The sequence below is a fragment of the Alitabrizicola rongguiensis genome (assembly GCF_021491355.1).
GTDB classification, from domain to species: Bacteria; Pseudomonadota; Alphaproteobacteria; order Rhodobacterales; family Rhodobacteraceae; genus Aliitabrizicola; species Aliitabrizicola rongguiensis.
In genome coordinates, this window is the sequence record NZ_JAKENF010000005.1 from 169,530 (window position 1) to 266,069 (window position 96,540).

General features: G+C 65.4%; 91 protein-coding genes and 1 tRNA gene (1 of these 92 cut by a window edge). 38 read left to right on the plus strand and 54 right to left on the minus strand.

All coding sequences use genetic code 11. The features are described 5' to 3' along the window. Positions 1 to 358, minus strand: partial view of a DUF2721 domain-containing protein gene (locus tag L0V05_RS19105; RefSeq protein ID WP_234873093.1) — the 5' portion only. 86 nt of this gene lie to the left of the window's left edge; 358 of the gene's 444 nt are visible here — the first part of the coding sequence; its start codon is at positions 356 to 358; its stop codon lies off the left edge, out of view. A gap of 177 nt (positions 359 to 535) precedes the next feature. Here L0V05_RS19105 and L0V05_RS19110 point away from each other — a divergent pair, with 177 nt between their 5' ends. From L0V05_RS19110 to L0V05_RS19120, 3 genes are read left to right on the plus strand one after another with little or no spacing between them, the layout of a single operon-like run. Beyond that, positions 536 to 1,009 carry a MarR family winged helix-turn-helix transcriptional regulator gene (locus tag L0V05_RS19110; protein ID WP_234873094.1) on the plus strand — a complete coding sequence of 158 codons (474 nt, stop codon included), beginning with the start codon at positions 536 to 538 and terminating at the stop codon, positions 1,007 to 1,009. A 1-nt stretch (position 1,010) separates the two neighbouring features. Continuing rightward, positions 1,011 to 2,141 carry an HlyD family secretion protein gene (locus tag L0V05_RS19115; RefSeq protein WP_234873095.1) on the plus strand — a complete coding sequence of 377 codons (1,131 nt, stop codon included), beginning with the start codon at positions 1,011 to 1,013 and terminating at the stop codon, positions 2,139 to 2,141. A 12-nt stretch (positions 2,142 to 2,153) separates the two neighbouring features. After that, positions 2,154 to 3,701 carry a DHA2 family efflux MFS transporter permease subunit gene (locus L0V05_RS19120; protein ID WP_234873096.1) on the plus strand — a complete coding sequence of 516 codons (1,548 nt, stop codon included), beginning with the start codon at positions 2,154 to 2,156 and terminating at the stop codon, positions 3,699 to 3,701. 34 nt (positions 3,702 to 3,735) lie between these two features. Here the strand turns inward: L0V05_RS19120 and L0V05_RS19125 are convergent. Both L0V05_RS19125 and L0V05_RS19130 read right to left on the minus strand, forming a co-directional pair. Next, positions 3,736 to 3,810: transfer RNA gene (locus tag L0V05_RS19125), tRNA-Asn, on the minus strand. A gap of 61 nt (positions 3,811 to 3,871) precedes the next feature. After that, on the minus strand, positions 3,872 to 4,801 hold the full coding sequence (locus L0V05_RS19130; protein ID WP_234873097.1) for an MBL fold metallo-hydrolase: 930 nt from the start codon (positions 4,799 to 4,801) through the stop codon (positions 3,872 to 3,874). Here L0V05_RS19130 and L0V05_RS19135 point away from each other — a divergent pair. Further along, a complete protein-coding gene (locus tag L0V05_RS19135) occupies positions 4,800 to 6,116 on the plus strand; it encodes an ATP-binding protein (RefSeq protein WP_234873098.1) in 1,317 nt (438 codons plus the stop codon). The two genes, L0V05_RS19130 and L0V05_RS19135, sit on opposite strands and share 2 nt — an antisense overlap. Here the strand turns inward: L0V05_RS19135 and L0V05_RS19140 are convergent. From L0V05_RS19140 to L0V05_RS19150, 3 genes are read right to left on the minus strand one after another with little or no spacing between them, the layout of a single operon-like run. Further along, positions 6,113 to 6,769 (minus strand): ATP-binding cassette domain-containing protein, encoded by a 657-nt coding sequence (locus L0V05_RS19140; protein WP_234873099.1) that lies wholly within the window; start codon positions 6,767 to 6,769, stop codon positions 6,113 to 6,115. The two genes, L0V05_RS19135 and L0V05_RS19140, sit on opposite strands and share 4 nt — an antisense overlap. Continuing rightward, positions 6,766 to 8,379 carry an ABC transporter permease gene (locus tag L0V05_RS19145; protein WP_234873191.1) on the minus strand — a complete coding sequence of 538 codons (1,614 nt, stop codon included), beginning with the start codon at positions 8,377 to 8,379 and terminating at the stop codon, positions 6,766 to 6,768. The genes L0V05_RS19140 and L0V05_RS19145 overlap by 4 nt, the downstream gene beginning before the upstream one ends. 47 nt (positions 8,380 to 8,426) lie before the next feature. Beyond that, a complete protein-coding gene (locus L0V05_RS19150; RefSeq protein WP_255683860.1) occupies positions 8,427 to 9,638 on the minus strand; it encodes an ABC transporter substrate-binding protein in 1,212 nt (403 codons plus the stop codon). A gap of 148 nt (positions 9,639 to 9,786) precedes the next feature. Between L0V05_RS19150 and L0V05_RS19155 the strand changes: the two genes are divergently transcribed. The 4 genes from L0V05_RS19155 (at position 9,787) to L0V05_RS19170 (ending at position 13,291) form a co-directional block, all read left to right on the plus strand. Beyond that, positions 9,787 to 10,395, plus strand: a complete 609-nt coding sequence (locus tag L0V05_RS19155) for a CDP-alcohol phosphatidyltransferase family protein (RefSeq protein ID WP_234873100.1) — start codon at positions 9,787 to 9,789, stop codon at positions 10,393 to 10,395. A 124-nt stretch (positions 10,396 to 10,519) separates the two neighbouring features. Then, on the plus strand, positions 10,520 to 11,173 hold the full coding sequence (locus L0V05_RS19160; RefSeq protein ID WP_234873101.1) for a protein-L-isoaspartate O-methyltransferase family protein: 654 nt from the start codon (positions 10,520 to 10,522) through the stop codon (positions 11,171 to 11,173). 16 nt (positions 11,174 to 11,189) lie between these two features. Next, positions 11,190 to 12,587: a TolC family outer membrane protein gene (locus L0V05_RS19165; RefSeq protein ID WP_234873102.1), complete on the plus strand. Its 1,398-nt coding sequence runs from the start codon at positions 11,190 to 11,192 to the stop codon at positions 12,585 to 12,587. Positions 12,588 to 12,682: 95 nt separating this feature from the next. Continuing rightward, positions 12,683 to 13,291, plus strand: a complete 609-nt coding sequence (locus L0V05_RS19170) for a hypothetical protein (RefSeq protein WP_234873103.1) — start codon at positions 12,683 to 12,685, stop codon at positions 13,289 to 13,291. A gap of 73 nt (positions 13,292 to 13,364) precedes the next feature. On the opposite strand, the gene L0V05_RS19175 is transcribed toward L0V05_RS19170, so the two are convergent. Continuing rightward, positions 13,365 to 13,688, minus strand: a complete 324-nt coding sequence (locus tag L0V05_RS19175; RefSeq protein WP_234873104.1) for a DUF6280 family protein — start codon at positions 13,686 to 13,688, stop codon at positions 13,365 to 13,367. A 216-nt stretch (positions 13,689 to 13,904) separates the two neighbouring features. Here L0V05_RS19175 and efp point away from each other — a divergent pair, with 216 nt between their 5' ends. Next, positions 13,905 to 14,468 (plus strand): elongation factor P, encoded by a 564-nt coding sequence (gene efp, locus L0V05_RS19180; protein ID WP_234873105.1) that lies wholly within the window; start codon positions 13,905 to 13,907, stop codon positions 14,466 to 14,468. A gap of 43 nt (positions 14,469 to 14,511) precedes the next feature. On the opposite strand, the gene ygfZ is transcribed toward efp, so the two are convergent. Continuing rightward, complete coding sequence (gene ygfZ / locus L0V05_RS19185) at positions 14,512 to 15,273, minus strand: CAF17-like 4Fe-4S cluster assembly/insertion protein YgfZ (RefSeq protein ID WP_234873106.1); 762 nt, start codon at positions 15,271 to 15,273, stop codon at positions 14,512 to 14,514. Positions 15,274 to 15,388: 115 nt separating this feature from the next. On the opposite strand from ygfZ, the gene L0V05_RS19190 reads away from it, so the two are divergent. After that, on the plus strand, positions 15,389 to 16,585 hold the full coding sequence (locus L0V05_RS19190; RefSeq protein WP_234873107.1) for a pyridoxal-phosphate-dependent aminotransferase family protein: 1,197 nt from the start codon (positions 15,389 to 15,391) through the stop codon (positions 16,583 to 16,585). Positions 16,586 to 16,602: 17 nt separating this feature from the next. Here the strand turns inward: L0V05_RS19190 and copM are convergent, their stop codons facing one another. The 5 genes from copM to L0V05_RS19215 all read right to left on the minus strand — a co-directional run bounded on the left by copM (position 16,603) and on the right by L0V05_RS19215 (position 22,751). Further along, positions 16,603 to 16,965 (minus strand): CopM family metallochaperone, encoded by a 363-nt coding sequence (gene copM, locus L0V05_RS19195; RefSeq protein ID WP_234873108.1) that lies wholly within the window; start codon positions 16,963 to 16,965, stop codon positions 16,603 to 16,605. Between the two features lie 60 nt (positions 16,966 to 17,025). Next, complete coding sequence (locus L0V05_RS19200; protein ID WP_234873109.1) at positions 17,026 to 18,144, minus strand: pyridoxal phosphate-dependent aminotransferase; 1,119 nt, start codon at positions 18,142 to 18,144, stop codon at positions 17,026 to 17,028. 121 nt (positions 18,145 to 18,265) lie between these two features. Further along, positions 18,266 to 21,382: a valine--tRNA ligase gene (locus L0V05_RS19205; protein WP_234873110.1), complete on the minus strand. Its 3,117-nt coding sequence runs from the start codon at positions 21,380 to 21,382 to the stop codon at positions 18,266 to 18,268. 101 nt (positions 21,383 to 21,483) lie between these two features. Further along, positions 21,484 to 22,308 carry a hypothetical protein gene (locus tag L0V05_RS19210; protein ID WP_234873111.1) on the minus strand — a complete coding sequence of 275 codons (825 nt, stop codon included), beginning with the start codon at positions 22,306 to 22,308 and terminating at the stop codon, positions 21,484 to 21,486. Continuing rightward, a complete protein-coding gene (locus L0V05_RS19215; protein ID WP_234873112.1) occupies positions 22,305 to 22,751 on the minus strand; it encodes an ABA4-like family protein in 447 nt (148 codons plus the stop codon). The genes L0V05_RS19210 and L0V05_RS19215 overlap by 4 nt, the downstream gene beginning before the upstream one ends. 104 nt (positions 22,752 to 22,855) lie before the next feature. On the opposite strand from L0V05_RS19215, the gene L0V05_RS19220 reads away from it, so the two are divergent. Beyond that, positions 22,856 to 23,461: a TetR/AcrR family transcriptional regulator gene (locus L0V05_RS19220; RefSeq protein WP_234873113.1), complete on the plus strand. Its 606-nt coding sequence runs from the start codon at positions 22,856 to 22,858 to the stop codon at positions 23,459 to 23,461. On the opposite strand, the gene L0V05_RS19225 is transcribed toward L0V05_RS19220, so the two are convergent. Then, the gene (locus L0V05_RS19225; protein WP_234873114.1) at positions 23,458 to 23,778 is read right to left on the minus strand and encodes a hypothetical protein; all 321 of its coding nucleotides are present in this window, start codon (positions 23,776 to 23,778) and stop codon (positions 23,458 to 23,460) included. The two genes, L0V05_RS19220 and L0V05_RS19225, sit on opposite strands and share 4 nt — an antisense overlap. 9 nt (positions 23,779 to 23,787) lie before the next feature. Beyond that, positions 23,788 to 24,219: an Lrp/AsnC family transcriptional regulator gene (locus tag L0V05_RS19230; protein ID WP_234873115.1), complete on the minus strand. Its 432-nt coding sequence runs from the start codon at positions 24,217 to 24,219 to the stop codon at positions 23,788 to 23,790. Positions 24,220 to 24,476: 257 nt separating this feature from the next. On the opposite strand from L0V05_RS19230, the gene L0V05_RS19235 reads away from it, so the two are divergent. The 3 genes from L0V05_RS19235 (at position 24,477) to aguB (ending at position 27,853) form a co-directional block, all read left to right on the plus strand. Next, the gene (locus L0V05_RS19235; protein WP_234873116.1) at positions 24,477 to 25,622 is read left to right on the plus strand and encodes a type III PLP-dependent enzyme; all 1,146 of its coding nucleotides are present in this window, start codon (positions 24,477 to 24,479) and stop codon (positions 25,620 to 25,622) included. Positions 25,623 to 25,797: 175 nt separating this feature from the next. Beyond that, on the plus strand, positions 25,798 to 26,865 hold the full coding sequence (locus L0V05_RS19240; RefSeq protein WP_234873117.1) for a T6SS phospholipase effector Tle1-like catalytic domain-containing protein: 1,068 nt from the start codon (positions 25,798 to 25,800) through the stop codon (positions 26,863 to 26,865). Positions 26,866 to 26,980: 115 nt separating this feature from the next. Continuing rightward, positions 26,981 to 27,853, plus strand: a complete 873-nt coding sequence (gene aguB, locus L0V05_RS19245; protein ID WP_234873118.1) for an N-carbamoylputrescine amidase — start codon at positions 26,981 to 26,983, stop codon at positions 27,851 to 27,853. 101 nt (positions 27,854 to 27,954) lie between these two features. Here aguB and gltA read toward each other — a convergent pair whose 3' ends face one another. Further along, on the minus strand, positions 27,955 to 29,250 hold the full coding sequence (gltA, locus tag L0V05_RS19250; protein ID WP_234873119.1) for a citrate synthase: 1,296 nt from the start codon (positions 29,248 to 29,250) through the stop codon (positions 27,955 to 27,957). 78 nt (positions 29,251 to 29,328) lie between these two features. Further along, positions 29,329 to 30,756, minus strand: coding sequence for a glutamate--tRNA ligase (gene gltX, locus L0V05_RS19255; RefSeq protein ID WP_234873120.1), 1,428 nt, complete (start codon positions 30,754 to 30,756; stop codon positions 29,329 to 29,331). A 94-nt stretch (positions 30,757 to 30,850) separates the two neighbouring features. Between gltX and L0V05_RS19260 the strand changes: the two genes are divergently transcribed. After that, entirely contained in the window at positions 30,851 to 32,929 is a 2,079-nt protein-coding gene (locus L0V05_RS19260) for a ComEC/Rec2 family competence protein (RefSeq protein WP_234873121.1), read from the plus strand. On the opposite strand, the gene lexA is transcribed toward L0V05_RS19260, so the two are convergent. From lexA to L0V05_RS19290, 6 genes are all read right to left on the minus strand, one after another. Then, a complete protein-coding gene (gene lexA / locus L0V05_RS19265; protein ID WP_234873122.1) occupies positions 32,923 to 33,621 on the minus strand; it encodes a transcriptional repressor LexA in 699 nt (232 codons plus the stop codon). The genes L0V05_RS19260 and lexA overlap by 7 nt on opposite strands. A gap of 92 nt (positions 33,622 to 33,713) precedes the next feature. Next, positions 33,714 to 34,889: a molybdopterin molybdotransferase MoeA gene (locus L0V05_RS19270; protein WP_234873123.1), complete on the minus strand. Its 1,176-nt coding sequence runs from the start codon at positions 34,887 to 34,889 to the stop codon at positions 33,714 to 33,716. After that, positions 34,886 to 35,371: a cyclic pyranopterin monophosphate synthase MoaC gene (gene moaC / locus L0V05_RS19275; RefSeq protein WP_234873124.1), complete on the minus strand. Its 486-nt coding sequence runs from the start codon at positions 35,369 to 35,371 to the stop codon at positions 34,886 to 34,888. The genes L0V05_RS19270 and moaC overlap by 4 nt, the downstream gene beginning before the upstream one ends. Further along, positions 35,371 to 36,183 carry an indole-3-glycerol phosphate synthase TrpC gene (trpC, locus tag L0V05_RS19280; protein ID WP_234873125.1) on the minus strand — a complete coding sequence of 271 codons (813 nt, stop codon included), beginning with the start codon at positions 36,181 to 36,183 and terminating at the stop codon, positions 35,371 to 35,373. The genes moaC and trpC overlap by 1 nt, the downstream gene beginning before the upstream one ends. A 91-nt stretch (positions 36,184 to 36,274) precedes the next feature. Further along, positions 36,275 to 37,291 (minus strand): anthranilate phosphoribosyltransferase, encoded by a 1,017-nt coding sequence (gene trpD, locus L0V05_RS19285; protein WP_234873126.1) that lies wholly within the window; start codon positions 37,289 to 37,291, stop codon positions 36,275 to 36,277. After that, the gene (locus L0V05_RS19290; protein ID WP_234873127.1) at positions 37,288 to 37,875 is read right to left on the minus strand and encodes an anthranilate synthase component II; all 588 of its coding nucleotides are present in this window, start codon (positions 37,873 to 37,875) and stop codon (positions 37,288 to 37,290) included. The genes trpD and L0V05_RS19290 overlap by 4 nt, the downstream gene beginning before the upstream one ends. A 160-nt stretch (positions 37,876 to 38,035) precedes the next feature. Between L0V05_RS19290 and L0V05_RS19295 the strand changes: the two genes are divergently transcribed. Next, positions 38,036 to 39,643 (plus strand): divergent polysaccharide deacetylase family protein, encoded by a 1,608-nt coding sequence (locus L0V05_RS19295; RefSeq protein WP_234873128.1) that lies wholly within the window; start codon positions 38,036 to 38,038, stop codon positions 39,641 to 39,643. A 14-nt stretch (positions 39,644 to 39,657) separates the two neighbouring features. Further along, entirely contained in the window at positions 39,658 to 40,536 is an 879-nt protein-coding gene (locus L0V05_RS19300; protein ID WP_234873129.1) for an alpha/beta hydrolase, read from the plus strand. Positions 40,537 to 40,706: 170 nt separating this feature from the next. Here the strand turns inward: L0V05_RS19300 and hutU are convergent, their stop codons facing one another. The 3 genes from hutU to hutI all read right to left on the minus strand — a co-directional run bounded on the left by hutU (position 40,707) and on the right by hutI (position 45,182). After that, positions 40,707 to 42,392 carry a urocanate hydratase gene (gene hutU, locus L0V05_RS19305; RefSeq protein WP_234873130.1) on the minus strand — a complete coding sequence of 562 codons (1,686 nt, stop codon included), beginning with the start codon at positions 42,390 to 42,392 and terminating at the stop codon, positions 40,707 to 40,709. Positions 42,393 to 42,457: 65 nt separating this feature from the next. Then, on the minus strand, positions 42,458 to 43,993 hold the full coding sequence (gene hutH / locus L0V05_RS19310; protein WP_234873131.1) for a histidine ammonia-lyase: 1,536 nt from the start codon (positions 43,991 to 43,993) through the stop codon (positions 42,458 to 42,460). Further along, complete coding sequence (gene hutI / locus L0V05_RS19315; RefSeq protein ID WP_234873132.1) at positions 43,983 to 45,182, minus strand: imidazolonepropionase; 1,200 nt, start codon at positions 45,180 to 45,182, stop codon at positions 43,983 to 43,985. Before hutI ends, hutH begins: the two co-directional genes overlap by 11 nt. Before the next feature lie 72 nt (positions 45,183 to 45,254). Between hutI and L0V05_RS19320 the strand changes: the two genes are divergently transcribed. Continuing rightward, entirely contained in the window at positions 45,255 to 46,607 is a 1,353-nt protein-coding gene (locus tag L0V05_RS19320) for a formimidoylglutamate deiminase (protein ID WP_234873133.1), read from the plus strand. Next, positions 46,607 to 47,296, plus strand: a complete 690-nt coding sequence (hutC, locus tag L0V05_RS19325) for a histidine utilization transcriptional repressor HutC (RefSeq protein ID WP_234873134.1) — start codon at positions 46,607 to 46,609, stop codon at positions 47,294 to 47,296. The genes L0V05_RS19320 and hutC overlap by 1 nt, the downstream gene beginning before the upstream one ends. A gap of 124 nt (positions 47,297 to 47,420) precedes the next feature. On the opposite strand, the gene L0V05_RS19330 is transcribed toward hutC, so the two are convergent. The 11 genes from L0V05_RS19330 to L0V05_RS19380 form a co-directional block, all read right to left on the minus strand. Next, complete coding sequence (locus tag L0V05_RS19330) at positions 47,421 to 47,915, minus strand: prepilin peptidase (protein WP_234873135.1); 495 nt, start codon at positions 47,913 to 47,915, stop codon at positions 47,421 to 47,423. Continuing rightward, the gene (locus L0V05_RS19335) at positions 47,908 to 48,588 is read right to left on the minus strand and encodes a helix-turn-helix transcriptional regulator (RefSeq protein WP_234873136.1); all 681 of its coding nucleotides are present in this window, start codon (positions 48,586 to 48,588) and stop codon (positions 47,908 to 47,910) included. Before L0V05_RS19335 ends, L0V05_RS19330 begins: the two co-directional genes overlap by 8 nt. A gap of 416 nt (positions 48,589 to 49,004) precedes the next feature. Further along, complete coding sequence (locus tag L0V05_RS19340; RefSeq protein ID WP_234873137.1) at positions 49,005 to 50,006, minus strand: type II secretion system F family protein; 1,002 nt, start codon at positions 50,004 to 50,006, stop codon at positions 49,005 to 49,007. An 11-nt stretch (positions 50,007 to 50,017) separates the two neighbouring features. Further along, positions 50,018 to 50,986, minus strand: coding sequence for a type II secretion system F family protein (locus L0V05_RS19345; protein WP_234873138.1), 969 nt, complete (start codon positions 50,984 to 50,986; stop codon positions 50,018 to 50,020). Continuing rightward, the gene (locus tag L0V05_RS19350; protein WP_234873139.1) at positions 50,986 to 52,371 is read right to left on the minus strand and encodes a TadA family conjugal transfer-associated ATPase; all 1,386 of its coding nucleotides are present in this window, start codon (positions 52,369 to 52,371) and stop codon (positions 50,986 to 50,988) included. Before L0V05_RS19350 ends, L0V05_RS19345 begins: the two co-directional genes overlap by 1 nt. 3 nt (positions 52,372 to 52,374) lie before the next feature. Beyond that, positions 52,375 to 53,577 carry a CpaE/TadZ family protein gene (locus L0V05_RS19355; protein ID WP_234873140.1) on the minus strand — a complete coding sequence of 401 codons (1,203 nt, stop codon included), beginning with the start codon at positions 53,575 to 53,577 and terminating at the stop codon, positions 52,375 to 52,377. Between the two features lie 28 nt (positions 53,578 to 53,605). Next, entirely contained in the window at positions 53,606 to 54,259 is a 654-nt protein-coding gene (locus tag L0V05_RS19360; protein ID WP_234873141.1) for a TadE/TadG family type IV pilus assembly protein, read from the minus strand. Next, positions 54,256 to 54,774: a TadE/TadG family type IV pilus assembly protein gene (locus tag L0V05_RS19365; RefSeq protein WP_234873142.1), complete on the minus strand. Its 519-nt coding sequence runs from the start codon at positions 54,772 to 54,774 to the stop codon at positions 54,256 to 54,258. The genes L0V05_RS19360 and L0V05_RS19365 overlap by 4 nt, the downstream gene beginning before the upstream one ends. Next, complete coding sequence (locus tag L0V05_RS19370; protein WP_234873143.1) at positions 54,749 to 56,206, minus strand: pilus assembly protein TadG-related protein; 1,458 nt, start codon at positions 56,204 to 56,206, stop codon at positions 54,749 to 54,751. The genes L0V05_RS19365 and L0V05_RS19370 overlap by 26 nt, the downstream gene beginning before the upstream one ends. Positions 56,207 to 56,264: 58 nt before the next feature. Continuing rightward, positions 56,265 to 57,104 (minus strand): Flp pilus assembly protein CpaB, encoded by an 840-nt coding sequence (cpaB, locus tag L0V05_RS19375; RefSeq protein ID WP_234873144.1) that lies wholly within the window; start codon positions 57,102 to 57,104, stop codon positions 56,265 to 56,267. Positions 57,105 to 57,191: 87 nt separating this feature from the next. After that, on the minus strand, positions 57,192 to 57,392 hold the full coding sequence (locus L0V05_RS19380) for a Flp family type IVb pilin (RefSeq protein WP_234873145.1): 201 nt from the start codon (positions 57,390 to 57,392) through the stop codon (positions 57,192 to 57,194). 301 nt (positions 57,393 to 57,693) lie between these two features. Here L0V05_RS19380 and L0V05_RS19385 point away from each other — a divergent pair, with 301 nt between their 5' ends. The 11 genes from L0V05_RS19385 to L0V05_RS19435 all read left to right on the plus strand — a co-directional run bounded on the left by L0V05_RS19385 (position 57,694) and on the right by L0V05_RS19435 (position 69,122). Beyond that, positions 57,694 to 58,464: an SDR family oxidoreductase gene (locus L0V05_RS19385; RefSeq protein ID WP_234873193.1), complete on the plus strand. Its 771-nt coding sequence runs from the start codon at positions 57,694 to 57,696 to the stop codon at positions 58,462 to 58,464. 8 nt (positions 58,465 to 58,472) lie between these two features. After that, positions 58,473 to 59,351, plus strand: a complete 879-nt coding sequence (locus L0V05_RS19390; protein WP_234873146.1) for a MurR/RpiR family transcriptional regulator — start codon at positions 58,473 to 58,475, stop codon at positions 59,349 to 59,351. A gap of 85 nt (positions 59,352 to 59,436) precedes the next feature. Next, a complete protein-coding gene (locus L0V05_RS19395; protein ID WP_234873147.1) occupies positions 59,437 to 60,162 on the plus strand; it encodes an SDR family NAD(P)-dependent oxidoreductase in 726 nt (241 codons plus the stop codon). A 24-nt stretch (positions 60,163 to 60,186) separates the two neighbouring features. Further along, complete coding sequence (locus L0V05_RS19400; RefSeq protein WP_234873148.1) at positions 60,187 to 61,341, plus strand: Gfo/Idh/MocA family protein; 1,155 nt, start codon at positions 60,187 to 60,189, stop codon at positions 61,339 to 61,341. A gap of 18 nt (positions 61,342 to 61,359) precedes the next feature. Beyond that, entirely contained in the window at positions 61,360 to 62,274 is a 915-nt protein-coding gene (locus tag L0V05_RS19405; protein ID WP_234873149.1) for a sugar phosphate isomerase/epimerase family protein, read from the plus strand. 51 nt (positions 62,275 to 62,325) lie between these two features. Then, positions 62,326 to 63,351 (plus strand): ABC transporter substrate-binding protein, encoded by a 1,026-nt coding sequence (locus L0V05_RS19410; protein WP_234873150.1) that lies wholly within the window; start codon positions 62,326 to 62,328, stop codon positions 63,349 to 63,351. Between the two features lie 68 nt (positions 63,352 to 63,419). Beyond that, a complete protein-coding gene (locus L0V05_RS19415) occupies positions 63,420 to 64,928 on the plus strand; it encodes a sugar ABC transporter ATP-binding protein (protein ID WP_234873151.1) in 1,509 nt (502 codons plus the stop codon). Beyond that, on the plus strand, positions 64,925 to 65,899 hold the full coding sequence (locus tag L0V05_RS19420; RefSeq protein WP_234873152.1) for an ABC transporter permease: 975 nt from the start codon (positions 64,925 to 64,927) through the stop codon (positions 65,897 to 65,899). The genes L0V05_RS19415 and L0V05_RS19420 overlap by 4 nt, the downstream gene beginning before the upstream one ends. Continuing rightward, positions 65,896 to 66,876, plus strand: coding sequence for an ABC transporter permease (locus tag L0V05_RS19425; RefSeq protein WP_234873153.1), 981 nt, complete (start codon positions 65,896 to 65,898; stop codon positions 66,874 to 66,876). The genes L0V05_RS19420 and L0V05_RS19425 overlap by 4 nt, the downstream gene beginning before the upstream one ends. A 60-nt stretch (positions 66,877 to 66,936) precedes the next feature. Then, positions 66,937 to 68,013, plus strand: a complete 1,077-nt coding sequence (locus tag L0V05_RS19430; protein WP_234873154.1) for a Gfo/Idh/MocA family protein — start codon at positions 66,937 to 66,939, stop codon at positions 68,011 to 68,013. Then, on the plus strand, positions 68,010 to 69,122 hold the full coding sequence (locus L0V05_RS19435; RefSeq protein ID WP_234873155.1) for a Gfo/Idh/MocA family protein: 1,113 nt from the start codon (positions 68,010 to 68,012) through the stop codon (positions 69,120 to 69,122). The genes L0V05_RS19430 and L0V05_RS19435 overlap by 4 nt, the downstream gene beginning before the upstream one ends. Before the next feature lie 3 nt (positions 69,123 to 69,125). Here the strand turns inward: L0V05_RS19435 and L0V05_RS19440 are convergent, their stop codons facing one another. From L0V05_RS19440 to L0V05_RS19465, 6 genes are all read right to left on the minus strand, one after another. After that, a complete protein-coding gene (locus L0V05_RS19440) occupies positions 69,126 to 70,172 on the minus strand; it encodes a hypothetical protein (protein ID WP_234873156.1) in 1,047 nt (348 codons plus the stop codon). Continuing rightward, positions 70,172 to 70,933, minus strand: a complete 762-nt coding sequence (locus L0V05_RS19445) for an ATP-binding cassette domain-containing protein (RefSeq protein ID WP_234873157.1) — start codon at positions 70,931 to 70,933, stop codon at positions 70,172 to 70,174. The genes L0V05_RS19440 and L0V05_RS19445 overlap by 1 nt, the downstream gene beginning before the upstream one ends. Position 70,934: 1 nt before the next feature. Further along, positions 70,935 to 71,960, minus strand: coding sequence for an ABC transporter permease (locus L0V05_RS19450; protein WP_234873158.1), 1,026 nt, complete (start codon positions 71,958 to 71,960; stop codon positions 70,935 to 70,937). A 68-nt stretch (positions 71,961 to 72,028) separates the two neighbouring features. Further along, positions 72,029 to 72,961, minus strand: a complete 933-nt coding sequence (locus L0V05_RS19455) for a substrate-binding domain-containing protein (protein ID WP_234873159.1) — start codon at positions 72,959 to 72,961, stop codon at positions 72,029 to 72,031. A gap of 127 nt (positions 72,962 to 73,088) precedes the next feature. Then, the gene (locus tag L0V05_RS19460; RefSeq protein ID WP_234873160.1) at positions 73,089 to 73,931 is read right to left on the minus strand and encodes a 3-methyl-2-oxobutanoate hydroxymethyltransferase; all 843 of its coding nucleotides are present in this window, start codon (positions 73,929 to 73,931) and stop codon (positions 73,089 to 73,091) included. A gap of 39 nt (positions 73,932 to 73,970) precedes the next feature. Then, positions 73,971 to 75,116: a fatty acid desaturase family protein gene (locus L0V05_RS19465; protein ID WP_234873161.1), complete on the minus strand. Its 1,146-nt coding sequence runs from the start codon at positions 75,114 to 75,116 to the stop codon at positions 73,971 to 73,973. Between the two features lie 199 nt (positions 75,117 to 75,315). On the opposite strand from L0V05_RS19465, the gene L0V05_RS19470 reads away from it, so the two are divergent. The 5 genes from L0V05_RS19470 to L0V05_RS19490 all read left to right on the plus strand — a co-directional run bounded on the left by L0V05_RS19470 (position 75,316) and on the right by L0V05_RS19490 (position 81,163). Then, positions 75,316 to 76,341, plus strand: coding sequence for a LacI family DNA-binding transcriptional regulator (locus L0V05_RS19470; protein ID WP_234873162.1), 1,026 nt, complete (start codon positions 75,316 to 75,318; stop codon positions 76,339 to 76,341). 272 nt (positions 76,342 to 76,613) lie between these two features. Further along, positions 76,614 to 77,114: a helix-turn-helix domain-containing protein gene (locus tag L0V05_RS19475; RefSeq protein ID WP_234873163.1), complete on the plus strand. Its 501-nt coding sequence runs from the start codon at positions 76,614 to 76,616 to the stop codon at positions 77,112 to 77,114. 181 nt (positions 77,115 to 77,295) lie between these two features. Then, the gene (locus L0V05_RS19480) at positions 77,296 to 78,999 is read left to right on the plus strand and encodes an alginate export family protein (protein WP_234873164.1); all 1,704 of its coding nucleotides are present in this window, start codon (positions 77,296 to 77,298) and stop codon (positions 78,997 to 78,999) included. A gap of 32 nt (positions 79,000 to 79,031) precedes the next feature. Next, positions 79,032 to 80,105: an SDR family NAD(P)-dependent oxidoreductase gene (locus tag L0V05_RS19485; RefSeq protein WP_234873165.1), complete on the plus strand. Its 1,074-nt coding sequence runs from the start codon at positions 79,032 to 79,034 to the stop codon at positions 80,103 to 80,105. A 44-nt stretch (positions 80,106 to 80,149) separates the two neighbouring features. Further along, on the plus strand, positions 80,150 to 81,163 hold the full coding sequence (locus L0V05_RS19490) for an SDR family NAD(P)-dependent oxidoreductase (protein WP_234873166.1): 1,014 nt from the start codon (positions 80,150 to 80,152) through the stop codon (positions 81,161 to 81,163). 128 nt (positions 81,164 to 81,291) lie between these two features. Here the strand turns inward: L0V05_RS19490 and L0V05_RS19495 are convergent, their stop codons facing one another. Together L0V05_RS19495 and L0V05_RS19500 are read right to left on the minus strand one after the other, a co-directional pair. Then, on the minus strand, positions 81,292 to 81,609 hold the full coding sequence (locus L0V05_RS19495; protein ID WP_234873167.1) for a hypothetical protein: 318 nt from the start codon (positions 81,607 to 81,609) through the stop codon (positions 81,292 to 81,294). 547 nt (positions 81,610 to 82,156) lie between these two features. After that, positions 82,157 to 84,043, minus strand: coding sequence for an amidohydrolase (locus L0V05_RS19500; protein WP_234873168.1), 1,887 nt, complete (start codon positions 84,041 to 84,043; stop codon positions 82,157 to 82,159). Positions 84,044 to 84,301: 258 nt separating this feature from the next. On the opposite strand from L0V05_RS19500, the gene L0V05_RS19505 reads away from it, so the two are divergent. Continuing rightward, positions 84,302 to 84,991, plus strand: a complete 690-nt coding sequence (locus L0V05_RS19505; protein WP_234873169.1) for a Crp/Fnr family transcriptional regulator — start codon at positions 84,302 to 84,304, stop codon at positions 84,989 to 84,991. A 307-nt stretch (positions 84,992 to 85,298) separates the two neighbouring features. On the opposite strand, the gene L0V05_RS19510 is transcribed toward L0V05_RS19505, so the two are convergent. The 9 genes from L0V05_RS19510 to L0V05_RS19550 all read right to left on the minus strand — a co-directional run bounded on the left by L0V05_RS19510 (position 85,299) and on the right by L0V05_RS19550 (position 94,575). After that, positions 85,299 to 86,789 carry an amidohydrolase family protein gene (locus L0V05_RS19510; protein WP_234873170.1) on the minus strand — a complete coding sequence of 497 codons (1,491 nt, stop codon included), beginning with the start codon at positions 86,787 to 86,789 and terminating at the stop codon, positions 85,299 to 85,301. A gap of 3 nt (positions 86,790 to 86,792) precedes the next feature. Further along, positions 86,793 to 87,449, minus strand: coding sequence for a flavin reductase family protein (locus tag L0V05_RS19515; protein WP_234873171.1), 657 nt, complete (start codon positions 87,447 to 87,449; stop codon positions 86,793 to 86,795). 11 nt (positions 87,450 to 87,460) lie between these two features. Beyond that, the gene (locus L0V05_RS19520; protein ID WP_234873172.1) at positions 87,461 to 88,621 is read right to left on the minus strand and encodes an amidohydrolase family protein; all 1,161 of its coding nucleotides are present in this window, start codon (positions 88,619 to 88,621) and stop codon (positions 87,461 to 87,463) included. A 52-nt stretch (positions 88,622 to 88,673) separates the two neighbouring features. After that, positions 88,674 to 89,720, minus strand: a complete 1,047-nt coding sequence (locus tag L0V05_RS19525; RefSeq protein ID WP_234873173.1) for an extracellular solute-binding protein — start codon at positions 89,718 to 89,720, stop codon at positions 88,674 to 88,676. A gap of 18 nt (positions 89,721 to 89,738) precedes the next feature. Then, positions 89,739 to 90,512 (minus strand): ABC transporter permease, encoded by a 774-nt coding sequence (locus tag L0V05_RS19530; protein ID WP_234873174.1) that lies wholly within the window; start codon positions 90,510 to 90,512, stop codon positions 89,739 to 89,741. After that, a complete protein-coding gene (locus L0V05_RS19535) occupies positions 90,509 to 91,393 on the minus strand; it encodes an ABC transporter permease (protein WP_234873175.1) in 885 nt (294 codons plus the stop codon). Before L0V05_RS19535 ends, L0V05_RS19530 begins: the two co-directional genes overlap by 4 nt. Further along, positions 91,390 to 92,448 (minus strand): ABC transporter ATP-binding protein, encoded by a 1,059-nt coding sequence (locus L0V05_RS19540; RefSeq protein WP_234873176.1) that lies wholly within the window; start codon positions 92,446 to 92,448, stop codon positions 91,390 to 91,392. The genes L0V05_RS19535 and L0V05_RS19540 overlap by 4 nt, the downstream gene beginning before the upstream one ends. A gap of 137 nt (positions 92,449 to 92,585) precedes the next feature. Continuing rightward, positions 92,586 to 93,260: a GntR family transcriptional regulator gene (locus L0V05_RS19545; RefSeq protein WP_234873177.1), complete on the minus strand. Its 675-nt coding sequence runs from the start codon at positions 93,258 to 93,260 to the stop codon at positions 92,586 to 92,588. 167 nt (positions 93,261 to 93,427) lie between these two features. Next, positions 93,428 to 94,575, minus strand: a protein-coding gene (locus tag L0V05_RS19550; protein WP_406565995.1) for an IS3 family transposase whose coding sequence is annotated in 2 segments (ribosomal slippage) — positions 93,428 to 94,323 and positions 94,323 to 94,575 — 1,149 coding nt in all. Because the reading frame shifts where the segments join, the coding sequence is not laid out codon by codon here. Between the two features lie 362 nt (positions 94,576 to 94,937). Here L0V05_RS19550 and L0V05_RS19555 point away from each other — a divergent pair. Beyond that, entirely contained in the window at positions 94,938 to 95,714 is a 777-nt protein-coding gene (locus tag L0V05_RS19555) for a DeoR/GlpR family DNA-binding transcription regulator (RefSeq protein ID WP_234873179.1), read from the plus strand. Beyond that, on the plus strand, positions 95,711 to 96,457 hold the full coding sequence (locus L0V05_RS19560) for an ATP-binding cassette domain-containing protein (protein WP_234873180.1): 747 nt from the start codon (positions 95,711 to 95,713) through the stop codon (positions 96,455 to 96,457). Before L0V05_RS19555 ends, L0V05_RS19560 begins: the two co-directional genes overlap by 4 nt. Positions 96,458 to 96,540 lie beyond the last annotated feature (83 nt).

Consider the following 96,540-nt stretch of genomic DNA (forward strand, 5'->3'; position numbering starts at 1 on the left):
GCATTGCCAGAATGAAGAGATAGGCCATGCCCGGCGCGTGGTCGTGGCCAAGGATCGCGAGCGTGAAGCCGGTGATGATGAGCAGCGCGGTCGCGACGCCCGAGGCCAGCGACAGGATCGCGGCGATCCGCAGAAGCCGAAGGAGGCGGCGCTGGCGGGGCAGGTCCTCGCGCAGCCAGGCGCGGGCCTTGTCCTTCTCGGGGATGGCGTTCAGCTCGCGCAGCCGGTCCACGACCGCGCTCATGCGCGAGAAGACCAGCGTGACAAGGCTGATTACTCCTCCCAGCAGGAAGGACGGCGCAATGACATGGCTGATGACCTGGCTCAGGTGGTCAAGCGTATCGGCGTCGTTGAACATGGAATCCCCGGTTTTCGACGCAGACTGCCCGCACCGCCCGGCTCCGTCCAGTCCCCGCAGGTTGTGCGCCCGTGCGCGTTGTCGCTGTGCGGCCATGCACCGCTAAATCAGGCTTTCGCGCAGGGGTGGGCCTCTCGCTCGCTTGAATAATAAGCATGCTTATATTATGTGGAGCTCATGACATTGGGAATCGACAGACTGGGCCTGCTCCTCCACGACGCGACGCGCGCCGTGCGGCGGCGGTTCGAACTGCGGACGCAGGATTGGGGGCTGTCCTCGGCACAGTGGCGGCTGCTCGTCTCGCTCAAGCGCGATGCCCGCGCCAGCCAGGCGCGGCTGGCCGAACTGCTCGAGATCGAGCCGATCAGCGTCTCGCGCATGGTCGACCGGATGGAGCAGACCGGCTGGGTCCGGCGCGAACCTGATCCGGCGGACCGCCGGGTGAAGGTGATCGTGCCGACCGAGCGCGCGCTGAAGGCCTTCGAGACCGTCCATGGCGTGGCGGGCGAGGTCTACGCCGAGGCGCTGGCCGGACTGTCGGACCCCGAGAAGGCGGCGCTGGTGAAGGCGCTGAACATCATCATCGAGAACCTGACGGGCGAAGAGGCGGCCTGCGCCGCCCGGACCCGCCCTGATGCGGAAAGCACCTGACATGAGCACGACCGACGCGAAAGACGCAACGCCCGAAGCCTCAGCCCCCCAGACTGCCGCCCCCCAGACTGCTGCCCCCGCCGCCCCGAAGAAGAAGCGGCGGCTCGGCCTGATGCTGTCCGTCCCGGTGGTCATCCTGGCCGGCGTGGCCGGGGTATGGCTGACCGGCGGGCGCTACGAAACGACCGAGAACGCCAACCTCAAGCAGGCGCGCATCGCCATCGCCTCGGATATCGGTGGGCGCGTGGTCGAGGTCGACGTGGCCGACAACCAGCGGGTGAAGGCGGGCGATCTGTTGTTCAAGGTCGATGACCAGCCGTATCGCCTGGCCGTGTCGCAGGCCGAGGCGGCGCTCGCCTCGGCGCGTCTGCAGGTCGAGCAGCTGAAGGTCGCCTACAATCAGGCCGTGACCCGCGCCAAGCTGGCCGCCGAAACGCTGGACTACCAGACGAGCGAACTTGCCCGCCAGCGGGCGCTATCTGAAAAGGGCGTGGCCTCTGTGACGTCGCTCGACGATGCCGAGCACCAGGAACGCCTGGCCGAGGAAGAGAACATCGTGGCGCAACAGGGCGTGGACAACGCGCTCGCGGCCCTCGGCGGCGCGCCCGACGCGCCGGTCGACAGCCACCCGGCCGTGCAGGCGGCGCAGGTCGCGCTGGACGAGGCGAAGTACAATCTCAGCCTGACCACGGTGCGGGCGCCGGCGGACGGCGTCGTCTACCAGGCGGCCTCGTTCAAGCCGGGCCAGTATGTGAATGCCGGCAGCTCGCTCTTCGCGCTGGTCGAGACGGGCGACACCTGGATCGACGCGAATTTCAAGGAAACGCAGCTTGCCAAGATCCGCGAGGGGCAGGAGGCCGAGGTTACCTTTGACCAGATGCCGGGCCGCCCGTTCAAGGCGCGGGTCCAGGCGATCGGGGCAGGGACAGGCGCGGAATTCTCGCTGCTGCCTGCGCAGAACGCGACCGGCAACTGGGTGAAGGTCACGCAGCGGGTGCCGGTGCGGCTCGCCCTCGAGGAGGCGGTTGACATGCCGGCACTGGCCACCGGCGTCAGCGCCGAAGTCAAGGTCGATACCGGCGCGGGCAACAGCGTCTGGGATCTGTTCCCGGCCTTTGCCGGGACGAAGTAAGGACTCAAACCCATGTCCGGCGCAGCGCAGGTTGCAAACCCCGACCCGTCGGCGGTGAAGCATCGCGGTCTCATCACCATCGGCATCATGCTGGCGACGATCATGCAGGTGCTCGACACCACGATCGCCAACGTGGCGCTGCCATCGATGACCGGTGACCTCGGCGCGTCGCAGGACACGATCAACTGGGTGCTGACCTCCTACATCGTCGCCGCCGCGATCATGACGCCGGTCACCGGCTGGTTGTCGGACCGCATCGGCAAGCGCGAGCTGTTCCTGATCTCGATCATCGGTTTCGTCATCACCTCGATGGCTTGCGGCCTTGCCTGGAGCCTGCCCAGCATGGTGGCTTTCCGCCTGCTGCAGGGCGTCTTCGGTGCGGCCATCGTGCCGCTGTCGCAGACGATCCTTCTGGACATCAACCCGCGCGAGAAGGCCGGGCAGGCGATGGCGATGTGGGGGGCGGGCATCATGGTCGGCCCGATCATCGGCCCGACCCTCGGCGGCTGGCTGACCGAAAGCTACAACTGGCGGTGGGTGTTCTTCATCAACCTGCCGGTCGGTATCGTGGCGCTGGCTGCCTGTGTAATCTTCCTGCCCCGCGCCCCGCGGCGGCTGCGTCGGTTCGACTTCTTCGGTTTCGCGTTGATGTCGCTGGCGATCGGCGCGCTGCAACTGCTGCTCGACCGTGGGGGCGAGGTCGACTGGTTCAACTCGCCCGAGATCTGGGCCTACCTGCTGATCTCGATCGCCGGGTTCTGGGTGTTCGCCGTGCATGTCTTCGGTGTCGAGCATCCGTTCCTTGACCCGAAAATCTTTGCCGACCGGAACTTCACCATGGGTCTGGTCTTCATCTTCATCATCGGGATCGTGCTTCTGGCGAGCCTTGCCCTTCTGCCGCCGATGCTGTCGCGCATCTTCGGCTATCCGACGATCACCACGGGTCTCGTGATGGCCCCCCGCGGAGTGGGGACGATGATCTCGATGATCCTCGTCGGGCGACTGGTCAGCCGGTTCGACCCGCGCAAGCTGGTCGTGCTGGGGCTGGCGCTGACCTCGGCTTCGTTGTGGATGATGACGGGCTTTTCTCCGCAGATGGACAGCATGCCGATCATCGTTTCCGGTGTGGTGCAGGGGCTGGGTCTCGGCCTTGTCTTCGTGCCGCTGTCCACGGTCGCCTTTGCGACACTCGACCAGAAGTTCCGTGCGGATGGCACCAGCCTGTTCAGCCTGGTGCGCAACATCGGATCGTCCATCGGCATTTCGGTGGTCTCGGCGGTGCTGACGCGCAACGTCCAGATCAACCATGCCGAATTGGGCGCGTCGATTTCGCCCTACAATCCCATGGTCCAGCAGATTTCGCCCCTGGCGGCGCAAGGGAATTCGGCGGCCCTGTCGCAGCTTGACCAGCTGGTGAACCAGCAGGCCCTGATGGTGTCCTATGTCGACGACTTCAAGCTGATGATGATGATCACGCTGGCCGCGATCCCGCTTGCCTTCCTGCTGAGCCGGCCGAAACCCCATGCAGGCGCCGCGCCGCATGCCGCGATGGCAGACTAACCATCGGGTCAAGCTTCGGTAATTTTGGGATTTTTGGCTCCGGCGGTAGGGATCGAACCTACGACCAATTGATTAACAGTCAACTGCTCTACCGCTGAGCTACGCCGGAACACGGGGGGGTCTATAGCAAGGCTCTTCGGGGGCGTCCAGAGCCAAATGCGGGAAAAATGTCAGGAGGAAGGACGGGCCGAAGTCGGAGGCGAAACCAAGGCAAAGGCAGTGGCAGTGCCGGCTTCAGGCGTGACGGAGACCCGCTTTCGTTCAAGAAGATCAACAAGATGGGCGATGACATTGCGCTCGGCGGCCGGCAACAGGGCCGGGGAGATGTCGGTATAGATCCGGCGCGTCAGCGTGGCCGTGTCGGCCGGGCCACCGGCAAGGGCGGAGAGGATCTGCGCCTCGCGCGACCGGCGATGCGCGGTCAGTTCCGCAAGTCGCCCCGAGGGGTCGGTCACGATCTCACCATGGCCCGGCATCATCTGCGACCAGCGTCGCGCCGACAGGCGCGCCAGGCTTTCCATGTAGGCGCCCATGTCGCCCTCGGGCGGCGAGACGATCGAGGTCGACCAGCCCATCACGTGGTCGCCCGAAAACAGCAGATCGCCCCAGGCCAGGCAGATGTGGTTGGCAAGATGGCCCGGCGTATGAATTGCCTCGATCTCCCATCCAGCGCCTGCCAGGCGCCGGCCGTCGCCCAGCCGTTCATCTGGGACGAAGGTCTCGTCTACGCCCTCGCCAGCCACGGCGAAGGGCGCAGCAAGGCGGGTTGCGACCTCGCGCTGTCCGTCAAGCGCCCGCCCGAAGGCGAAGACCGGAGCGCCGGTTCGCTCGGCGAGGATCGGTGCCAGCCCTGAATGGTCGCGATGGGCATGGGTGACGATGATCTGGCCGATCTTCTCGCCCGGATCCAGCCGGAAGAGGATCGCTTCAAGATGCGCGGGCAGGGCAGGGCCGGGGTCGATCACGGCGACCGTCCCTTCTCCCAGGAGCCATGTGTTCGTCCCTTCCGCCGTCAGGGGCGAGGGGTTGGGCGCCAGGACGTGACGCAGCCCGGCGGGCAGCTTTCCATCCATTGACCCTGCGGCTAGGATCGGTGCCATGTTCGCCCTCATCAAACCCTTCCTTCCGCGCGGACTTTATGGCCGCGCCGCGCTGATCCTCATCGTTCCGGTGGTGGCGATTCAGATCGTCGTGTCGCTGGCGATCATCCAGCGTCATTTCGAAGGTGTCACGCGCCAGATGACCGAAGGCGTCGTGAACGAGGTCAATCTGGTGCTGGAGGAGATCGACCATGCCGGCACCCTCGCCGAGGCACAGGCCCATATCGCTCGGATTGCCGCCCCTCTGACGATGCAGATCGACCTGCCGGCAGACAATGTGACGACCGAGGATAAACGCGACCTTTTCGATTTGTCGGGGCGGATCGTGATCGAGACGTTGCGCGCCGGCGTCCCGGGGCTCAGGGCCGTCAACCTTTCCACCGAGAACGACGACGTCAGGATGCTGGTCGATACCAGCCACGGCCCGGCATCGCTCACCGTATCGCGGCGGCGGGTGTCGGCCTCGAACCCGCATCAGCTCCTGGTCTGGATGATGCTCACCTCGGTGCTGATGACCGTCATCTCCTATGTCTTCCTTCGCAACCAGCTGCGGCCAATCAAGAAACTGGCAGAGGCCGCAGAGGCCTTTGGCAAGGGCCGTTCTGTGCCGTACCGTCCGCGCGGCGCGCTGGAGGTGCGGGCGGCAGGAGCGGCCTTCCTCGACATGCGGGCGCGGATCGAGCGACAGATCGAGCAGCGGACCCTGATGCTCTCGGGCGTCAGCCACGACTTGCGTACGCCGCTTACCCGGTTGAAGCTGTCGCTTGCCCTGATGCCCGACGATCCCGAGGTGCGCGAGGCCCTGCGCGACGTGGCCGACATGGAACGGCTGGTCGACGAGTTTCTCTCCTTCGCGCGCGGCGACGCGATGGAAGTGCCGGTCAGCACCGATCCGGTTGCCCTTGTCACACGCGTCGTCGAGAACGCCCAGAGAACCGGGCAGACGGTGGCGCTCACGATCGAGGGAGGGGGCGCTGCGCTGCTGCGTCCCGACGCCGTGGCGCGTGCGGTCGAGAACCTTGTCGGCAATGCCGCGCGGTTCGGCCGGCGGGTCGAGGTCTCGGTATCGGTCACGGAGCGGTCGGTCCGGATCTGCGTCGAGGACGATGGCCCCGGCATTCCGGAAGAACGCCGCGATGAGGCGCTGCGCCCCTTCACCAGGCTCGACGCGGCCCGCAACCCCAACAAGGGCGGTGGCGTCGGTCTTGGTCTGTCGATTGCCGCCGACATCGCCCGCAGCCATGGCGGAACGCTGACTCTGACGGAAAGCCAGAGGCTTGGCGGCCTCAAGGCCGAATTGATCCTCGCGCGCTAGAGAGGCGGCCCGGCCTCCCGACCAAGCGGATCGAGGATGCGTCCGCCTGCTGCGCGGGCATCGTCGCTGTCGTGGGTAACCAGGATCGCGGGAAGTCCTCGAGCGCGGATCTGATCAAGGACGAAAGCGCGGATCCGGGTGCGTAAATCGGCATCGAGCCGGGAAAAGGGTTCGTCCAGCAGAAGGGCATGGGGCTCGGCCAGAAGCGCGCGCATCAGGGCGATCCGGGCGCGCTGACCGCCAGACAGGGTGGCGGGGTCGCGATCGGCATAGCCGTGCAGGCCCGCCTGATCGAGCGCGGTCTCCACGGCCTGCCGCCGGGCCGCCTGTCCGTGGATCCTCGCCGGCAGCGCAAAGGCAAGATTGGAGCCGACCGATAGATGCGGGAACAGGACGTCGTCCTGAAAGAGAAGTCCGATCCGGCGCGCACGGGTCGGCAACGGGGTGACATCCTCGCCATCAAGCAGAACCCTGCCCGTCAGTCGGAACTCTGGCCCGAGAACGCCAAGGATGGCTGCAAGCGCCGTGGATTTCCCCGAACCCGACGGCCCCATGATCGACAGGACTTCGCCCGGCGCCACTGCAAGGTCGAGAGCGACGAGCGTCGCGCCGTCCTTGGTCACGCACAAGCTGTCAAGCACCAGTCCGGTCATGTGGCCCTCATCCCCTGGCGGTTGCGAAAGACGAGAGCTGGGATCGCCAAAGCCAGAAGGAAACCGGCGGCAGGCAAGAGCATCTGCAAGACGGCATAGGCGCCGATGATCCGCCGGTTTCCTCCCGAGGACAGGGCGACTGCCTCCGAGGTCAGAGTTGTGATCCGCCCGCCGCCGACCAGGAGTGTCGGCAGATACTGGCCCACTGAAACCGCAAGCCCAACCGCTGCAGCCGTCAGAACCGGGCGCAGCAGCATTGGCAGGCGCAATTGCCAGAAGGTTCGCGTCTCGCTTGCGCCGAGCGCGGCCGCCGCAAGGGCGATCCGCCCGTCCCAGGCTCGCCAGGGCGGAGCGAGCGACAGGAAGATATAAGGAAGCACGAACACCAGATGTGTGGCGGCGACCGCCAGCAACGTGTCAGCGGCCCCGATCGAAAGGAAAAGCACCTGAAGCCCAGGCAGGAATGCCGTCTGGGGCACGATCAGTGGCAGATAGAGAAGCCACATCGCCGCGGTGCCGGGGGCAAGCCGGAACCGCGCTTCGGCTTCCAGACAGCCGAGGCAAAGGGCAAGGGCTGCGCCGGTCGAGATCAGTGCGATCAACAGGGTCGTGCCCCCGGTGGCCGTCAGGCTTGGTGCGGTGCGCATCCAGGTCGCAAGGCTCAAGGGCGATGGTAGCGCCTGGGGGAAGGGCCAGAGGCCCGCCACCGACCAAAGCCCCATGCCGATCATCCCGCCGCCGACGAGGAAAACGATGATTAGCGCCGACGTCGTAGCGCCGGGCGCGATGAGACGGTCAACCGTCTGACAGCGCCGCCCGCTTTCGGCCCAATGACGCCCGATCCGGGCGATCGGGCGTTCGGCAAGTCGTGCCAGCACCAGCACGGTCGCGACCAGCGCGAGTTGGAGGAGCGCCCCGGCCGCCGCCGGTCCGCGCCAGGACAGATCGGGATGCATCATCCAGGCGGTGACCTGAACCGAAAGCGGGGGCGGAAGGCTCGGGCCGAGGATCACGCCCATGTCCACCGCTGTCGTCGCATAGCCAAGAACCGCATAGACCGGCAGGCGGAGTTGTGGCCAGACAGCCGGCAGAACGGCCAAAAGCCAGCCCCAGACCCGCCCGTAGCCGAGGCTCTGCGTCAGCATCATGCGGCGCGCCGCGTCGGCCTGCGGCAGGGCCGCGAGCAGCATCAGAAGCAGGAATGGTATTTCCTTGACCACGAGCCCGAGCGTCAGCGCAATTCCGGCCGTATCGTTCAGGATCAGAAGGTCGGGCGGTGTTGACCATCCTGTTGCCCAGGGCGAGAGAAGCCGGGCGATCCAGCCCGAGGGTGCGATCAGGAAGGCCAACCCGAGGGCCGCCGCCGCATGGGGCAGGGCCAGAAGCGGCGAGAGCGCGTGCATAAGGAGGCCGAAGCGCCGTCCGCCGTGCAACGCTGCGACGATCGCGAGGCTGACGGCAACGGCAAGCACGGTCGAGACAACCCCGGTCACCAGCGACAACCGGATCGCGCCACCAAGGCCCGGCCAGTCGATAAGTCGTTCGATGGCATCGGTTCCGATCAGCGGCAGCACAGTGCCTGCAAGGCCCGCAACGACCGGCCCCGCCATCAGAAGCAGCGTCAGCGTCGGGATCTGGCGCAGGACGGAGGCCTGGCTCAAGGGGCCACACCGTAGCGCGTAATCCAGTCTGCGGCGATCCGCGTCATCCAGCTGGCATGTGGCTCCAGCAGCACCGGACGAAGCGCTTGTGGCGGCAGCGTCGCAACCCCCAGCTTCAGCCCTTCGAACCGGGCGCGGTCAGCGGCCGACAGGGCATCGAGGTTCAGGACCGTCTGAAAGCCGAGAACGTCGGGGTCCTGCGCCCGCGCCTGCACTTCCGGGTCAAGCAGGAGGTTGGCGATGACCAGCGCCCCGGCGCGGTGGGCGGCGTTGAAGGGGATGGCGACGAAGCTTGCATTGCCGATGGTGCCGTCCCGCCAGATCATGGTGCGCACCGTATCCTGCAACTCGCCCGCCGCTATCGCAGCCGAGGCGCGACCTGGATTGAAGGCAAAGGAAAGATCGGTCTCGCCATCGGCCAGCAGCTGTCCAAGCGCCGGCTCGTTGGCGGGATAAGCCTTGCCTTGCCGCCACAGCGACGGGGTGATCGCATCGAGCCAGGCCCAGAGTGGCGCGGTCGCGGCGGCATAGTCGGCGTCACCGACCGGCTTGAGCAGTACGGCCGGGTCGGGCGTGACGTCGTAGAGCACCTGCTTGAGAAAGGTCGCGCCCAGATAGTCTGGCGGCTGCGGATAGGTGAAGCGGCCCGGATTGGCCTTGGCCCAGTCGAGAAGGGCCGAGGCAGAGGCAGGCGGCTGGGGCAGGCGGGCGCTGTCATACTCGAAGACAAGCTGTGCCATCGCCCAAGGGCTTTCCAGCCCTCCGGTCGGCTCGGTGAAGTCCATCACGGTTGCGGGTTTGCCGACGGCATCTACCAGGGGCCAGTTGGGCAGGTCCTCGGCGAAGGGGCCGAACAACAGGCCCGTGCCTTTCATGGCCGCGAAGTTCTCGCCATTGATCCAGATGAGGTCCACCGCGCCGCCCGACGTCTTGCCGGCTTGTCTTTCAGCCAGCACGCGTGCGACGGCATCAGCGGTGTTGGCCAGCTTCACCTGCTCGAGGCGAACGCCGTAGCGTGTCTCTGCCTGTTGCCCGACCCAAGCGATGAAGTCGTTGATCTTCGGATCTCCGCCCCAGGCGTGCCAATAGACTGTCTGACCCCGTGCCTCGGCCAAGACGGCCTCCCAGTCCATGGGGGCCGGACCTGCCCAGGCGGGCAGGGCAAGGCACAGGGCGGCGGCGGTCAGCATGTCGCGGCGGGTCGGCATCGGCTTCCTTCTCGGCAAGGGCGCTCGTCCGGCCCATCCATCGGAGCCACAAGATGCCGCGCATGGCGTCGCTGGCAAGGCCCGTCATGGTCACAGCCGGTTGCAAGCGTCCTTCCCATCTGGAAGTTTCGCAAGAAGGGAGACCGGGATGCTGGATGCGGCGATGCGGCGGGTGATCGACCCGCCTCTTAACGGGATCGGGCGAAAGCTCGCGGCGCGGGGCGTTACGGCCAACGCGGTGACTTTGGCCGGCCTTGGCTTCGGTCTTCTGGCGGCGGCGCTCATCGCCCTCGGCGCTCCAGCAGCCGCGCTCCTGCCGTTGGCGCTGTCGCGGCTGGCCGACGGATTGGATGGAGCAATCGCGCGAAGCGTGGGCAAGACCGATTTCGGCGGGTTTCTCGACATCACCTGCGACTTTCTCTTTTACGCCGCCGTGCCGCTTGGCTTCGTTCTGCTCGATCCCACGGCCAACGCGCTGCCGGGCGCCACATTGCTGGCCAGCTTCTACGTGAACGGGGCGAGCTTTCTGGGCTTCGCCATCCTTGCCGCAAAGCGCGGCATCGAGACGCGGCAGCAGGGCGAGAAATCGCTCTACTACAGTGCCGGGCTGTTGGAAGGGACCGAGACGATCCTGTTCTTTGTCGCCATCTGCCTCTTCCCAGCTTTGTTTCCCCTGTTTTCATGGGGTTTTGCCGCGCTTTGCCTCGTCACGGCGACGGCGCGGGTTCTGCTGGCGTGGCGGCTCTTCCGCGGTTAGAGTTTTCGGGCATCTTGCCACAAGAAAATCTGTAACGAGTGATTTCGGCGACGGGCCGCTCTTGCCGTGCAGGACCTCATGTGGCAAACCCGAATCTGCGAAAACTAGACGGAAGAGTTCAGTTATGACGGACTTCGCCACCCGCCGCACGATGATGGTCGATACGCAGGTCCGCCCATCGGACGTGACCAAGTTTCCCATCATCGAAGCGATGCTGACGATCCCGCGCGAGGCCTTCGTGCCGGCCAGCCTGCGGGAAGCGGCCTATGTCGGGGAAAATCTCGAGATTGCGCCAAACCGGGTCGTTCTGGATCCGCGCACGCTGGCCAAGATCCTTGATGCCGTCGATATCTCGCCAAGCGATCTGGTGCTCGATGTCGGCTGCGGCCTTGGCTATTCCTCAGCCGTCGTCGCTCGTCTGGCCGAGGCAGTGATTGCCGTGGAAGAAGATGCGGCGCTGGTTTCGGAGGCCGAACTCGCGCTGGCGGGGCAGGGCGTGGACAATGTCGTCGTCTTCACCGGGCCGCTTTCGGCGGGTTCTGGCAAGCATGGCCCCTATGACGTGATCCTGCTGCAGGGCGCGGTCGAGACGGTTCCGGAGTCGTTGCTGGCTCAGCTCAAGAACGGTGGTCGAATCGCGGCCATCTTCATGTCGGGCGCGCTGGGGACGGTTCAGATCGGCCTCAAGGCAGATGGCGTGGTGACGTGGCGGTCAGTGTTCAACGCCTCTGCCCCGGTGCTGCCGGGCTTCGAGGCACGGCACGCCTTCGCTTTGTAAGACAGGACTGGAATAGATGAAGGCCGCGCGCACCGTGAAACCAATCCGTTCAATCCTGGCGGCGGCTCTGCTGGCCTGTTCGTGCCTGACGCCGGCCTGGTCCGAGACGTTGACGGACGCACTGGTATCTGCCTACCGCAACTCGAACCTGATCGAGCAGAACCGCGCTGTCCTTCGCGCCGCCGACGAAGACGTGGCGCAGGCTGTCGCCTCTCTGCGCCCGGTGATCCAGTTCGTCACCTCGGGCCAGTATGGCTACAACGAGACCATTACCTCGCTTGGCCTTCCGGTCACTGTCGAGGGGACGACCGGCAACTACGGCCTGCAGGCTTCGATGACGGTCTACGATTTCGGCCGTACCCAATATGCCATAGAAGCTACGCGGCAGACGGTTCTGGCCACGCGCGAGGCGCTTCTGCAGGTCGAGCAGCAGGTTCTTTTGGCGGCCATCAGCGCTTTTGTGGATGTGCGCCTTCAACAGGAAATCGTGGCGCTGCGCGAGAACAACGTGCGGGTGCTGAGTGAAGAGCTGAAAGCCACGCAGGACCGGTTCGATGTCGGCGAAGTCACGCGCACCGACGTCGCTCAGGCGCAGTCGAGCGTCGCCGAGTCGGAGGCGAACCTTGTCGCCGCGCAGGGTGCGCTTGCTTCGGCACGGGAACGCTACAAGGCGGCGACAGGCAATTACCCGGGCAACCTGACCGCTCCGCCGCCGCCACCGCGCACCGCCGCGACATTGGACGAGGCCAAGCAGATCGCGCTTCGGACCCATCCGGCCATTCGCCAGGCTCAATACCAGGTCGCCGCAGCCGACTTCGGCGTGCAGCGCGCGAAGGCCAACATGCGCCCTTCGATCAGCGGTACGGCGCAGCTGTCGGTCAATGACGGCGGCTTCCAGGAAAACGGTCTTGGGATGCAGTTCAGCCAGACCCTTTATGCCGGCGGTCAGCTTGCGTCGATCATGCGTCAGGCAATCGCCAACAGCGACGCGCAGAAGGCCAATTTGGCGCAGCAAGGCGTCGTCGTTGCGCAGGATGTGGGCATCACCTGGGCAGACCTCGATGCCGCCGAGGCGTCGCTGACCTCGACCGAGCAGCAGATTGCCGCGGCCGAGATCGCCTTCGAAGGCGTCCGCGAAGAGGCGAATCTGGGCGCCCGGACGACGCTCGACGTGCTGGACGCAGAGCAGACGCTGCTCGATGCCCGCGCCTCGCGGCTGCGGGTGCTGGCCACGCGCTATGTCAGCACCTACAGCCTGCTTGCCTCGATGGGGCTGCTGACGGTTGACCACCTGAAGCTTGGAATCCCGACCTACGATCCCGCGGCCTACTACAACGCGGTGCGCAACGCCCCGGCCCACAGCGCCCAAAGCAAGAAGCTTGATCGGATCCTCAAGACCATCGGCCAGGACTGACCCGTAGCTGATCGCGAAACGACGGATTTCCGCTCTGGCTGTTGTGTCAGGCGCAAAGCGGGACTACCATCTGTGCGAGGCTGCAAGAGGCGCGCATGTCGGAACCGATGACGAATGTCGAGATCGAGGATGTGCTGTCCTCTATTCGCCGGCTCGTATCGGAGGATTTTCGCGCGCCGCCGTCAGGCCACGTAAAGACAGTGGAAAAGCTGGTCCTGACGCCGGCCCTGCGGGTCGTCTCCGACAATGACGCGGCCGAGGAGCCGGTTGATCTCCATTCGATCATTACGACCGAGGCTGCAGCGGCCGTCGTCGAAACGGCCCTCTCTTCGGCGCAAGACGAATGGGAACCGGATGGCAGCGAGCCCGGCGCTTCGGACTGGGCGTCGCAGTGGAATGTCGAACGCGACCGCATGGTGCGCCTGCATCTCGGCCAAGCCGGGGGCGCGGCCGTTTCGGAAGAAGATGGGGCCGAGCCGGTCGAGGACGATCCGAAAGTCCGTTTCCGTGCCGAAGCAAATGACGACAGCGCGTTCCTTGCCGAGGACGAAGTGGCGCCCGGCGAAGACGATCTGCGCGAGATGGTGCGCGAGATCATCCGGGAGGAGCTTCAGGGCGAGTTGGGAGAGCGGATCACCCGCAGCGTTCGCAAGCTCGTCCGCGCCGAGATCAACCGGGCTCTGGCGATGCACGACATCCGCTGATCCCCGAAACCGCAGAATGCAAGAGGCGCGCCGACAAGGCGCGCCTCTTGGTTTCCGGGACCGCAGATTGCGATCAGGCCGCCTCGGCCTCGAGTTCCAGCGCGTGGCGACGTTCGCTTTCCTCGCGCGACAGCGCGACCGAGGTGCGCACACCCTTCGCCACAAATTCCATCAGGCCCTTCACGACCCGCTCGTTCGGGTCGATCCCGGCGCAGGACAGCACTTCGCGCCCGTCGCGCGAGCGCGCCCACCGGGCGATCTGATCGGGACCGTTCCCGTATTTCTTGTCATCCGCGATCGCGTCGTCGAGCGCGGCAAGTACCACGGCGGCAAACAGCTTCCGGGCCCGCTGACCCTGCTCGAAATTGAAAGCCGTGCCGTCAACGAAATCGACCATCTCGTCGTCCTTTTTCTTGCTCTTGCGTTTTGGGCGTGCCGCGGAATATGGCAATTGCGGCGCGATTCGGGTGCTCTGGTTTGGAATGACTGTCATGCATCCTTAGCATGGCTCATAGGCCCTGACTACATGATCTGGTCGCATTGCCAGCCATTCGGACCCGAGATATAGGGGCGGGCAAACGCACTTCAACCCTTTGTCAAGGTTTTGCCACAAATGGCGAAGATCAACGGAAACGAAATCCGACCCGGTTTTGTGCTGGAACATGATGGCGGTCTGTGGGCCGCGGTTAAGGTTTCCCACGTCAAGCCCGGCAAGGGCGGCGCCTTCGCGCAGGTCGAAATGAAGAACCTCCGCGACGGCCGGAAACTGAACGAACGGTTCCGTTCGGAAGACAAGGTCGAAGAGGTCCGGCTCGACAACAAGGAGCAGCAGTTCCTTTACGAAACCGACGGGCGACTGGTGTTCATGGATGCCGAAACCTTCGAGCAGATCGAGATCGATGCAGAACTTCTGGGCGACCGCCGGCCGTTCCTGCAGGACGGCATGACCGCGATTGTCGAATACTTCGGCGATGAGCCGCTGTCGGTCCGTCTGCCGCAGAAGGTCCGCTGCACGGTTGTCGAGACCGAGCCGGTGGTGAAGGGCCAGACCGCCGCAAACAGCTACAAGCCCGCCGTGCTCGACAATGGCGTGCGGCTGATGGTGCCCCCTTTCATCAGTCAGGATGAGGAAATCTGGGTCCATACCGAGCTGATGGAATACTCGGAGCGCGTCTGAGCTCTTCCGATCCGATTTTTCTGCGAAAAATCAGAAATTTCGTTCAGGCATCCAGCCAGACCTGCGCCGCACCGGCCTGCATCGGCCCTTCGGCGCGGTCGAAGCGCAGATGCGCCAGCGCCCGGTCGCCCGACCGAGTAAAGAGCGTGCCCGCTTCCTTACCGTCCGACAGCACGGACGTGCCTGGCGCGGCCTCCCCCGCGATCCGCACCCGCGCGAGACCCTTGCGCAGGTCCGTCTTGTGCTTCATCCGCGCGGTCACTTCCTGGCCGACGTAGCAGCCCTTGCGGAAATCGACGCCGTGCAGGCGTTCAAATCCCGCCTCGAGGATGTAGCTGTCCTCAGGCACGAGTTCGATGCCGGTCTCGGGGATCAGATGCTCGACACGGATCGCGTCCCAGTCGATCGATGGCGCGACGCCCGGTTCGGAGGAGTAGAGCCTCCAGCCAAGCGCGGGATGGCGCGGATCGGCCATCGCCCCCGCGGGCGCGTCGCCAAGCCCGCGCTGGACATGTAGCGGCAGCACCTCCAGCGCCACATCCGCGCGCAAGCGGTACATCGTCAGCCGTTTCAGCAGGGCGGGGGCGAGGTCCGACTTCACGTCGATCAGGTAACGCTCGCCTGTGTTCACGACGAAGAAGTCGGCGAGATACTTGCCCTGCGGCGTCAGGAGCGCCGCCCAGACGATGCCCGCTGCCTTCTCGAGCGGGCGAACCTCGTTCGACACGAGCCCGTGCAGGAAATGGATGGCATCCGCCCCCGAAAGCCCGATCACCGTCCGGTCTGCCGCCGCCTCGCCCTGCATCGTGTGCTCCTGTGCTGGATAAAAGGATAAGGAGCGGGCCGGGAAGGTACAATGCCCGCCGGTTGACCTCGTCGGGACCTCAGCCTAGGCAGGAGATCTGCTCAGGAGACCGCCGATGCCGAACCTCGCCCATGGACGCCCCTATCTGGCCATCCCCGGCCCCTCGACGATCCCCGAGCGGGTGCTGCAGGCGATGAACCGGGGCGCGCCGAACATCTATGCCGGTGCTCTGCACGACATGGTGGCGGGTCTCTGGCCCGATCTGAAGGCGCTCGCGGGTACGACTGGCGATGTGGCGGTCTATATCGGCAATGGCCATGCGCTCTGGGAAGCTGCCAACACCAACCTCTTTTCCCGCGGGGAAAAGGCGCTGGTGCTCGCCTCGGGTCTCTTCGGCCATGGCTGGGCCAACAGCGCCCGCGGGCTTGGGGTCGAGGTGGCCCTGCTCGATTTCGGCCCGGCGCCGATGGATCTCGACCGCGTCGAGGATGCGCTCAGGGCCGACCGGACGCGCGAGATCCGCGCGGTGCTGATGACGCAGACGGATACGGCAAGCTCGGTGAAGAACGATGTCGCGGCGGTCCGCAGCGTGCTCGACGCGCTCGGGCATCCGGCGCTTCTTGCCGTCGACTGCATCGCCACGCTTGGTTGCGACGAATACCGGATGGACGACTGGGGGGTCGATCTGACCATTGCCGCCAGCCAGAAGGGGCTGATGACGCCGCCGGGGATCGGGTTCCTGTGGATGTCGCCGCGCGCCATGGCAGCAAGTGAAAGCGCCGGGCTGCGCACGCCCTATTGGGCCGTTGGTCCGCGGGCGCGTCCGACCGAGTTCTGGCAGTATTTCTGCGGCACGGCGCCAACGCATCACCTGTTCGGCCTGCGTGCGGCGCTCGACATGATCGGCGAGGAAGGCCTGCCGAATGTCTGGGCGCGGCATCACCACCTGGCCCGGGCGGTCTGGGCGGCGGTCGAGGCCTGGGGACGCGGCAATCCCGAGATCCGGCTGAACGTGGCCGATCCCGCCTGTCGCGGCTGGTCAGTCACCTCGGTGCGCATGGGGGCGCCGCATGCGACCCGCCTGCGCGACTGGACCGAGACCCAGGCGGGCGTGACGCTCGGCATCGGCCTTGGCATGTCAGAGCCGGGCGATCCCCATGGCGACGGTTTCCTGCGCATCGCCCATATGGGGCATGTGAACGCCCACATGACGCTCGGCGCACTGGCCGTGGCCGAGGCGGGCATGCAGGCGCTCGACATCCCGCACGGGACCGGCGCTCTCGAGGCGGCTGCGGCGGTGATTGCCAGCTGAGCCCGGGGCGCGCGGGGTTACTGGCCGTGCTTGGCCAGCCACTCCTGCATCCAGGCGATCTCGGCCTCCTGGGCCGCGATGATATTCTCGGCGAGCTTCCGCACCTCGGGATCGGTGCCGTATTCCAGTTCGATCTTCGCCATGGCGACCGCGCCCTGATGGTGGCCGATCATGCCACGGACGAAGTCGATATCGGCATTGCCTGTGAATTCGATCATCATGGCGTCATGCATGGCGCTATTGGCCGCCAGAAAGGCTTCGGTCGACGGGGCCTCCGCCCCCGAGGCCATGTGGTTCATGTCATGGCCCGACATGGTTTCCTGGGCCAGGGCAGGCAGGGTCAGGGCGGCAAGGGCAAGTGGGATTGCGAACAGTCGCATCGGGGTCTCCTCTGGATCTAATGCGCGCAGCCTGCCGCCTTCCAACCGTTGGAAGGCCAATCAGCTTTTCGTGAGGTCCACTGCGGCGGTCAGGGCCAGCGGCAGCGCCTCGGCCAGCCGGTCCAGGTCCTCTGGGCGTCCGCAACTGATACGGATGCAGCGGTCCATCGGCGCAACGAAAGGCATGCGGATGAAGACGCCGCGCTCGATCAGTTGCGCCAGCACCGATCGGGCAAAGGCGCCATCGCGACCGCAATCGATGGTCACGAAATTGGTGGCCGAGGGCAGGGGCGACAGCTGGTTGGCCCGCGCGATCTCTGCGATCCGATCACGTGCGGATGCGACCTCGGCCTGCACTTGGGCCAGCCAGTCCCGATCCGCCAGCGCCGCGATGGCGCCCGCCTGGGCGATGCGGCCAAGACCGAAATGGTTGCGCACCTTGTCGAAGGCGGCGATCACGCCCGGTGCGCCGATGGCATAGCCCACGCGCAGCCCCGCCATGCCGTAGCCCTTGGAGAAGGTGCGCATCCGGATCACACGGGGATTGTCGGGATCAACTTTGGGCGCAGTGCCCTCGGGCGCAAATTCCAGATAAGCCTCGTCAAGGATCAGAAGGGTTCCATCCGGCACCTCTTCGATCATCCGCTCGACATTCCCGGCCTTGTGCCAGGTGCCCATGGGGTTGTCGGGGTTGGCGAAGTAGATGAGCTTCGGGCGGAGCGCCTGCGCCGCCGCGATCAGCGCTTCCGGATCCTCGCGGTCGTCGCGGTAGGGGACCTTGTGGAGCGTGCCCCCAAAGCCCGCGACGTGGAAGTTGAAGGTCGGATAGGCACCGTCCGAGGTCACAACTTTGTCGCCCGGCCCTATGGTCAGCCGCACCAGCAGGCCCAGAAGCCCGTCTATGCCTTCCCCCGGCATCACATGGGCCGACGTCACCCCCAGATGTGTAGCGAGCGCCGCGCGCAGGTCATGCGCCTCGGGGTCACCATACATCCAGATGTCGCGGGCGGCCTCGGCCATCGCCTCGACGGCTTTGGGCGAGGGGCCGAAGACATTCTCGTTGGCGCCAAGCCGGGCGGCGAAGGCGCGGCCCATGCGCCGCTCCTGCGTCTCGGGGCCGACGAAGGGCACGGTGGCGGGGAGGCTGTCGACGAGTGGGGTGTAGCGCGGTCCGGTCATGCGGGCATGTCACCTGGAAGGGATTGGTTGCGCAAGGCCCGGCGGCGGCGGAGGGGGCTTTCCGCCCCCTCTTGGCCTGTCGGCCAATTCACCCCCGAGGATATTTGAGAACAGAAGACGCTCAGCCGATTTCGGCGAGGCGCTTCAGCGCTGCTTGGATCTTCGCGGCTTCTTCCTCGCGGGCTTCCAGATTGCCGCGGGCCTCGTCGACCACATCTTCCGGGGCGGAGGCGACGAAGTTGGGGTTGTTCAGCCTGCCCTTGAGGCCGCCGATCTCTTTCCCGAGCTTGTCCAGCGCCTTGGACAGGCGTGCCTTCTCCTCGGCGATGTCGATCACACCTTCAAGCGGCAGGGCGAAGGCGCCGCCCTCCACCGGGATCGTCACCGCGCCCTTCGGGGCTGTGGCAGCCGAGGTGATCGCCTCGATCCGGGCGAGGCGTTTAATGAGCGCCTCGTTGCGAGCGAGCGCACCCCTGCCCGCCTCGTCGAGGCCGAGATTGACCATGTCGAGCTTGAGGCCCACCGGCACATGCATCTCGGCGCGGGCCGAGCGGATTTCGTCTATAAGGCCGGTGACCCAGGTCATCTCGCGCATCGACGCGGCATCCACAAGCTCCTCGCCGTAGGTCGGCCAGTCGGTATGGACGAGCATCTTGTGGCGCTCGCCGGTCGTCTGCCACAGCTCCTCGGTCACGAAGGGCATGATCGGGTGGAGGAGGATCATGCACTGATCGAGAACCCAGGCCATGGTCTGGCGGGTTTCCTCGGCCTGAGCGCCGTCGAAAAGCGGCTTGGCGAATTCGACATACCAGTCGCAGACCTTGCCCCAGACGAAGGCGTAAAGCGCGTTCGCCGCCTGGTCGAAGCGGAACTCGTCCAGGGCCGCATCGACCTCGGCCCGCACGCGCGCCGTCTCGCCGATGATCCAGCGGTTGACGGTGGCGGTGGCCGCAGGGGGTGCCACTTGGGTTTCGTGGCCTTCCCAGACGTTGTTCATCTCGGCAAAGCGGCAGGCATTCCAGAGCTTCGTGCCGAAATTGCGATAGCCGGCAATGCGTTGCGTCGACAACTTCAGGTCGCGGCCCATTGCTGCCATCGCGGTCAGGGTGAAACGCACGGCATCGGCGCCGAATTCGTCGATCAGCTCCAGCGGGTCGAGGACGTTGCCGAGCGACTTCGACATCTTTTTGCCCTTCTCGTCGCGGACGAGGGCATGCACATAGACGGTGCGGAAGGGAACCTCGTTCACCACGGCCAGTTGCATCATCATCATCCGGGCGACCCAGAAGAAGATGATGTCGAAGCCGGTCACGAGAACGCTGGTCGGGAAGTAGCGCTTCAGCTCCGGCGTCGCCTCCGGCCAGCCGAGCGTGCCGATCGGCCAGAGACCCGAGGAGAACCAGGTGTCGAGAACGTCGGGGTCGCGCCAGACCGGATAGACGATATGGGTCGGGTCCTGAGACACGGCGTAGTCGGCCAGCCCCTGCGCCAGCACGTCCATCGCCGCCTGGCGGTCGGCGACCTCGACCACGCGGGCATGGTTCATGGGATGGGGCAGGGCGGCGAGATCATCCTTGAACTTCTCGCCCACGGCCTCGACCGAGGCCGCGCAGTGATGGATCGGCACGGCGGTCGAGGGCAGGTCGGTCAGGATCTCGGTCAGCTCGACCTCGTCCAGCGCCTCGTCGCCCTCGTCGTCACGGAAGCCGGGGGCGGCCAGCGGCAGGCCGTACCAGACCGGGATCTGGTGGCCCCACCAGAGCTGGCGGCTGATGCACCAGGGCTCGATGTTCTCCAGCCAATGGAAATAGACCTTGGCATCGCGCTCGGGCAGGATCTGGGTGTCGCCGTTGCGCACAGCGTCGATGGCGGGCTGCACGATCTTCGCGGTGTCGACGAACCACTGGTCGGTCAGCATCGGCTCGATGACCACCTTCGAGCGGTCGCCGAAGGGCTGCATGATCGGCTTGTTCTCGACCACGGGCACCCGTTCGAGATGCTCGGAGTTGGTTTCGGGATCGATGGACTTGACCAGCACCGTCACCGCCAGGCCTTCAGCGGTGATCGCCTCGACCACGCGCTTGCGCGCCTCGAACCGGTCGAGACCGCGCAACTCGTCCGGGACGAGGTTGATGGCATCCACCTCGGTTTCCGTGAAGGCCGCGCCACGGGCAATTGCCATCGCCTTGGCCGCTTCTTCGGCATAGGGCGCGCCGTCGTCGCGCATTGTGCCCTTGGTGTCCATCAGCCGGTAGAGGGGAATGCCGTTCCGCTGCGCCACGCCATAGTCGTTGAAGTCATGCGCGCCGGTGATCTTGACCGCGCCCGAGCCGAAGGTCGGGTCGGGGTATTCGTCGGTGATGATCGGGATCAGGCGGCGGTGTTCCTTGGGGCCGACCGGGATCTCGCAGAGCATGCCCACGATCGGGGCATAGCGTTCGTCCGACGGGTGCACGGCCACCGCGCCGTCGCCCAGCATCGTTTCGGGTCGGGTCGTGGCGATCGAGATGTAGTCGCGGACCTCGTCCAGCACGACCTTGCCTTCCGCATCCTTCTCGACATAGCGGTAGGTCGCGCCGTTCGCGAGCGGGTATTTGAAGTGCCACATATGACCCTTCACCTCGATATTCTCGACCTCGAGGTCAGAGATCGCCGTCTCGAAATGCGGGTCCCAGTTCACCAGCCGCTTGCCGCGATAGATCAGGCCCTTCTCATAGAGATCGACGAAGACCTTGATGACCGCGTCGTGGAAGTTCCCGGTCTCGCCTTCGGGGGCGTTCGGGGCGCCGGACATGGTGAAGGCGGTGCGGTCCCAGTCGCAGGAAGCGCCAAGGCGCTTCAGCTGGCCGAGGATGGTCGATTCCGACTTCTGCTTCTGTTCCCAGACCTTTTCGAGGAAGGCGGCGCGGCCCAGTTCACGGCGCGAGGGCTGCTGCGTGCGGGCCAGTTCGCGCTCGACCACCATCTGGGTCGCGATGCCGGCATGGTCGGTGCCGGGCTGCCAGAGCGTGTCGTCGCCGCGCATCCGGTGCCAGCGGGTCAGGATGTCCTGCAGCGTGTTGTTGAACGCGTGGCCCATGTGGAGCGAGCCGGTCACGTTCGGCGGCGGGATCATGATGGAGAAGGGCGGCGCGCCCGGCTTGGCGTTGGCGCCGGCGCGGAAGGCGCCCCGGCTGTTCCACATCGCGTAGATCCGGTCTTCGGCCTCGGCGGCGTTGAAGGTCTTTTCCATCGGCATCGGTCTGGCCCCGCTTGTTCCGCGCTGGTGTCTACCGCGCGCGGGCAGGAAGGGGAAGCGGATTGCGGGCGAAGACTGCCTTCGCCCGCACCGTAGAGGGGTCAGAAGACCGGCCGCCCGGCGAGCGCCTGCGCCATCAGTCCGAAGGTCAGAAGGGCGTAAGTGGCGCCTGACAGCCAGACAATCGTGCGCCCCGGTCCGGCCGGCAGCAGATAGGCCACCAGAAGGCCGATCAACGGCAGGCCGTGCATGGCATGGGTGGCGAAGAAATGCGCCACGCGCAGGTCGCCGACCGTTCGCGACCAGCCCATGACCGGCACGCGGGGATCGCCGGGTTGCGGCGTGCCGACGAAATGCCCGGTGCCCTGCGCGAGGACGCTGGCGGCGATCACGGTCAGAACGAAGGTCAGGACCAGCCCGAGCGCGACCGACAGGTGCAGCGCCGGGGTCAGGCCGGTTGCACCGTTTCGCCAGATCAGGATGCCCCAGACGAGGCTCGCCGAGGTCAACGTGATCGCGATGATCCCCATCAGCGGATAGAGTGCGGCCCAGACCGGGGTCGAGATGTTGAAATGCGATCCGGTCCCAAGCGCCGCCGCGCCACCGATCCAGGTCATCTCGGCCAGGATGCAGGCGATCACTACCGCCGTGAAGGCGCGAAATGACAGGGCGGCGCGTGTCGTGTCCGGTATCCAGCGGGCGAAGAAGGCGAGCGTCACGACGTAGATGAACAGGGCGATCTCAAATTTCAGCGGCTTCAGCCAGATCGGCTCGCCTAAATGGCTGCGGTCGTCGAGCCAGAGCGCAGCCGAGGTCGGGATTACAGACAGAAGCAGGAAGAGCGCCAAAGTCGTCAGGGCCGGTGCATCGGCGCGCATCTGGTCGAGGAGGTTTACGCGGGGCGGGGCGAAGGCAAGGGCGGTCATGCAGGGAACTCCGTTTGGCTGGGGGTGCCGGCGCGGCGGGCAAGGCGAAGCGCCGAGAAGGTGAGGAACCCAGCCGGCCCGAAGAGGAAAGTCAGGGCGAGGCAGGGCAGGACGAGGAGGTGAGACACACCTTCCGCCCGGGCGGTGCGCGTGATCCAGGCGCCGACGAACAGGTCGAAGGCGAGGTAATGCACCCAGCCCGCCAGCGCGATCTGCGGCTGGTCGAACAGGGCCATGACATTCGGCAGCGTGTCGAAGCCACCATTGGCGCGCGACCAGAAGGCAAGGACAAGCGCCGTGTAGCCGACCGACAGCGTCAGCGGGATCGCCCAGCCGGAAATCCGGTCCGACCAGCGCGGCGAAAGCGGCGACAGGGCCAGCACGATCCAGCCGACCAGTGCAAGGAGATTGGCGGCAGAGAAAAACAGGTCGGGGTCGGGCATCTTGCACTCCATCTTGACAGTGGACAGATGCAAGGATGGCGAGGTTCTTGTCAGTGTCAAGATAAAAATTTGACAGTGACAAGATCTGGACGTAAGCAGTCGCCATGACCGAGACCGATGCTGACAGCCGACCCCGTTACCATCATGGAGACCTGCACGCCGCGCTTCTGGCCGCCGGAGAGGCTGAGCTTGCCGAAGCAGGGATTGAGGCTTTCTCGCTCCGCAGCGTAGCCCGGCGGGCAGGAGTCAGCCACGCCGCCCCCGCGCATCATTTCGGCGATGTGCAGGGCCTCCTGTCAGCGCTGGCGGCTGAAGGCTTCCGCCTGTTTCTGGCCGCGCAGATGGCGCGTCAGAAGCAGGCGGCGGATGACCCGCGAAGCCAGATGCTTGCGGCCGGTCTTGGCTATGTCGACTTTGCGCTGGCGCGTCCGGCCCTGTTCCGGCTGATGTTTTCCTCTGACCGGCCAGTCTTCGAAACCGATCCGCTCTGCTCCACCTCGGAGGCCGCCTTCCGCCATCTCGAAGGTGGAGTTGCGGCGCTCGGCAGCAAAGACCCGCTGGACATCGCCGCCATTTGGGCAACCGCGCATGGCATCGCCGATCTGCTGGCATCCGGGCGCTTGAAGCCGCTCATGGCGCTTGGTCCGCAGGCGCGCGACGCGGCGGTGGCAGAGATCCTGCGCCGCGTTTTGCCGGCTCCCAGCCCCTAGAAGGGCTGGATCGAGTAAAGAACCGCGACAGCAACGACCGCAAGCAGAACCAGTTCCCGCCGGTCGGGGCGGCGGGTCAAAAGTCGTCGCACGAAATCGGGCTCGACGGTCACGGGAGCGGCGGGCAAGGGCGCGGGACTCGGCGGAATGTTGGATCGCAGGTGTACGGGATGTGGGGGGGCGGGCTGAAACAGCCGCTCCTGCTCCGCAGTGGCCTGCCCAGCCAGCGAAGGCGGCTGCACCTCGGCCCGCATCCGGCGGTAAATCTCGGATGTCCGCGCCAGCTTTTCGGCCTGGGATTCGGGCAGCTTGCTCATGGTGCCATTCTACACCGCCCGGTCGATCCGCGTCGACAGGTGGATCAGGCTTTCCGAGGACCTGACTCCGGTCATCGCGCCAATCTGGTCGAGGACCGTGTCGAGGATCGTGGTCGTCGGCGCGGCGATCTGCAGGAGAAGGTCGAAACGCCCGGACGTGGTAAATACCCGCTCCACCTCGGGAATCGCCTTCAGCCGCGTCAGGATGTTGGCCTGCGCCCGCGGTTCGACCGTCAGCAGGACCGAGGCGCGGAGCCGCCCTTCGCGTGCAGCTTCGCCCAGCTTGATCGTGTAGCCGACGATCACGCCCGAGGTTTCCAGCCGCTCCAGCCGGGCCTGGATGGTCGAACGCGCAACCTTCAGCCGCCGTGCCAGAGTCGCGATCGACATCCGCGCATCGGCCCCCAGAAGCCCCAGAATGTTCCTATCGAGTTCATCCATGCAATTTGACCGGCGTTTTCGTCATAATAACGCCACTTCACCGCAAATCTACTCTTTTGATCGGTGAAGTTGTCATACATATGCGGCATCCTTGATTACGGGTTACGGACGACAGGCACCGAACCCGCTTCGTTTTCAGGAAAAGGGCGGCTCATACGCACCTGGCCTGGTTGGATAGACCGCGTAAGCGTCTCCCGACCCGTCTAGCCGGGGTAAGAGGGCTTGCGTTCTGTTGGCAAAAAAGAAGGACAACGCCGATGGGACTCTCGAAGACGATCTGGACCAATCCGTCCGAATTCATCCGTTCGAACCAGCCGGAGAACCCCGTGCTGTTCATGTCGCCTGCCGTGCTGCAGGCCACCGCCCGCCGCTTCCTCGACGGATTCCCGGGCCTCGTGACCTATGCCGTCAAGTCGAACCCTGAAGAGGTGGTGGTCGAGAACCTCGCCGCCGCCGGCATCCGCGGCTTCGACGTGGCCTCGCCGGTCGAGATCCGCCTGATCAAGCGCCTCTGCCCCGAGGCGGCGATGCATTACAACAACCCCGTCCGCTCGCGGTCCGAGATTGCCATGGCGGTCGAGAACGGCGTCGTGTCCTACTCCGTCGATTCGGCGTCGGAGCTGGAAAAGCTGATCGAACTGGTGCCGGCCCGCGGCACCGAAATCACCGTGCGCTTCAAGCTGCCGGTTGATGGCGCAGCGTACAACTTCGGCGCCAAGTTCGGCGCGACGGTGGAGCTTGCGACGGTCCTTCTGAAGCGTGTGGCCGAGGCGGGCTTCATCCCCTCGCTGACCTTCCATCCGGGCACCCAGTGCACCGATCCCCACGCATGGGAGCACTACATCCGCGCCGCCGGCCGCATCGCCGAGGGCGCCCATGTCCGGATCGCGCGCCTGAACGTGGGCGGGGGCTTCCCGTCGTACCGCAAATCGGCCGAGCAGCCGAAGCTCGAGGCGATCTTCGCCCTGATCGATCGCGTCACCGGCGAGACCTTCGGCGATGACCGTCCGGCGCTGGTCTGCGAGCCCGGCCGCGGCCTTGTCGCGGATGCCTTCACCGTGGCCTGCCCGGTCAAGGCGGTGCGGGATGGCGTGCATGTCTTCCTGAACGATGGTGTCTATGGGTCGCTCTTCGAACTCCCGATCACCGGCATGATCGACCGCCTTGCGGTCGTCACCCCGGAAGGCGTGGTCCGTGAAACCGCGACGAAGGACTTCATCATCTTCGGCCCGACCTGTGATTCGATCGACCGCCTCCCGGGCGATGTCGCGCTGCCGGCGGACATTGCGGAAGGCGATTGCCTGCTGTTCGCCGGTGTCGGGGCCTACTCGACTGTCACCAATACCCGCTTCAACGGGTTCGGTGATCTCTCGATGGCAACGGTCCTGTCGCTGAAGGTCTGATACCGGCAGCTCCGGCTGGACAAACCCAGCCGGAGAGCTACCCTGATCTCTAAGGATCGGGGTGCAAGCCCATGTCGCTTTTGACCGAATTCCGTTTCAGCCCGCAATCCGCCCGCACGCGGCATGCGGGCTTTTGTGTCCTTTGCGACCGCCTCTGCTGTGGTGGAGGCGGACCATGCGCCTGATCGACCGACTGTCCCGCTGGCTTCGCCGTCCGCCCGTTGCCCTGACAACCCCCGACCCGCTGCGAGCGCGTGGACCGGGGCGGCAGCCGGTCGATCATGTCGTGATCCTGGACGGCACCATGTCCTCGCTGCAACCAGGTCACGAGAGCAATGCCGGCTTGACCTTCCGCCTGCTGCGCGAAGGCGGCAAGAAGTCCTGTCTGTCGATCTACTATGAACCCGGCATCCAGTGGACGAGTTGGGCCCAGACCCGTGACGTGATCCAGGGGAAGGGCCTGAACCGCCAGATCCGCCGCGCCTATGGCTTTCTCGCCTCGCGCTACCGGCCTGGCGACCGCATCTTCCTCTTCGGCTATTCCCGCGGCGCCTATGCCGTCCGATCGCTTGCCGGGGTCATCGACCGCGTCGGTCTGCTGCGGCCCGAAGCCGCGACTGAACGCGCGGTGACTCTGGCCTACCGTCACTACCAGACCGATCCTGACAGCCCCGCCGCGCGCGCCTACGCCGCCGCGCATTGCCATCCCGGGGTCGAGATCCAGATGATCGGCGTCTGGGATACGGTCAAGGCGCTTGGCCTGCGCCTGCCGCTGCTGTGGATGCTCACCGAAAAGGACCACGCATTTCACACCACCCATCTTGGTCGCCATATCCGCCATGGCTTTCATGCGCTGGCGCTCGACGAAACGCGCGAGGCCTACGCACCGGTCCTCTGGACGTCTCCCCCCGGCTGGCAAGGCAATGCCGAGCAGATGTGGTTTCCCGGATCGCATGGCGATGTCGGCGGTCAACTCGAAGGCCGTCAAGACTCGCGGCCCCTGTCGAACATTTCGCTCGTCTGGATGCTGGAACGGGCCGAAGTCTGCGGCCTGCCCCTGCCACATCGCTGGCGGGCCCGTTTTCCCTGCGACCCGGAGGCGCCGATGATCGGCACCTGGTCGGGGTGGGGGGTGCTGTTCCTCATGCGCCGGCGCCGACGGGCAGGGCAGGACAGGTCCGAACACCTGCACCCCTCGGTCGGTCAGCGCGGCATCGGGCGGTATCAGCCGCGCATCACCTGATTTCTTCTTTGCCCAGATACTCCTGCCGGAGGCATCGCCTGACAAGGCTAAACGGCACCCGCTTTCCTTCCCCCGCGAGGACTGGCACCTTGCGCCCCAGTCAGGGAGTCACGCAATGCGCCAAGTCACCGTCGCCGCCACCCAGTTCGCCTGTTCCTGGGATTTGCCCTCCAATGCCGACAAGGCCGAGGCGCTGATCCGGGCCGCCGCCGCCAAGGGGGCCGAGGTCGTGCTGATTCAGGAACTATTCGAGGCGCCGTATTTCTGCATCACCGAGCGGACCGAGTATTTCCGGCTTGCCCGACCGATGGCGGGACATCCACTCATCGAGCGGTTTTCGGCCCTGGCGAAGGAGCTGGGCGTAGTGATCCCGCTTTCGTTCTTCGAACAGGCGGGGCCGGCGCATTTCAACAGCATGGCGATGATCGATGCCGATGGCGCGGTTCTGGGTCTCTACCGCAAGACCCATATCCCCCAGGGCCCCGGCTATGAGGAGAAATACTACTTCTCGCCCGGCGATACCGGCTTCAAGGTCTGGTCCACCGCGTTCGGGCGGATCGGCGTCGGTATCTGCTGGGACCAGTGGTTCCCCGAGGCGGCGCGCAGCATGGCGTTGCTTGGCGCCGAAATGATCCTCTATCCGACGGCCATCGGCTCGGAGCCGCCGGCGCCGGGTTATGACAGCCAGCCGCATTGGGAAATGGTGATGCGCGGCCATGCGGCAGCAAACATCATGCCGGTGATCGCCTCGAACCGGATCGGTACCGAGACGGCGCCGGAAGGCACCGCGGTGACCTTCTACGGCTCGTCCTTCATCAGCGATCACGCCGGACAACTGGTGGCGAAGGCGTCGCGCGAGGCCGAGGAGATCCTTGTCCATCGCTTCGACCTTGCGGCGATCGAGGACTTGCGCCGGACCTGGGGCCTGTTCCGCGACCGCCGGCCCGAATGCTATCGCGCAGTGGCCACACTCGACGGGCGCGCATAGCGAATTTTCTGCGAAAATTCATCCAGAGGTCGGATTTTTCGTAGAAAAATCGAGAAGGCCCGCGAATTCGATCGCGGGCCTTTCCTATCTGTCTGCGAGTCTCAGCGCTTGGTGAGGTCGATGTAGTCGCGCTGCTTCGGCCCGATGTAGAGCTGGCGCGGACGACCGATCTTCTGGGTCGGGTCTGCGATCATCTCTTTCCACTGGCTGATCCAGCCGACGGTCCGCGACAGGGCAAAGATCGGCGTGAACATCGAGGTCGGGAAGCCCATGGCCTCGAGGATGATGCCCGAATAGAAGTCGACGTTCGGATAGAGCTTCTTCGAGATAAAGTACTCGTCCTCGAGCGCGATGCGCTCCAGTTCCTTGGCCACCTGCAGCAGCGGGTTGTTGTGAACGCCGAGCAGGTCGAGCACTTCGTCGGCCGATTCCTTCATCACCTTCGCGCGCGGATCGAAGTTCTTGTAGACGCGGTGACCGAAGCCCATCAGGCGGAAGCCCGAATTCTTGTCCTTGGCCTTGGCGACATATTCCGGAATGCGGTCGACCGTGCCGATCTCGCGCAGCATCTCCAGGCAAGCCTGGTTCGCGCCGCCATGGGCGGGGCCCCAAAGGCAGGCGATGCCGGCGGCGATACAGGCGAAGGGGTTCGCGCCCGAAGACCCGGCCAGACGCACGGTCGAGGTCGAGGCGTTCTGTTCGTGATCGGCATGCAAAGTCATGATCCGGTCCATCGCCTTGGACAGGATCGGGTTGACCACATAGTCCTCGCAGGGAACGGCGAAGCACATGTGCAGGAAGTTGCCGGCGTAATCGAGGCTGTTCTTCGGATAAACGAAGGGCTGGCCGATCGAATACTTGTAGGCCATCGCGGCGATGGTCGGCAGTTTGGCGATCATGCGGATCGCGGCGACCTCGCGCTGCCAGGGATCGTTGATGTCGGTCGAGTCGTGGTAGAAGGCGCTCATCGCCCCGACCACGCCCACCATCGTCGCCATGGGGTGCGCGTCGCGGCGGAAGCCGCGGAAGAAGTAGTGCATTTGCTCATGCACCATGGTGTGGCGCGTCACGCGGCTTTCGAAATCGCGCATCTGCGCTTCGGTCGGCAGCTCTCCGTAGAGAAGCAGATAGCAGACTTCGAGATAGTGGGATTTCTCGGCAAGCTGCTCGATCGGGTAGCCGCGATACAGCAGCTCGCCCTTGTCGCCGTCGATATAGGTGATCGCGCTTTCGCAGGCGGCGGTCGAGGTGAAGCCGGGATCGTAGGTGAACACGTCCGCCTCGCCGTAAAGCTTGCGGATATCGATGACATCCGGGCCAAGGGACGGCGAATGGATGGGGAGGGCGTAGGTCTTGTCTCCGATGGAGAGCGTCGCGGATTTGTTCGGTTCAGCCATCATGCATCCCTATCTGGCGTGGCCGCCGGCAGACCGGCGGTAGTCGGCCCGGTCGTGCAGCAGGGAAGCGAGGGCCAGTCAGGCCGAGGCATCCTCCAGCCGCCCGATCGTCTCGTCCCGACCGATGACGAGCATCATGTCGTAGACACTTGGCGTTACCGTCCGCCCTGCCAATGCGGCACGAAGCGGCGCGGCCATCTTGCCGAAGCTGAGACCATGGGCCGAGGCCTCTTCCGACAGGATTGCTTCCAGATCGCCCTTTGTCCAGCTAGCATTTCGCAGTCGCGGCGTCAATGATTTCAGTATACCACGGGATACCGTATCCAGGGCGCCTGCCGCTGCCGTGTCCGGAACAATCGGGCGCGAAACCAGCGCAAAGTGCGCTTTTTCAATGAGTTCCGGGAAAGTCTTCGCGCGGTCTTTCAGGGCGTACATTCCCCTCGACAGCCGGTCACGCTGCTGCTCATCCAGTGCAGGTTGGCCGACCGAGGCCAGATATGCCTCAAGTTCTTGCAGCAATGCAGCATCGGGCGTCGCCGCGATGTGCTGACCGCAGATGTTCTCGAGCTTCTTGAAATCGAGTCGCGCCGGCGAACGGCCGATTCCCTCCAGGTCGAACCACTCTTTCGCCTGTTCGCTGGTGAAGAACTCCGCGTCACCATGGGCCCAGCCCAGACGGGTGAGATAGTTGCGCATCCCCGCGGCCGGGTAACCCATGCGCTGGTATTCCTCGACCCCGACCGCGCCGTGGCGCTTCGACAGCTTCTTCCCGTCCGGTCCGTGGATCAGCGGAATATGCGCCCAGACCGGCACCGGCCAGCCCATCGCGTCATAGACCATCTGCTGCCGCGCGGCGTTCGTCAGGTGGTCGTCGCCACGGATCACATGGGTCACGCCCATGTCGTGATCGTCGACGACCACCGCCAGCATGTAGGTGGGCGTCCCGTCCGAGCGCAGCACCACCATGTCGTCAAGCTGGTCGTTGCGGAACTTCACCGTGCCCTGGACCACGTCCTGCACCAGCGTCTCGCCCTCGCGCGGCGCCTTCATGCGGATTGCATAGGGGCCGTCGGGCCAGGTCGCGGGATCGGCATCGCGCCAGGGGCTTTGGAACAGCGTCGAGCGGCCCTCGGCGCGGGCGGCTTCGCGGAAGGCCTCGATCTCTTCGGGCGTCGAGTAGCAGCGATAGGCCGAACCGCGCGCCAGCATCTCGCGCGCGACCTCCGCATGGCGGTCCCGGCGTTCGAACTGGCTCACGACCTCGCCGTCCCAGTCCAGGCCAAGCCAGGTCAGGCCGCGCAGGATCGCCGCCGTAGCCTCGGGGGTCGAGCGTTCGCGATCGGTATCCTCGATCCGCAGCAGGAAGGTGCCGCCATGCCCCCGGGCGAACAGCCAGTTGAAGAGCGCCGTACGGCCGCCGCCGATATGAAGGTAGCCGGTGGGCGAGGGCGCAAAGCGCGTGACGATCTTGGCGCCGTCGGCGCGCGCGGATGTGGCGTCGGTCATGACCGGGTTAACCTTTCGGAAACCATGAACTGGGCAGAATTGCCGCCTGTCTAGGCAATCACGCGAAAAGTGACAAGCACGGGAACCCGGCCGCATGGGGCGTCTTGGTCATCCATTCACGGCGCTCGCGGCGGCGCGCGGTACGTTGTTCCCCTTTGCCCCGGTCCTGATCTCCTGCGGGATCGGCCTGTGGTTCCAGCTTGGATGGGAGCCGGGCCCGATCTTCTATGCGGTGTTGGGCGTCCTGACGCTTGCCTTCGGCGTGGCCGCATTCCGGGCCCCGGAGCTCCTACAGGTGCCTTTCTGGGCCGCCGTCTGCCTTTGCCTTGGCCTCTTGGCCTGCGGGCTTCGACTGACCCTCGTCGCCGCTCCAGTCCTGGAGTTCCGCTACTATGGCCCTGTCCAGGGCCGGGTGGTCGAGATCGACCGGTCCGACTCCGACTTTCCCCGCGTCACTCTTGACCGGGTGGTGCTGTCCCGGGTCGATCCCGACCGGACACCGCAGACCGTTCGCGTGACGCTGCGCTGGACTGGCCCGCAAACCGAGCCGCGGCCCGGCCTGACAGTGATCGTGACCGCGAACCTGTCGCCGCCCCCTGGCCCGGCCGAGCCGGGTGGCTTCGATTTCCGCCGGATGGCCTATTTCGAAGGGCTGGGTGCGGTCGGGTCCAGCCGCTCACCGCTTCTCGCGCTAGAGCCTGCGGCACCGGGTGAGGAATGGGTCAATCGCCTGCGCGCCCATCTGTCCGGTGCCATCATGGCGCGCATTCCCGGTCAGGCCGGGGCCTTCGCGTCCGGGGCGGTCACCGGCGATCGGTCCGAGATTGCGCAGGTGACGGTCGAGGACCTTCGAGCATCGAACCTGTCGCATCTGCTGGCGATTTCGGGGATGAACATGGCCTTCCTGACAGGCTTTGTCTTCGCGCTGGTCCGCTATGGCATCGCCCTCGTGCCACCCGTGGCCCTGCGGGTGAATTCGAAGAAGGTCGCAGCGGTGGTGGCTCTGGCCGTTTCCGCTTTCTACCTCGCGCTGTCGGGAGCCAATGTGGCAACCGAGCGTGCCTTTGTCATGGTGGCGGTGATGCTGGTGGCGGTGTTGGCCGACCGGCGCGCCTTCACGCTGCGCGCCGTGGCGCTGGCAGCGACGTTGCTGCTTCTCTGGCAGCCAGACAGCCTGTTGGCGCCGGGGTTCCAGATGTCCTTTGCCGCGACCATCGCGCTTGTTGCGGGGTTCGATGCGTTGCGGTCCTGGCCTCGGCTCCTGACCCTGCCAAGGTGGGGCCGGGTCGTGATGGTCGCAGTCCTGTCCACCGTCATCGCGGGCTTGGCCACAGCCCCGCTCGGGGCCGGGCATTTCAACCGCTTCACGGACTACGGGATGATCGCCAACCTGCTGACCGTCCCGGTGATGGGGATGCTGATCATGCCGGGCGCGGTGATCGCCGCGCTGCTTGCCCCGTTCGGCCTTGCCGCGCCCGGTCTCTGGGCGATGGAGGTTGGCGCGCGCTGGATTCTTGCCGTCGCACATCTGGTCGCGGGGTGGGAGGGGGCGGTTACGGGCATTCCTGCGCCCGTGCCGGCGGTTCTGCCGACAATGGCGCTTGGGGCGTTGTGGCTCGTGATCTGGCAGGGGCGCGCCCGGTGGATAGGCATCGCCCCGATACTGGCTGCGATCCTGCTGTGGGGGATCGTGCCGCGCGCGGATCTGCTCGTCAGTGCCGATGGCGGGCTGGCGGGCATCCTTGGGCCACAGGGCAGGGCGCTGTCGACCGCAACGGGGGCGGGGTTCGCGGCGGCGGACTGGCTCGAAAATGATGGCGATCTTGCCGATCAAGAAGAGGCGGCGCGCCGCGAGGGTTTCACCGGCCCGCCGGCGCGCCGCCGCTTCCGGCTTGGGCAGTGGCGCGGGATCGTGCTTAAAGGGAAGGGAGCGCTGTCAACGCTCGGGCCAGCCTGCCGCGAGAACGATCTGGTAATCCTTGCCGCCGACCTTGCCGACCTGCCAGAGGGGTGCACGGTGATCGATCGGGCCGAACTGGCCCTGAGCGGCGCGATCGCCGGCTGGCTGGAGCCCGACGGCGCGTTGCGTCTTGTCCCTGCAAACCGTGCCACCCGCGCCTGGACCGGACAGGCCAAGGCGCAGCCGGTGATCGTACTGCCGCCGCCTCAGTAGTTGCGGATCAGCCCGACGAGCCGGCCCTGGACGCGCACCAGGTGATCGGGGAACATCCGCGTCTCATAGGCAGGGTTTGCGGCTTCAAGAGCGATCATGTTGCCCTTGCGGCGGAAGCGTTTCAGCGTCGCTTCCTGTTCCTCGACCAGCGCCACGACGATGTCGCCATTCTCGGCGGTGGACTGTTCGCGGATCACCACGATGTCGCCGTCATTGATCCCGGCCTCGATCATCGAGTCGCCCTTGACCTCCAGCGCGTAATGCTGGCCTCGCCCCGATAACATCGAGCCCGGAACGGCGACATGGTGCGAGATGTGCTGGATCGCCTCGATCGGCACGCCGGCGGCGATGCGCCCCATGACCGGCAGTTCCATCGCGTGGATCGCCTCGACCGGGATGGCGTTCTTCGGCGGAACGGGAGGTGCGGCGGGTCGGTCGCCCTGAATGACCTTGGGCGAGAAACCGGGCCGTTCCATTGCCTCTGGCAGCTTCAGGATTTCCAGCGCCCGGGCCCGGTGGGGCAGGCGGCGGATGAAGCCGCGCTCCTCGAGGGCGGTGATGAGACGGTGGATGCCGGATTTCGATTTGAGATCCAGCGCCTCCTTCATTTCGTCGAAAGATGGAGGGACGCCATCGGCATCCATGCGGGTGCGGATGAAATCCAGAAGTTCCAGTTGCTTGCGGGTCAGCATCGGGCGCGATCCTCGGTCTGGCGGCGCAGATTGGTTCCTGACATGTTCTGCCCGTGTTCCCGGTTTGTGTCAACACATTCCGTGGAATGGGGTCAGATCGGCAGGTAGTTCACCTCGATGCCGGGGCCGCGAGGGCCGTCTCCGATGGGCCGGACAAGGAGCGCGTCGGCCTGCGACAGGATCGACAGAAGGGCCGAGTCCTGCCGGTCAAACGGGGTAACGATCGGCAGGCCGGGGCCGGAGGAAAGACGCGCCCGCATGTAGTGGGCCCGGTTGCCGTTTGCGCCGACCTCGGCGCCAAGCGTGGCGCGTCGCAGGGGATGGGCCGTCGGCAGGCCCAGCATCGCCCGGATCAGCGGCAGCATGAACAGGTGGCCGCAGACGATGGACGAGACCGGATTGCCCGGCAGGCCTAGCATTGCCGCCCCCATGAGCCGCCCCGCCATCAGAGGTTTGCCGGGCCGCATCGCGACCTTGTAGAAAGCCCGCTCCAGCCCAAGATCGCCCGCAACCTTGCCGACCAGATCATGATCCCCGACCGAGGCGCCGCCGATGGTGACGATCAGGTCGGCGCCCTCGGCCAGCCCGAAGACGGTGGCGAGGTCGGCCTCAGTGTCGCGCGCGATGGGCAACATGCGAACCTCGGCACCCTCGGCCTCGGCCATCGCTCTCAACGCGTAGCCGTTCGAGGCGATGATCTGGTCGGGGCGTAGGGCCTCGCCCGGCATCACCAGCTCGTCACCGGTGGCGATCAGGGCGACGACCGGTCGGCGGCGAACGGCAACGCGGTCAATGTTCATTGCGGCAAGAAGCGCAAGGTCGGCAGGGCGCAGCCGTCTGGGCGACAGGCTGTCGCCCAGACGAAAATCCTGGCCCGCCGGGCGAATGTTGGTCGAGCCGTCGAGGCCGTGGCCAAGCAGGATCGTGGACCCTTCCGCTGTCACATCCTCCTGGATCACGACGCGGGTCGCCCCTTCGGGCACCGGTGCGCCGGTGAAGATGCGCACGGCCTCGCCGGACTCGACCCGGCCGGCAAAGGCGTGGCCGGCAGCCGAAATGCCGGTCACGGCAAGGCGGTCGCCCGGGTGCACCGGGTCGGCGACCGCATAGCCATCCATTGCCGAGGCATCGAAAGGCGGCTGGGTCAATCGGGCAATCGCGGCTTCGGCCATCACGCGTCCCGATGCGGCGGCAAGCGGGACGGTCTCGCAGGGCAATGTCGGGGCGAGGGCGGTCACACGTGCCAGCGCCTCTTCGACAGAAATCATCGCTTCGCCTCGTAACGACCTGATTTACCGCCATCTTTCAGGATCACCTCGATGCCGAGGATCTCCATCGCCTTGTCCACGGCCTTGACCATGTCATAGACGGTCAGCGCGGCCACGCTGACGGCGGTCAGCGCCTCCATCTCGACCCCGGTCTGGCCGGTGGTCTTGACGGTGGCCTCGATCCGGATGCCGGGAAGATCGGGATCCGGGGTCAGGTCGATGGCGACCTTTGCGAGAGGCAGGGGGTGGCAGAGCGGGATCAGGTCGGCGGTCCTCTTCGCCCCCATTATGCCGGCAAGCCTAGCAACGCCGAGGACATCGCCCTTTTTCGCGCGGCCTTCAGTGATGAGCGCCAGCGTCTCGGGCAACATCCGCACCGCGCCGCGCGCCACCGCGATGCGGTCGGTCACGGCCTTTTCCGAAACATCGACCATGTGGGCTCGACCCTCGGCATCGAAATGGGTAAGGCCCTTGCCGCCCATCAGAGCCCGCCCTGGGCCGTGCGCGGATTGGCGAGGATGGCCCGCGTCGCGGCCTCGACGTCGGGCTGGCGCATCAGGCTTTCGCCGATCAGGAAGCAGCGGGCGCCGTAACGGGCCATGTCCGCCAGATCCTCGGGGGTGTAAAGCCCGCTCTCCGAAACGATCATCCGGTCCTCGGGCACGCGCCGCGCAAGTTTCCGCGTCGTGTCAAGCGTGACCTCGAAGGTATGGAGGTTGCGGTTGTTGATGCCGATCAGCGGCGAGCGCAGGCGTGCCGCCCGTTCGAGTTCGGCCTCGTCATGGACCTCGATCAGCACGTCCATGTTCCAGTGGACGGCTGCGTCCTCGAGTTCGGCGGCCTGCGCGTCGGAGAGCGAAGCCATGATGATGAGGATGCAGTCGGCGCCGAGGGCGCGCGATTCCACCACCTGCCAGGGATCGTAGAGGAAGTCCTTGCGCAGGCAGGGCAGGCGGGTCGCCGAACGGGCGGCGACGAGGTAGCTGTCATCGCCCTGGAAGGAGGGACCGTCGGTCAGGACCGAAAGGCAGGACGCCCCGCCCCGCTCATAGGCGCGGGCCAGCTCCGGCGGGTCGAAGTCGGCCCGGATCAGGCCCTTGGAGGGGCTTGCCTTCTTGATCTCGGCGATCAGGCCGTATCCCGATCCCGCAGCGTCGCGCAGGGCAGCGGCGAAGCCGCGCGTGGGATCAGCATCGCGCGCCGCCTCTTCGACCATGGCCAGTGGCCTCTCCGCTTTCCGGCGGGAGACATCTTCGAGTTTGTAGGCCTTGATCCTGTCGAGAATGGTCGCCATGCGAGTGTCTTTTCCCCAAACGATTTTTCTGCGAAAAATCGGTAACTCAGCTTCGGCCTGATTTTTCGCAGAAAAATCGTGGGCGCAAGGGTCAGGCTGCAGTTGTTATCCGGGCCACAGCGGCCACTTTCGCCCGCGCAGCCCCGCTGTCGAGGCTCTCGCGTGCGAGTTCCACGCCCTCGCGCAGGGTCGCCGCCTTCTCCGCAACGATCAGAGCTGCCGCCGCATTCAGAAGGACCGCGTCCCGATAGGCCCCGGTTGCGCCATCGAGCAAAGCCCGCAGCGCCGCGGCATTCTCGGCGGGTGTGCCCCCGAGAATGGCTTCGAATGGATGGGCGGGCAGGCCTGCTTCCTCAGGATGCAGGTCGAACTCGCGGATCGCGCCGTTCTCCAGCGCCGCGACCCGGGTCGGCAGGGCGATCGAGATCTCGTCCGTCCCGTCGCCGCCATGGACGAGCCATGCCCGCTCGGCACCAAGGGCCAACAGCGTTTCGGCCATCGGGCGGATCAGCGCGGGCGAGAAGGTACCGGTCAGCTGCCGCTTCACCCCGGCGGGGTTGGTCAGCGGCCCGAGGATGTTGAAGATCGTCCGCGTGCCGAGCTCGGCGCGCACCGGGCCGACATGGCGCATCGCCGGATGGTGCATCGGCGCCATCATGAAGCCGATCCCGGCCTCGGACAGAGCCCGCTCGACCACGTCCGGCCCGACCATGACATTGATGCCCAGCTCGGTCAGCGCATCCGCCGCGCCGGACTTGGAGGACAGGTTGCGGTTGCCATGCTTGGCCACCACCACGCCGGCGCCGGCCACGACGAAGGCGGTCGCGGTCGAGATGTTCAGCGTGCCCTTGCCATCGCCGCCGGTTCCGACGATGTCCATCGCGCCGTCCGGCGCCCGGACCTTGTGGCATTTCGCGCGCATGACCGTGGCGGCGGCGGCATATTCCTCGACCGTTTCGCCTCGGGCACGCAGCGCCATCAGGAAGCCACCGGTCTGGGCCGGGGTCGCCTCGCCCTCGAAAAGCGCTTCAAAGGCGGTCTCGGCCTCGGCGCGGGTCAGGGGCCGGGTCGCCGCCAGCCCGATCAACGGTTTCAGGCGGTCGCTCATGCCGGGACCGCGTCCCGCGCCATCTCGAGGAAGTTGCGCAGCAACTGGTGGCCATGCTCCGAGGCGATGCTTTCGGGATGGAACTGCACGCCCTCGATCGGGCGGTCCTTGTGACGCAGGCCCATGATCGTGCCGTCCTCGAGCCAGGCGGTGACCTCGAGGCAGTCCGGCAGCGTCTCGCGCTCGACGATCAGCGAATGGTAGCGGGTGGCGAGGAAGGGCGAGGGCAGGCCGCGGAATACGCCTTTGCCTTCGTGATACATGGTCCCCATCTTGCCGTGTACGATCTCGTGGCAGCGGATGACATGGCCGCCGAAGGCTTCGCCGATGGTCTGGTGGCCAAGGCAGACGCCAAGCAGAGGGATGCGCGCCTCGGCCGCCGCCGTGGTCAGCGGCAGGCAGATGCCGGCCTGGGCCGGATCGCAGGGGCCGGGAGACAGCACGATCGAGGACGGGCGCAGCGCCATCGCCTGCTGCACGTCGAGCGCATCGTTGCGCACGACCTTCACCTCGGCCCCCAGTTCGCCCAGGTAATGGACGAGGTTGTAGGTGAAACTGTCGTAGTTATCGATCAATAGCAGCATGGCCGCAGGCACTTTCGGCTTTTTCGGATGATCCCCGCGCAGGGTCGCGCTATACATGGGCCGAGCCGCCGAGGGGCGTCAAGGCAAAGATGCCGGCCGAAGATGCTGGATCGGGGCCTCCGGGGCGGACGGGGCAGGGTGGCAATACAGGGGGTAGCAGTTGCGCGGTTTCGCATCAGGTGTGATCTGGGGCGCCGTCGTGGGTGCGCTCGGTCTGGTGGTTTCGTCCGAAATGGCGCCCATGCCGGGGACGCCGGTCGCCGCAACCCAGCCGGCGCCTGCGGAACCTTCGGCGGTCGAGCCGGCAGCACCCGAACCTACGGCAGCCGAGCCCCCCGCTGCCGAGGCTCAAGCGACTGGGCAGGCCAGTTCCGGACAGGATGCGACGACCGGGCAGACTGTCTCGACAGAGGAAACCCCGACCGCCACGGAGCCTGTGGCGCCACAGGCCAGTTCGCAGGACGTCGAGACCGCCGCGGCGCAGGACAGTCTGGAGGTACCCTCCGGATCGGAATTCAACCGTCCACCAGCCGAGATCACCCCGGCACTGCCTGAACAATCCAACGCTCCGGCCCAGGAAAACGTACCGGCGGTGGTCGGTACGACCGATGTTCCCACGCCGCCCGCCGCCGATACCGCGAGCGCGGGCCTGCCCGAACCTTCGCTGGAAGGGCCGTCGGCGCCGTCCGCCCCCGTTGGCGAAGACAGTGCCCCGGAATTGGCAATGGTGGCGCCCCCGGCGGCTCCCGGTGCGAGCCCCGATCTGGCCGCACCGGCAGCAGAGACGAGCCCGGAAGCCGCCGACCTGCCACCGCCGCCGCCGTTGACCCCAGAGGAAGAGGCGCTGGCCAAGACCGCCCCGGCAACCGAGGACGCCGGGCAAGGTGACGCCGCCTTGCCGCGCATCATCTCGCCCGGACAGGACGGGCCGGAGTCCGGGGCGAATATGGTCGAGACCACGGACCAGGCGCCAGAGCCGGCCAAGCCGAAGACCGGTTTCGAAAACGAGGTGCCCGGAGTGAAGGTCGGTGCCTTGCCGCAGATCGGTGTCGAGCCGAAGGCGGAGGAAGAGACTGACATGGCGGCGGCGCCCGAGACACCGCTTACCCGCAATTCCGTGGACTTCGCCAATCTCGACGGCAAACCTGCCTTCGCCATCATCCTTGTCGATGACGGCAGCCCGACGCTGGATCGTGCCGCGTTGGCCGCTCTGCCGATCCCGGTGACCTTCGCGCTGGATCCGATGCTCCCCGACAGCGGCAAGATCGCCGAGACCTACCGCAAGGCGGGGCATGAGGTGGTGGTGCTGGCAACCGGAATTCCGAAAGGGGCAACCGCATCGGATCTCGAGGTGACCTTCGCCGCCCATGATGCTGCTGTGCCGCAGGCCGTTGCTGTCCTCGACCTGCCCGAGAATGGGTTCCAGTCGGACCGGACGCTCTCTGCTGATGTGGTCGGGATCGTCGGGGCAAGCGGTCGCGGTATCCTGACCTATGACGCGGGTCTCGATTCCGCGGCGCAGGTGGCCAGCCGGGATCAGGTTCCGGCCGCGCGCATCTTCCGCAAGCTCGATGCGCAGGGCGAATCCGCGCCGACCATCCGCCGCTATCTCGACCGGGCCGCCTTCAAGGCGGCGCAGGAGGGCAGCGTGACCGTCATCGGCTCGGCCAAGCCCGAGACCGTGGCGACGATCCTTGCCTGGACGGTCGAGGGGCGCGCCTCGCAGGTGGCGCTGGCGCCGGTCTCGGCGGTCTTGACGACCAAATAAGAAAGGGCGGGCGCATGGCGGATATCGACGAACTGCGCGCCCTGCTTCACGCCAAGCCCCGCCCGGTCGGGTGGGACGAACGCCGCGCCCGGATGGACGAGGTCTGCACCGCCGATGGGGTGCCGGAGGGCGTGAGTTTCTCGGCCGTCATGGCGGCAGGGCGACCCGCGGAATGGTCTGCCACGCTGGAGAGCCGGGCCGACCGTGTTGTCCTTTACCTGCACGGTGGCGGCTATTGCTCGGGCTCCATCGCCAGCCATCGCACGGTTGCCGGCGGCATCGCGAAAGCGGCGCGGGTGCGGACGCTGGCGCTCGGCTTCCGGCTCGCGCCGGAGCATCCCTATCCGGCCGCGCTGGAGGATGCTCTTGGCGCATGGGGCTGGCTGCGGGCGCAGGGGATCGCGGCTGAACGCATCTGCGTGGCGGGCGACAGCGCCGGCGGGGGCCTGTCGCTGGCGCTGATGATGACGCTGCGGGCGCGGGGCGAGGCGCTGCCGGGCTGCGCCTGGCTCTTGTCGCCCTGGACGGACCTTACGATGAGCGGCGAGAGCATGAGTGAGGAGGATGCGGTCGATCCGCTGATCCACAAGGCCTATCTGGAAAGCCTCGCCGAGGCCTATCTGGCGGGGCATGACCCGCGCGATCCGCTGGTGTCGCCGCTCTTCGGCGATATGGCGGGTCTGCCGCCGACCTTGATCCAGGTCGGGTCGGACGAAACGCTGCTCGACGACTCGCTTCGGCTGGCGCGGAAGATGGGTGTTGCCCATGTGGCGGTGACGCTGCAGGTCTATCCGCGGATGATCCATGCCTTTCCGGTCTGGCAGAAGCGGCTGGCCGAGGGCCGGCGGGCGATTGCGCAGGCGGCGGCGTTTCTGGAGGAACGGCTGGGGTAGGGCTTTTGGGGGCGCGACGCCCGATCCCCAGCCGGATTTGTCCCGAGGCGGGCGTGGCCGGATTGGGAAACGCTTCCAGTTTGGAAGGCCCCTTGTCGGCGGACTTGCGCCCTTCGGCAACGGACCGGGAAACTCTCCACCGGAGAGTTTCCCGGTCCGGCGAAGGCTCCTCAGTTCCCGAGGATCCCCGGCAAGCGCAGGCCGTGTTCGCGGGCGCAGTCCTTGGCGATGTCATAGCCTGCATCGGCATGGCGCATGACGCCGGTCGCCGGGTCGTTCCAGAGCACGTTCGACAGCCGCCGCGCGGCGTCATCGGTGCCGTCGGCGACCACGACCATGCCGGAATGCTGGCTGAAGCCCATGCCCACGCCGCCGCCGTGATGGAGCGAGACCCAGGTGGCACCACTTGCGGTGTTCAGGAGCGCGTTCAGGAGCGGCCAGTCGGAGACGGCGTCCGAGCCGTCCTTCATCGCCTCGGTCTCGCGGTTGGGCGAGGCGACCGATCCACTGTCGAGATGGTCGCGGCCGATGACGATCGGGGCCTTCAGCTCGCCCGACTTCACCATCTCGTTGAACATCAGCCCCGCCCGGTGCCGGTCGCCGAGGCCGATCCAGCAGATGCGCGCGGGCAGGCCCTGGAAGGCGATCCGCTCCTGCGCCATGTCGAGCCAGCGGTGCAGGTGGTGGTTCTCGGGGAAGAGCTTCTTCATCGCCGCATCGGTCTTGTGGATGTCCGACGGATCGCCCGACAGCGCACACCAGCGGAAGGGGCCGATGCCTTTGCAGAAGAGCGGGCGGATATAGGCCGGCACGAAGCCCGGGAAGGCGAAGGCATTCTCCAGCCCCTCGTCCTGGGCGACCTGGCGGATGTTGTTGCCATAGTCGAGCGTCGGCACGCCGGCATTCCAGAAGTCGACCATCGCCGCGACATGGGTCTTCATGCTGGCGCGCGCGGCCTTCTCTACGGCGTGCGGATCGCTTTCCTGCTTGGCCCGCCATTCCGCGACCGTCCAGCCCGCCGGGCAATAGCCGTGCAGCGGGTCATGGGCCGAGGTCTGGTCGGTGACGATGTCGGGGCGATGACCGCCGGATTTCATCCGCTTGACCAGTTCGGGGAAGATCTCGGCCGCATTGCCGAGCAGGCCGACAGACTTTGCCTCGCCCTTCGCCGTCCAGTCGTCGATGAGCGCCAGCGCCTCGTCCAGCGTCTTCGCTTTGGCGTCGAGGTAGCGGGTGCGGATGCGGAAATCGATGCGGGTCTCGTCGACCTCGACGGCGAGGCAGCAGGCCCCGGCCATGACCGCGGCCAGCGGCTGCGCGCCGCCCATGCCGCCAAGGCCGCCGGTCAGGATCCACTTGCCCTTGAGGTTGCCGTCATAGTGCTGGCGGCCGGCTTCGGCGAAGGTCTCGTAGGTGCCCTGCACGATGCCTTGCGTGCCGATATAGATCCAGGACCCGGCGGTCATCTGACCGTACATGGCGAGGCCCTTCTTGTCCAACTCGTTGAAATGGTCCCAGGTCGCCCAGTGCGGCACGAGGTTCGAGTTGGCGATCAGCACGCGCGGCGCGTCCTTGTGGGTGCGGAACACGCCCACGGGCTTGCCGGACTGGACGAGCAGCGTCTCGTCGTCGTTCAGCGTCTTGAGCGTGGCGACGATGCGGTCGAAATCCTCCCAGGTGCGGGCGGCGCGGCCGATGCCGCCATAGACAACCAGCTCGTGAGGGTTCTCGGCGACGTCGGGGTGGAGATTGTTCATCAGCATCCGCATCGGTGCCTCGGTCAGCCAGCTTTTCGCGGTGATCTCGGTGCCGGTCGCGGGGAAGACGTCGCGCATGTTGTGACGGGGATTGGTCATGATCGGGCTCCGGGTTGGCGGAGGCCCCCGGGGGCTTTGCGCCCCCGGACCCCCGCAGGATATTTTCAGAACGGAAGAAGGGGCAGGTCGGTCTTGGCGGCCCCGGCCAGCGCGCCGCTGGCGATCAGCGTCGCGGCGGCCTCGAGATCGGGGGCGAGGTAGCGGTCTTCGCCGAGCGTCGCCACGTCTTGGCGAAGCCGGGCGATCACGCGGGCGAGGGGGGCGGAGGTGGCGAGCGGCGCGCGGAACTCGATGCCCTGCGCGGCGCAGAGTGCCTCGACCCCGAGGATATGGGCGAGGTTCGCGTTCATCCGGGTCAGGCGGCGCGCGCCATGGGCGGCCATCGAAACGTGATCCTCCTGGTTGGCCGAGGTCGGCGTGGAGTCGATCACCGTCGGATGGGCGAGGTGCTTGTTCTCGCTCATCAGGGCGGCGGTCGTGACCTCGGCGATCATCAGGCCGGAGTTCAGGCCCGGGTTCGGGGTCAGGAAGGGCGGCAGGTCGAAGCTGAGCGTCGGATCGACCATCAGCGCCACGCGGCGCTGCGCGATGGCGCCGATCTCGCTGATCGCAAGCGCGATCATGTCGGCGGCGAAGCCAACGGGTTCGGCATGGAAGTTGCCGCCCGAGACGATGCCGCCCGAGGTGAGGACGAGCGGGTTGTCGGTGGCGGCGTTCGCCTCGGTCTGGAGCGTGCGGGCTGCCATGCGCAACACGTCCATCGCCGCGCCGGTGACCTGCGGCTGGCAGCGGATGCAGTAGGGGTCCTGCACTCGGGTATCGCCCTCGCGGTGGCTTTCGCGGATGACCGAGCCGTCGAGAAGCGCGCGCATTGCCGCCGCCGCTTCGATCTGGCCGGCATGGCCGCGCAGGTCATGGATTTCCGGTTCCAGGGGCGCGGTCGAGCCCATGATCGCATCGGTCGAGAGGGCCGAGACGACGAGGGCCGATCGCGCAGCATTCCAGGCGTCGAATAGGCCCGCGAGCGCATAGGCGGTGGAGAACTGGGTGCCGTTGATGAGGGCGAGACCTTCCTTCGGGCCGAGGATCACCGGCGACAGCCCGGCGAGGGCCAGGGCCTCGCCGCCGGGAAGGTGGGTTCCGCCGATCTCGGCATGGCCCTCGCCGATCATCACCGCGGCCATGTGGGCGAGGGGGGCGAGATCGCCGCTTGCGCCGACCGAGCCTTGAGCAGGGATGATCGGGGTGACGCCATTGGCGAGCATGCCTTCCAGAAGCTCGATCAGCTCCCACCGGACGCCAGAGGCGCCGCGGCCGAGGGACAGGAGCTTCAGCACCATCATCAGCCGGGCGACGGCGCGCGGCATCGGCTCGCCCACGCCGCAGCAATGGGAAAGGATCAGGTTGCGCTGGAGGGTGGCGGTGTCTTTCGCCGCGATCTTCAGCGAGGCGAGCTTCCCGAAGCCGGTGTTCACGCCATAGACCGGTTCGGTTCCGGCGGCGGCGGCGGCGATGCGGGCCGCGGCGGACTCGACCGGGCCGCGCGCGCCGGCGTCGAGGCGGGCTGCAACCTCCTGCCGGTAGATGCGTTCGAGCTGGGCCAGCGTGGTCGCGCCGGGGATGAGGGTTTCAGCGGTCAATCTGGCCTCCGAAGATGCGGGCGTGAAGGGGCGTGGGGCCGATGCGCCACGAAAGCTCGGCGGGGGTCTTCGCGTCCCAAATGGCGAGGTCGGCGCGCAGGCCGGCGGCCAGGCGCCCCCGGTCGGCGAGGCCGAGGGCACGGGCGGCATGGGCGGTGGCGCCGAGTAGCGCCTCCTCGGGCGTCATGCGGAAGAGGGTGCAGGCCATGTTCATGGCGAGCGTAAGCGAACTCATGGGCGCCGTGCCGGGGTTGCAGTCGGTGGCGACTGCCATCGGGACACCGTGCCGTCTGAGCAGGTCGATCGGTGGCAGCTGCGTCTCGCGCAGCGTGTAGAACGCGCCGGGCAGGATCACGGCGACCGTGCCATGGGCAGCCATGGCGATGACGCCGTCCTCGTCAAGGTATTCGAGGTGGTCGGCGGAGAGGGCACTGAAGCGGGCGGCCAGCGCCGCGCCGCCGAGGTTTGAGAGTTGCTCGGCATGGAGTTTCACCCGCAGGCCGAGGGCCTGCGCCTCGGTGAACAGGCGTTCCACCTGGGCGGGCGAGAAGGCGATGCCCTCACAGAAGGCGTCGACGGCGTCGATCAGGCCTTCGGCTTGGGCCAGCCGTAGCGTCGGGATCGCCACCTCGTCGAGATAGGCATCGGCGCGGCCCTTGTGGTCGGGCGGCACGGCATGGGCGCCGAGATAGGTGGTGACGATGGTCACCGGGCGCAGCTGGCCAAGGCGGCGGGCGGCGCGGAGCATCTTGGTCTCGGTTTCGGCATCGAGGCCATAGCCTGACTTCACTTCGACCGTAGCTACGCCTTCCGCCAGCATCTGGTCGAGCCGCGGCAGGGCGGCGGCCACCAGATCGTCCTCGGAGGCGGCGCGGGTGGCTTTCACCGTGGACAGGATGCCTCCGCCGGCGCGGGCGATCTCTTCGTAGGAGGCGCCGTTCAGCCGCATCTCGAATTCGGTCGCGCGGGTGCCGCCAAAGACGATGTGGGTGTGGCAATCGATCAGGGAAGGGGTCACAAGGCGTCCGCCAAGATCGCGGGCAGGAAAGCCGGCATAGTCGTCGGGCAGGTCGGACCCGGGGCCAATCCATTCGATCCGGTCACCCTCGAGCACCAGCGCGGCATCGGGGATCAGGCCATAGCCGCCCTCCATCGTCGCTGCCGTCGCCCCTGTTAGGAGAATCGCCATTCCGCTTGCCTTATGTCTGAGATTGACGCTATTATGTCTGCACATAATAAGCCCTGTCAAGCGAGGATGCCGATGACCCTGATCCATGCGAAGACCGCCCTTCTACCCGAAGGCTGGGCACGGGATGTGACCGTGGCGCTGGACGGCGGGCGGATCGCCTCGGTGGTGAGTGGTTCGGCGGCAGGGGGTATCGTGGTCGATTGCCTGCTGCCCGCGCCGGTGAACCTGCATTCCCATGCCTTTCAGCGCGCCATGGCCGGCCTTACCGAGACGCGGACGGCCGGACAGGACAGCTTCTGGACCTGGCGCAGCCTGATGTACCGCTTCCTCGAGCGGCTGACGCCCGAGGATGTCGAGGCGATCGCGGCCTTCGTGCAGATGGAAATGGCCGAAGCGGGTTATGCAGCGGTGGCGGAGTTCCACTACCTGCACCATGCGCCGGGTGGGGTGGCCTATGCCAACCGGGCCGAGATGTCGGAGCGGATCGCCATTGCGGCGGCGGAGTCCGGCCTGGGGCTGACGTTGCTGCCAGTGCTCTATCATCAGGGCGGCTGCGACGGACGGGCGCTGGCCGGCGGCCAGTTGCGCTTCGGCAATGACCGCGATGGCTATGCGGACCTGTGGAACGGGGCGGCGAAGGCGCTGGCGCATCTGCCAAGGGATACGCGGCTGGGGGTTGCGCCGCATTCGCTGAGGGCGGTGTCACGCGGGTCGCTCGACTGGGTGGCAGGGATTGCGCCGCAGGCGCCGATCCACCTGCATCTGGCCGAACAGGTGGCCGAGGTCGAGGAGGTGAAGGCCGCCTATGGGGCGCGGCCAGTCGAATGGCTGTTGGCCAATACGGATGTCGATCCGCGCTGGTGCCTGATCCACGCCACCCAGATGGAACCCCACGAGACGACGGGCCTCGCCGCGACTGGGGCGGTGGCGGGGCTGTGCCCGATCACCGAGGCAAACCTTGGCGACGGCATCTTCGATGGCGTTCGCTTCACCCAGGCCGGGGGCCGGTGGGGCGTGGGGTCGGACAGCAATGTCGACATCACTCTGTCCGGCGAGTTGCGGCTGTTCGAGTACTCGCAGCGCCTGCGCGACCGGGGACGCGCCGTGCTGGCAGTGCCAGAGCGCTCGACAGGTCGCGTTCTCTGGGAGGGGGCGGCGCAGGGCGGCGCACAGGCGGCGGGTCGCGAGGCGGGGGAAATCCGTGAGGGGCTTTGGGCGGACCTCGTCGCGCTCGACCTTTCGGCCCCAGATCTTGCGGGGCGGGAGGGCGACACGATCCTCGATGCCTTCATCTTCGGAAAGGGCGCGGTGGCCGAGCTCTGGTCGGCGGGACGACACCTTGTCTCGGGCGGTCGCCATCATCGCCGCGATGCGATCGCGTCGGCTTACGCCCATGCCATGGCCAATCTCCGGGAAGCACTCTGATGCAACCTCAGGGATGGGAGTCGATCCGCGACGAGGTGTCTGCCCGCATCCGCGCGCGCCTCTGGGCGCCGGGCGACACCATTCCGGGCGAGGAGACGCTGGCTCAGGAATTCGGGGTGGCTCGGGCGACGGTGAACCGGGCGATGCGCGAACTTGCCGCGACCGGCGTGATCGAGAGGCGGCGCAAGGCCGGCACGCGCGTGGCACTGCTGCCGGCGCGCCGCGCGCTGCTGGAAATCGCGGTGATCCGGCTGGAGGTCGAAGGGAAGGGGGCGGCCTACAGCCATCAAGTGCTGGAGGATCGCATGGAAGCAGCGCCGCCGCCGGTTGTCGCGCGGCTTGGACTTCCTGCGGGAACTGTCCTGCGGCGGCTTCGGACGCTGCACCTCGCCGACGGTCAGCCCTGGGCTTACGAGGATCGCTGGCTGAACCCCGCGGCGCTTGTGGGCGAGGCGCCGGATTTCACGCAGGTCAGCGCGAATGAGTGGCTTGTGAGCCACGTCCCCTATGCAACGGGTGACATTGCCTTTTCGGCGGAAGGCGCAGAGCCGGACGTGGCGGTTGCCCTGGGCGTGGAAGAAGGGGCGGCGCTTTTCGTGACCGACCGGGCAACCTGGACCGAGGCGCAGCCGATCACCTCTGTCCGGCTTTACCATGCGCCAGGCTACCGGATGCGCAGCGCGCTTTGACGGCATTGCGAAACGTGCGGCGGCATCATGCGCGATACCGGTTGTGCGCGGCGGGGAGCCGCGATTGCAAGCCGAGCCATGGCTCGTCCTGTGCGGACACCGGGACCGGAGGTTCCGGCAGGACCTAGGCGAGAGACGGCAGCGTAACGATCAGGGTATATGCCAGTCCTGCCATGGCGATTGAAATTCCCATCGGAAACCCGCGCTGCTCAGCCAGGCCGAGCCAGCCGATATGGCGCAGCGGGCGGATGGCGCGCAGCAAGGTAAGGCCGACTATGCCGACGGCCAGCGACAGCGCGAAGAGTTGTGCAAAGCCGGCAAGCCCCGAGGCCGGAATGAAGAGTGTCAGGCAGGACAGGATCTTGACGTCACCCCCGCCGATCAGCCCCAAGGCAAAGGCTGCAAATCCCAACAGGAAGACCGAGCCGCCGGCAAGAAGGCGCGGACCCAGATCCTCGGGCGGGGCGATGAGGCAAGCAAGGGCGAAGGTCGCCAGCGCCAGCAGGCTCAGCCAGTTCGGAATCCGCATGTAGCGCAAGTCGAAATAGGCCACTGCACACAGGAGCGGGGCCAGCAGGAAAAGCGGACCAACCGTGGCTAGGGGGAAGGGGTCAAGCATAGCGCAATGTGGCGCTGCCGGTTTCCACGACCCGGGTACCGATCAGCCTGAACAACAGCTCGGCCTGGCTGGCAGTTTGTGTCTTGGCGTAGATGCTGCGCAGATGCGATCGCACAGTCGTTTCCGTGATCCCGAGTTCCGATGCGGCCCCGCGCACCGATAGGCCGCGGCTCAGGCAAAGACAGATCCGGTACTCGCAGCGGCTCAGCCGGGCAGGGTTCATCGGACCAAGGATCGCTGCCGGTGCAGCAGCGCCGCGGGCAGCCGCATCCAGCCGGCGAAACGCGACGTCGCGGGAAATGATGCCGAACTGCCGCGTGGCCCAGGTGCGCGCGACGGTTGGCAAGACGGCGGCCAGCGTCGCATGGACCCTTTCCGACCTTGGATCGCGGAAGTGAAGCTCGATGACATCCCGCTCTGTCGCCCCCGAGGCGAGGACGAGCACGCAGAACTCGCGGAAACCCCGTGCGGTCTGGAATTCGCGCAGAAAGGGATCCGAAGGTTCTGGGGCGTCGGCTTCGTGCCAGATCGTTCCGGCCCGCGCTCCGTCGAGCGCCTGACCGAAGACGGATTCAGCGAGGCTTAGCCGCAAAGGGCGGCCAAAGCTCCGCTCGGCGCCCGGGTCATGTTGTGCGATACGGGTCTGGTGGCCGTCGGTACGACGCGTGCGCATCAGAAGCCCCGCTTCCGCCCCGAGACCTTCGCACAGATCGGCGAAGGCTGCGTCGATGGATGCCGACCCATGCAATGCTTCGCACCAGGTGGCAATTGCCGAGACAATCTGAGCTTGTTGCAGGCCGGCAGCAACTTCGCTGCGAACAGAAGGCCCGATATCACCGTCACTGACCATAATATCACCGTTTGGCCGGCGCGCCCTAGCAACGGCCCTGAAGATGTCGCCCCACACCTTGACGCAGAAACGTCACATTCATGAATGATGATTGCCCAATTTGTGTCAAGATTTTGCCGCAATCTCAGTCGGTTGAGAATGAAAATTCAACCTATGGCAGAAATATTGATTGCGGATCTTATTCAATGGTCCCACGGACCTTCCAATTGTCCAGTTTTCAGATTGCCATCCTGTGTGAACTATCCAGCAAAGAAACGGATGTATCGCAGGGCAACCGGCCCAATCGTTAGAATCAGCAGTGCCGGCAGCATCAGGAAAGCCATTACGGCCGACATCTGGACTGGAAGGCGATTTGCCTTTTCCTGCGCGCGCAATTCGCGGAGCAGGCGCATCTCGTTGGCATAGGTTATAAGAACGCCCGAGATATCGGCGCCGAACTGGATCGATTGAAGGACGACATTGACGAATGACCCGACCTCTTCGACCTGGGTGCGGGCCGCCATGTCCAGCAGTGCACGGTCGCGGTTGCGGCCTGCCTGAATCTCGCGCTGCGTCATGAGGAACTCTTGCGACAGTTCGGGCGCAGCTACCGCCAGTTCGTTCCCGACGCGGATCATCGCCGCGTCGATGCCCAGCCCGGCTTCGACCGAGATCTGCAGAAGGTCGAGCGCGTTGGGAAAGGCCAGGCGGATCGCCTCTCGCCGGGCATTGGCCCTGGCCCGCAGCCAGTAGGCTGGCCCGAAGAACCCGGTCCAGACCAGGATCGCGGTGATCTGGACAAGGTGGAGCTTGGTCAGCGCGTTGACGCGCGTCGCAAGAGGTTCGGGCAGTGTCAGCAGCCCCGCCTGGGCCGCCGCGATCGTGCTGAGGAGCACCAGGGGCAACACGATCCCGAGGCCCAGCCGCAGCAGGTAGTAGTTCCGGACTGCATGGGGACCGTGACGTCCGGCCAGCGCGAGCTGGCGCTGAACCTGCGTGCGTTCCTTTTCGTCAGCGGGGATCAGCGATTTCATCAGGCCGCTCGGGGCCTGCGACATCGGCCGAAGAATGCCGGCCTCGAAGCCGCCATCGCGCGCTCGAGCGCCCTGCGCGGCCAGGCGGCGCAGCACCCGATCGCGCGGTGACAGGGCGGCAGCGATGCCAAGGAAGGCGACAAGCACACCCAGTCCGACGCCATACACGCCGATGTCGGCAGTCGTGATCTGCGACAGGTCTGGTGCGAAGGGCAGATTCTCGAACATGGCAGGCCTCTTCAGAAGCGGAAATTGACGAGTTGGCGCATCACGAGGGCATTCGCGATGACAAGGCCCAGCACCAGGATTGCCGTTGGGCGGAACAGGGGGTCATCGCTGATATCGCCGTAGTAGCTCGGCACCAGGCTTGTCGTTACGGCAATGATGATCAGCGGGATCAGTGACAGGATCAGCGCAGAAAGCCGGCCTTCCGCCGAGATGGCCTTGATCTTGCGCCGCATGATCAGGCGATCGCGGATCACGCGGGCCAGTGTCGCCAGCATCCGCGCCAGATCGCCTCCGGTGCCGTGCTGAATGGCGATGCTCACAGCCAGAAAGCGCGCATCCTCGGTGCCGACCCTGTCAGCCAGATCGCGGAAGGCATCGACCAGATCGTCGCCATAGGCGATCTGGTCGACCATCACACCGAATTCCGACGCCACCGGGTCGGACATCTCGCGCGCGACCGAGGCCATCGTCGCGTTCAGCGGATGACCGACACGCAGGCCCCGGGCCATCAGGTCGAGCGCTTCGGGCAGTTGCCGCGTCAACTGGTCCAGACGGCGGGCGACGGCGATCTTCAGGCCGATGAGAGGCAGGACGACGAACAGCAGGATCGCGACGGGCATCGAAAAGGTAAAGGGGACCATGCGCGACAATGCCCCTGCAAAGAGCAAGCAGGACCCGACCGCGATCGTGGAAAGGCGGCCAGCGCTGATGCTGATGCCGGCTTGACGCAGTTCCAGCGGCAGCGATGCGAGTCCGGGCACCTTGGACAGGGCCCAGGTATCGGCGCGCGGCTTGAGCAGGCGCAGGACGTCTTGCCCGGTTGCCCCCTTGGCGATCATCCGCATGCGCCGGTTTCGCGCATCATGCGGCGTCTCCTGCCGCGACAGCGCCTGCCGGATGCCTTCGAAAGCCAGCAGGGCACCCACAAAGGTCGTTGCGATCAAAAGCAGATCAAGACCGAAGATCGATCCGTTTTCCATCACATCCCTCCCTCGCCGCGGAACAGGTCGGCAGGAAGGTCGATGCCGGCGGCGATGATCTGGTTGGCCATGCGCGGGCGGATCCCCGTCGCGACCAGTTCCCCCTGCACGTCGCCGGTTTCGTTGCGACCGCGTTTGCGGAACAGGAAGATGTCCTGCATCGTCACGATCTGGCCCTCCATCCCCGTGATTTCCGAGATGCTCATGAGCTTGCGCTTGCCGTCACCCAGCCGGCTGAGCTGCACGACAAAATGGATGCCCGAGGCGATCTGGGCGCGCAGGGCCGCCAGCGGAAACTCGAAGCCGATCATCGACACCATCTGCTCGATCCGCCCGAGCGCATCGCGCGCGGTATTCGCATGGACGGTCGTCATCGACCCGTCATGGCCCGTGTTCATGGCCTGCAGCATGTCGAAGGTTTCGGCCCCGCGAACCTCGCCGACCACGATCCGGTCCGGCCGCATCCGGAGCGCATTTCTCACCAGGTCCCGTTGGGTGACAGGTGCTGCGCCGCCGGGGTTGCCGGGCCGGGTTTCCAGCCTGACCACGTGTTCCTGCTGGAGCTGGAGCTCCGCGGCATCCTCGATCGTCACGATACGCTCGCTTTCCCCGATATAGGACGAGAGCGCATTCAGCATGGTCGTCTTGCCCGATCCGGTGCCGCCCGAAATCAGGATGTTCATGCGTGCCTTGACGAGGCATTGGAGGAACCGGGCGGCGGGTGGGGTGATGGCGCCGACCTCGATCAGACGTTCAAAGGTCAGGGGATTGCGCGCGAACTTCCGGATCGAGAGCGAGGGGCCGTCGATCGAACACGGACGGATGATCGCGTTCACCCTGCTGCCGTCGGGCAGGCGTGCATCGACCCAGGGCTGGCTTTCGTCGATCCGCCGTCCGACCTGCGACACGATCTTGTCGATGATGCGCAGGAGGTGGCGTTCGTCGCGGAACCTGACGCGGGTCTTCTCAAGGATGCCGAAGCGCTCGACATAGACGGTACGGTGAGAATTCACGAGGATGTCATTCACCGTCGGATCTGCAAGCAGCGGCTCCAGCGGGCCGAAGCCCAGAACCTCGTCGAGGATCTCGTCGATCAGCTCGCGGAATTCTTCCGTGCGCATGGCCCGGCCTTCGTCGGTCAGCACCTTCGAGACCAGCCCGGCCACTTCGCGACGGAGATCATCGGGTTGGACCTTGTCGATGACCGAGAGGTTGAGCCGGTCGAGCAGCACTTCGTGAAGGTGGCTCTTCAACTCGAGCCTCGCCTGCAGCGCGGCGTCCTGAGGAGGCGGGGCCGCTTCTGCCTGACCTTCCGTTGCCGTCGCGCCAAAGTTGACGACGTTGTTTGGGCGTTGGGACGAGATCGAGGAGAATGTCTTGAACATGGATCAGGTCCTTTCGGAGGCGGCCGATGGGGCGAGGTCTTTCTCGAGGCTGGCGGCCAGCTTGGCGATGGACCTTGCCAGCGGCCCGCCGACCGAATGGAGGGGGCGCCCTTGGTCTATTGCGGCCCGGGCATGCCGGGGATCGGGGGGAAGCCAGGCCCAGACCTTGCGCTCGAGCGCCTTTTCGGCCTCGCGCCGGGTCGCGGAACCGAACAGGGATTTGCGTTCACGGTTGACGATCACCTTCACCGGAACCGTCATCCTGTCGGCGGACAGAAGGTCGATCAGCCGCCGTGCCTGCCGGACTGATGGTACTGCCGTGTCGATCAGCAGAAGCAGGGCATCCGCCCGGGCTACCACGGATTCCATCCAGCCGACGACGGTATGCGGCAGGTCGACCACGATATAGTCGAACTCGGAACGCAGGGCGTCGAGCATCGCGGCGACCTGCTCGGGACGCAGGGCATCGGGCGGAACGAAAGTCACGGGCGCTGGCAGCACACGCAGACCGGAGTCATGGTCGAGCATCGACTGGCGCAGCAAGGTCTCGTCGGGCTCCGTGCCCTCGCCTGCCAGCCGGGCGATCGCGTCGCTTTCTGCCAGGTCGAGCATGGATCCGACCGAACCGAACTGCAGGTCGAGGTCGACCAGCGCGACCCGCGGGCGCGACGCGGACTTCCCGCGACCCTTCGGGGCAGCAAGTCGTTCGGCCAGATTGACCGAAAGCGTGGTTCCGCCGATACCGCCGCGTGCGGGAACGGTTGCAATGATAAGGCCACGACGCGCCTCGACCGGCTTCAGGGTAAGGCGGCGCTGGCGGCGCGGTTGGCCGAGCCGGCCGATCTCGTCCAGCAGCTCTTCGGCAGATGCGGGGACCGGCAGGATGCGGCCGACGCCCGCCTGGTTCAGCGCAAGGACCTCGGAAAGCGAGGCTGAGCCATCGGCCAGGGCGACGACTTCGGCGGCCGGCGAAACGGCATCGGTCAGCGTCCGGATGGCGGCAAGCTCTTCGGGGTCGCGGCCATCGGTCTGCACCACGATCATGTCCTGACCCGTCGCCATCCGGATTGCGTGACCGTTCAGTTGAGTCAGGCTGCCGAGCTCTGCCCTCACCGACAGGCCTTCGCGCGTCTGACCCGATCGATCGAGGTCCCTGACCAACGCGGCATCGCGGCTGATCACGAGCATGGAAACCGGATTGGTCATGATGAAAATCCTTTGTCGTGCCTGTTGGTCATCCGGCCTCTCCCTGGGCGAGGTCCTCGCCCGGCAGGGACACGCTGATGGTTGGAAACGGAATGCTGGCCGCAAATCCCTCCCAGTTGCCGCCGGCAAGGGTCGCCATCGCTCCGAGAGGCGAGGCGAACTGGAAGTCCAGACCGGTGATCTCTACCGTGACGACCGGAACATAGGGGCCGCCGAGGAATCCGAGGTTGGGATCGTAGCTGTAGGAGAAGGTCAGGTTTCCGGGTGCGGAATAGCTTGGCATCAAGGGCTCGACGCGGTCCCAGATCACGCTCGCCGTCGACGTGTCCATCGCTGCCGTGCAGGTCACGGTCGCCGGCGCCGCGCAGACAGCCGCTGCAGAGGCGCAGCCGGTTCCGAAGCGGGGCGCCACCGTGCCAACCGGAACGACGCCGGGAAGGTTCTCGGTCGCAACGCCGGGGCAGGCCGGGGGAAGGGTCGCCGCAAGGCGCGCAGCCAGATCGGTCGCCTTGTTCGCCATCACGAACTCGTAGCCCATCCGGCCGAAGTCGATCAGGCCGAAGATCAGCAAGAGAAAGACCGGCAGCACAAGGGCAAGCTCGGGCAACGCAGCGCCGGTCTCATCGCTGAGCAGCGTTTGGGCGGGGCGGAACCGTGCCCTGATCTTTGCAATCCCGCTCATGCCCCGAACACCCTGGACTGGTCCGTCACGCTTGTGGTCAGCGGGGCTTCGGACCCCCCGAAGAGGGTCAGGATCGAGCCCATCGGGAAGGTCATTGTGACGGTCGCCGTAACCTGGGCCACGGCGACGTTCCCACCGCGATAGCTGCCGGGATGGCATTGCAGGGCCGGTGTCACGCTGTCGACGGTGACCCCGCCGACGAGCACCGGCAGGCCTGAAAGGCTGCTGTCGACGATCTGGGTCACCTTGGTCTCGTAGGCGGTGACGGTGCCGCCCTTCGCACAGATGTCGGCGGGCAGAATGCGGGCAAGATAGCGCGTCGCGTCGCGTACACCGCTGATGGCCGCCTGATAGGACCACATCATCCGGCTGCCTTCGACGATGACCGCAAAGACCAGGAGCAACATCGGCAGGACCAGGGCGAATTCAACGAGGATCGCCCCGTCCTCGGCCCTTGCGAACCCGCGTCCAGCACCGGGGCGGCAGTTTTCAGCGGAACAGTTGGACGACGTCATGGACGATCCCTCCTGTTCCGCCCGCGCCACCGTTGCCGCCTGCCGATCCGATGACCTCGACCCACAGATCGATCTTCGGCGGCGAACTGCCATCCTGTCCGACCGGCTCGGTCATGAAGAGGCGGAAGAACTCCTCGACGGGGACGTTGCTCGTCCTCCCGGCAATCGGATGGGCGGTGCAGTCGATTGCGGCTGCAATGACCACCCGGCGCTCCGGATCGGGGGAAGCGGCGGGTGCGCAACTTGGCCGGCCCGTTTCAGCCCGCCCTGTCAGGATCGGCGTGCTCGACGCCCCGCCGCCCGCCCTGGCGATCTCGGCCAGGTAATACTGGTAGCGGGTCGCGCCGGACGGCACACTCGGAGGGGTCGTGCCATAGTTCTTGCTCTCATAGGCGGCACGGCCAGTCGACCAGACGCCATTGCCGAAGCGCGTGCAGGCGCCGGTCGTAAAGCAGTCATCGCGCGGCAGGCCAACGGTGTTTGGCGAAACCTTCTCGCTGTTGCCGATGCACGACCCGCCTCCCTTGGGCACGATCCCCTTGATGACGTTCGGCGCGGGCCGATAGTTCGCATCGGTGCGCTTGCCGTTCATCGTGGCCTTGTAGATGTCGAAGCGCACGTTGAAGACCGCATCCTCGATCCCGACCTTCTGGCCGGGCTCGGTGTCGACGCCGCGCTGCGCAAAGCAGCGGGTGATGCTGCGCTCGGCTCCGATCAGGCAGCGATCGAGGTTGCCGCCGTTCAGCCCCTTGCACGGGCCGTTCGGGTCGACCTCCTTCTTGTCGGGGTCGAGGAAACCGAAATCGCCTGGCCCCCAGGCCGCGCCGTTGCCGCCAGAGCGGAGCCGGATCAGGTCTCCCACGTTTTCGTCGGCCTTGTAGCCCGGGGTCGGCAGGCAGAACATCAATGGCGTGATATCGCAGGCGAATTGCGTGAAGCCGGCAACGGCGGTCGCCGCGACGCTGGCATTGGGGGCTACGCCGCCCCGCAAGCCAAACAGGGCATCGGCAAACGGCGTCTCGACGGCATGTGGTGCCACGGTGGCCTGGACATAGATCGCCTCGGCCGGATCGGTCGTGACTGCAGTCGGCGCCGTGGAATCATCTGCTGGCAGCGCCGAGAGAAATGTCAGGGTGTAGTCAACGACATCGAGGTCATGTCCGCCGCTCCCGAACGTCTGGCGATCGGCGATCAGGTTCGCCGCAGCCGCTGTCGCGCGGGTGATAGCATCGCTCTTTCCGTCCAGTTCGCCTGCCGCGGCCAGCGCCACGTGATCGGCAAAGCTCTGCAGCTCCGATTTCGTCGCGGAGATCCGACCGAAGTCGAAGGACAGGGCGACGAAACCGAGAAGGACCACCAGCGCCAGGGCCCAGAAGACAAGAATTGCCCCCTGTTCTTCTTTGGCAAAGCTGACGGTCCTTGACGCGCACATGAACACTATCCGGAAAAAGGGAATTAGGGGCTGCAATCAGGCACAGGTCCACGGCGGATCAATCGAGACTGACCACCTCGACCTCGTTTGCGCGCCGCACCTTGATGCGGGTGACCTTTACCGGTTCGGATTCCGTCACAGGCACCACTGCGGCGGCGACGGGCGCGGGGGGCGGCGGCTCCTGAAGGATGTCGCTGAGGTTGACGGCAGGAAGCTCGGTGTCGCGCGCCTCGTTCAAGCTGCGAAGCGACAGGCTCAGCTTGCCGGCGTTCTGGGCCAGTGCCAGCACCTGGCCCTGTTCGGGCGTGACCTCGACCGTCACGGTCCGGGCGACCTCGGGCTGGTCCCGCTTCATGTCGGCATCCTGGTCGACACCAACGATGCGGATGTTCTGCAGGATCGTGATCGCCCGCATATCCTTGTCGCCGCCCTGCGTCAGGACGATGTCGACCGTATCGCCGGGGGTGACGAAGCCGCCCACGGCGGTCTCGGCGTTGACGCTGATCGCAACGGCCCGCAGGTTGGGACCGAGAGCCTGAACGATGGTCACCTTCTCGCCGAAGTTCGACACCTTGGAGGCAAGCAGGATATCGCCCTTGGCGATTTCGTGGGTCGCGCGGCGGGGCTGCTGCCCCGAAGCGGGAAGAAGCGTCGCAAGATCGACATAGGCGCCCGGCGGCAGCGCCTCGCGCGGCCAGGCGATCGTTGTGACGGATTGGGGCAGGATCGGCTGGCCATAACCGATATCGGCACTGGCGATGACCACGCTGGCCAGTTGCGATTTGGTTTCCGGGGCGGCGGTGGCAGCCGCTGGCATCAGATACTCGCGCGTTGCATAGGCCGAACCGCTCGCGATCGCCACGCCAGCCAATGCGACCAGGAGAGAACGGATGCCCATGAGAGATGCTCCGGTTGGATCGGTTTTCGGGAAGCGGTCCGCGCCCCCTGAGCGCGGACCGTGGATCAGGGAACGATCAGAGGCAGGTCACGGAGTGACGTCAGCGACATTGTCGCCCATTGCAGCTTGCGCATCGTCCATTTGGCCCGAGACCTCGTTGCCGAGGTTGGTCAGGGCGATGGTGCCGACCGCAATCGCGAGGATCAGGGCAATGCCATATTCGACGAGGGTCACGCCCTTTTCGTCGCGGGAGAAGCGGGCGAAAAGCGAGGTCAGTTTCGAAAGCATCAGGTAACTCCTTGTTACATTGCACGATGGACCGGACGCACCGGCCGGAATCACGAACCTTGGCCTTCGCTTCGGTTCCCCTCCAATGTCGCTGCTTGCCCGAGCCGCCGCTTCCTCTGGACAGATGAAGAATTCGCGCAGGGATTGTTTTTTCATCGGGCGCGAAGGCGAGGCGGCGCCAGACGATGAATTGTCTGCAAGCGCCAGACCGATGGATCGTCGACTGTGGCCTTCCCAATTGGCCGGTCCTCTGCAACAGTCCGGACCACACCCGCGCGGCGAGGGAGGACAGCGCTTGGACATGGGTCTTGCCGGCAAGGTCGTCGTGATCACCGGGGCGGCCGCCGGGATCGGGCGCGCTGTCGCGCTCGAGGCGGTGCGCGAGGGCGTCGGTGCGCTTGTCCTGACCGACCGGGATCCGGACCTTGCCCGCAAGACCGGTGAGTTGCCGGGCGGCGTCGATGTTGCCTTCGTTCAGGCCGATCTTGAGGATCCCGCCGCAGCGGGCAGGGTCGCGGGGGCCGCCCTTGATCGCTTCGGCAGGATCGACGGGCTGGTGAATGCCGCCGGGCTGACCACGCGTGGCTCGTTCGTCGATGGCACGGTCGAAACCTGGGACTTGTTGTTCGACGTGAATGCGCGGGCGGCGTTCCTGCTGATGCAGGCGACCATTGCCGACATGCGCCGACGGCGCGCGGGCGGCTCGATCGTCAATATCCTGTCGATGAACGCGTATTGCGGCATTCCTGAGCTTGCCATCTATGCGGCGACCAAGGGTGCGCTGATGACGCTGACCCGCAACGCGGCCAATGCCCATATGGCCGACCGCATCCGGGTCAACGGCATCAATCTTGGCTGGGTCGCGACCGAGAGCGAGCGGAAGATGCAGGCCGAGGTGCTGGGGCGCGGACCTGACTGGGAGACAGCAGAAGCGGCGCGCCTGCCGCTCGGCCGGTTGGTGACCGAGGAGGAAACCGCCCGCCTGGCCGTGTTCCTGTTGGGGGCCGCCTCGGTTCCCATGACCGGGGCGATCGTGGATTTCGAACAGAAGGTTGCCGGGGCAATCGGCTAGGGGGCAGGGTGGAACAGTCCGCGACCGCAACTGGACAGAGCCCGCCCCGGGACTATGAGGCCCTTCGCGCGGAACTCGCCGCCCGGTCGGGCAGCCTCAGCCGCAGATTGGCGCAGGTCGCGCAGTTCTTCCTCAACCACCCCGAGGAAGTCGCCATCAACACGCTCGTCCAGCTGGCAGCCCAGGCCCAAGTGCCGCCGGCGACGATCACCCGATTTGCCAAGGAACTGGGGTTTGGCGGTTTCGCCGAACTGCAGGCCGTGTTCCGGGAACGCCTGCTTGGGCCGCGCCTTCCTTACGTCTCGCGCATCGGAAACCGACTTCCGCCGGGCGAGTTGTCGCTGGCGGACAGCGATCTGGATCACCCGGACCTTGTGTTTGGCGGCATGGTCCAGGCTGCCATGCAGTCGCTGCTCCGCATCGACGAGACGCTGGACCGGCAGGTGCTGGCCCGATTCGTCGATGTTCTGGCCGCGGCCGAGATGATCCATGTCGCTGCAGCCAGGGGGGCCTTCGGGTTGGGCGCCTATGCCTTTTACGGCATGGCGAAGATCGGTCGGCGGGTGAGTCTGCTCGACAATCTTGGTGCGATGCGGGCCGAGCAGGTCTGCGCGATAGGTCCGTCGGACGTGCTGTTGGCGATGACCTTCGACGACTACACGCCCGAGACAGTCGAGATCGCCCGCATGGCGGCGCGGAACGGGCGGCAGGTGCTGGCGATCACCGACAATGAACTCAGCCCGGTGGTCGGGCTCGCCCAGCACGTCCTTTATGTCAACGAGGCCCGGCTTGGGCACCTAAGGTCGCAAGTGCCGGCGATGATCGTGTGCCAGGCGCTCATCGTCAGTCTTGCGCGGCGGCTGGGTGGCGCATTGTCGCCCAAGTGAAATGAAATTTTCATCTGCAGAAAAATGAAAATTCCGTTGCAAAATTTCCCTGCTCCCCGAAAGATCGGATTGGGGAGAATCTGCGATGACCAAGGCTAGCTTCGACTTTTCGGAGACGTCGGTTCTTGTGGTGGGCGCCAGCCGGGCCGGCATCGGGGCGGCTATCGCGCGATCGTTCCAGGAGGCAGGGGCCGACGTAACGATCACGGGGGCCGAGCCGGAACCAGCAGCAGAGGACAGCGGGCGCTTTCCCTATATCCAGCTGGACGTGACCGATCTGGACGCCGTCCGTGCCGTGGCGGCGGCAACGCCGAAACTGGATGTCCTGGTCAATTGCGCGGCCATCACCTCGCGAGGGGAGGAAATGGCCCCGGCCTTTTTCCAGCGCGTCGTCGATGTGAACCTTCACGGCACCTTCCGCACAGCGGAAGCCTTCCACGGCCATCTAAAGGCGAGCCACGGGTCGCTCATCAACATCGCCTCGATGTATGCGACCTTCGGCAGCCCCAGGAACCCCGCCTACGGCGCAAGCAAGGCGGCGGTGCAGCAACTCACCAAGTCGCTTGCCATCGCCTGGGCGCCCGATGGCATCCGGGTGAACGCAGTGGCCCCCGGCTTCATCGTGACGCAGCAATCGGCGCGAAGCCGCACCGATCCGGCCCATGTCGCGGCGGTGAACTTGCGAACGCCGATGGGGCGGTGGGGTCAGCCCGAGGACATTGCCGGACCGGTGCTGTTCCTGGCCTCGCCCGCCGCCGCATTCATGACCGGCACCTGCCTTGCCATCGACGGAGGGTATTCGGTTGCCTGACCACCAGAGCAGGGATTGCCCGCCATGACCGAGTTCCACCGGATCGGCGCCGCGGTCATCGGGACCGGATTTATCGGCACGGTACATCTTGAGGCACTGCGCCGTCTTGGCGTTCCGGTGCGTGGCGTCTTGGGGTCGAGCCCGGAGCGCGCTGCGGATCGGGCAACTGCGCTCGGGGTCGCACGGGCCTATCGCTCGCTCGCGGAACTGCTGGAGGACCCATCGGTCGACGTGGTTCATGTGACCTCGCCGAATGTCGCGCATTTCGACCAGGTGATGCAAATCCTCGCGGCGGGGCGACATGTCGTCTGCGAAAAACCGCTGGCGATGACCTCGGCGCAGTCGGCGGAGATGGTCGCGGCGGCGAGCATCACCGGCAAGGTCGCTGCCGTCTGCTACAACACCCGATTCTACCCGCTGAACCAGCATGCGCACCGGATGGTCGCCGATGGCGCCCTTGGCGAGGTGCGGCTTGTCACCGGACATTACCATCAGGACTGGCTGGTCAAGCCGACCGACTGGAACTGGCGGCTCGAAACCGAAGAAGGGGGCGAGTTGCGCTCGGTCGGCGACATCGGCACCCACTGGATGGACCTGACAAGCTTCATCACCGGCCAGAAGGTCGTCTCGGTCATGGCCGATCTGGCGACCTTCCTGCCCGAACGGCAGAAGCCGGTGGGGCCGGTCGAGACCTTTGCCGCGGCCACAGGTGCCACCCAGACCAGGCAGATCAGGACCGACGACGCGGCGACGATCCTGCTGCGGTTTGCGAACGGCGCGCGGGGAACGGTTTCGACAAGTCAGGTCAGCCCGGGCCGGAAGAACTCGCTGGTCTGGGACATTGCCGGTTCCGCCGCATCGGCGGCCTGGAACTCGGAAACGCCGGATCACCTGTGGATCGGCCACCGCGATGCGCCGAACCAGATACTGCAGCGCGATGCTGCACTTATGAACGTGGCCGGCGCTGCGGCAGCTGCCCTTCCGGGCGGCCATGTCGAAGGCTTCGCCGACACGTTCCGCGCGCTGTTTCGGCAGGTCTATTCCGACGTTGCCCTAGGGGCGCGCGGACCGGACGCGACCTATGCCGGTTTCGAGGATGGACACCGTGAGATGTTGTTCTGCGACGCGGTCCTGAAAAGCGCCCGCAGTGGACGGTGGGTCGATCTGGACAGTCTCTAGACGAAAGGAGCGAGGGCGATGAAACTGGGAATCCTGACGGCGCCATTTCCAGAGCTGCCGCTTCAGCAGGTGGCAGACTGGGCAAGCGGAGCCGGGTTCGAGGCGATCGAGATTGCCTGCTGGCCTTCGGCAGGGGGTGAAAAGCGGCGCTATGCCGGCACGTCCCATCTGCCGATCGAGGACATGACGCCAGCTCAGGCCAGCGAGATTGTCGGGCAGCTTGCCGGGAAGGGGCTTACGATCTCGGGTCTGGGCTATTACCCCAATCCGCTTCATGCCGACGCGGCGCATCGCGAGAATGTCATCGGCCATTTGACGAAGGTCATCTCGGCCGCCGCGATGATGAAGGTCGGGGTCGTGAACACCTTCGTCGGTGGCGACCGGACCTTGACGGTAGACCAGAACTGGGAGCGGGCCGCCCAGATCTTCCCGCCGATCATCGCCCATGCCCGCGAGAATGGCATCCGGCTGGCCTTCGAGAACTGTCCGATGATCTTCTCGCACGACGAATGGCCGGGCGGCCACAACATCGCCTATTCGCCGAAGGTCTGGCGGCGTATCTTCGACAGTTGGGGCGAGGCGGTCGGGATGAATTTCGATCCAAGCCATCTTGTCTGGCAGATGATCGACCCGCTACGCTTCATCAGGGAGTTCGGCAGTCGGATGGTCCATGTCCATGCCAAGGATCTGATGATCGACAGGGAGGGTCTGTACGAGAATGGGATCATGTCGCTCGGCATGGGCTGGCAGGTTCCGCGCATGCCGGGGCTCGGGGATGTGAACTGGGCCGAGCTCTTTTCCGGCCTTTATCGCGCCGGCTACGATGGCCCGGTCATCATCGAGCATGAGGACCGCAACTTCGAAGGAACCCGCGAGAAGGTCCAGCGCGGTTTCCTTCTCGCCCGAGACGTGCTTAGCCCCTTCGTCAAGTAAATGGGGCGAAAAATAAACGTAAGAACAATGCTTTAAATGGGAGGAAGACACATGAAAAAACGACTTCTGGGAACTGCTTCGCTGGCGCTGGCCCTTGGCCTCGGCAGTGCGGCCCTGGCGGAAGGCTACAAGATCGGAATTTCGAACACGGTACAGGGCAACGGCTGGCGCGAAGAGATGATCTGCGCGATGAAGGCCGAGGCACTGGCTTCGGGCAAGGTCGACTCGCTGAACATTGCGCACCGCAACACCGACGCGGCCGGCCAACTGGAGGATATCCGCAACCTCATCCAGGCCGGGGTGAACGCGATCGTCGTGAACCCGACCAATGCCGACGGCATCAATGCCGCGATCAAGGAGGCCACCGACAAGGGCATCGTGGTCGTCGCGGTCGACCAGGCGGTGACGGAACCCTCGGCCTACATCCTGTCGAACAACCAGGAAGAATACGCCTATATCGGCGCCAAATGGCTGTTCGAACAGATGGGCGGCAAGGGCGCTGTCGTCTACATGCGCGGCGCCGCAGGCGCAGGCGCGGACAATGACCGTGACAAGGGCTTCAAGCGGGCGATGGCCGAATACCCGGACATCACGATCGCGCAAGAGGTCTTCACCGGCTGGCAGCAGGATCAGGGCAAGCAGCAGATCAACGACATCATTGCCGCCGGGGTGCCGTTTCAGGGCGTCTGGACCTCGGGGATCGACAACGTGATCGTCGATGCCTTCACCGAGGCTGGTGCGCCTTTGGTGCCGATCGTCGGCGCCGACAACGCGGGCTTCGTCAGCCAGTTGTCGAGCGTCGAGGGGCTGAAGGGTGCGGCCGTGACCAACCCCGGCTCGGTCGGTGGAGCAGGCGTTGCCCTCGCGATCCAGATCCTCGATGGCAAGGTTCCAGCTGAAAAGACCGTGCTCGTCGATCCGGTCCTTTGGGACAACACCACCGAAGAGGGCAAGGCCCAGATCGCAGCGGCCCAGAACCCGAACCTCAGCCCCGAATGGCCAGTCAGCGTCTCCATCCCCGGATGGACGACCTACACGATGGACCAGATCATCGCCTGCAAAGGCCCCGGCGAGTAACGACCAAGGGTCTCCGGCCAATGCCGGAGACCCAGCTTCCGCCTCGAAGGACCCGGTGCAGTTGACCCATGGCTGAAAGTGAAACGACGGCGCCCGTGCTGGACGCCGAGGGCGTGTCGAAGCGGTTCGGCGCAGTTCAGGCCCTGCGCGATGCATCGCTGCGCCTGGGGAAGGGTGAGATCGTTGCCCTTATGGGCGCCAACGGCGCCGGGAAATCGACGCTGGTCAAGATCCTGACCGGCGCGCTGCGGCGGGACACCGGCCATGTCCGCATCAGGGGAACCGAAGCCCGCCTCAACTCCCCCGCCGCCGCCAGACGGTCAGGGCTTGTGCCCGTTTATCAGGAACCGTCGCTGATCCCCGATCTCGACGTGGCCGACAACCTTCGCCTCGGGCGCACGCCGGTCGATGCGTTCCGCCATTGGGTGGCGGAAATGGGCATTTCCGACCTTCGGCTTGACGACGTGATCGGCGATCTGCCGCTGGCGACCCTGCGTATCCTCGACCTTGCGCGGGCGCTGGCAGCGGAACCCGATGTGCTGATGCTTGACGAGATGACCGCTGCCCTGCCGACCGACCTGGTCGAGAAGGTGTTGAGGGTCGTGCGCCAGCAGGCTGATGGCGGACGGTCGATCATCTATATCTCGCACCGTTTCGCCGAAATCGCGGCGATCTGCGACCGCGCTACCGTCCTGCGTGATGGGGCGACGGTCGGCAACCTGAAGATCGAGCCGGGGATCGAAGAGCGGGTTGTCGAGCTGATGCTGGGCGGCAAGGTTGCCCCGGTGGCCAGCGAAACCCGCAGCCGCGCAGCGGCCTCCGGCGACAGTGCCATCATTCCCCGCCTGCGCCTTCGCGGTCTGAAGGCCGGAACGCGGCTGGCCGATGTTTCCTTCGAGCTGAACCGGGGGGAAGTGCTTGGCGTCGTTGCGCTCGAGGGGCAGGGGCAGGACGAGCTGTTCGATGTGCTTGCCGGCAACCGTCGTCCTGCCGCGGGCAGCCTTGAAGTGGATGGCAGGCCGGTCGCCTTCGGTCATCCTGCCGATGCGATCGCGGCTGGCCTGACGCTGGTGCCGGGTGACCGGGCGCATGCGCTGCTGATGTCGCGGTCCGTGCGCGAGAACATCGCCCTGCCGCTTCTGGCGCGGCTTCGCGACTGGGGCGCGATCCGTGTGAGGGACGAGGCCGCACGCGTGACCTCTGCGATCGAGCGGTTGCAGATCGACACGCGGGCCCAGGGCGAAGTGCGCCGTCTGTCAGGCGGCAACCAGCAGAAGGTGACCATCGCCCGCTGGATCGCCAAGGGCGTGAACACGCTCCTCCTCTTCGATCCGACGCGGGGCATCGATGTCCGCACCAAGCGGCAGATCTACGGGCTGGTCCGCGAACTGGCCGGGCAGGGGGCTGCCGTGCTGTTCTACACATCCGAGTTGTCCGAGGTGCCGCAGGCCTGCGACCGCGTCGTCGTGATCTTCAACGGACGGGTGGTGGATGTAATCCCGGCAGCCGAGGCCGACGAGGCCACCCTGATGCGCGCCGCCTACGGCCTGAGCCGGGCCGGGACGGAACCGGCATGACCCGGTTCCTGTCGAAGAACAGCCGCACGGTCGGTCTTGCCGCGCTCCTGGCGTTGCTCTTGGTCGCAACCAAGCTGATCCAGCCCGATTTCGGCGCCTCGGGGCTCGAGTCGCTGGCGCGCGCCGTCCTGCCCTTCGCCTTCGCGACGGTCGGCATGACCATCGTCGTCATCGCCGGCGGGATCGACCTGTCGATGGCGGCGATGATGGCGGTGGCAAGCGTGACCGCAGCCGTGCTGATGGAGGGCGCGAGCGACGGGCAGGCCGCCATCGCGGTTCTGGGCGTGCTCGTTCTGGGCCTCGTCATGGGGGCGATCAACGGCACGCTGATCGTGCTGACGCGGGTTCCGGACATCGTGGTGACCCTTGCCATGCTGTTCGTCTGGCAGGGTGTCGCGCTCCTGATCCTCAATGCACCGGGTGGCGGCGCAGCCCCCTGGCTCAGGGATCTGGTCGTGGGCGGGGTCGTGCTGCCCGGATTGCCGACCGCCCTGACCGAGTGGCTGCCGAAAGCGGTCCTGTTCCTGGTGATTGCGGTCGCGCTGATCTGGGTGCCGATCCGTCGCTCCCGGCTTGGGTTGATGCTCTACGCCATCGGCAGCGATCAGCTTGCCGCCTTCCGCTCGGGCATTCCAGTAGGGCTGACGCGGATCGTCGCCTATGCGCTGGCCGGTCTCTTCGCCGCTCTCGGCGGGCTTTCAGTCACCATGGGCACCGGGATCGGCGAGCCCATTCCCGGCCCCTATCTGATGGCATCAGTCGCGGCTGTTGTGCTTGGCGGCGTGGTGCTGGGGGGCGGTCGAGGGGGCATCGTCGGCCCGGTGCTGGCGGTATTCATCCTGCGGCTGGTACGGATGGACCTGACCCTTCTCTCGGTCGATCCCAACGTGACGGCGATCATCGAAGGAACCATAACGGTGGCCGTGGTGATGTTCGGCGGCCTGCTGGCAGTGAGGGGGATGCAGAAATGACCGCGTTGAATGTCGGCCCCACTCCGCTGGCGCGCATTGGTCGCTTCATGGCAGACAACCCGCTGGTGCCTCTGATCCTGCTGCTGGTCGGGCTTGTCGCGTTGCTGCAGATCCTGCAGCCGGGTGTCGTGAATTCCCGCTGGCTGGCCAACACGATCAAGGTGGCCATTCCGCTGGCCATGCTCGCCGCCTGCCAGACACTGACGATGCTGACCGGCGGGATCGACCTGTCTGCCGGGACGGTGGCCACCATCAGCGCCTTCGCGACGGCAACCCTGACGCCACTCGTCGGCGCCCCGGCTGCGATCCTGATCGCCCTTTCGGTCGCGCTCGTCATCGGCCTGGTCAATGGCTTCGGCGTGGCGATCTGTAGGGTGCATCCGCTGATAATGACCCTTGGCACGGCGCTGATCGCCAGCGGCTGCCTGCTTGTGTACCAGCGCTATGTCATCGCCACCGGAACGAAGATCCCGGATTTCCTCGTGTGGCTCGGAACCGGCCGGACTCTCGGCCTGCCGAACGGGCTCTTCCTGTTCTTGCCCTTTGCCACGCTGGTGATCTGGATGCAGCGCCGCACCGGCTTCGGGCGGCTTCTCTACGCGCTTGGCTCCAATGAGGCGGCGGCGCGGCTGTCCGGGGTGCGGAGCTGGCAGGTGCTCCTGTCGCTCTATGCGCTGTCCGGCGCGATCGCCGGGCTGACGGGCCTGCTTTATCTCGGCGTGGTCAAGACGCCCTCGCTGTCGCTGGCGCTGCCGCTCGATCTGCCCTCGGTTGCGGCAGCGGTTGTCGGCGGAACCTCAATCTTCGGCGGGCGGGGCGGCTTCGGCGGCACAATCATCGGGGCGCTGATCCTGACGGTGCTGGGGACGATGCTGACGCTCATGCAGATTCCCGAGGGCGGACGGCGCATCCTGTTCGGGCTCATCATCCTTGCAGTGACGGCGCTTTACATCCGGCTGACGGAGCAGGGCCGATAGTAGTTCGCCCGTATCGAAAGAGCGATCCGTCCATGCGGGTCGAACGGAGGAGAGAGGCAAATGGCAAGGCACAAGGTCGTCGGCATCAGTTTCGACCACATGCACATGGGCGACCTTCTGCGGAAGGTGGCCGAGCATCCGGATGCCGAGATTGCCGGCATCTTCGACCCCGATCCCGCCCGGATGGCCGGGGCGATCGCGAATTTCTCGATCCCGGCCGATCGGGTCTTCACCGATTTCGACGCCTGCATGACGGCCACGACGCCCGATCTTGCCATCCTCTGCGCCGCGACCGCCGATCATGCGAGCTATACGGAACGGCTTGCCGCCTATCGGACCAACGTCTTTGTAGAAAAGCCTTTCGCCGCCTCGGTCGCCGATGCGCGGCGGATGATCGCGGCGATGCAGCCGACGGGAAAGCTCCTGGCGATCAACTGGCCGCTGGCCTGGGTCGAAAGCCACGTCACCGCCAAGCGCCTGATCGAGGCCGGCACCATCGGCGAGCTGATCGAGGTGCATTTCTACGACGGAAACCGTGGGCCGCTTTATCATCTGGCGGACAAGGTCGAGGTCTCGCCGGAAGAGGTGGAACGGCAGAAGCCCGGATCGTGGTGGTACAAGAAAGCCTCGGGCGGGGGAAGCCTGCTCGACTACCTCGGCTATGGGGCCACGCTTGGCACCTGGTACATGGACGGCAGGGCGCCGCTCGAGGTGACCTGCACGGTCGACCAAACGCCGGGGATCGAGGTGGACCAGCACGCCATCGCCGTCTGCCGCTATGACCGGGGCCTGTCCAAGATGGAAACGCGGTGGGGGACCTTCACCGATCCCTGGACGATCCAGCCGCAGCCGCATTGCGGCTTCGTGTTTGTCGGAACCGACGGGACCATCAAAAGCGACGACTATGCCGACCATGTGATGGTGCAGACCCGGACACAGCCGAAGCCCACGGCCGTTCCGGCCGAGCCTCTGCCGGCCGGGCGGCGGAACGCCATCGAATATGTGCTGGGCTGCATCGAGCGGGGCGAGGCGCTGTCCGGGCCGCTCGATCCCGCGGTGTCGCTGCTCGGCCAGCGCATCGTCGATACGGCGGCGCTCTCGGCGCGAGAGAAGCGGACGCTGGAACTCTTGCCATGAGCGAAACGGATCCCGATACCTACGCGCTGAAGTCGGCGGCGGTCGAGACGATCGCCGCGCCTGATCTGCCCTACCGCCCGCCCATGCCGCGCAGCTATCGGCCGCGGATCGGGGTGATCGGGGCCGGAGGGATCGTGGCGAGCCATCTCGACGCCTATCGCACCGCCGGGTGGGAGGTTGCCGCGATCTGCAACCGGACGCTGGCGCGGGCCGAGGCGCGGGCGCAGGACTTCTACCCGCAGGCCCGGGTGACCGACCGCTATCAGGAGGTGCTCGACGATCCCGCCATCGATGTGGTCGACATCACGCCCCATCCCGAGGACCGCGTGCCGATCATCGAGGCCGCGCTCAAAGCCGGGAAGCACGTCCTGTCGCAGAAGCCTTTCGTGCTCGACCTTGCGGATGGCGAGCGGCTGGTGCGGCTGGCCCGGGATCGCGGCCTGAAGCTGGCTGTGAACCAGAACGGACGGTGGGCGCCCCACCTTGCCTGGATGCGCGAGGCGGTCCGGGCGGGCCTGATCGGCGAGGTGCAGAGCGTCCATGTCTCGATCCACTGGAACCACGGCTGGATCGCGGGCACGCCCTTCGAACGGATCGAGGACCTGATCCTGTATGACTTCGGCATCCACTGGTTCGACTTCCTGTCGAGCGTGGCTGGCGACCGGGTGGAAAGCGTCTATGCGACCTCGGCGATGGCGGCGGGGCAAACTGCGGCCGTCCCGCTGATGGCACAGGCGCTGGTGCGGATGGTGGGCGGGCAGGCGTCGCTCGTCTTCGACGGCGGGGCGGCGTTCGGGCCGCGCGACACCACCTACATCTCGGGCACCAAGGGCAGCCTGATGAGCGACGGCCCGGATCTGGGCAGCCAGCAGGTGACGCTGTTCACCGCCGAGGGGCGAGCGCAGCCGGTGCCTGACGGGACATGGTTCAACGACGGCTTCCGCGGGGCGATGGGCGCGCTTCTGGTCGCTATCGAGGACGGGACCGAACCTGCCAACGGGGCCGCAGAGAACCTTCGCAGCCTTGCGCTCTCCTTCGCGGCGATCCGGTCGCGGCGCATCGGGCAGGAAGTGCGGATCGGCGACTGCACCCGGCTTGAGCAGGACTGACGTTCAAAGCCCGAGGAACGCGCCCCGGATCGGCACGTTGCGCTGCGCACCACCTTCGCCGGTGACAGTCAACGCGTCGCCGTCCAGCGTCACCGTGGCCACCGGCTCGCCCGAGGGCCAGCCGATCGCGCCGATCACGTGCCTTGCCTCCACGGTACCCTCGGGCGACAGCGTCAGCGCGCCCGGACCCGACAGGTCGGCCTCGGTCGAGAGCCCGAGCATGTGGTCCGCCGCGCCTTCCTCGACGCCAAGACAGCCGAAATGCCGCCCCGACCAGGGCGGATAATCCCTCCCCCCGTTCGAATGCCACAGCATCGTCATCGGCAACCGCCGAGCATCGCGGAGCGAAAGGTAAAGATCGCCCTCCGCAGGGCGCGTCACCGCCGTCCAGCCGAGGGCATGGCCCCTGGTCTCGATCCCCACGACGAAATCCTCATGGCGCGGATTCCAGGGATAGCGCGTCAGGTCCACCGGGTCTGCCAGCCCCGGAAAGGTGCGGGGGTCTACCGAGCGGGCCGGGTAGGCCAGCGCCGACCGACCGCGCGCCGGATCGCTTTCCTGCGGGTTCTGCGGGGTTTCCCAATACGACTTGGCCGAGGTGCGGATCAGCCCGCCGGATTTCAGCGAGATGTTGGCATGGTTCGCCACAGGCAGGCGGCCGGTGCCCCCGATGAAGATGTGGCGCTGGTAGACGAAGGGATGACCGTCGGTGACCGAGAGTTCCTTGATCAGCGTCGCGCCCTTTACCGGATGGTCGAGCACCGCCCGCACAAGGCCGGCAGTCGTCGCAACGACTGTCCAGGGGGTGTTGGCGGGCCAGCCGTGCAGGGGCGAGCCCTCGTCGCTTGCCGCGAAGGGCGCGCAGAAGAAGTCGCCGCCGAGCGTCGCCATAAGGGGCGCGGCGTCCGGCGGCATGACTTCGCCCGTCCCGACCCAGGGGGCGCGATGCAGAGGCGCGATCCTTACGCCCTGATCCTCGACCTCGAACCCATCGAGAAGCCCGGTGCGGGCATCGAAGCCGAAGCTGATCCCAGCCGCCGCACCCTGCATCAGGCGGCATGCTCGCCGGTGATGATGTCCTCGACATCCTGGATCGATGAGGTCCGGGGGCTGAGGTCATCTGCCACGACCGCGCCGCGCCGCATCACGACCATCCGGTCCACGACCTGAAAGACGTGGTGGATGTTGTGGGCGATGAAGATGCACGAATGCCCCGTGTCGCGCGCTTCACGGACAAAGCGCAGCACGCCTTGCGTTTCGGCCACGCCGAGGTTGTTCGTCGGCTCGTCAAGGATGATGAGGTCGCTATCGAAATACATGGCGCGGGCGATGGCCACCGCCTGCCGCTCGCCGCCTGAAAGCGAACCGATGGCTGTGGTCGGCGGGATCTTCTTCGAGATGCCGACCCGCTTGAGCAGGCTCGCCGCCACCTCGTTCATCCGGTCGAGATCGAGACGGTCCATGAAACCCGGCCCCTTGCGCAACTCGCGACCGAGGAACAGGTTCCGCGCGATGGAAAGTTGCGGGATCAGTGCCGAGTCCTGGTAGATCGTCTCGATCCCTGCCGCGATCGCATCGTTGGTCGAGCGCAGGTTGACCTCCTGCCCGTTGATGAAGATCTGGCCCGATGTGTAGGGCACCGCCCCGGATAGCACCTTGATGAGCGTGGACTTGCCCGCTCCGTTGTCGCCCAAGAGGCCGACGATCTCGCCGCGCTTGATCCTTAGGTTCACGTCGCGCAGGGCGTGGACGCGGCCGTAGTACTTCTGAATGTTCCGCATCTCGACGAGCGGAGCTTCGGTTTCGGCCATGTCAGTCTCCCGCATTGTGCCGGCGCTCGAGCGCGGCATGAAGCGCCATCATCCCCAGGATGATCGCCCCGATGAAGATGTTGTAGGCCAGGCCCGGCACGCCGATCAGGACGATGCCGTTGCGCATCAGCCGCAGGATCAGCACGCCCAGAACCGTGCCGATGATGGTGCCGCGTCCGCCCGCCAGCGCCGTGCCGCCGATCACCACCATGGCGATCACCTCGAGTTCGTAGCCGGTGCCCGAGTTCGGGTTGGCTGCCGACACGCGGATCGACGAGATGATGCCGGCGAAGGCAGCCATGGCGGCCGACAGCATGAACAGGATGGTCTTGACGCGCCCGGTCGGCACGCCGCGGTTCCGGGCGGCGATGGGGTTGCCCCCGGTGGCCTGGATCCAGTTGCCGAAGCGGGTGCGGGTCAGGATGTAGTGGAACATGACCGCGAGCAGGATGAACCAGATCAGGCTCATGTACAGCCGCAGGCTTCCCACGTGGAATTCCCCGACAAGCACCCCGGACAGCCACTGATCGTCGGCCTTCCAGGTCCGCTGCGGGAAGCCATCGGTGAGCCACAGCGCCGTGCCGCGCACGACCAGAAGCATGCCGAGCGTGACGAGGAAGGACGGGATCCGCATCCGCGTCACGAACAGGCCGTTGATGAGGCCGATCAGCAGCGCGACCAGGATCGCAACAAGGAACGCCACCGACAGCGGGAGTGCCGCCTCGTTGAACAGGGTCCACATCACGACTGGCGCAAAGCCGAAGACCGAGCCGACCGACAGGTCGAACTCGCCTGCGGTCATCAGCAGTGTCATCGCCAACGCGATAAGGCCGAGCTCGACGGTGAACGTGAGGGCGTTGCCGATATTCGTGATAGAGATGAAGGCCGGGTTGATGGCGGTGAAGACCACCAGCATGACAACCAGCAGGACCAGCGGGCCGACTTCCGGCTTGTTTATCAGCGTTCGCGTGAAACCTGCGCCGGATGCGTGCTCCGGAGGGGCCAGGGTAGGGCTGGGTTCGGTCATCCCGGGAAATCCTGTAGAGGGAAAGGCCCGCCCGCGATGCCTGTGCACCGCGGGCGGAGGTGTGGCAGTCAGTTGCCGCCCATGATCTTGTGATAGACGGGGGCCGTGTCCTTCTCGTAGAGCGCGCCGGTGATGATGTCGAAGCCGATCGGGATACCGTTCGTCTCCATCAAGAGCGCCGAGAGGCACATGTAGGAGGTGGCCTGCGGGTCCTGCCACATGCCGGCAGCGACGTAGCCGTCCATCACCTCCTGCGTGGTGTCGAGCGAGTTGCCCCAGCCCACGACCGGGATGTCGCCGGGCTTGAGGCCCGCCTGATCCCAGACCCGCTTGACCGAGCCCGTCACCATGTCGCCCAGGCCGATCATCGCCTTGATCTTGTCTCGGTTGGCGGTGACGTAATCGGTCATGCGGTTGATGACCTCGGCTTGGTCAAGCGTGGCATCGGTGACCTCCCATGTGATCCCGAGCGGTTCGAACACCGACTTGATGCCCTTTTCCTCTTCCACACCATAGGAGGCGCCTGGCACTTCGACCGGCATCCAGACGAAGTCACCCGACTTCACGAAGCCCTTGTCGACAAGGTACTGCGCCCAGGTCTGTCCGACGTGGATGAGGTCGCCGCCGACATAGGCGTTCCAGTCCGCCTGCGGATCCGGCGTGTTGAAGTTCACGATCGGGATGCCTGCGGCGCGGGCTTCCTTCACCACATCGACCATCGAGCCTGGGTCGGGGCTGGTCGAGCAGATGCCTGCTGCGCCCGCCGCGATCGCGGCGCGCACGGCTTCCTGCTGGCTCGGCACGTCACCCGAGTGGAACGAAGTGTTGACGGTATTGCCGGTTTCCTTGGCCCAGGCCTCGGCGCCCTGCAGGAAATAGGTCCAGACCGGGTCGGCTGGCCCACCATGCGAGATCCAGTAGAAGGTCTTGCCCTCGGCCAGAGCTGTACCGGCAGTCAGCGCAAGCACTGCGGTCGCGCAAAGGAATGTACGTCTCAGCATCGTTGTCTCCTCCCTTGTTTCAAGTTCTGCGATCGCCGTGTCGGCGCCGCGTAGAGCCGGGGGAATTCCGCCCGGTTGGTCCGATGCGCAGGCCCTCCTCGCCGGCGCACCCTTTCTCGCGCAGGGCCTAGCCCTGCCGCCTTTCCCCCTTTTCCAGACAGTTGATGAACTGGTCGAATTCCCCTTCGGACATGGCCACGAGGTGCCGGTCCTCGGGATAGGCGCCTGTCTCGACATCCGTGATGAATTCGCGGAACGCCGCGATGCGTTCGACCTGAAGCCGGGCATATTCGGCACGGAAGTCGCGATAGACCTTGGAATGGCGGGGAATGCGCCCGTCGGTGTAACCGAGAATGTCGTTGGCAAAGAGATACTGCGCATCGCAGCCCGCGCCGGCGCCCATGGACCACAAGAGGATGCCCACGCGCCGGCTGATCTCGCTTGCGACCTCTGGCGGCACCACTTCGATCTCGACCGCGAAGGCCCCGGCATCCTCGTAGGCGCGCACCTCGTCATACAGGCGCAGCGCCGCGTCGGCCGTCTTGCCGACGGCGCGGAACCCGCCGGTCCAGGTCGCGCGCGAAGGCACCAGCCCGACATGGCCGACCACGGGGATATGCTCGCGGGCAAGATGCTCGACCGTCCGGAGCGAGCCGGAGCAATAGACTGCGTCTGCCCCTCGGTTCACCGCATCTCCGCACCAGCGCAGGTAGTCATCGGCCGTGCCCGCCTCGAGATGGGTCTTGCCGGTCATCGAGAAGATCGAGGGGGCGACCCTGCGATAGTCCGGGTGGAACAGGACCTCGGGCGGGACCGATGCGATGTCGATCCCGGCCTCTTCGGCTGCGGCGGCCTCGTCGATCGAGAAGTAGCGCAGCATGGTCAACTGGCGCTTGCCCTTGAGCGCGCGAAGATCGGCCACGGTCGGCAGCCGTCTTGTCCGAACCACAGAGGCGCCGACTGCCGTCATCTTGCCTCCCCCTGTCGCTGTGCGGCTCTTTCCATGCCGTTACGCACTGCGTTCCGGCACAGACTGGTGCAGGACGTCCTTGTATGGGCGCGCTGTCGGGGGCAGTTCTCGCCTCAGGTAATAGCCGACCTCATGCCTTTGCCGCAGGATAGCCCGGAACATCTCGGCATAGGCCTGAGCGATCGAGGGGTTGGGCACCGGCAGGTCGTGCTTGATGAGTTCATGCAGCCGGGGCAGGGCGTGGTAGGGCACCATCGGGAACATGTGATGCTCCACATGGTAGTTCATGTTCCAGTAGATCCACCGGCTGATGGGGTTCATGTAGACCGTGCGCGAGTTCAGGCGGTGGTCGAGGACATCCTCGGCCAGACCACCATGCTGCAGGAGGCCGGTCATCACCATGTGCCAGCACCCGTAAAGCCGTGGCAGCCCGATCAGCAGGAGCGGGATCGTCGATTTCCAGCCCATCCCGGTCGCGAGCATCCACAGCGTCACGGCAAGGGTCGCGGCGTAGATCGCCATGTGGACACGGGCCCAGAAGATCGCCTTGGGCCATTCCGAGGCCGGGATATAGTCCTTCTCATCGGGCGACAGGATGCCCATCGCGTTCCGCGCGATCCCGACGAGCGACTTCCAGGCGTCGACGACCCCGACATAGGCCAGCGCCTTCAGCATCAGGCTGATCGGATGCATCCAGGCGATCTCGGCATCACGGCCGACGATGATCGTGTCGGTGTGGTGCCGCGCGTGGCTCCAGCGCCAGTTGATCGGATTGCGCATCACCTGGAAGGACGCAATGTGATAGACCACGTCGTTCATCCAGCCGGTCCGAAAGGCCGTCCCGTGGCCGCATTCATGCCAGCGAGAGTCGCAGGCCGAGCCGTAGACGACGCCATAGGCTAGCCAGAACGGCACCGCCCACCATGTGCCCCAGAACCAGATGCCGCCCGCGGCGAGGAGGATGTGCAACGCAATCCACAGGATCGTGTCGCGGATCGCCGGGCTGTCGCTGCGCTGCATGAGCGCCTTCATCTCCTTGCGGGAGACGTCGGTGTGGTACCATTCGGCCGCCGCGAGACCAGCCTCGATGGCGTGGCGGGCGGACTCGCCTGTCAGGGAATAGTCCCGAGGCGGGACGAGGGCGGCAGAGTGGCTGGATGAGTCGATATTCATAATGTGGCGCATCGCTTTTCCTCACCACTTTCGGCATTCCGAAACCTGCGACAACGGCAGATCACATCAGATCGCATCAGGTGGCCCTCGGAATTCGTTCCGCTAACCCATTGTGCAATTGCAGAAAAACCTATGTCCAGATTGCAAGGGGCCACAGGGCTGATGTAATCCGGTCAAAGTCCATCAGCTCGGGACGAACCGGGAGCGCCGCATGAGCCGAAGCACGATTGCCGACATCGCGCGCTTGGCGATGGTGTCGACCGCCACCGTCGACAGGGTGCTGAACCGCCGCGCCGGGGTCAGCCCCGCGAACCGCCAACGCGTGTTCCAGGCAGCGAAGGAGCTCGGCTATCTGCCAAGCGAAGGCGCGGTGTCGATGCCGTCGCGACCCGCGCATCTGGAATTCCTGATCCCCTTCGTCCGCAACGGCTTCATGCACGAACTGGTCGACTGCATCATGGCGACTGCGGGCTCTCTGCCGTTGGTGGCGTCCTGCAAGGTGACCCCGCTCGACGGGATTGGGCCGGACTCGCTTCTGCCCGCGCTTGAGAAGATTTCGCTTTCGACAAGCGGCGTCGGCATTGTCACCATCGACCATCCGAAGACCCGCCATGCGATCCGCGAGTTGAGCGAGGCAGGGGTGCGGGTTGTCACCATAGCCTCGGATGTCCCATCGACGCCGCGGGCCGCCTATGTCGGCGTGGACAACCTCGTCGCCGGTCGGACCGCGGCGCTGTTGATGGGGCGGTTGTCCTGCACTGCGGGGGGGACGATCGGTCTGTTTCTCGGCTCGCGCGCCTTCCACGGCCACCGCGAGCGCGAATTCGGATTTCGGGCCCTGATCGAAGAGCAGTTTCCTCAGCTTTCGATCCTTCCGGCGGTCGAGACGGGAGAGGATGCCGACCTGTCGCGGCAGGGCATGCTCAAGCTCATGCGGACCGCTCCCGACCTGGTCGGCGTTTATTGCGTCGGGGCCGGTCGGGCGGGGATCGCCGATGCGCTCCGCACGCGGACAGACGGCAAGCGGCCTTTCGTCATCATGCACGACCTGACGGAAAGCGCGCGGCTCTGGCTGGTCGAGGATCTCATCGATGTGGTGATCGACCAGAATGCGCGGCTGGTGGGCGAACAGGCGGTTATCCAGCTCCTGGGATCGATTGCGGTCAACTCACCGCTTCTGGCCCCGCGATACATCGAACCGCGCATCATCCTGCGCGAGAATATTCCCCACCTGTGAAGGGAGTGGAGCCTGCTCTGCCCAGCTGTTGCGCCCCTATGCTGCAGCGTCTCACACCTGATAGTGTGACCGGGCAGGTGCTGGCAGCCAGTTGTGAACGCGTCTCGGTTCCGTTGGTTCGCGATCAGCTCATGCTACATAGAGCTCTGCAACTCGATGAGGGCGACGGGTGCTCAAGGGCCGTGCGGCCAGGGCAGGCGGCCTGCTCGGTCGCGGGAGACCAGCATCGCAATCCGCGAATGCGGGTTGGCACAATCAGTAACGGAGGCACCGTGCAGGCAGCCCGAAACACAGACTACGAGACCCGTGTTGAACAGGTCATGGGCCGGTTCCGTGCCGCCTATCTCGACACCCAGTATCACTATGTCCAGTTCCTGACGGAGCATATGGTCGACTGTGCAGCCTCCTTCGACGGCGATCTCGAGGCGATGCTGCTTCTTGCAGTCCTCGGCCAGAGGCGACTCGAAGAAGCAAGAAACTCGACACATCCCGAACAGCCCGATCCGGCCCGGACGGCGATGACAACCATGCGCATCGCCGATGTCACCGGCATCCCGCGCGAGACGGTCCGGCGCAAGCTGGCGTCATTTGAGCGCAAGGGCTGGATCAGCCACCATCCGGGGCTGGGCTGGTCAATCGCCGGGCAAAGGAACTCCTCCGAAGTGCAGACGGCCCTCGCCGACCTTGAAGAGAGGTCCTTTCGCCGCCTTGCGCGACTCTATCTGCTGCTCTCGCAGGTATTGGAGGACGGTGCGCGGCGCACTGCAGACTGACCCCATAGCCCGCTGCCCAAAATGGGCGGGGGGTGGATTGTCAAGAGTCAGCTCTTGATCGTTAGTTTGTTCAGACCAGATAGGAACAGCTGTCGTGAGCCTGCGGCGATCCACTCAGCATGCGTGCGCTCTCCTTCGCCGAACGAGGTTTGGACCGGTTCTTGCCGTCTGGAGCCTGGCCGTGCTTCTGGTCCTTGCCGATGCGCCCGGTGCCTTCGCCCAGGTCGGTTTGGCCAATTCCGGCCCCTTCGAGCAGCGCCGGATCGAGTCGGTGCAGATCACCATCGCCAACCCGACCCAGGATGCCGCGTTCAACCAGCGGATCGAGGATGCGGTGCGGCGCGGTATCCTGCTGTTCCCTGACGAGCGCTACAACGACGATGCAATTTCACTGGCAATCACGCAGATCGTCCGGCGCAATCCGCAGATCGCCAGCATCGATTTCGAGCCGCTGCCCGCTGCGCTTGGCGGCGTCGATGTCAATGTGACGGTCAAGCTCGGCGACGGAGTTCAGCCGCCCGGTGGACGCGGCATGGCAGCGAGCGGGAAGTTCTCGGATTTCCCGCTTCTCCTCGATCGCAACGGCACGGTGCTGAAGTTCAAGCTCGATGTCTTCACGTTGATGTACGGCAACAACAACGCCTGGTACGGCCAGCCCGGTCCGATGCTGGCGGGCAATCCCCTCGCCGACGGTCCGGCGGGCGCCGGATGGAGCGATTGGGCCGAGGGCTACCTGCAATACGGCATCTATGGCATCACGCCCTTGACCAACAATCTTTACGCGTATGGCAACTTCTCGGTCATCACGTCGGGCTCCAGCGGGCAGGAACTGTTCACCAACCTGGCGCGCGGATACACCTATTGGGAAGATGCCTATGTCGGTCTCGTCGGCGGCAATGTCGACAGCAAGGGCAATCGGCTGACCTATAACCTCTCCGTGGGCCGGCAGCGGTTCACGCTGGCCAACGGCTTTCTCATCGCCAACACGGCCGCCAACGGCTGGAACCGCGCGGCGCTTCAGGCGAACGCGCGATGGGCGTCCGACCTTCTGGTCTTGGGCGAGGTTGCCTACAACCAGACCAAGCTTCAGGCCTTCTATCTTGACCCCGATGAACTGCCGATCCTCGACACTGACACCAGGATCGCAGGTCTGAACCTCGAGACCACGCCGGTGGACGGGCTCATGCTTGGCATGTCCTACCTCACGGTGCCGCAATCGACTGCTGCCTACTATTCCCCGACCGGCGGCCTGGTCGGTACGAGAGAGGGGATGCAGCTTTGGGATGCCCGGTTCAACTGGACGGCCAATCCCGAAGGGGTGCCGGGTCCGTTCATCGGCGGTGAAGCGGCCCTCCAGACCAACCGCAACTTCGGCATGAACGCGCGGGCGGGTTGGGCCGAGGTCGGCTACAGCTTCGCCAAGGCCAAGTGGAGCCCCGCAATCAGCTACCGCATCGCCTATTTCTCGGGGGACGATCCGGATACGCCGACCTATGAGCGTTGGGACCCGCTTCTGTCGGGCGGCACTGGCGAGCAATGGGTCCAGGGCATGAGCCATTTCAAGGTGGTTCAGGACAGCAACGTCATCGCACAGCGCATCCAGGGGCGGCTCCGCGTCACGCCAAAGATCGAGGTCGTGCCGCAACTCTGGGTCTTTCGGGCCGATACGCTGAACAACGTCGGTGGCAACCCGGCGCTGAGTACCCTGACCGACAGCACCTACGGCTACGAGGCCAACGTGACGGTGAAATGGTATAAGTCGCGAAACCTCTACGTTCACGGTGCGCTTGGCTTCACCGTCCCCGGCGAAGGCACCAAGGCCGCGCTCGGCGGCGATGCCAGCAACTGGCTCGCGGCAATGTTGTTCGTCCGCTACTCGTTCTGACCCCCCGATCCCCTTTTGCAAGGAAACCGCACATGGACGACACTAGCTTCGGCCCTGATGGCTTCGATCGCCGGGAATTCCTGAAATCAGTCGGTCTTGTCGCGGCGTCGGGTGCAGCGATCGCGGCTGCAGCCGGTCCCGCCGAGGCCGCCCCGGCTGACCTGGGCCCGTACTCGACACCGTGGGATCCGCCCGATCCGGTAATCGCCGGGCGGCAGAACATCGTTCCGGTTCCCGAAAACTTCTTCATTCCCGGCAGGTTTGCCGGCAAGACGGCGATCGTTACCGGCTGCGCCCGCGGCATGGGCCAACTCGCCGCAATCCGCCTCGCGCGCGAGGGCGCGAATGTCGTCGGTGTGGACTGGCTCGGCGGGGAGGGCCGAGCGGTGATCGACGCGATCGTCAAGGAGGGTGGAAAGGCCGTCTTCGTCGAAGGCGACATTTCCGAAACTGCGGTTTGCGACGCGATGGTCAAGGCCGCGGTCGACACCTTCGGCGGGCTTGATTGCTGTCTGAACAATGCCGGTGTGATGGATGCGATCCCGCCCGGTGAGCCGATCGACTACGCATCCCAGAAGGATCTAGCGATGTCGCGCATCAGCGATGCGTCGGATGCCTACTGGGATGTGGTGATGCGTGTGAATGCCACCGGGACGTTCCGCTCGATGCGCGCCGAGCTGCGGCAGATGCTGGCTCAGGGGCGTGGCGGCAGCATCGTGAACGTTGCGTCGGTTGCCGGCCTGCGCGGTTTCGGCGGAACCCCGTCCTACGTGGCGAGCAAACATGCCGTGAACGGGCTGACCAAGAACGCCGCGATCGACTATGCGCCCTTCGGGATCCGGGTGAATTCGGTCTGCATGGGCACGACGATCACGCCCATGTACGAGCGCGCCTTCGACCTGCTCAAGCAACGCGCGCAATCGGGCTATCGCGAAACCGGGATCGGTATGCTGAAGATCGACAGCCTGCTGCAATGGTCGAACCAGCAGAAGATGGGGTCGATGCCGGCCGAGCAGGTGGCGGTCATGCTGTTCCTGCTCTCACCGGAATCGTCGAACCTGACCGGCGCGACTTATGCAACCGACGGCGGTTTCACGACTTACTGACACAAGGAACCGGCAGCGGTCCGGTCCAAATGGGAGGCACAGACATGGACAGACGCGATGTACTCAAGGGGGTGACGCTGGTCGCTGGCACGCTTGCGGCGCAGACAGCCGCGACCGAACAGGCCGAGGCGCAAGTTTCGGGCGGCGCAGCGGGCGGCGGCAACGCCGTGGTGCCAATCAATCCGCCCGATCCCGAATACTTCATTCCCAGCCGTTTTGCCGGCCGCACATTCATCGTCACAGGATCGGCCCGTGGACTGGGCGCGGCAGCGGCAAAAAGGCTGGCGCGCGAGGGGGCCAATGTCGTGGGCGTGGACTGGATCGGCGATCTTGGTGCTGCCGTGAGTGCCGGTATCAACGCCGAGGGTGGCAAGAGCGTCTTCGTCGAGGGCGATGTTGGCGACCCGGCCGTGGGCGAGGCTGCAGTTGACGCTGCAAGGAAGAATTTCGGCGGGTTGAGCGGTGCCATCAACAACGCGGGTGTCCTTGACGGAATCTATTCCGGCGATCCGGTCGACTATGAAAAGCAGCGCTCACTGACCTTCGCGCCGATCCATGAGGCGACGCAGGACTATTGGGAGAAGGTGTTTCGGACCAATGCATTAGGCACCTTCCTTACGCTGCGGGCTCAACTCCGCTTCCTGGTCGAACAGAAGAAGGGTGGCGCCATCGTCAATGTGGGGTCGATCGCGGGGCTGACCGGGCTGGCCGGCAATCCCGCCTATGTCGCTTCGAAGCACGCCGTCAACGGGCTCACCCGCAACGCCGCCATCGACTATGCGCCCTACGGCATTCGCGTGAACTCGGTCAACATGGCGGCGACGGATACTCCCATGATCGAACGCGCCGGCCAACTCGTTGCCGAGGCGAGAAAGCATGCCAGCGGGCCGTCGATGGGTCGGATCAAGACGGACAGCATCCTGTCCTATACCGATCCGCAGCACAGGCCGGCCACGGTGGGTGAACAGGTGTCGATGATGCTGTTCCTGCTGTCGGATGAAGCATCGAACTTCACTGGCGGTGTCTTTCCAACGGATGGCGGCTGGACGGCCTACTGAAGCCGGCGCTGGATGGCAGTTCTGCCGACTGATGCGACCGCCACGCTGGCTTATCGACCGGGGAAAGCGTCATGCTGCGGACTGGCTGCGGCAATGCACCGGCGCGTCCCATTTTCGAGACTTTATGTTCAGTAGATGGGGGCCCGCGCCCAGTTGGCAGCGTCTTCTCTTCTTCCGTCAAGCTGGCACAACGAGACTGCCGCTATCACGATGCGGAAATGGCTGGTCGCTATGCGCGCAGCCAGCACCGCCCGGTCGGCAGCGGTCGCATAGTCACCATCTATTCCGAAGGGTAACGCCTTCATTATGCGCATCGGCGCCAGCATCGGATGAATCGGGCTAAGCCCGATCGCCAGTTTAATGCCCGCGCGGGTCGCGACCGTCTGAAAACGGACCACTTGCAGGAAGGCCCGCGAGTAATGGCCTTTGGCAGAGTTCGGGCTCAACTCCACCTACCTGTCCAGCCAGACCAGGCCCTCATCTGAGCGGCCCGCTCTGCGCTTGCCAAGGTCGAAGCAGCGCACGTCTCGCGTTGCAAACTCGCGTCATTCCCCGCGGTGGACAATCAGGATACCGGCATCGACCCACATGATGTGACAGGGATCCCGTCTTGGCAGCATGACTTGCCGTTCTTCAGGCAGAATGGTTTCGGACGGAAGTGACGTTGGTATCTAGGCTCTGGCGTGACCTTTGGTTGTCAAACTCCTTATGATTTCTATGCTCTGGGATGCGCCGAAGGCCTGGCCATGAAAATGTCTTGCCGCTGCGGGGATGGCCCCGGCCCGCTGCGCGGGCTTCTCGCGATCGCTCGTCCGGGAGGTCTGTTCATAATGGTGTCAATCAGGCCCATTTCCACGAGCATGATTCCGCTGAGGTCATTTCTGATTTGACCACGGAAGTCCGATATCGGTCCATAGCTGGTATTTGACTCACGAACGCCGGGCGACCGCGCCGGTCCTTTTCAGGCCGGCACCTTCACCATCCTAACGATGATCAGTGCAAGCCATGCGCCACCTTCAGCACATGTCGGAATGTCGCTTCGGCGAAGGCGCGTTCGGCCGGTCCGTCGGGCGTCTCTATCGACGCCTTCCGATCGGCCTTACCAACGGGCAATAGGCGCCCTTCCATTACGGTGCCCCAGACACCAATGTTTCGGATTTCCATCGCGTCCACCGTCAATGGGTTCCCGTCGAGGATCGTGAAGTTCGCGCGCTTGCCCGGTGCGATCGTCCCGATCTCGTCCTCGAGTTTCAGCGAATAGGCCGCTTCGATGGTCACTCCGCGCAATGCCTGTTCTGCGGTCACACGTTGCTCAGGTCCCGCGACGCGGCCCGAGGTCGTGAGCCGGTTCACTGCGCACCACATCAGGAATAACGGATCGCCAGGCGCCATCGGCATGTCGGAATGCAGCGACCATGCGACTCCTGCCCGGTCCAGATCTCCCAGACGCACCATTTCATCTGCTCGTTCGGGGCCGAGGCCCACTTTCCCATACTGGTCGGCCAATGCAGCAACGTAATAGGGATTGCCACTGACAATCGCGCCCAGCGCCTTGATCCGGGCGACCTGATCCGGGTCGCTGACCGCGAAGTGCACCAGAACCGTCCGGTGATCGTAGCGCGGGTTACGCCGCAGATTGGACTCCAGCGCATCTAGAACGCGGTCAAGCCCGGCGTCACCGTTCACATGGATATGAATCTGATAGCCGGCGTCCCAGTAGACGTGGAATGCACGCTGGAAGAGGTCATCGTCCATCATCCATTCCCCCTCATGCCCGTCGAGATATGGGTCGCGCACTTGCATGAGCTGGGAATAGATTGCGCCGTCGGCAAACAGCTTGACCTGTTTGGACGTCATGCTGGTCATCCCGCCATACCACGAGGCAAGGTTCTCGGTCTCGGTGATGACCCGGGCATCATCGTCATACATCGCAACCAGGCTTTTTCCATCCGGCATGAACGACCAACGAAAGGGCATGTCGGGGCTGGAAAAGACGGCGTTTACGCCATCTTGCACAGGCTTCGCCAGGATGCCGCCCGGTTCGTTCCCAATGGTAATGCCCTTTGCGTGCATGTAGTCGCGGGTCAGCTCTAGTCCCGCTTGAAGTTTGTCAGGCGTGGCGACGAGGGGCGCAGCGTAGGGTAGCACCGCGAAAAGCCCCTGCTCCCAGAATCTCTGTTCCCCGATTTCGCTCTGTCGCTGCGCGGTTTCAGAAAAGCCTTCGATGACCTCCTTGGTTATTCCTGCCCGCTGCAGGGCCGCAGTGTTGAAAATCATCTCATGACACGACCTCGCCCAGACAATAATCGGCGTGGTCGTGCTGATCATGTCGAGGTCCGCCCCGGTCAACTGGCCGAAGAACGCGGGGTGGTAGCCCCACGTCAGCACGGGTTCGTCAGGGTCCTTGCGTGAGGCGACGGTGGCTGACAGCCGACTGACGAAATCCTGCTTGTCCTTGACGGCCGGAACCGTTCCCGAGGGCAAGACCCAATCCTCGATCGAAAGGATGACGGATGACATCGTCAGCGCCGCGAGCACCGGATGGTCATGCTGTGCCACGAAGCCCGGGACGATAACATGGTCGACGAACGTCCGGTCGACCACGTATGGCTGGTCGCCGAGGACAGCAATCGTCTCGTCCAATGAGCCGACCCACAGGATTCGGCCGCGGACAACGGCAACGGCTTCGGCTGATGGGCGCGCCGAGTCAAGCGTGAGGATCTCGCGGGCCGTGTAGACGGTGGCCTGCGGTGGCGCAACGGCGAGGCTGCCGACATCTTGCAAGGATCCGGTCTTCGCCAGTACCCGCGTTGCTGGCGTCAGTGCGGTGGCGCCGAGAAGACCCGCCAGAATGAACGTGCGCCGCCCAAGCCTTGTCATCTCCAAGTCCCCCAACTTTGCTTTCAGTCCGGTGATGACCGCCCAAGAGAATACCGCGACCCGGTCCAACAGCCCCTTCCAGTCCGCGTGTTCCGGAGGTTTTGACAGAAGCAGGTTCGGATTTGGTCATCCCTACAAAATCTATTGTTCCAGATTGTTGTGAAGGAGATTGTCGTAGTTGAGACAAATAGCCCTATCTCATCGGGCGAATACTGAGAGGAACTGCAGATGAGGGTCGCCGGGCATGGGGAAGGGGGAGTGATCGATCGTGGAGATGCCGAACGCCGGATTGCTCGGTCCGGATGGTTAGCCGACCAGAGCGAAGATCTCCGACGTGCCGTCCTGAAGGTCTCACGTCTGATTCACTACCCCGCGGGAGAGTTCGTGTTCCATGCCGGTGACAGCGCCGGTGGTCTCTATGGCGTGGTCAAGGGCGGTGTGGGGATCTACCTGCCGTCCGAAGCCGGAGAAACGGTGCTGGCGCATGTGGCCCGTTGCGGCGTCTGGTTCGGCTACGGCCCTCTGACGCGGGAGCAAGAGCGCACTTTGTCATTTTCCCTAGTCGAGCCGTCGCTGTTGATCCACGTTCCGCTTGCGCATGCACAGGAGATCGGTGCGCGTTCTCCCGCGCACCAGCGCGCAATCCTGTCTGTGACAGAATACGGGATGGATATCGCAGTGAGGGTGATCGAGACGCTCCTCATACGTCGGCCTGACCGCCGGATTGCGGCGACCCTGCTTCGGATCGCGCCGTTCGACGAAGGAGATCCCTGCGCGGCCCTCCTCCGCCTCACCCAGGCGCAACTTGGCGAAATGGCGAACGCTGACCGTCAGGTCGTGAACCGCGTTCTGAAGCGTTTCGAAGCTCTCGGCTGGCTGCGCGTGGCCTACGGGCAGATCGAGATTCTAGACGCAACAGCACTCAGATCCTTTGCAACCAAGAGGTGATTTCAGCCGCACGCGCGACATGAATTGGTCTGGAACGGTAACGGTTCTGCACCGAAGTGCACAGGGCTGCGCCTTCCTGCCCTTCCCTGCACCTTTGGCCATCAACGAACGGTCGCTTTCCGCCCTTTTCGGCCGTTCCTGCAGGCTGCAACGACCAGCGCCTCAACCGTAGCGCCAAGACCCATAATGCACCGAGACGAAAGCCGAACTACCCGATCGAGGCAGGCAAATTTCGCCTGACACAGTCGGGACGTAAGATGGTCTCCACCCTTGACGCAGTATCCTCTGATGCTCCTGCGGCGCTCCTTTAGCGAAGCAGCGGGAAGGTAGGGGGGAAGATTGTCGCCAAGTCGGGCTGGGCCCAGGTTCGCTCGGGATAGCGCGCAAGCATCCTGTCGAACTGTGCCTGCGCCTGCTGACGGGCCGTAGGGGCGTCGAAACCTGCCAGCGCGCCGTCGCGCATCGAGAGCCGACCATCGACGAAGACCGCGCGCGTAACGCGTCCCGTCGCGCCGAAGATCAGCGACTGGACGGGATCGACCGTGGGTGCAAACCAGGGGTCCATCAGGTCGAAGACCGCAATGTCTGCCTTAGCTCCGGGGGCAAGCCGTCCGAGATCCGCACGCCCAAGTGCGTCTGCGCCACCCGTCGTTGCAGCCTCGAACACCTCTGCAGTGGTGAGCCCGGTCTCGTTGCCCTCGGCGGCACGGCCCACCATCAGGGCCACGGCCATGTTCAGCACCATGTCCGGCGGGGCGGTGTCGGTGCCCATGCCGATGCGGATGCCCATTTGCCGGCAGCGCCGGAACGAGCGCAGCATCTCTCCGTCGCGGGCATAGACGAGTGGGCAATGGGCGATGGTGACGCCATGCTCGGCGTAAAGCGTCAGGTCTTGCGGCTCTGCCTCGACCGCATGTGGAGCGATCAGGCGGTCGTGCAGAAGGCCGTTCGCCGCAAGCCATTGCGGCGCCGTCGTGCCATGCAGGCGCTGGAGGGTCTCCCGTTCCATGCGGCCCTGGGCCATGTGCAGGCGGACGGGCAGTGTCCGCTCCCGCGCGGCATCCATCGTGCGGCGCAAGAGCGGCAGAGTGCAGGTTTCCACACGGTCGGGGGCCAGCATCGCACGGATCAGACCATCCGCTGCACCGTCGATCCGGTCGGCGAAGGCTAACGCGTCCGACAGGCCCGCCAACCCCCGCTCTTCATCGAAGCGGGGCTCCAGAACGCCGGGTGCGGTGCAGACCATGCCGCCCGAGCGATAGGCCGGGCCAAGATAGACCCGCAGGCCAAGGTCCTGCGCGGCTTGCGCGGCGGCGTCGAACTCGGCGACGGTTTCGCCCCATTCGCGATAGAAGAGCGAAGCGATGGGCAGGGCAGTGGTGATGCCATTGCGCAGCAACTGGGCAAAGGCGAAACGCTTCTGGAAGGCCAGCTCATCCAGGCTGTACATCTCGACCGGGCCGCGCCGCACATAGTCCTCGGGCCAGACCCGACCGGTGGCCCAGCCCGGGCCGTAGTCGACGGTCAGCAGCGTCGTGTCGAGGTCGGACAACGCGTCGAGGTCGATGAAGCCGGGCGAGACCAAGACCTCGCCCAGATCGATGCGACGGGCGACCGCACCCGGAAAGCGGCGCCCGACATAAAGGATGTCGGACCCGTCGATCACGACCTCGCCGTTCTCCAGCAGGCGATGCCCGCTCCCGTCATGCGCGACGATCCAGCGCGCGGCAAGCGCCGTGCGTCCGGGGGCGCGTTGGCCAAGGGCAAGATCAGCGAGGGGCGTCGTCGGGTCAGACATGGGTCAGACGGCTTTGCGCGCCACTTTGGGCGTGGTTTGGGCGGCCTCGTAGGGCAAAAGATGCTCGGGCTTCTTGAGTTCGAACTGGCGGTCCGAGGTGATGTAGTTGTCGGCATGCAGCCGGGCGATCGGCTGGTAGGTCGCCGGATTGACATAGCGGCCAGCCTCGTCGAGGCAGCGGTCCTGGACGTGCATGTGGACCACCTCGCCCACGACAAGAATGCGGTTCGGATAGTCGATCAGGCGCTCGACCCGGCATTCGAAGGCGCAGGGGCTTTCGGCGATCCGCGCGGGCTCGACCTTGCGGCTGGCCAGCGGCGTCAAACCCGCAAAGGCCAGTTCATCGACATCGGAGGCGAAGTTGACGCCACAGACGATCATGGCATCAGCGAGCGCCATATCCACCATGTTGACCACGAATTCCCCGCTGCGGCGGATATTGGAGACGGTGTCCTTCTCGTCTCCGTTTCCGCGTGCCTGGATCCCCAGAACAAGGATCGGTGGCTCATGGGCAAAGACATTGAAGAAGCTCATGGGGGCCGCATTGTCGTGACCGGCGGCCGAACGGGTGGTGACCAGCGCGATCGGACGTGGGCCGACGAAGTTCGTCAGCAGGCGATAGCGGTCGGGCGGGGGAAGCGTCGTGAAGTCGAATTCCATGGCGCCCTCGGTCAGCCGGCAACCTGCACGCCACGCCGGATCACCTTGCGGTGCCCGGGCCTGCGGGCAAGAGCATCGCCGGGGGTGATCGCGTCGATCAGCACGAAGTCTGCGCGGTTACCGGCGGCAAGACCGTAATCGGGCAGGCCAATGGCCTTCGCCGCCTGGTGCGTCGCGCAGGACAGGGCGCGGCGGAAATCCTCGTCGGTGTTCCAGTCGAAGCGGAAGGCGGTGAGGAACGCACGCTCCAGCATGTCGCCATTGCCAAGCGGTGACCAGGCATCACGGATGCCGTCGGAGCCCACGCAGACCGTGACACCCAGTTCGTGCAGGCGCTCGATGGGCGGCACGGCAATGTCGGCGGGAACCGAGCTCATCAACGAGATGCCCTGCTGCGTCAGCCGTTCGCCCAGGCGGTCGAGATGGCTGTCCGGGATCATGCCGAGGCAATAGGCGTGCGAGATCATCACCCGGCCTTTCAGCCCCGACGCCGCCGTATAGTCGGCGATCCGGCCGATCTGCCAGGCGCCAAGCTCGCCCTTGTCATGCAGGTGGATATCGACCCCGGCCCCGGTTGCGGTCGCCAGATCGAAGATGACGCGCAACTGGCCGTCAGGGTCGCCGTCGATCCCAGCCGGGTCGAGGCCGCCGATCGTTTCGACACCCATCGCGATCGCTTCGCGCATCAGGTCGGCGGTACCGGGCCGGCAGAGGAGGCCCTGCTGCGGGAAGGCCACGAATTGCAGGTCGACCCGGTCCGACCAGGCCTCGCGCAGGCGGAACATCGCCTCGACATGGGAAAGCCCGATATCGGGGGCAATATCGATATGGCTGCGCACGGCCGTCGTGCCCTGGGCAAGCATCCGCTCCAGCAAGCGGGTGGCCCGCACCTCCGGAGGAGTCGGATTGGCGGACAGGACACGGCGCTCGTTGTCGATGTAGTCGCGCAGACGCGCAGCGCGCCTGCCGGGCACCCAATCTTCGCCCCAGAGCGTCTTGTCGAGATGGACATGGGGTTCAACAAAAGCGGGAAGGACCAGCCAGCCATTGCCGTCGACGGCCTGCGCGTCGGTGACTGCCGGACCGATTGCCTCGATCCGGCCATTGCCGCACCGGATGCCGATGGTCTGGCCGTCGATGTCGCGCAGGTTGACATAGGTGGTGGTGGTCATCGGTCCCTCCCGAAGTTTGGCTGTGCGGCAGGAGCCACCGCACAGCGACAGGTCAGCCTTTCAGGCGCGTCCAGATCTTGTCCTGCAACTCGCGCGCGGCGGGGCTGCAATCCTGCGTCGGCACCAGCCGCGAGGCATAGTCATCCGGCATGTTGATCGCGTCCATCGCGCGCCACTGATCGCTCAGGAACTCGTCGGACTTGATCGCATTGGCATAGGCGATCGCGTTCGAGACGGCCGCTGCATTTTCCGGAGCCATCATCCAGTTGATGAAGATCTTCGCGTTCTCGGGATGCGGCGCACTGGCGGGGATAGCGAAGTTGTCGCGGAACATCGGCGTCCCTTCCTTGGGATAGATGTAGCGGATCGTCCCGCGCTGTGCCGTGGCCCGCGCCGTCGCGCCGTTCCAGAGCTGGTGCATCGCGACCTCGCCCGACGCCATCCGGTCAACCGTGCTGTCGGCCGAGTAGAGCTTCAACTTCGGCTTCTGCGCTTCCAGCAACTCGAGGATGCGCTTCGCGTCGTCGTTGCTTTCCGTGCATTGCGGGATGCCGAGATAGAGGCTCGCAGCGAGGATCAGCTCGCTCGAGATGTCGAGCGCGGCGATCTTGCCCTCCAATTCAGGTGCCGGTTCGAAGAACACCTTCCAGCTTTGCTCAAGCTCGCCGCCCGGAACCTGCGCGCTGTCATAGGCGATGCCTGTCGTCCCCCAGAGATAGGGCGCGGTGTACTGGCGACCGGGGTCAAAGTCGGGGTTGGTGAAGGCCTCCTTGACGTTCACGAAGTTCGACAGCGTGGGCGCGTCCAGTTTCATCAGAAGCCCGTCGGCGATCATGCCGGAAACGACATAGTCCGACGGCACGATCACATCATAGGTCGCCCCGCCGGCCTGCAGCTTGGCCAGCAGCGTCTCGTTGCTGTCATAGCCGTCGAGGATGACCTTGATGCCGGTCTCGGCCTCGAACTTGGCCAGAAGCTCGACCGGGTAGTAGTCGGTCCAGTTGTAGAAATAGAGCGTCTTTTCCGCGTCTTGCGCGAAAAGCGGCGCAGCGGAAAGCAGGCTGAGGGCGGTTGCGGCAAGAAGATGTCGTAGCGGCATTGCAGATCTCCCGATGGGTTAGCGGCGCAGGCGGCCGAGGAAGAAGGAAAGCGAGACGAGCAGGATCGAGATCAGGAGCATCACGGTGGAGATCGCGTTGATCTCGGGCGTGATGCCGGCGCGGATGGCCGAGAAGATGTAGACGGGCAGGGTGGTCGTGCCCGGCCCCGACAGGAAGAACGAGGTCAGGAAGTCGTCGAGGCTGGTGACGAAGGCGAGGGTGAAACCGGCCATGACACCGGGCCACAGGAGCGGCATCGTCACCCGGCGGAAGGTGCGGAACCGGTTAGCGTAAAGGTCCTGCGCCGCCTCTTCGTAGCTGCCGCTCAGGCCATCGAGCCGCGCGCGGATCGGCAGATAGGCGAAGGGGATGCAGAAGGCGGTGTGCGCAAGGATCATCGCGCCAAGGCCCAGACTGATGCCGAGGGAGACGAAGAGGAGGAGCGTCGCGACCGCCACCACGATCTCGGGCAGGATCAGCGGCAGGTTCAGCACGGATTCTGTGGTGCTGCGCCCGGGAAAGGCGCGGCGCGTGGCCAGGGCCGCCATCAGCGCAATGCCCGTCGCCGCGATGGAGGCTGCCGTCGCCAGCACGATCGAGTTCCAGGTTGCGGCCTGGATCGACGGGTTTGTCAGAATCCGCGCATACCAGTCGAACGAGGCATGGGTCCAGACCGTCGCCGTGCGGTTCGCGTTGAAGCTGTAGGCGGTCAGCACGACGACCGGGATGTACAGGAAGGCGAGAACCGCGATCGAAACTTCGCGCGTGGCAGGGAAGCGGCGCAGGTTCATGCGGCTGCCCTCCGGTTGCGCCACAGCGCCATGGCGGTCATCACCACCAGCATGATCGCAAGAAGTACGACCGACACCGCCGCGCCGAACGGCCAGTTGCGCGCCGAGCCGAACTGGGCCTGGATCACGTTGCCAAGCATTGCAGTCTTGCCGCCACCCAAAAGCGCGGGAGTCACGAAGGCGCCAAGGCAGGGGATAAAGACCAGAAGCGATCCGGCGACGATACCCGGCATGACCAGCGGCAACACGACTCGCTTCAGCGCCCGGCGCCGCGTCGCGCCCAGATCATGCGCCGCTTCGATCAGCCGCCAGTCGAACTTCTCGAAGACCGAGTAGAGCGGCAGGATCATGAAGGGCAGGAAGGAGTAGGTCAGGCCGATCGCCACTGCGACGTCGTTGTACAGCAGTTGGACCGGGCCGAAGGGCCAGACGGCGTTCACCGCGCGGGCCGTCCACCCATCTTCGCGCAGGATGATGAGCCAGGCGTAGTTGCGAACGAGAAGGTTCGTCCAGAACGGGATGGTGATGAGCAGTAGCATCACATTTCGACCGGTCTTGCTGAGTCCCGCCATCCAGAGCGCTACGGGCAGTCCGAGGCACAGGCACAGAAATGTCGTGACCGCCGCTTGAGCGACCGACCGGAGGAAGATCACGAGGTAGGTTGGGTTGAGGATCATCGTACCGTCGAAATCCTCTTCCCAGACAAGCCGCAGGTAGTTGCCGATGCTGGGGGGCGCGGACCAGTCGACGCCGCTGCTGCCACCTTTCTGCAGAAGCGAGACCCAGCCCATCAACCCAAGCGGCAGGCCGATCAGGAGCAGGATAATCGCAAGTGCCGGCAGAAGGAGAAGGCCCCGACGGACTGTCGCAGAAGAAGTCATGCCTGCAACACCTGCAAGGCCTCGACCGGCAAGGACAGACCCACAGTGCCGCCGCGCTCCGGCATCGGGGCGGACAGGTCGGCTTCGCGGATCAGGAAGCTCGCGCCATCGGGGAGGGTAAGCTTGTGCAGCATTGCGGTGCCGAGGAAAGCCGAGTGGACGAGAGTGGCATCGATCACGCCGCTGCCAGCGGGTACGATCTTTGCGCGTTCGGGGCGGACTGCCAGTGTCACGCGGCCCGGTGCAGCGGCGGGACCGGGCAGGGTGGCCCCGCCGGGCAGCCGGATGCCGCCCGAGGCCAGGGCTTCCCCTTCGATCAGGTTGATGTCGCCGATGAAGTCAGCCACGAAGCGATGGGTCGGCGCCTCGTAGATGCTGCGCGGCGGTCCCATCTGCAAGATGCGCCCAGACTGCATTACCGCTACACGGTCAGAGAGGGTCAGCGCCTCTTCCTGATCATGGGTGACGAAGATGAAGGTGATGCCTGCCTCGGACTGAAGCTGCTTCAGTTCGATCTGCATTTCCTTCCGCAGCTTGAGGTCGAGAGCTGACAGCGGCTCGTCCAGCAAAAGGACCTTTGGGCGTGGGGCCAGAGCACGGGCAAGAGCCACGCGCTGCTGCTGGCCGCCGGACAGTTCCGCGGGGCGGCGTTGGGCAAAGGATTGCATACGAACCATCTCGAGCGCCTCGCCCGCCCGGCGGCGGATCTGATCGCGGGGCAGGCCCTGCTCCTCCAAGGCGAAGCCGACGTTCTGCTCTACCGTCATGTGCGGGAACAGGGCGTAGTTCTGGAAAACGGTGTTCACGGGCCTGCGGAATGGCGGAGCATCGGTTACGTCAGCGCCGTCGATCCGGATCAGGCCGGAGTCGGCAGTCTCGAACCCGGCAATTAGGCGCAGGAGGGTGGTTTTTCCGCAGCCAGAGGGACCGAGCAGCGTAAAGAACTCGCGCCTCCCGATCGTGACCGAGACGTCGTGGAGTACATGCACTGCCGTGGCGCCGCGGCCAAAGGCCTTGCTTACATGTTCAATCGAGACGGCAGGGTCGTCGTGCATGGGGCCTCCGGGGTCATAAGGGACCCTGAAGTATTGCATGCGATTCTGTCAATATCGTATGCAATATAAGACAATTTATTGTATACGATTTCCTAAAGCGTCTATTGTTTCACCTTGCCGATGCACCTTTCACCATTTCAGGGAACCTGTGCCGCCACCTCAGCCAGAATGCTACGGACGTCGACTTCGGCGCGAGTGCCCAATTGTGCGCGGGTGGCCACCTCTTCGACATGCCGCTCCATAAGATTGCCTGCGCCTACAAAATCACCGGCGACGATTGCTTCGACGATCTCGCGATGTTCGCGCGCCCCGCAATCTGCCGAGTGGGGGCGACCGTAGATCGCCATGACCAGCGAGCAGCGCGACACGATCTCGGTCAGGTAACGCTCGAGAAGCGGGTTGCCGCAAAGGCGGGCGAGATACAGGTGGAACTCGCCCGCGAGGCGGATCGCTTCGACATCGCTTTTCTCGGCGAGCCGGGTTTCATCTTCGACCATTTGGTGCAGAGTTCGTGCGGTCTCCACATCTATGCGCCCGGCAAGTTGGCGGACCATGGCACGTTCGAGCGCCGCGCGGATCACGAAGATGCCTCGTCCCTCTTCGAGCGTCGGGTTGGCGACAAACGCACCTCGATTGGGCTTCAATTCCACCAGCCCCTCAGTGGCAAGGCGCCCGAGCGCCTCGCGCGCGATCGTTCGGGACGATCCAAAGGCCTCGCCGATCATGTCTTCGGGTAGGCGAGCGCCCGGGGCGAGGCGCTGTTCCAGGATCGCCATTCGCAATGCGACGTGAACACGCTCCGTCCGCGTCATCGGACGATCTGTCTCACGCGTCGTATGGGTGCTCAGCAATGGTTTCTCCGAAATCGGGGATGCCTGCGGTGCTTACAGGTCCTCGGGTTCCAGTTATGGAGACACCGCGAATTCCTCGCAAGCATACTGCACTCAGGCTGGACTTGCCCGGCTTTTGTGGAGAGCGTTTAGCTCACTTCCCGGGCCTTTCGTTCGAAGGCGATGGGGCTCTCGAAGCCGAGCGATGAATGCCGCCTGGCGGGGTTATGGAACCCGTCGATGTATCTGGCGATGGCGTTTTCGGCCTGGGCGCGCGTCTGCCAGGCGACCGGCCAGATCAGCTTCGATTTGATGGTTTTGAAGAACGTTTCCACCATCGAGTTGTCGTAGCAGTTGCCGCGCCCGCTCATCGAGATCAGGATGCCGCGTTTGCGGAGCAGCGCCTGATAGTCGACCGAGCGGTATTTCGACCCGCGGTCGGAATGGTGAACTAGCCCCGGCGCGGGGTTGCGAGTTATGAGAGCACGCCGCAGGGCTTCGACCGCGAGGTCACGCTTCAGACGATCGTTCGTGGCCCAACCGACGACGCGCCGCGAGAAGAGGACCAGCACGACGGCGGGATAGAGCCAGCCCTCTGCCGTCCAGATGTAGGAGATGTCAGCTCCCCATTTCCGGTCCGGTTGTTCGGCCTGGAAGTCCTGGGCGATCAGGTTCGGCGCAACTGGCAAGGCGTGCTCGCTGTCCGTGGTCCGCTTGAACCGCCGTTTCTGCCTCGCCACGAGGCCGTTCTCGCGCATCAGCCGTGCCGTGCGATGACGCCCGATCTGATGGCCTTCGTCGATCAGGTCGCGATGCATGCGCGGACCGCCACAGGTGCCGTTCGACAGGGAGAACACCGTGCGAATGTGGGCGGGATGGACCATGTCCTGACGTCGGCGCTGGCAGGCCGGGCGGTCGTGCCAGGCGAAGAACCCGCTCTGGCTGACGTCCAGCACCCGGCACATCCTGTGAATGGGGACGCTTGCCTTCTCCGCCTCGATGAAGGCGAAGCTCATCGACTTGCGTCTTTCGCGAAGAAGGCTGCGGCTTTCTTTAGGATGTCGCGCTCCTGCTTCAGAACTGCGTTCTCACGGCGCAACCGTTTCAACTCGGCATGCAGATTGACCGATGCCTCGGCTGGCTCACCGGCATCCCGTTCACGACTGAGCCATTGCGTCAAAGTCGACAATCCGATCCCCAGATCCTCGGTGATCTCTCTCCGCGTCCGGCCGCTGGTTAGCACCAGCCGCACCGCTTCACGCCAAAACTCCGGCGTGGGTCTGTTCCCGTTTCCCATAGAACACCTCCTGGGTCCTCAGTTGGTGCTCTCCACATTCTCCGGGCAAGTCCATATGACCGACACGAGGGGGTCTGCGGTTTCGCCCAACACGCATCGCTTCCCTGAACTGCGAGATAGTTCCGCTCACTTGAAACTGCCTTCGAAGGCAGTGGTCTGAAACAAACCTTTGTCTGGATGGCAGGGTCGCCGGCACGCCGCCGCGTCGGAATGCACTGGGCTCTTAGGCGTCTGCCAACCGCTCAACTGTGCGCAAGGTTGCGCAAAGCTCTGAGCGATAAACGCCATATAAGCAAAAAGATTTGCAGATATCGACGAATCATGAGCATATATGCTCGCATAATCGGCTTTGGGAGGGGCCCTTGAACGACTCCGAGCGGCAAGACCGGATTGTTCAGCTGCTGAATGAGCAGCCTTTTGCATCCGTGCGCGACCTTCAGCTGACCATTGGCGTCTCAGGCGCGACGATCCGGCGGGACATCGAAAAGCTCCACGATGCCGGGCGCGTCCGGAAGGTCTATGGGGGAGTCGCTGCACTGGACGGCGGGCCTCGACGGGCAGCCGCACTCCCCTTTGTCGAGAACCGCGACATCGCTGTTGCCCAGAAACGCGCGATCGCCCGGACGGCAGCAGGCCTCGTCCGCGACGGCAGCCTTATCATCGTCCATGGCGGCTCGACCTGCTTCCATTTCGGCTGCGAGATCGCACACCGCAATGTCCGGGTCTTCACCAATTCTTTGCCGCTAGCGGGCTATCTCGGCGAGCATGGCACCTGCCAGTTGACGGTCGGTGGCGGCGATCTGCACCGCGAGCCGGGCATCCTCTATGAGACGGGTGGCTCGGGCTACACCTTCTATGCTTCGCAATTCTTCGTCGGCGCGCTCGGCGTCAGCGAGGATGGCATTCTCGAGCAGCACCCACTTCTGGTGCGCTTCACCGCCGAGATGAGCCGGTTGGCCAACGAGATCGTCGTGCTTGTCGACAGCCGCAAGTTCAGCGCCCGGCCACCGACCGTGACCCTGCCGCTCAACCGCATCGGGCGGCTGATTACCGATGATGGGCTCAGCGACGAACATGCCCGCATGCTGGAAGACCACGGCGTCGACTACATCATCGCCCAACGCGGGGGCGAGGCATGACGGCCCCGATCCTGCAGATGCGGAGCATCTCCAAGACCTTCGGGGCTGTGCGGGCGCTGCGGGATGTGAGTTTCGACGTCCAGCCCGGGGAATTGCACGCTCTGATGGGCGAGAACGGCGCGGGGAAGTCGACGTTGATGAAAATCCTGTCCGGTGCCTATGTCGCCGATCCGGGCGGAGAGATCCTGTTCGCCGGCCAACTGCGCCACGGTCGTGGCGACGGGATCGCGGTGATCTACCAGGAACTGTCGCTGGCGCCGAACCTGACGGTGGCCGAGAACATGTTTCTCGGCCGCGAGGGGCGGGCCATGTCGCTCGTGCGCCGCGGGATGTTGGCCGACCGTGCGCAGCCGATCCTTGATCGCCTCGGCGTCGGCTTTTCGGCCCAGACCCCGGTCTGGCGGCTGTCCCTTGGCGAGCGCCAGATGGTCGAGATCGCCCGGGCGCTGACAAGCGATGCGAAACTCATCGTGATGGATGAGCCGACCACAGCCCTCTCCACCCGGGAAACCGAGCGGCTCTTCGACGTGATCGCAAACCTCAAGGCGCACGGCATCGCGATCATCTACATCAGCCACCGCATGGAAGAGGTCTATGCGTTGGCGGACCGCGTCAGCGTCCTGCGCGATGGCATCTACATTGGGACCGTCGACCGCGCCGAACTTTCGGCGGCGCGCCTCGTCTCGATGATGGTCGGCCGCGACCTCGGCAGCTTCTACCGCAAGGAGTGGTCTGCCCCCTGAAAAGTGGTCCTCCCTGAGGTATGGCTTTCGAGCCATTTGGAGGATGCAGGAATGCCCCAGAAGAAGCACAAGCCTGAGGAGAT

What these genes read in the sequence shown, in the direction of transcription:
- L0V05_RS19535 (WP_234873175.1), bottom strand. Translation starts at nt 91,393, where the DNA reads ATGACTTCTTCTGCGACAGTCCGTCGGGGCCTTCTCCTTCTGCCGGCA.
- L0V05_RS19470 (WP_234873162.1), top strand. Translation starts at nt 75,316, where the DNA reads ATGAGCCGAAGCACGATTGCCGACATCGCGCGCTTGGCGATGGTGTCG.
- L0V05_RS19515 (WP_234873171.1), bottom strand. Translation starts at nt 87,449, where the DNA reads ATGGAATTCGACTTCACGACGCTTCCCCCGCCCGACCGCTATCGCCTG.
- hutC (WP_234873134.1), top strand. Translation starts at nt 46,607, where the DNA reads ATGCAACCTCAGGGATGGGAGTCGATCCGCGACGAGGTGTCTGCCCGC.
- L0V05_RS19210 (WP_234873111.1), bottom strand. Translation starts at nt 22,308, where the DNA reads ATGACCGCCCTTGCCTTCGCCCCGCCCCGCGTAAACCTCCTCGACCAG.
- L0V05_RS19355 (WP_234873140.1), bottom strand. Translation starts at nt 53,577, where the DNA reads ATGACCAATCCGGTTTCCATGCTCGTGATCAGCCGCGATGCCGCGTTG.
- L0V05_RS19215 (WP_234873112.1), bottom strand. Translation starts at nt 22,751, where the DNA reads ATGCCCGACCCCGACCTGTTTTTCTCTGCCGCCAATCTCCTTGCACTG.
- L0V05_RS19545 (WP_234873177.1), bottom strand. Translation starts at nt 93,260, where the DNA reads ATGACGCGGACGGAGCGTGTTCACGTCGCATTGCGAATGGCGATCCTG.
- L0V05_RS19340 (WP_234873137.1), bottom strand. Translation starts at nt 50,006, where the DNA reads ATGTTCGAGAATCTGCCCTTCGCACCAGACCTGTCGCAGATCACGACT.
- L0V05_RS19430 (WP_234873154.1), top strand. Translation starts at nt 66,937, where the DNA reads ATGGCAAGGCACAAGGTCGTCGGCATCAGTTTCGACCACATGCACATG.
- L0V05_RS19260 (WP_234873121.1), top strand. Translation starts at nt 30,851, where the DNA reads ATGGGGCGTCTTGGTCATCCATTCACGGCGCTCGCGGCGGCGCGCGGT.
- L0V05_RS19395 (WP_234873147.1), top strand. Translation starts at nt 59,437, where the DNA reads ATGACCAAGGCTAGCTTCGACTTTTCGGAGACGTCGGTTCTTGTGGTG.
- ygfZ (WP_234873106.1), bottom strand. Translation starts at nt 15,273, where the DNA reads ATGCAGGGCGAGGCGGCGGCAGACCGGACGGTGATCGGGCTTTCGGGG.
- L0V05_RS19530 (WP_234873174.1), bottom strand. Translation starts at nt 90,512, where the DNA reads ATGAACCTGCGCCGCTTCCCTGCCACGCGCGAAGTTTCGATCGCGGTT.
- gltA (WP_234873119.1), bottom strand. Translation starts at nt 29,250, where the DNA reads ATGGCTGAACCGAACAAATCCGCGACGCTCTCCATCGGAGACAAGACC.
- L0V05_RS19235 (WP_234873116.1), top strand. Translation starts at nt 24,477, where the DNA reads ATGGGACTCTCGAAGACGATCTGGACCAATCCGTCCGAATTCATCCGT.
- L0V05_RS19445 (WP_234873157.1), bottom strand. Translation starts at nt 70,933, where the DNA reads ATGGCCGAAACCGAAGCTCCGCTCGTCGAGATGCGGAACATTCAGAAG.
- L0V05_RS19500 (WP_234873168.1), bottom strand. Translation starts at nt 84,043, where the DNA reads ATGACAAGGCTTGGGCGGCGCACGTTCATTCTGGCGGGTCTTCTCGGC.
- L0V05_RS19175 (WP_234873104.1), bottom strand. Translation starts at nt 13,688, where the DNA reads ATGGTCGATTTCGTTGACGGCACGGCTTTCAATTTCGAGCAGGGTCAG.
- L0V05_RS19140 (WP_234873099.1), bottom strand. Translation starts at nt 6,769, where the DNA reads ATGACCGGACTGGTGCTTGACAGCTTGTGCGTGACCAAGGACGGCGCG.
- L0V05_RS19155 (WP_234873100.1), top strand. Translation starts at nt 9,787, where the DNA reads ATGCTGGATGCGGCGATGCGGCGGGTGATCGACCCGCCTCTTAACGGG.
- L0V05_RS19435 (WP_234873155.1), top strand. Translation starts at nt 68,010, where the DNA reads ATGAGCGAAACGGATCCCGATACCTACGCGCTGAAGTCGGCGGCGGTC.
- lexA (WP_234873122.1), bottom strand. Translation starts at nt 33,621, where the DNA reads ATGCTGACCCGCAAGCAACTGGAACTTCTGGATTTCATCCGCACCCGC.
- trpC (WP_234873125.1), bottom strand. Translation starts at nt 36,183, where the DNA reads ATGGCGACCATTCTCGACAGGATCAAGGCCTACAAACTCGAAGATGTC.
- efp (WP_234873105.1), top strand. Translation starts at nt 13,905, where the DNA reads ATGGCGAAGATCAACGGAAACGAAATCCGACCCGGTTTTGTGCTGGAA.
- L0V05_RS19135 (WP_234873098.1), top strand. Translation starts at nt 4,800, where the DNA reads ATGTTCGCCCTCATCAAACCCTTCCTTCCGCGCGGACTTTATGGCCGC.
- L0V05_RS19525 (WP_234873173.1), bottom strand. Translation starts at nt 89,720, where the DNA reads ATGCCGCTACGACATCTTCTTGCCGCAACCGCCCTCAGCCTGCTTTCC.
- L0V05_RS19200 (WP_234873109.1), bottom strand. Translation starts at nt 18,144, where the DNA reads ATGACCGGACCGCGCTACACCCCACTCGTCGACAGCCTCCCCGCCACC.
- L0V05_RS19230 (WP_234873115.1), bottom strand. Translation starts at nt 24,219, where the DNA reads ATGGATGAACTCGATAGGAACATTCTGGGGCTTCTGGGGGCCGATGCG.
- L0V05_RS19410 (WP_234873150.1), top strand. Translation starts at nt 62,326, where the DNA reads ATGAAAAAACGACTTCTGGGAACTGCTTCGCTGGCGCTGGCCCTTGGC.
- L0V05_RS19540 (WP_234873176.1), bottom strand. Translation starts at nt 92,448, where the DNA reads ATGCACGACGACCCTGCCGTCTCGATTGAACATGTAAGCAAGGCCTTT.
- L0V05_RS19225 (WP_234873114.1), bottom strand. Translation starts at nt 23,778, where the DNA reads ATGAGCAAGCTGCCCGAATCCCAGGCCGAAAAGCTGGCGCGGACATCC.
- cpaB (WP_234873144.1), bottom strand. Translation starts at nt 57,104, where the DNA reads ATGGGCATCCGTTCTCTCCTGGTCGCATTGGCTGGCGTGGCGATCGCG.
- L0V05_RS19405 (WP_234873149.1), top strand. Translation starts at nt 61,360, where the DNA reads ATGAAACTGGGAATCCTGACGGCGCCATTTCCAGAGCTGCCGCTTCAG.
- L0V05_RS19465 (WP_234873161.1), bottom strand. Translation starts at nt 75,116, where the DNA reads ATGCGCCACATTATGAATATCGACTCATCCAGCCACTCTGCCGCCCTC.
- L0V05_RS19160 (WP_234873101.1), top strand. Translation starts at nt 10,520, where the DNA reads ATGACGGACTTCGCCACCCGCCGCACGATGATGGTCGATACGCAGGTC.
- L0V05_RS19420 (WP_234873152.1), top strand. Translation starts at nt 64,925, where the DNA reads ATGACCCGGTTCCTGTCGAAGAACAGCCGCACGGTCGGTCTTGCCGCG.
- L0V05_RS19455 (WP_234873159.1), bottom strand. Translation starts at nt 72,961, where the DNA reads ATGCTGAGACGTACATTCCTTTGCGCGACCGCAGTGCTTGCGCTGACT.
- L0V05_RS19510 (WP_234873170.1), bottom strand. Translation starts at nt 86,789, where the DNA reads ATGTCTGACCCGACGACGCCCCTCGCTGATCTTGCCCTTGGCCAACGC.
- moaC (WP_234873124.1), bottom strand. Translation starts at nt 35,371, where the DNA reads ATGGGCGGCAAGGGCCTTACCCATTTCGATGCCGAGGGTCGAGCCCAC.
- gltX (WP_234873120.1), bottom strand. Translation starts at nt 30,756, where the DNA reads ATGACCGACGCCACATCCGCGCGCGCCGACGGCGCCAAGATCGTCACG.
- L0V05_RS19190 (WP_234873107.1), top strand. Translation starts at nt 15,389, where the DNA reads ATGCCGAACCTCGCCCATGGACGCCCCTATCTGGCCATCCCCGGCCCC.
- L0V05_RS19400 (WP_234873148.1), top strand. Translation starts at nt 60,187, where the DNA reads ATGACCGAGTTCCACCGGATCGGCGCCGCGGTCATCGGGACCGGATTT.
- L0V05_RS19490 (WP_234873166.1), top strand. Translation starts at nt 80,150, where the DNA reads ATGGACAGACGCGATGTACTCAAGGGGGTGACGCTGGTCGCTGGCACG.
- L0V05_RS19145 (WP_234873191.1), bottom strand. Translation starts at nt 8,379, where the DNA reads ATGGCGGGGCCGGTCGTTGCGGGCCTTGCAGGCACTGTGCTGCCGCTG.
- L0V05_RS19365 (WP_234873142.1), bottom strand. Translation starts at nt 54,774, where the DNA reads ATGACGTCGTCCAACTGTTCCGCTGAAAACTGCCGCCCCGGTGCTGGA.
- L0V05_RS19115 (WP_234873095.1), top strand. Translation starts at nt 1,011, where the DNA reads ATGAGCACGACCGACGCGAAAGACGCAACGCCCGAAGCCTCAGCCCCC.
- L0V05_RS19165 (WP_234873102.1), top strand. Translation starts at nt 11,190, where the DNA reads ATGAAGGCCGCGCGCACCGTGAAACCAATCCGTTCAATCCTGGCGGCG.
- L0V05_RS19380 (WP_234873145.1), bottom strand. Translation starts at nt 57,392, where the DNA reads ATGCTTTCGAAACTGACCTCGCTTTTCGCCCGCTTCTCCCGCGACGAA.
- L0V05_RS19220 (WP_234873113.1), top strand. Translation starts at nt 22,856, where the DNA reads ATGACCGAGACCGATGCTGACAGCCGACCCCGTTACCATCATGGAGAC.
- L0V05_RS19415 (WP_234873151.1), top strand. Translation starts at nt 63,420, where the DNA reads ATGGCTGAAAGTGAAACGACGGCGCCCGTGCTGGACGCCGAGGGCGTG.
- L0V05_RS19205 (WP_234873110.1), bottom strand. Translation starts at nt 21,382, where the DNA reads ATGCCGATGGAAAAGACCTTCAACGCCGCCGAGGCCGAAGACCGGATC.
- L0V05_RS19320 (WP_234873133.1), top strand. Translation starts at nt 45,255, where the DNA reads ATGACCCTGATCCATGCGAAGACCGCCCTTCTACCCGAAGGCTGGGCA.
- L0V05_RS19385 (WP_234873193.1), top strand. Translation starts at nt 57,694, where the DNA reads ATGGGTCTTGCCGGCAAGGTCGTCGTGATCACCGGGGCGGCCGCCGGG.
- L0V05_RS19335 (WP_234873136.1), bottom strand. Translation starts at nt 48,588, where the DNA reads ATGCGCACGCGTCGTACCGACGGCCACCAGACCCGTATCGCACAACAT.
- hutU (WP_234873130.1), bottom strand. Translation starts at nt 42,392, where the DNA reads ATGACCAATCCCCGTCACAACATGCGCGACGTCTTCCCCGCGACCGGC.
- L0V05_RS19460 (WP_234873160.1), bottom strand. Translation starts at nt 73,931, where the DNA reads ATGACGGCAGTCGGCGCCTCTGTGGTTCGGACAAGACGGCTGCCGACC.
- L0V05_RS19485 (WP_234873165.1), top strand. Translation starts at nt 79,032, where the DNA reads ATGGACGACACTAGCTTCGGCCCTGATGGCTTCGATCGCCGGGAATTC.
- L0V05_RS19425 (WP_234873153.1), top strand. Translation starts at nt 65,896, where the DNA reads ATGACCGCGTTGAATGTCGGCCCCACTCCGCTGGCGCGCATTGGTCGC.
- L0V05_RS19370 (WP_234873143.1), bottom strand. Translation starts at nt 56,206, where the DNA reads ATGTGCGCGTCAAGGACCGTCAGCTTTGCCAAAGAAGAACAGGGGGCA.
- L0V05_RS19170 (WP_234873103.1), top strand. Translation starts at nt 12,683, where the DNA reads ATGTCGGAACCGATGACGAATGTCGAGATCGAGGATGTGCTGTCCTCT.
- L0V05_RS19345 (WP_234873138.1), bottom strand. Translation starts at nt 50,986, where the DNA reads ATGGAAAACGGATCGATCTTCGGTCTTGATCTGCTTTTGATCGCAACG.
- copM (WP_234873108.1), bottom strand. Translation starts at nt 16,965, where the DNA reads ATGCGACTGTTCGCAATCCCACTTGCCCTTGCCGCCCTGACCCTGCCT.
- L0V05_RS19130 (WP_234873097.1), bottom strand. Translation starts at nt 4,801, where the DNA reads ATGGCACCGATCCTAGCCGCAGGGTCAATGGATGGAAAGCTGCCCGCC.
- hutI (WP_234873132.1), bottom strand. Translation starts at nt 45,182, where the DNA reads ATGGCGATTCTCCTAACAGGGGCGACGGCAGCGACGATGGAGGGCGGC.
- L0V05_RS19110 (WP_234873094.1), top strand. Translation starts at nt 536, where the DNA reads ATGACATTGGGAATCGACAGACTGGGCCTGCTCCTCCACGACGCGACG.
- L0V05_RS19330 (WP_234873135.1), bottom strand. Translation starts at nt 47,915, where the DNA reads ATGCTTGACCCCTTCCCCCTAGCCACGGTTGGTCCGCTTTTCCTGCTG.
- L0V05_RS19270 (WP_234873123.1), bottom strand. Translation starts at nt 34,889, where the DNA reads ATGATTTCTGTCGAAGAGGCGCTGGCACGTGTGACCGCCCTCGCCCCG.
- trpD (WP_234873126.1), bottom strand. Translation starts at nt 37,291, where the DNA reads ATGAGCGACCGCCTGAAACCGTTGATCGGGCTGGCGGCGACCCGGCCC.
- L0V05_RS19300 (WP_234873129.1), top strand. Translation starts at nt 39,658, where the DNA reads ATGGCGGATATCGACGAACTGCGCGCCCTGCTTCACGCCAAGCCCCGC.
- L0V05_RS19290 (WP_234873127.1), bottom strand. Translation starts at nt 37,875, where the DNA reads ATGCTGCTATTGATCGATAACTACGACAGTTTCACCTACAACCTCGTC.
- L0V05_RS19520 (WP_234873172.1), bottom strand. Translation starts at nt 88,621, where the DNA reads ATGACCACCACCACCTATGTCAACCTGCGCGACATCGACGGCCAGACC.
- L0V05_RS19120 (WP_234873096.1), top strand. Translation starts at nt 2,154, where the DNA reads ATGTCCGGCGCAGCGCAGGTTGCAAACCCCGACCCGTCGGCGGTGAAG.
- L0V05_RS19560 (WP_234873180.1), top strand. Translation starts at nt 95,711, where the DNA reads ATGACGGCCCCGATCCTGCAGATGCGGAGCATCTCCAAGACCTTCGGG.
- L0V05_RS19360 (WP_234873141.1), bottom strand. Translation starts at nt 54,259, where the DNA reads ATGAGCGGGATTGCAAAGATCAGGGCACGGTTCCGCCCCGCCCAAACG.
- L0V05_RS19450 (WP_234873158.1), bottom strand. Translation starts at nt 71,960, where the DNA reads ATGACCGAACCCAGCCCTACCCTGGCCCCTCCGGAGCACGCATCCGGC.
- L0V05_RS19240 (WP_234873117.1), top strand. Translation starts at nt 25,798, where the DNA reads ATGCGCCTGATCGACCGACTGTCCCGCTGGCTTCGCCGTCCGCCCGTT.
- L0V05_RS19440 (WP_234873156.1), bottom strand. Translation starts at nt 70,172, where the DNA reads ATGCAGGGTGCGGCGGCTGGGATCAGCTTCGGCTTCGATGCCCGCACC.
- L0V05_RS19350 (WP_234873139.1), bottom strand. Translation starts at nt 52,371, where the DNA reads ATGTTCAAGACATTCTCCTCGATCTCGTCCCAACGCCCAAACAACGTC.
- aguB (WP_234873118.1), top strand. Translation starts at nt 26,981, where the DNA reads ATGCGCCAAGTCACCGTCGCCGCCACCCAGTTCGCCTGTTCCTGGGAT.
- L0V05_RS19150 (WP_255683860.1), bottom strand. Translation starts at nt 9,638, where the DNA reads ATGCCGACCCGCCGCGACATGCTGACCGCCGCCGCCCTGTGCCTTGCC.